Genomic DNA, 108,040 nt, shown 5'->3' with positions numbered 1-108,040 from the left:
CCCGCGTGGCTCGGACGCGCGCTGTTCGAGCACATTGTTTCAGCCAAGGCCGAGAACGCGAAGGCGGTGCGCCAGGTGCGCAGCTCCGCGGGTCTCGCGGTCTTCGTCTCGGAGATCGACGAACCGGTGCATTGGATCGAGGCGGGCCGTGCCTTCGAGCGCTTTGCCTTGCAGGCGACGGTCTTGGGGGTGCGCACGGCCCATCTGAACCAGCCGCTCGAGGTGCCCGCCCTGCGGTCCGAATTGGCCGCCGCGATCGGGCTCGACCGGGGGCGCCCGGATCTCCTTGTGCGCTTCGGTCGCGGGCCATTGATGCCGCGCTCCTTTCGGAGGCCGGCGAGTCATGTGGTCGTGGCGGGCCTTTGACCGGCGGATGACGTTTGAACGGCGAACAGATCGAGCACGCCTACCGGTTGGTGCGCGACGCCGTCCTCTTCACCAACCGCCGGCCGATCCTGATCGACAAGCAGGGGCTGTTCGGCAAGAAGGTCGAGTATCTGTCGATCCCCTACAAGAGCGTAGTGCGTTTCTCGGTGGAGTCGGCGGGGCATTTCGATCTGGAGGCCGAGCTCAAGCTCTGGACCTCGGGGATGTCGAACCCGATCCAGAAGACCTTCGGCAAAGCGGTCAACATCTACGAGGTGCAGGGGTTGCTGGCGGAGTATATGGGGCGCTGAAGACGTGTGGCGGCGGTTGTCCGTGCCTGCCGAGACGCCACCTCCATATCGAGGATGCGCACGGCGTTCGCTGCCGCTCTCATGTGCGAGCATTTCTCGCAAGCGTGATCCGAGAACCCTCAATCCTTTGGAGCAACCCGATGAGTTTTGCCTTTGGCGTGGAGATCGATCATCCGTTCGACGCGGCGGTGGAGCGCGTCGTGGCCGCCCTGGCGGCGGAGCATCTCGGGATCGTCAGCGACGTCGATGTCGCTGCGATCCTGAGAAAAAAGTTGAACGAAGACATCGGCGGCTATCGCATCCTGGGGGCCTGCGCGCCGGGCTTGGCCCGCCGCGTGATCGGCTCTCGGCCCTCGGCGGGGGCGCTGCTGCCCTGCAACGTCGTGGTTCGCGAGGTATCGCCGTCACGCACCGCCGTAGATTTCATGGATCCGGTTCCCGTGCTCGCCTTGGTCGAGGACGTGGTGGTCGATCAGGTCGCCGCCGAGGCACATGCCATTTTGGAGCGGGTCGCAACGGCACTGCAGGCATGATGATGAAATCGGAATGCGTTCATGACCGAGACCGAGAAGCCGAGTCCGAGTCTGATCGAGGGCAAGAATGCTCTGGACCTGGAGTCCTTACGCGACTTGTACGTCAGCCTCACAGGTGAGGAGCCGACGCCCGCGGAGCTGGCGGAGGCCAAAGCCATGCTGGAGGAGACCAAAGCAGAGGACACCGCCAAGGCCAAGTGTTAAGCCCTCACCGGCACTTCAGGAACAGGGGACGTGTCGAGGCCCACCTCCATCGCGACCCCTAAAGCCCGGCCGTCTCGGCTTGGTCCGACCACCCCCGCATGCGCTACCATGACTGGACGTTTATGCAGTTCCGGTCATCCGTCATGCCTCGATCCGATTTCTCTGCCCACGCGGTGAGCGCGGCGCGGATTCATCCGTTGCGCCCGGCACGCCGATGATCGCGCACGCCTGCACGTTCGCCCCGATCCCCTGCCCGCTCCCGCTCTTCGGCGCGCGCATCCCGGCCGGCTTCCCTTCGCCGGCGGACGACGATCTGGAAGGCACCATCGATCTGAACGAGCAGTTGATCCGGCATCCGGCCGCGACTTTCTTCCTGCGGGTGCAGGGGGACTCCATGACCGGTGCCGGGATCCGCGACGGTGATCTGCTGGTGGTGGACCGCTCGCGCGAGGCCAAGTCCGGGTCGATCGTGGTGGCGGCCGTCGACGGCGAGCTGACCTTGAAGCGCCTGAAAATCGCGGGTGGGCGGGTCTGGCTGGTGCCCGAGCACCCGGACTATGCGCCGCTGGAGATTCAGGGCGAGATGGGGTTGGTGGTCTGGGGCGTGGTCGCCCACGTCGTGCATTCGTTTTGATATTGCCGTCGCGTGTGATGACCTTGCCCGGTAGTGCTTGCCGGGCCGTTTGCTCATCCGCAACCCTCGAGGTGTCCGATGTCGCGTCCCATTTTTGCCTTCCTGTTGCTGCTTCTTTCCGCTGTCGTGGGTGCCGGCGACGCGCTTGAAGGAACCTGGTCCGCACCCAGTCTGTCGCGACCCGAGACTCCGATCGTGATCGGACTCCTGCCGGACGGCATTGCCACCGAGCAGATCGGCGACTACCGGGGCAGCGGGACTTGGACGCTGGAGGACGGGGCCGCCCGCATCGACTGGGGGAAAGGCTGGGTCGGTCTGTTGCGCCCGATGCCGGAGGGTGGTCATCGCCTGTCGACGTGGAAAGCCGGCTCGCCGCTGGCCGGCCCGCCCGATGACGACAAACCCGCGGTGCGCCTCTCGCCTGCGGGCGATTGAGATTGCGCCCGGCAGGTTGCCGCAGCCCCGCTCGCCGTCCGATCGAGAGAAGCCCGCCATGCTCGCCCTGGTCGACTGCAACAACTTCTACGCCTCCTGCGAGCGGCTGTTCCGGCCGAGCCTGGAGGGCCGTCCGGTGGTGGTGCTCTCCAACAACGACGGCTGTGTGGTGGCGCGCAGCAACGAGGCGAAGGCGCTCGGCATCCCGATGGGGGCGCCCTACTTCAAGTACGCCGCTGTTCTGCGCCGGGCCGACGCCGCCGTATTCTCCACGAACTATGCCCTCTACGGGGATCTGTCGCGGCGGGTGATGCAGGTGTTGGCGGGGTTCACCCCGCGCATCGAGATCTATTCGATCGACGAGAGCTTTCTGGATCTGGCCGGGGTCCGGGATCCCACCGTCCTGAGTCTGGAGATCGCCCGGACCGTGCGACGCTGGACCGGCATCCCGGTAGCGGTCGGGATCGCCCCGACCAAGACGCTCGCCAAGCTCGCCAATCGGCTGGCCAAGAAGGGCCAGGGACCGGCCGGTCCGGTGCTCGACTGGTCGGCGCTGCCGGACCCCGACGACGTGCTGGCGGTGGTTCCGGTGGAAGACCTCTGGGGCATCGCGGGTCGCTCGGGGGGCGCGTCTGCGCGCGATCGGCATCGCCGATGCGCTGGCGTTGCGCGAGGCGCACCCGCAGCGGTTGCGCGCCTCCTTCGGCGTGGTCGTCGAGCGCATCGCCCAGGAGCTGCGTGGGCAAGTTTGTCTGGCGCTGGAGGATGTAGCGCCGCCACGCCGGCAGGTCATGGTCTCGCGCAGCTTCGGGGCCGCGGTGACCGAGCCGGCCGAGCTGCGGGCGGCGGTCACGGCCTTCGCCAGTCGGGCCGGAGAGAAGCTGCGGGCGCAGCGGCTCGCCGCTCCGGCACTGACGATGTGCGTGCAGACCAATCCCTTCGATAGGGGCCGGGCGTTCTACGCCAACGCCGTGACGCTGGGTTTCCCGGTGCCGACGCAGGACAGCACGACGCTGGTGCGGGCCGCGACCCGCGGGGTCGAGCGGTTGTTCCGTTCAGGCGATACCTACCGCAAGGCCGGGGTGTTGTTGCCGGATGTGGTCCCGGCCGGTCAGGCTCCGGCGGATCTCTTCGCCGAGGTCGGCGAGGACGACCGTGCGCGGCGCCGTATGGCGGTGCTGGACGCGGTCAATCGCAGGTACGGGCGCGAGACCCTGCGGTTCGCGGGTCAGCTGTCCGGGTCCGGCTGGCGGCGACGCTCGGAGCGCGGCTCCGGGGTCTCGACGACACGCTGGGCGGGGTTGGCGACGGTGCGCGCGGGGTGAGCCCGGCGCAGTGTTCGAAACGGATCGCGGGATACTCGAGGGACGATCATGCGCGTCATCTACCTGGCAGGACCGCTCTTCACCGAAGCCGAACGCGACTGGCACCGCAAGACCAGACGTCTCCTGCTCGAGCAGGCGTCGCGCCGGGGCGAGCACGTCGAGATCATTTGGCCCTACGAGCTGATCGCGTCCGAGGAGATCGCCGCCTTGGGGGCCGAGGCACGTGCAGAGATCTTCCGGCGCTGCAAGGTCGGGCTCGACCGTGCCGATCTGCTGATCGCCCTGCTCGACGGCACCCAGGTCGACGACGGGACCGCGTGGGAGATCGGGTACTTCTTCGCCACCAAGGCGGCGGACGCGAAGATCGTCGGGATCCGCACCGACTTTCGGCGCGCGGGCGAATCCGAGCATGCGATCGTCAACGCCATGGTCGAGATGGCGTGCGACGTCATCGTGAACACGCAAGCAGGGCTTCAAGAGGCGGTGTTCGGACCCGACCGCGCTCACGATGTCGATGGTGAAATAGCGTATTCAGCAGGGATCGGGCGCGCATGATCGCGGATCTGCGGCTAAACTCCCCGAACAGACCATCACCTCCAGGAGATCGCGATGGACGACATGATGCAACCAATCCGTAGACAGGTGCGTCCCACCTGGCACCCCGACTTGGAGCCGCTCGACCCGCGCGAGGAGCTCACCGTCGAGTTGCCGCTGCTCGGCCTGGTCAGCGCCGGTCAGCCGGTGGTCGCGGTCGAGGAGCGCGAGACCCTGATGGTCCCTGCCCGTCTGGTGAAGCGGCATGCGGCCGAGCGTAGCTTTGCCCTGTACGTGCGCGGCGACTCCATGACCGAGGACGGCATCGACACGGGCGATCTGGTCGTCGTGGAACAACGCCCGACGGCGGAGAACGGCGAGACGGTGGTGGCCCGGATCGACGGCTATCAGGTTACGCTCAAGCGCTTCTATCGCGAGGACGAGGGGATCCGGCTGCAGCCGGCGAACGAGGCTATGGACCCGTTTGTGTTCGAGGAGGGCGAGGTGGAGATCCTGGGGGTGGTGTCGGGGGTGGTGCGGGCGGGGTGAGTGTGGTTGCCTCGGCATTTTCGAAGCAGAGGCCCATTCTGAACGAATGAAGTCCACTAAACTCGACTCACGTCCGAAATCGTCGTCTTGACCATTGCGAGCCTGCGTCTCGGCGTCGGGCCGTTCCTCGTCAGTTCGCGCGCGTGTCCTCGTCGGATATCGCCGCGATCAGCTCCGCTCCCTCGTTGCGTACGTTTCCGACTTCCCGTGTGACCGGGTGAAGCGCGAGCCGTGCGTCCGGACAGGGGCCAAGCAGGTCGCCGAGCGCATCCGGCTTGCTCGCCGGATCAAGCCAGCGGGCCGTGGCGTCGGGAGCGAGGATCGCTGGCATGCGATCGTGCAGCGCCCGCATGAGGTCGTTGGCCGCGGTGGTGACGATGGTGAAGCTGTCGATGCTCTCCCCGTCGTCGGGTCGGGTCCAGCGCTCCCAAAGCCCGGCGAATGCCAGGATGCTGCCGTCCGAGGCATGGATGTAATAGGGCTGCTTGCCGTCCGGGCGCTTGGCCCATTCGTAGAAGCCGTCGGCCGGGACAATGCAGCGACGCTTGCGATACGCCGAGCGGAACGAGGGTTTCTCGGCCAGGGTCTCGGCGCGGGCGTTGATCAGGCGGTTGGCGATGGTCTCGTCTTTCGCCCAGCTCGGGAGCAGGCCCCAGCGCAGCGTCTGCACGACCCGCTCCCCGCTCGGACGTTGGCGGATGACCGGCAACCACTGCATCGGGGCGGCGTTGTAGCGCGGGCTGACGTCCGCGATGTCGAGGGTCGCGCCGAAGATCTCGGCGAGGTCCCCGGGCGAGGTGAATTGGGCGTAGCGTCCGCACACGGGTGTCTCCCTCCGGGTCGGTCTTCGGTTGCTTGCGCGCCTAAGGGACAACGCATCGATCCGCGCGCGGAAAGCGGATCCATCGGCTTCTCCGGGTTGGGCGGTCGGGGTGCAGTCGACGCACCGCGCGTCCGGTCAGTTTACCGACCTCACCGCGTCGTTGATCGCGGAATCGCCGGCATCCCGCGACTGACCCTACTGCCGAGTCTGTCCCCAAGCTCGCATGACGGTCAGGCATAGCTTACACTTGCAGTGCTCGCGAAATTGCACGCCCCCACCGAGGGACCCACGGTCATGGATCCGACGCTCGTCCTCGCGCCACTCGTGAACGCACTTTGGTGGCTGATTCCGCTTGCGCTCCTCGGCGCTCTGCTCAAGTCCTCGCGGGTGAAAGGCATCGTGGGCGAGCACCTCGTGCGTTGGGCGCTCCGGCTTCGCCTGGACCGCGCGACCTATCGCGCCGTCCACGATCTCACCCTGCCGACCCCCGACGGCGCGACCCAGATCGATCATGTCGTCGTCTCGCGCTACGGAATCTTCGTGATCGAGACCAAGAATATGAAGGGCTGGATCTTCGGCGGCGAGCGTCAGGCGCAGTGGACGCAGAAGATCTATCGACACACGATTCGATTTCAGAATCCTTTGCTGCAAAACTACAAGCATGTGAAAGCCTTACAGGCGCTGCTCGATGTACCTCCCGAGACCATCCACTCGGTCGTTACGTTCGTCGGGGACAGTCGCTTCAAAACCCCGATTCCTGAGAACGTGACACAAGGTACCCGCTTCATCCGCTTCATCAGGTCCTTCCGCGAGCCGGTGTTCAGTGATGCGGCGGTCGAGGCCGTTCTGCAGCGCATCGCCGGCGGCCGGCTGAAGCCGGGGTCGGCAAACCACCGAGCGCACGTTAGGCGCCTCGAGACGCGAGCGGATCCGCTGGCGGAGCGCCGCTGTCCGAAGTGCGGCAGCCCGCTCATCCTGCGCACCGTAAAGACGGGACCGAGGGCCGGCGATCGGTTCTGGGGATGCTCGAGGTATCCGAAGTGCCGGGTGATGCAGCCGCTCGGGTGAGGAGTTCTTGATCGAAGCCGCAACCGGACTCACAAATGCTTGGTCGGGTACGGCTCGGCAAACAACGCGGGCTGCCCGCCGGTGTGCCGGAACAGCATGCGCGCATCGCTCGGGAAGAAACCGCGGCGGATGAGATCCAGCAGGATGCCCTCGGGGCGTGCGAAGATCCGGATCGCCTCGCGCTCGAGGTCGGTCAGCACCCCGTAGCCGGGACCGCAGTAGCAATCGTCGACGTGCACGTCCGCGGCGTCGACGGCGATGCGTGGGCCCAGCGCGGCACTTGCATCGCTCGCCAGGGCGGCCACGTGTGACTTCAGCACGGATGCCGGTTCGTCGATGCCGATCCCGAGCAGTGTCCCGCGGTAGCCGAAGACACGCTGCCCCAGGACCAGTCCGGCCTGGGTGCCGCCGCTGGAGCTGGCGACGACGATTCAGTTCGCATCGATCTCCTGTGCGAGGACCTCCTGCATCGCAAAGGCATAGCCCAACGCTCCGGTCGGACTGCTTCCCCCGTAGGGAACCAGTTACGGGGCGTGGCCCTGCGCCGCGGCGCTCTCGACGGTCTCCTCGAGGAGACGATCGCGGTCGCGGCGATCGGATGTCGTGACGATCCGCGCACCCAGAAGGTGATCGAGGAGCAGATTCCCGGACGCTTCGGCGGGGCGCTCGCCGGTCAACACCAGGATGCAGTCCATCCCGCAGCGGGCCGCCGACGGGGGGTCTGGCGACAGTGATTGGACTGCCAAGCGCTGGCGGTGACGAGGGTCCGGGCACCGCGGGCCTGCGCTTCGGCCACCAGGAACTCCAGCTTGCGGGTCTTGTTGCCGCCGAGCGCGAGGCCGGCCTGATCGTAGCGCTTGATGAAGAGCCGAGGACCGCCGAGCAGGGCGGAGAGCCGCGGTAGCGGCTCGATGGGCGTGGGTAGATGGGCCTGGCTCAGGCGGGGAATGGATGGGGCTGTCGTCGGTGGCTTCTGGGTAGGTCGGGACCGCTATCCGATCCATGACGCAATGGATCGCGAGCGAAGCTCCAGTGACCGCATCGATTCCGGCGTTTCTTGTCCCGGTGCATCGACCTGCCAACTCCGTGGAGTCGTTCACCCCTTGTCGGAGACCTGTCCAGCCTTCGAGTTACCCATGTCTGCGTTCGGGGTACGCTGCGTCCCGTTCGCTCCTGCGAGCGCTCCCTACTCCCTTGGTCCGACGACAAGAAGCGATACGGCACCGACCGAAGCGCCGGACGTGCCGAGTGCACCCCAATGGCGGACCGCATCAAACGCCACCCCCGCTGCGCCGAAAACTCGGCCAGGTGAAGGACACCAGGGCGGAGTCGCCTTCGCAGAGCCGGTCCATGATCCGCTCGCCGAGATAACGCTCCATCTCCTCGTCGGTCAGGTTGCCGATCAGGATCGTGGCACGCAGGTTCGCATAGCGGGTATCGAGCACGTCGAACAGCATCGCGCGGCGTTTATCGTCGCTGCCGATCGTCAGTCCGACCTCGTCGAGCACCAGCAGGTCGGGGTCGGTCAGCATGGCCAGCGCCTCGCTTTCCGAGCACGCCGCCCGCGTCGCGTAGGTGTCGCGCACCGTGCGCAGCGCGGCCGGGACGGACATGAACAGCCCCGTGTGGCCGGCCCGGATCACACTCGCGAGGATGGCACAGGCGAGATGGGTCTTGCCGGTGCCGGGACCGCCGAGCAGGAGCAGGCTGTCGCCGTGACAGGCGCCGGCGGCAAAGCGCGCCGCGTAGCTGCGACAGACCCTCAAGGCCTGCTGCTGCTCCGGCGTCGTGGCCCGATAGCTCTCGAAGGTCTTCGCGCCAAAGCGCGGGGGGATTCCGCAGCGTCCGACGGCCGATTCGAGCCGGCGTTGCGCCTCGTCCCGGCGTGCGGCCAGGAGTTGTCGGATCTCGCGGCGTCCGTGCTCCGCCAGCTCCTCAAGCGACATCAGCCGGCAGCAGCCAGGGGATGCGATCGAGCGGTGTCGCTCCGCGGGCGTAGTCTTTGTCGGCGAGTCGTCCGATCGGCTCATGCGGTGGCCTCTGCGTCGTGCGGGCCTGCAGGGTCTGCAGGCGCTGGATGAAGGTGGCATCCCAACTCGTGCGGCGCGATCCGGTGTCGGACCAGTAGGCGACGAACTCCTCGACCTGGTCCTGGACCCAGTCGCGTGCGATGCCCTGCTTGGCGGCCCAACTCAGGACCCGCGCACCGGGACCCCAGTCGGGCGGAATCGGGCGCGCCGGATCGGGTCTGCATTTCGGGGTCTGTTGCCCCCGGTGCGGGGGCGTGACGCCCCCGGTTCGGGGAGTCGGCACCGTCGGGTCGAGCGGATCCAAGGCGATCGCGGGTCCGTCGTCGAGGGGCATGGGTTCAGTCCCCCACGCCGTCTCCTCGTCGCGGGTCGGCACCTGCGCGGGGGATGTGCCGACCGCAAGGCGATAGAGGGTGCGCTGCGGCCGGCTGCGCGCGCGGTGGATCAGACCGCGCGCCTCGAGTGCCGCCAGACAGCGCGTGACGGTGCGCCGATCGAGCTCGGCGCGCGCGGCCAGGCGCGACAACGACGGCCAGCAGCCGCCCGCCTCGTCGGCATGTTCGGCCAACGCCAGCAGAACCAAGCGCTGTGCCGGCGTCAGTCCGCGGCAGTCCCAAGCCCAATCGCGTGCCGCTCGGCTCATGTCGGGCGCGCCTGCTCGGGGCGGCGTTGCAGCAGATCCACGACCTGGACATCCAGAGCGCGGGCGATGCGGCGCAGACTGGCGAGGGTCGGGTTGGCGTCGCCGGTCTCGATGCGGCAGATCCGGGCTTGCGAGGTGCCGGCGCGCTTGGCCACCTCGGCTTGGGTCCGACCGGATCGCCTGCGCAGGTGACGGAGGTTTCCTCCGATGGTGCTGTTCATTCCGGGCTCCGAATCACTGTCTGTCATGTCCCGGCCGGCGGGCTGGACCGACCGGTGCGTTGCCGCCGACGACATGGAACACGCGCCCGAGATTGTCCCGCCGGCAGCATGTTCGAAGCCTAGGCCGGTGCGGAAAGTGTCCTCGAACGCGGAACAGATGATAGGCCGATCGCGAACGCGGCGAAGCCGCTCTAGATGACGCTTTTCGACGCCTTTCGCGTGTTTTGGGTTTCTTGTCGGCCAACGGGAACAATGTGGCGCAGCGCGTCGGGCCGGGGCGGCCCAGCACGCGCACAGACGTGGACGAATCGGGGGATGAAGGCTGGCGCGGGCTTGGCGCTTTCGACCGGTCCATGCGGCGAGGATTGACGGACCGCTCGATCGACCAAGCGATCCCGGCAGGTAGGCCTTGCCGTGGGCCCGCGCGGCCATGCGGGTTCACCGTCACGATCGCGCTGCATCGGCATCGGTCGGTGTATTTCCGCAGAGACTTGGCCGCTCGCGCACGAGCGGCCGTCCTCGGATCAGGACGATTCGAGCATCGTCGCGATCGTAAAACTGATCAGGCTCAAGATCAGCATGATGAATCCGATGGTCAAAATGATGTTGTCGGGCATGTCCGACAGGAACTCCACCAGGTAGAGCGGGGCGATGGCGGCGAACATCAGCACCGAGCCGAGCACCCGCAACAGGCTACGTTGCTGGCGGTGGCAGCGCTGGACCGCCGGCGGCGCAGCGGCCATCGCGGGAAGATCGATTCGATGATCGGGATGCGCGTGTTCGAACGCGTTGTGGTTCTTGAGATTGATGCCGCCGATATCGATGCTCAGCGACGGCATCGCCACGTCCGGCGGCTTCGGCTTAGGCACGCTGTCGCCCATGATCCCGCGAATTGTCGATCGGATTTCATCACTCTTGTCGACCATCGAAAAAACCTCCGCTGTTCCGTGATCCAAAGTCGGTACATCGTGTCGAGCGCGTCGGATCGTCGCCCGAGGCATCGACCGGGTCAACGCAAAAACGCGTCGAGCAACCGTCATTCCGGGTCGGACTCGCGGAACCGTGCACTCGGTCACGCTCAGCTCGCCAGCCTGACGAGCTCCAACACCGGTGCCTTGCGGACGTCTTCGCTGCTGCGATAGAGGCTGTAGAGCGCCGCGACCAGCTTGGCCTTCTTCGCCGGCGTCAAGGTCGCGCCGATCTCGTCGAGTCCGCCTTCAACCGACTCGAGCAGGGTTTCCAGCAGATCCACGTCGACCGGACCCCGAACCATCGCGTCCGTGCCGTCCTCGGCGCGCCCCTGCCCGGTCGCCAGCCAGAGCAGGGACACACCAGCTACGCGGGCGATATCGACCAGCTTGTCCGCCCCGGGAACGCTCGCGCCCGCGAGGTACTTGCGGAAGATGCTCTCGGAAATCCCGCACTTTTGCGCGAATGCATTCGTGGACAGCACGCCCTTCGCGAGTGCCAGGCGCGTCGCGAATCCGGCGGAATCCCAGAAGACTTCGCGATTTAAATCAGAATCTTGCTTGTCCATCGTCATGGCCATACCACCCGAGTCGAGCGCCGAGAAATCGCGTTATAGTGCTCTTAACGACGTTTATTGCGCTTTTTTATTTGACAAGTTCGTTTTATACGCACGATTATAGCACCGTCAACATGTTTTTCTGCCGTGAGAACGAAGATGACGGACACGCACTCTACCCCCGACGGGGAACCACCCCGGACAAACCCTGCGGCGTACCAAGATTGCGAGGTCGATACCCTGAATCTGATGTGGCTGCTCGGTGCCCGCGAGCTGGCGCGTTCGGACGCCGAAAAGGCCGTCTTGGTCTATGGTCTCGACCGGGAGGTGCTGGAGATCCTGCGGCACGCCTCGCTCACGATGCTGCGCGAGCTGGCCGCTTCGGGCGTGCTGTTGTTTCGACCGCGCTTTCGCGTGTGCTGGCTGCAGGACCGTCTTCGCACGACCGGGCCGTCCGCACTCGGGTTGGGGCTGCAGGTGATTCTGCTCGCCGCCGAGGAGGTCGCGCAGCCATGAGACTTCGGCATCACGCCAGGACGCAGCTGGCGATCGCCTTGATCCGGCGCGGCATGCGCACCTCGCTTGTGGCGCGGATCAGCGGTCTGCGGCCGGCCGTGCTGCGCGAACTGCACTACGAGATCCACGGCTGCAAGCCTTTGCCCGGTCAGCTGCCGAGCACCGCCACGCTCCTCGGCACGGCGCGTCGCCAGGCCAACGCATCATTGTTTACGGGCCTGTATCGCGCCTTCGGCGGGGCGGCGGTTCAGCGATGCATCGACATCGAGGCGCTGCTCACGGGGCACCGCCTCTATCTGGAGCAGATGGCGGGGTTGACGGGATCCGACACGCTCGGCCCACCCCTCGACATCAACCAGGGCTGGGTGATCGCCCGCGACCTCACCACGGGGCTCGTGCTCTTCCGCACCTGCGAGCCCTGCGCGATCCCCTACGTGGCAGGGGCGTTCTCGCGCCGGTCCGTGGATTGCCCGATCTGCGCGTTGAAGGTGTCTCGGACGGGGCGTGACCGCAAGGACGACGCACCGACGGAGCCCCTCGCCTCCTCGGCGGCCAAGCAAGGCAAACCGAATCGAGACGCGAAAACACACTCTTGACCACGAACCGCTTTTCTCGACCGGCGCGATCAGATTCAGCCGAACGCTATTCGGACTCACGACACTGCGGGTGCTCGCTGACGCGCAACGAACCGATCACATCATGGAGATCCCGCATGCCAACCTGCGTCCTGCGTTTACGAACTGTCTTGGAGCGTACCGGCTACAGTCGCTCCGGACTCTATGCCCGCATCGCCGCCGGGTTGTTTCCGCGTCCGATCGCGCTCGGTGCGCGCGCGTCCGCTTGGCCCGAGCATGAGATCGACGCGGTGATCGCCGCGCTGATCCGTACTATCGACGATGAGGATCTGCGCACCCTGGTCGACGGTCTTCATACACAGCGATCGACCTTCGGACTCGGCGGCGATTCCGGCGCCGTCGTTGGCGCGGCCGTCGCGTCTTCGCCCCCTCCAAAGTCGCACGCGCTGCGCAGAGCAGGCTGAAACGTGCGGCGTCTTTCCGATTCGGTGCGGTGCAAAGGCGAACCGGTGCGGATCGCGGACACCCTGCCCTCCCGTGACGGCGAGTGGAGGCGGTCCGCGTGATCTTCGTCGACGGCGCAATCGACTCGACCGCCCGCGGTGACGCCTACGACGCAATGGCGCTGGCGGTTCTTCGGAGAGTACGGGATGCGCCTTTGGGTGGTCGAGCCGACCGCGCGATCGGCGACGCGCCCGGTATCGGCTAAACCGGCTACCGAATCGAAAGTGGCCGAGGAGGCTCCGAGGCCGTGAAGCACCTTTGGGCACCGGCACCTATCGTCACATGCGAGGTCGACCGACGTCTGCAAGCGGCGGATCGCACCCGTCCGCGTCGACATAGGGCTGTCATGTGCAAGCCGTCATCCAGCACCAGCGACAACAACAAGGCGCGATCGGAGAAGCGTGCCGTCGCGACCAACCAACGCGCTTTTTCGCGCAGCCGACAGGGTCGCTTGGTCGGTATGCGATCGGCATCGACATTGGCAGGGTAAACATCAGCCGGAAAAATTGCGAAATACACCGGCAATGGACGTCGAGGTGGTCCCGACGAGGTGCGGCGATCTCTCATGGAAGATCACACGCTGGACGAAGAGAACATGGATTGCCGACTGCAGGCGTTCGGGATCTGCTACTTTGTCCAAGGACGGCTTGGGAAAGCCCGAAGCATTTTGTGGGTACGTTTGTGGGTATATCGACTATCTTGCTATTATTTTTCTTTTTAGATCAAGTCTTTAAGTAAAATTAGTGGCGGAGAGGGAGGGATTCGAACCCTCGATAGGCTGTTAACCTATACACACTTTCCAGGCGTGCTCCTTAAGCCACTCGGACACCTCTCCGCGGGGGTTTCGCGCATCGCGCTCGGGTGGACGACTCTTGGGCCATCCGGCGCTATGATCCGCGAGCCGCGTAGAGTACAGGAAGGTGTCGTCGCGTTCAAATCCCGCTCGACGAATCGTCATGGACGCGGGGTCGGCGGCGGGATATGTCCTGTCCGAAATCCACCGAGAGAGACTTCCGCAAGCACATGGTTTCCCCGAAAGACCCGGCGCATCCGGCGATGGCCGATGTTGCCGATCGTTGCCGCCTGTATCAGCTCGCTGTCCAGAACCCGCGAACGGAGATCGATTTCGTCGATCGGACCTTTCGGCAATTGCGCGGGCGAAGCGCTCGGATGCTGCGGGAGGATTTTTGCGGGACGGCCGCGGTGTGCTGCGAGTGGGTGGGTCGGCGCAAACGCAATCGGGCCTGGGGCGTGGACCTGGACCCCGATGTCCTGGCCTGGGGGGAGCATCATAATCTCGCGGCATTGGACGCGTCCGCACGGGCACGCGTCGCCTTGATCGCGGGAGATGTCCGCGAGGTGGAGACGCCCTCCCCCGATATCGTGTTGGCGATGAATTGCAGCTACTGGCTGCTCAGAGACCGGTGTCATCTGCTGCGCTATTTCGAACGGGTGCGCGACACCTTGGCCGTGGGAGGGATCTTTTTTCTCGATGCCTTCGGTGGTTACGATACCTTTCGCCTGCTCACCGAGGAGCGGCGTGTCGCGGACCCGCAGGGCGGCAGCTTCACCTATATCTGGGAGCAAGCGGCCTACGAACCCGTGACCGGCAGGCTGGTCTGTCATATCCACTTTCGGTTCGACGACGGATCGGCGTGGCCACGTGCCTTCAGCTACGATTGGCGGCTGTGGACCTTGCCGGAGATCCGCGAGCTGTTGGCGGCGGCCGGTTTTTCGCGCGTGATGGTCTATTGGCAGGGATGGGATGCGCGCGGCAAGCCGGACGGTGTCTTCGTGCCGGTCGAAAGCGGGGAGCCGGACGCCGGCTGGATCGCTTATCTGACAGCGGAGAAATAGGCGCCGGCGGGCAACGATGCCGGGATCCACGCATCCCCCGGCCCGCGGTGCGGTCGCGATCGGGGAGTCCGGGGTCCGGTTCTTCGCGGACGCCGAATGGATCAGCAAGCAACGCGCAAACGGACGGCATCCAGACGCGTCAGGATGAAGTCGGCGACGGCCTCGGGCGAGTTGAGGGGGAGCACGACGAGCGATGACTCGACCGCGAGGGCGACGTCGGTGGCCACGGCGATGATGCCCGGATCATCGGGATAGAGCGGCGCCTGCCCGGTGGCCGGGCGATAGACCTCGATCTTCGGATAGTCCGCGTGCTTGAAGCCTTCCACCAGGATCAAATCGAGACGCTCGAACTCGAATCGCGAGAGCATCCGATGGAGATCCGGATCCTCGCCCTGCACCGGATTGCGAACCTGCAACGCCCAGCGTGCCTTCGAGGCCAGCAGGGTCTGCTGCGCACCGGCCTCGCGCACCTCATAGCTGTCCTTGCCGGGCACGTCCAAGTCAAAGCGATGATGTGCATGTTTGAGGTAGCCGACCCGCAGACCGCGACCGTCGAGGGCGGCGACGACCTGCAGCACCAAGGTGGTCTTGCCTGTCCCGCTCGGGGCGACGAAGCCGACCACGGGAATCATTGTCTCGCCCATCAGGTTGTTCCTCGGTGCACGTAGGGGGCGGCATCGTCCCTTCGGGGAGGGCCTGTTCAGCGCTATTCTAGACCGGTCACATGCGGATGTTTCACCGCGTTGCACGCCCCGTGCCTTGGACATTTCTCGGCGGCCGGCGCAGAATGTCGCGAAGAAGCGGTCGGTCCGAATCCCGGTCACGACCGACGCAGCGCACCACCGCGCGCCCTCGCGAAATCCAGTCCCTCGACGACATCGTCACGAAGAAAAGACTCCCGAATCCATGGCTCAATACATCTTTACAATGAATCGGGTCGGCAAGATCGTGCCGCCCAAGCGCGTCATCCTACGCGACATCTCTCTGTCCTTCTTCCCGGGCGCCAAGATCGGCGTGCTCGGTCTGAACGGCTCGGGTAAATCGACCCTGCTGAAGATCATGGCCGGTCTCGACACCGAGATCGAGGGCGAGGCGCGGCCTCAGCCCGGCATCAAGATCGGCTTCCTGTCCCAAGAGCCCGGGCTCGACCCGACCAAGGACGTGCGCGGCAATGTCGAGGAGGCGCTCGGCCACATCACGGCGGCCTTGGAGCGGCTCGACGCGGTCTATGCCGCCTACGCGGAGCCGGATGCGGACTTCGACGCCCTCGCGCAGGAGCAGGCCGAGCTCGAGAACCTGATCGAGGCCACCGACGGGCACAATCTGGAACGCACGCTCGAGGTCGCCGCCGATGCGCTGCGCCTGCCGCCCTGGGACGCCGACGTGACCAAACTCTCGGGCGGCGAGCGCCGCCGGGTCGCGCTTTGCCGGCTGCTGCTGTCCAAGCCCGACATGCTGCTGCTCGACGAGCCGACGAACCATCTGGACGCCGAATCGGTCGCCTGGCTCGAACGCTTCCTGCACGAGTATCCCGGCACCGTCGTGGCCGTCACCCATGACCGTTATTTCCTCGACAACGTCGCCGGCTGGATCCTGGAACTGGACCGCGGACACGGCATCCCCTGGGAGGGCAACTATTCCTCCTGGCTCGAGCAGAAGGAGCAGCGCCTGGAGCTCGAGCAGAAGCAGGAGCAGGCCCGCATCAAGTCGATGAAGCACGAGTTGGAATGGGTACGCTCCAACCCGAAGGGCCGCCACGCCAAGAGCAAGGCGCGCATGGCCCGTTTCGACGAATTGCAGTCGCAGGAATTTCAGGCCCGCAACGAGACCAACGAGATCTACATCCCGCCCGGCCCGCGTCTGGGCGACCTGGTGATCGAGGCCGAGGGACTGAAGAAGGCGTATGGCGACAATCTGCTCTACGACAATCTCTCCTTCACCCTGCCCAAAGGCGGCATCGTCGGCATCATCGGCCCGAACGGGGCCGGCAAGACCACGCTGTTCCGCATCCTGACCGGCCAGGAGACCCCGGACGGCGGCACCATGCGGATCGGCGAGACGGTGCAGATTGCCTATGTCGATCAGAGCCGCGATTCGCTCGACGACAGCAAAACGGTCTGGGAGGAGATCTCCGACGGGGCCGACAACATCGTCGTCGGTCGCTACGAGATGTCCTCGCGCGCCTACTGCAGTCGCTTCAATTTCAAGAGCACCGATCAGCAAAAGCGCATCGGCGATCTCTCCGGCGGGGAGCGCAACCGGGTCCATCTGTCGAAACTCTTGAAGAGCGGCGGCAACCTGCTCCTGCTCGACGAGCCCACCAATGATCTGGACGTCGAGACACTGCGTGCGCTCGAAGAGGCATTGCTGACCTTCCCGGGTTGCGCGGTGGTGATCAGCCATGATCGCTGGTTCCTCGACCGCATCGCGACCCACATCCTCGCCTTCGAGGGCGACTCGCAGGTGACCTGGTTCGAAGGGAACTATGCGGACTACGAGGCCGATCGGCATCGGCGCCTGGGCACCGAGGCGGATCAGCCGCACCGGCTCAAATATCGGAGGCTTACCGCCTAGTCGGCCGCGGGGCCTTCTGCGCCTGACCATGAGTCCGCGTCTGAACCGATTGATTCGGCATCCCTGGAGACCCTGGCGAATAGTCCCGGCCTCCACGCACTCGGCCACTCGGGGTTTTCTGATCGCCCTGAGCGGCAGCCTCCTGACCTTTGGCCTGGTGGCCTGGGACTATCGCGAGCGGATGTCCGCGATGGCGACCGATTCAAGCAGACACCAGGTCGAGCTCGGAGTCCTGCTCGCCTTGGCACTGGTTGTCGCGATCGCCACGATTACGATCGCGCTCCTCTACTATTGGCGTTTCCGCACCCTCGCACGCGCGGAGCTGCATGACCTCGCCGACCTGGACGCCGCCGGCGAGACCTTGCGCGCCCTGCTGGGCACCGTCTCGCACGGGGTGATCCTGACCGACGTCGACGGTCGGATTCGCTTGTTCAATCCGGCTGCGGAGATCCTCTTCGGGCGCCTTTGCGAGGAGACCTTGACCCTACCGATCGAGATGCTGATTCCGGATCTTCGACTGTCGGAGGTGATCGACAGCGCTCGCGCCAGCGCGGGACTCGGATCGCAAGTGCTGCACCTCTCCGGCGTGCGGGCGGATGATCGGCACTTCCCGATGCGCTTGCTGACCCGGCCTCTGACGCTGGACGGGGAGGATTTCCGACTGCTGATCGCCGAAGACATGACCGACCTCGAGCGCAGCGAGCAACGCATGGAGTTTCTCGAGCAGCGCGACCCGCTGACAGGGCTTCAAAACCGCCCGACCTTCGAGCGCATCCTCGGTGCCGTAACGCCGCTGCGCGGCAAGAACCCCAAGCACGCCCTCTGCTTGATCGATATCGACCGTTTCAAGGTCATCAACGACTCCTTCGGGCACGCTGCCGGCAACAAGGTCCTCGAACAGCTCGGGCAGATCGCCAAAACCAAGTTGGGCACCGCGACCGCGCTCGCTCGCTTGAGCGGAGACGAGATCGTCGCCCTCTTCGTCGGCGATGCGGCAAACCAGGCAAAAGGGCTTTGCGAGGATCTGATTCGCACGACTCGCAATTTTCTATTCACCTGGCAGGAACGCTCGTTCGACATCACGCTGAGCATCGGCTTGGTCGTCTTCGACCCCGCGAAGATGAGCGCTGTCGATGCGCTCGGACACGCCGACATCGCCTGCCGTACCGCCAAGAAACAGGGCCGGGATCGCATCCATGTCTATGGTCATCGCGATGCCGAGAGTGTCCGTCACCGCGGAGATCTCGCCCTCCTGCCCGTCATCGGGCGTGCGCTGAGCGACGGGCGATTCCGGATCATGGCGCAGCCGATCCAACCGCTCAACGGCACCGATCAGCCGATCCACTACGAGATCCTGGCCCGGATGCAGGACGAGAAGGGCAATGCCGTCGTGCCGGACGCCTTTATCCCGGCGGCCGAGCGTCACATCCTCATGCCGACGATCGACCGGTGGATCGTCACGCATGTCTTCTCCCACCAGTCCGAGCAGCTCACCGCTTGGCACGCGGCGGTTCCCGATCGCTTCATGCTGGCGATCAACCTGTCCGGGACCACCCTGATGGACGAGGGCTTCACGGCGTATCTCAAGCGTCAGTTCGCCGAGTACGCGATCCCCTACGCCAGCATCTGCTTCGAGATCACGGAGACGGCCGCCGTGGCGGATCTACGCCGCGCGCGGACCTTCATGCAGGAGATGCGCGCGCTCGGGACATCCTTCGCGGTCGACGATTTCGGAACAGGTTTCGCTTCCTATGCCTACCTGAAGCTCCTGCCGGTGGACTATCTGAAGATCGACGGAAGCTTCGTGCGTAATCTGGAGACCGACCCCGTCGATCGTGCGCTCGTTTCGTCCATCAACCACATCGGCCATGTGTTGGGCATGAAAACCATTGCGGAATGGGCCGAGACACCGGAGCTCATCGAACGACTCCGCGCGATGGGTGTGGACTATGCGCAAGGTTTCGGGGTCGGACGGCCGTTGCGGCTGGAGGATCTTCGGCTGCATCGCGCCTTGCGACAGGATTCACCCGAGCGGCCCCCGGCGGCTGCGCTGACCGGCTCGATCGCGCATTGAGACCGGCGCGCGACGGGCGGATCCGCCGAGCGACGGATGTTATCGAACACGACGGATAGCGATATGGGCGCAAAGAAACGACTCCTCCAACGCGCAGAGACCCTTCTGGAGCGTCTCGCGGTCCTGCTTCCGGCCGGCACCGATGCCCCGGACTGGACCGCCCACGCCTTTCGGTGGCGCAGCCAAGGCGATCGCGGCTGGTTGCAGGCGGTGCCCGCACCGCACCGAATCGACCTCGACGACCTGCTCTGTCTGGATCGACAGAAGGCCGAGATCGAGCGCAATACCGCGCAGTTTCTCGCCGGTCGCGGGGCCAACAACGTCCTGCTGTGGGGCTCGCGCGGGACCGGCAAGTCCTCGCTGATCAAGGCCGTCTTCAATGCGATGCGCGATCGCGGGCTGCGTCTGATCGAGGTCGACAAGGACGACCTAATTCAACTCCCCGAGATCCTGGAGCTGATTCGCGACCGCCCGGAACGCTTCATCCTCTTCTGCGACGACCTCTCCTTCGAGGCCAGCGAATCCGGCTACAAGGCGCTCAAGGCCGCCTTGGACGGCTCGATCACAGCGACCCCGGAGAACCTGCTCATCTACGCCACCTCGAACCGCCGCCACCTCCTGCCGGAGCTCCAGTCGGAGAACCGGGAGGCCCGTTTCATCGACGGGGAGCTGCATCACGGCGAATCGGTCGAGGAGAAGATCTCGCTCTCCGATCGGTTCGGGCTCTGGGTCGCCTTTCACCCCTTCAGTCAGGCCCAATACCTCGCCCTTGTGCATCACTGGCTTGCCCGTCTCGCCACGACATCCGAAGCGTCGGCATCCGAAACCGACGCATCCGAGCGGCGCGAAGCGCTCGAGCGCGCCGCGCTCCAATGGGCCCTGCGTCGCGGCTCGCGCAGCGGTCGCACGGCATGGCAGTTCGCGCGCGATTGGTCCGGACGCGAGTGATCGTTTCATCGTTTCAGGATCCGCTTACACCGCACGCGTCTGCCCGATCGGCCGCCTTCGAGCGGATCGACCGGCGTCCCGCGACTGCAACGAAAGCCCCGATCTGCGAGACGTCTGCGCTCGGATAGAGATCGCCGCACGTGCGTCGCCGCGCTCGGCGCGGCGCAGAGCGGCGGGGTTCCTGCTGCGTCTGTCCGACGGCGGCGGACTTCGCGACCGACATCAGGCAAACTCGGGCAGCGGCGATCGTGTCGCCTTCATCGGAGCACTCATCATGTTTGAACGCGGACTTCTGGGCGTGGCGTTGATCTTGATCGCGACGGCTGCCTCGGCACTCGGCAGCGATGGCTTGGTGGTGTCGACAAGCCCGCACGGGGTCGCCGAGACAGCGGACCGTGCCGAATCGGCCATCACCGAGCGCGGTCTCGGGGTCTTTGCACGCATCGATCACGCGGCGGGAGCCCGCAAGGCCGAGCTGGAGCTGCCGCCAACCGAGCTACTGATCTTCGGGAACCCGAAGGCCGGTACACGACTCATGCAGTGCAGTGCAACGGTCGCGATCGATCTGCCGTTGAAGCTGCTGATCTGGGAAGGAGCGGACGGCGTCACGCAGGTGGCCTACAACGCGCCGGTTTGGCTCGACGCACGACATGGACTCGGCGATTGTGCCGCCGTGCTGGAGAACGTCGAAAAGATGCTGTCGGAGATCGCCGCGGCCGCTGCAGAGTAGGCGGGCGGATCGAATCGGGGCACGCATCTCGGCGTCGACGGGAGTCAAGCCATGACCTCACGGGATCCACGCCCGGACACCCCGCCGCCGCTCTGGGAGGTCGTCCCGATCGGCGAGTATGCGGTTCCGAGCACTCTCGATTCGGCCACCGTCCGTAAGAAATGGTCGGCGCTCGGGCGCGTGTTCGGCATGGGTTCCAAGCGGGTGCAGTCGCCCTTGAGGGCCGAGACGGATCTGCGTGCACTCCCTCGGATCAAGCTCGAGCATCTGGCGCCTCCGATCGACTGGTCGCACGGCGCGGCGGCTCTGGAGGACGCGCTTCGGGATCGGGCAGCGGACGGGGCGCCCGCGTCCTGCGTGCGGGTCCTGGTCGGTCAGCCATTCGCCGGTCAGGCCGAGATCCTGGAGCAATGGGCCCTCGCGCACGAGGCCGCCGTCATCCTGCCGCCGAACCCCGAGGCAATCCTCGCCGGCGACACGAGCCCGCTCGATGACTGGGTGGGCCGCATGGAAGCGCAGCCGGATTGTCCCTGGGTCTTGCCGCGCTTGGAGCATTGGTACTTCCGCCATGCCGGGGGTTTGCGATTGGCACGCCGCTTGTTCGAGGCGGCGTTCGCGGGTCGTCTGGGTCGCGGACTGATCGGCTGCGACAGCTGGGCGTGGGCCTATCTGCAGCGGATCTGGCCGTTTCCGGGGGTCGAGGTGCTGACGCTGCAGGGGTTCGACGGGCGCAGGCTAGGCGTCTATTTTCTCGAGTCGGCGCGCGCGGATCGCGACAAACCGGTGCGCTTTTGTCATGCCAAGACAGGCGAGAATCTGCTACCCGATCCCGACTCCGATTCCGAGCGCGATACGCCCGACCGGGATGACTTTCCGGTGAGTGTCGAGCTCAAGCGCTTGGCCGCGCATTGTCGCGGCAACCTCGGCATCGCTCGCATCTACTGGCGCAACCGGCTACGGGCGGAGCCGGACGGGGACGATGACACGACCGAGGACGTCGATGCCGATAAATCCGCCATGCACCCCGACGAGGAGACCGTCTGGCTGTCCGCGGGCATCGAGGATCCTGTCCTTCCCGCCGAGACCGGCGAAGAGGTCGTCCTCGTCCTGCATGCGCTCTTGCTGCACAACGGCCCGCCTGAAGGCGTGCTGCCGGAGCTGCTTCCGCTGTCGCAGGACCGAATCCTGTCGATCCTGCTGAGGATGAAGGATCTCGGTCTCGTCCAAGCGCACAGCGATCGCTGGCGCATCGCCCCACTCGGGTATGCGACAGCCCGAGAGGCCCTGCGTGCCCGTGGCTACTTGATCGACGCCTTCTGATTTCGGGGGATTCCGACCGATGCAGAACAACACCGATATCATCCGTCTGTTCAAGGTGCTCGACCCCGCAGCCCTCCTCGAGCTCGGGTTGATCCTACTCGGCGCAACGCTCTTGATCCTCGCCAATCAGACCCTGGTTCCTTGGATCGCAAACCGGCTTCACGGTCGTTATCGGCTCTACCTTTTGGCGATGGTGCCCTTGATGCGGCTGGCCATCATCATCGTCGCCTTCGTCTTGATCGTGCCGCTGATCATCGAGCCTTCGCTCCAGAACATGGTCGCCGTGCTCGGCACCGTGGGGCTCGCGGTCGGATTTGCCTTGAAGGACTATGTGAGCAGCCTCATCGCCGGCGTCGTCGCCGTCATCGAGATGCCTTATCGGCTCGGCGACTGGATCGAGATCAACGGCACCTACGGCGAGGTCGCGAAGGTCGGCATGCGAACGGTCCAGATCGTGACGCCGGACGATACGCGGGTCTCGATCCCCCACCTGAAGCTCTGGAACGAGTCCATCTTCAACGCGAACAGCGGCGGGCCGGAGCTGCAATGCGTGGCGGATTTTTATCTCCATCCGCTGCACGACGCCGGCGCGGTCGTGCAAGCGCTCCAAGACGTTGCCCTCACCAGCCCCTATCTCCAGCTCGATCAGCCGATCGCGGTCGTGGTTTGCGAGCAGCCTTGGGGCACCCACTATCGCCTGAAAGCCTATCCGATCGACCCGCGCCAGCAGTTTCGCTTCGTCTCCGATTTGACGGTGCGGGGCAAGGCGATCCTGGCGCAGCTCGGGGTGAAGCCGAGTGCGGTCGCAAGTGTCCCGAACGCGAACGCCTGACGGTCTCGAGTGGGGCGATGACGGCACGCGAATGCGTTACGGACGTTTTCACGCCATGGAGCACCGAGGCACCACGAAGAGACTCGATGACGGACTCACGGGCGAGGAGGTCCGACGATGAAGATGCATGACGCTCGAGGTGGCACCGGGAACCCGTTGAAACAGCCGCCCTGGCTGGAGAGCGCCGAGGGCAAGATGCGGCGGGTCGGCGTCGAGCTGGAAATGAGCGGGCTCGGGCTCGATGTGCTGGCCGGGTGCGTGGCCGGCTTCTTCGGGCTCGAGATCAGATCCCGCGGGCGTTACGAGCGCGTGCTCGAAGGTGATCCGGCGGGCGAGTGGATCGTCGAGCTGGACTACGACCTGCTCAAACGGCTCGGCCGCGAGACCCATGCCGACGACACCCTGGAGGGAGAGCTGGCTCAGGCGGCCGAGGGTGCCCTCGCCTGGGCCGCAGAGGCGATCGTCCCCGTCGAGGTGGTCGGCCCGCCGCTGCCGTTGGAGCGGCTCGGGGAGGTCGAAGGGCTCATCGTTCGTCTGCGCGAGGCGGGCGCCAAAGGCACCTCCGACAGCCTCGTCAACGCCTTCGGCATGCAGTTCAATCCAGAGGTACCCGCCACCGACCCGGACACCATCGCGGCCTACTTGAAGGCATTCCTGTGTCTGTCCGACTGGTTGGTCGAGCGTGCGGACATCAATTTCGCGCGCAGGGTCACGAGCTATGTCGACCCCTTCCCGCCGGACTACATCCGCAAGGTGATCGGCCCCGATTACCGTCCCGATCTGTCGGTGCTGATCGACGACTACCTTGCCGAGAACCCGACCCGCAATCGCATGCTCGATATGCTGCCCTTGTTTCTCTTTCTCGACGAGGAGCGCGTGCGCAAGGTCACGCAGGATCCACTCGTGAAGGCGCGGCCCACCTTTCATTACCGTCTGCCCGATTGCGAGATCCACAAACCGGACTGGGGCTTGTATCTCGCCTGGAACGACTGGGTGGAAGTGGAGCGATTGGCCGCCGATCCGGCGCGTCTGACCGGCTGTTGCGCAGCCTATCGCACCTTTCTCGATCGGCCGATCGAGCGCTTGCTCGACGCGTGGAAGGACACTCTGGAGGCCGAGTGGCTCGGGCGCCCCTGATCGCAATCACCGGACCCGCGCGCGGCGCCTTCGGCCCTCGCCTGCTGGTCGCCCTCGCGGTGCGCCTCTACGGGGGGCGGCCCCTGCAGGTTCGCCCGGGCGACACCCCGAAGCGCTTGACCTATCAGGGCGTCGTGGTCACCGGCGGTCACGATGTCGAGCCCGTTCTCTATGCCGCCGAGCCGGAGGTCGAGCCGAATTACGACAGGGCACGCGATGCGCTCGAAACCGAGGTGATCCAAGATGCGCTCGACCGCGGCTTACCTCTGCTCGGGATCTGCCGAGGCGCGCAATTGCTCAATGTCTGCCGTGGCGGATCCTTGTTTCAGGACCTGCACTCGCATCGGCACAAGACGTCGCATCGCTGGACGGTCCTTCCGCTGAAGACGCTCTGCGTGGAACGCCCGGCCACGATGATCGCTCGCCTCCTCGGCCCCGGTCGTCACCGAATCAATAGCCTGCACAACCAGGCCATCGACCGACTCGGAGAGGGTCTGCGCGTGAGCGGTCGGGATCTCGACGGCATCGTCCAGGCGATCGAAGATCCGAGAGCCGACTTTCTGCTCGGCGTGCAATGGCATCCGGAGTTTCTGATCTATCTGCGGCGTCAGCGCGCCCTATTCCGAGCGCTCGTCGGACACGCGCGCGCTTTGGCCTGACCGAAACCATTCTTACGCTATGCTTCGGCCAAGCGTTTCATCCCGGCAGCGACACCAAGGGCGGTGATCCACGATGGCTCAGCAAGAACCCAAGACCCTATCCTTGGCGCTCGGCAGCGGCGGAGCGCGCGGACTCGCGCACATCGGCATCATCGAGTGGCTGACCGAGCACGGCTATCGGATCGGCTCCATCAGCGGCGCCTCGATGGGCGCCTTGGTCGGCGGGATCTATGCGGCCGGCGAGCTCGATGCCTATAAGCACTGGGTGTGCGCGTTGCGCCGCGGCGACGTCCTGCGGTTCGTGGATCTTGCCTTCAGCGGGGCCGGTTTGATCAAGGGCGATCGCATCATCGATGCGTTGCGCTCGATGGTGGGCGAGCATTCGATCCAAGATTTAGGCATGAGCTATACCGCGGTCGCCACCGACATCGACCGACAACGCGAGGTCTGGATCTCGGAGGGACCGCTCTTCGATGCCGTCCGCGCATCGATCGCCGTGCCCGGCGTCTTCACGCCCCATTACTATCGCGGCCTGACGCTGGTCGACGGTGGACTGCTCAACCCGGTGCCGATTGCGCCGACCTTTCGCGACTTCACGGACCTGACGGTTGCCGTCAATCTCAACGCGCAGCCAATCGGCCCCGACGTGTCAGCCGACGAGGAGAAGGCCGCAGCGCCCCTCAAAGAGACGCCGGCTTCGATGAACGCGCACGGCGAGACATCGAGCGAGCGGAGCTATCAGGAGCGCATTCGGCAGTTCTTGGAGGACATCGGCGAGAGTCTGGCGGGAGGCGACGAGGAGCAGATCGGGGTGTTCGATCTCACGTTACGCTCTTTCGAGACGATGCAGAACGCGATCGCGGCGATCAAGCTCGCGGCCTATCGGCCCGACGTCGTGATCAACGTCCCGCGCGACGCATGCTCGGCGCACGAATTCCACCGGGCGCAAGAGCTGATCGCCTTGGGCTATCGGCTGACCGAAGAGGCGATGGGTTCCCGCACCAATTAGACGGGCTCCATCCCGCGGATTCCGAAACCGCAGGAGATGCGAACGGCCTGCAGGAGAGCCATTTCGCGGCCCGGCATCAAGGTTTCTGCAGAAACGGCAACAACTGCTCGATTGCAGCCGCGTCGTCGAACTCGGTTCCGCCGACGGCGCGGATGATCACGCGCCCCTCCGGGTCGACCACGAAGCTGGTGGGGAGACCCTTCACGTCCCAGTCCTGCGCGGCGCTCGAATCGGTGTCGAGCAGGAGCGGAAAGGTCGGCGGGGGATCCAACTGACCGGTGAAGGCGAAGACGGTGTCCACGTCCTCGCCGACGTCCACCGCGAGGACCGTCAGACCGCGTGCGTTCAACTGCTGATAGAGCCGCTCCATGGACGGCATCTCGCGACGGCACGGCGGGCACCAGGTGGCCCAGAAGTTCACCAGGACCAACCGGCCTTTGAGGTCCGCGATGTCGTGCTCGACCCCGTCGATATCCTCCAGGCGCAGCGGCGGGGCCGGTGCCGGGTCTTCGATCACCGTGAGCCGGTGGCTCAGAGGCGGCAGGTCGGCGGCGGCGCCGGTGCCGACGGCTCCGACGGTGCCGAGGCACAGAAGAAGGGCCGGTAAGACCGGCAGGCCTTTGCAGATCCGGTCAATCGGTGCAACGAACATCGTCGAGTCTCCCCTCGTAGGTTTGGTCCGCGATCGTCCAGCGAGCGATTAGATCAAAGCGACTGCCCGGCGGCAGACCCGTGGCCAGCATGCCTTGATTCCACTCCCCGGGCGCATAAGATTGCTCGGCGGGGAACTGCGCCCAACGGAACGCGAGCATCGCCGCATCGGGCACACCGCGCGCCGACCACTGCGTCAGCCAGTTTTCCGGCGGCGGAAGGCTCCGGGTCGCTCCGTCGTATCGGACCTCCCAATCCGTCAACCGAAAATCGATCTCGCCCGGCGCCGCATCGTTGCGCAGCACGGTCATGAAGACACACGCCTCGGCGAAGACATTCGCGTCGGCCAAGTCGAAGCCGCGGGCGACATAAAAGGCACGCACCTGGTCGGGCAGCAGCTGGGTGAGCGAAAGGGTCACCCCGTGCGCTTGCGTCTCGAAGGTGGAGGCACCGGTTTGCGGGTCCATGCGGACAGGATCCGCGATGCTCGGCGGACAGCCGAAAGCAATCGCGACGACAGCCACCGACGCCGCGTCGATGGAACGGCGAGAAAGCCTGCTTCTCGCACCGATGTTGGGAATGAATCGCACAGTGACTCTTTCTCCGCGCTCTGGCGGCCGACGCGCTCGGCCGATCGGGACCTATAGTGACCACTCGGCCGTCCGCGGACAACCCCGCAGGCATCGAGCCGATGCACTCACTGCGCAGGCGCGGCGAGGTAGGTCTCGGACTGCATCTCGATGAGCCGGCTCAGCAACCGCTCGTGGGCAAACTCGATCAACCCGCCCGAGTAGAGTCGATCGACGGGAACGTCGCTCGAGAGGATGAGCTTGACGCGTTGGTCGTAGAACTCGTCGACCAGATGCAGGAACCGCCGCGCCGCGGCCTCGTGCTTCGGTCCCAGGATCGGCACGCCGGAGAGCAGCACGGTGTGAAACTCGCGGGCGATCTCGATGTAGTCCGAGGCGGATCGGGCGCCGGCGCAGAGTGCTTCGAAATCAAACCAGATCACGTCCGCACCCTGGCGACGCACGGGAATGCTCCGGCCGTTGACCGAGAAGGCATCGGTTTCTGCTTGATGCCCGCCGGTGAGACGATCGAAGTAGTCCGCCAGGGCGTGCTCGGTTTCTTCCGGACCCCGCTCGTCGACGACAAAGAAGACGCCGCTCCGGGTGAGTGCGCGCAATCTGTAGTCGTTGCCCCCGTCGAGCTCGAAGACCCTGGTGTGTCGCTTGAGCAGATCGATGGCCGGCAGGAAGTTCCCGCGCTGTAGGCCATTGCGGTAGAGATCGTCGGGGCGCGTGTTGGCGGTGGTGACCAGGGTAAGGCCACGCGCAAAAAGTGCGTTCAGGAGACCGTGGAGCAACATGGCGTCGGTGATGTCGGTCACCAGGAACTCGTCGAGACAAAGGACGCGGACCTCCTCGCACAGGCCCTGCGCGATCACCTCGAGCGGATCGGGCTGCTTGGGCAGACGCGACATCCGATCGTGTACATCGCGCATGAAATGATGGAAGTGCAGGCGGCGCTTGCCCGGCAGCGCGAGATCCTGAACGAACCAATCCATCAGGTAGGTCTTGCCGCGCCCGACGCCACCCCAGAGATAGAGACCCGGTATCGGCGTCGCCGCGCCGCGGCGCCGACCGGCCAGACGCCCGATCAGACCGCCGCCGAGAGGGCCCCGGCCGCCCCGGGCCGGCGGCGTTCTCAGAAGCGTTTCATGCAGCCCGAGGAGCAACTCGCCGGCCTCGCGCTGGGCCGCATCCAGCGGTTTGAAATCGGCCATGGGTCAGATCCCGGCCAGCCAGTCGCGGATCCGCCTGACCCCTTCGTCGAGCTCTTCGATCTCGCGCGTGTAGGCAAAGCGGACATGGCGCGCCGCATCGTGACGGCCGAAGTCGTTACCGGGTGTCAGAGCGACACCGGCCTCCTCCAGCATCCGGCTCGTGAAGGTCATGGAGTCGAGCTTCAGGCCCTCGGGCAAACGGGCGTAAAGGTAGAAGGCACCCGTCGGTTCCACCGGGATGGAGAACCCCAGATCACGCAGCGCGGGCAGCAGCCGGTCGCGCCGCCGCTGGAACTCCAGGCGGCGGGTCTCCAGGACCGCGATGGTCGCCGAATCGAAAGCCGCGAGAGCGGCATGCTGGGCGGGCGTGTTCGCGGCGATGAAGAGGTTCTGCGCCATCCGCTCCATGACCTCGACCGCATCTTCGGGACCGGCGAGCCAGCCGAGCCGCCAGCCGGTCATGCCGAAGTATTTCGAGAAGCTGTTGATCACATAGAGATCGGTCGAGCCCAGCGACAGCGCGGTGCGATCCTGCACGTCGTAGGTCAGGCCCTGGTAGATCTCGTCGACGACGAGCGCCGCGCCGCGGTCTCGACACAAGGCATGGAGCTCGCTCAGCACGTCGAAAGCGGTCGAGGCACCGGTCGGATTGGAAGGGGAGGCGACGACGATCGCGCGAACGCCCTCCGCCCAAGCGGCCTCGGCCCGCGCAGCCGTGAGCTGATAATCCGTATCCGGACCCACCGGGACGGCGATCGGCTCGATCCCCATGAGCTGCAAGACCTGTCGGTAGCAGGGATAGGACGGGTCGGCAATCAGCACGCGATCGCCCGGGTCGAGCAGGGCCAGAAACACGAGCTGAAGCGCGCCCGAGGCTCCCGGGGTGACGAGGATCCGCTCGGAGCCGACCGGGGTGTCGTACCGATCGGCGTAATAGCCGGCGATCGCCCGGCGCAGCGCCGGAAGTCCGCCGGCCGAGGTATAGCGGGTGCGGCCGTCGGCCAAGGCACGTTGACCCGCCTCCAGGATCGGGCCGGGTGTCGGGAAATCCGGCTCGCCGACCTCCATGTGGACGATGGAGCGTCCGAGCGCCTCGAGCTCCCCGGCACGCGCGAGAAGGCGCATGACATGGAAGGGCTCGACCCGACGTGCCTGCCCGGACAAGCGGCTGACGGCGGAGGTCGGCATCGCGCAGCTCGACTCAGCCCCGACCGAAGGCGGCGCGATGCATCCGGTCGAGCGACTCGAGATCCACCATCCGACTGTTGCCCAAGTCGCCGATCAGGGCGCGTGCAGGACGATCCGGCTCCCCGAGATGATCCACCACGAGGGGTGCGTCGCTCAGATCCTGTCCCGCGGTGTAATCGTTCACCGTGACCAAAAGGGCACGCAAGCCGGCGCCGAGGGCGGAGCGAACCCCGTTGTCCGAATCCTCGACCGCGACGCAATCCGCCGCGTCGAGCCCGAGCTCGGAGAGGGCCAGCAGGAAGATGTCGGGCGCGGGCTTCTTCGCGGGCACGACATCGCCGGCAGCAATCACCTCGAACCAATCGCGCAGTCCCGGCTCGCCTGCGTTGTCCAAGAGCACGCTGACGTTCTCGGGCGTCGTCGTGGTCGCGATCGCCAGACGGATACCCGCATCGCGCGCCTCGCGCAACAAGCGCAGCACGCCCGGTCGCAGCGGAATCGCGCCGCCTTCGAGCATCGAGACATAGTGACGGGTCTTCGCGCGATGCAGTCCGGCGATCATCTCCGCCGCGTCGAGCGACGGATCCAGACCGATCCCCTCCTCCGCGATGTAGGTCGCAATCCGCTCCTTGCCGCCCGTCACCCGCAGGAGCTCGCCGTAGCGTTCCGCATCCCACACCCAATCCAAACCGGCCTCCGCAAAGGCCGCATTGAAGGCCGGGCGATGTCCGTCTCGCTCGGTGTCGGCGAGCGTTCCGTCGACGTCGAAGATGATTGCCTTGAAGCCAAGCATGCGTGGACCCCTGCAGCCGTCATGAAAAAGGCCGCCAACGCGGCGGCCTCGTCGCGAACCGTCGAGGATCGCGGATCAGTCCTTCATGCGGTACTCGTCGTGACAGGCCTTGCAGGTTTCGCCGAGTTTGCCGAAGGCGTTGGAGACCTCGACCTGATCGCCTCCGGCAGCGACCTTGGAAAGATTGTCGGCAGCGGCGACGAAGTTCCCGGCGATCTTGCCGACGTCTTCCATGTTCGTGAAGAGCTCCGGCTTGACCCGCGTCTTGACGTTGCCCACATCCTTATCGGTGCCCGGCCCATAGAGTGCGCCCATCCCGGAGTTGGCGATGGCGGCGATCGCGTTCGCGGCTGCGGCGACCTGCTCCGCGTTGTAGTCGCCTTCCAGGTTCGACTTGATCTTGCCCATGTTCCAGCTCATGAAGCTGTAGCCGGCCTGACGGTACTGGATCTGCTCCTCGGGCTTGAGGTCGGCAAGTGCCGTGCTGGCGACGCCCAGGGCGGCGATCCCGAGGACGGTGCTGGCTAGGATTCGGTTCATTCGGCTGTCTCCATGTTGGTTTGATTTCCGCGCCCGGTGCAACGTGGGGGAGCCCGGCGGCAAATTCCAGTACCCCGAGTGTCGATAAACGCCGCTGACCGAGCATCAAAGGCCGGTGCATGATAACCCATGCCGGCCGGCTTGCCAGCCCGAGCAAGGCCGCCGGACCGGCTCGCACGAGTAATGAAACCCGGTGGGATCGGTGGCAAGATCCCGATCGGTTTTCGGGCTGCTCCGATCGGCACCGAAGGCAGGCATCCGCGGCTTCGATACGTTCTCTTTACCTAAACCGCGTCCGGAGCGAGATGCTGAATTTTCGAGAGAGTTCGACGTTTGGTTCATGCACAGCCTTTGGCAGGGACGCGGTTTAAAATAATATATTTTTTAATCGCTTAGACCGCGCCGGCTCCGGCACTCGTCAAATCGGCCGGGGCCGATGCCATCCAAAAACATCGCATACCGCGCCGGGCGCGGTTTAAGAGGTCACATGAGCGCTCAACTCACCCGATCACTGGCGACACTTCTCGGCGAGGTCGAACGGCCCGGCGACTTCTACGCGGCCGGCACCGTCGACATGCATCCGCCGCGCATCCAGGTCGATGGCGTCGGCGCCCTGTCGCTCCCGCTCCTGGCCGCGCAGGCGGAGGCCCTCGTCGCCCAAGCGGAGCAGGCGCCCTACGGGCGGGGCACCGAGACCCTGGTCGACACCGGGGTGCGCCGGACCTGGCAGATCGACGGCGCACGAGTGCATATCTCGGGCAAGGCGTGGGCGCGAGACCTAGAGACCATGGTCGCCCGGGCAACGGCCGGACTCGGGGTGAACGGAGCGGTCACGGCCGAGCTCTACAAGCTACTGGTCTACGACACCGGCAGTTTCTTCATCAGCCACCGCGACAGCGAGAAGGCGCCCGGCATGTTCGCGACGCTCGTGGTCGTCCTGCCTTCGGAGCATCGCGGCGGCGAACTGCTGGTGCGTCATCGGGGTCGCGAGGTGCGCCTGGATCTGCGTCGGGACGAGCCCTCCGAGGTGGCCTTCGCGGCCTTCTATGCGGACTGTCTCCATGAGGTTCTGCCGGTAGTCTCGGGTTACCGGCTGGCCCTCGTCTATAACCTCATCCGCACCGGAGAGGATCAGCCGCTCGGACCGCCGGACTATGATCGCGAGCACCAATGGGCGGTCAAGCTGCTGCAGTCATGGGGCACGCCCAGGGCGGGCGAGTCGGCCGAGCCGACCCTCACGAAACTCATCTATCCTCTGGAGCACGCCTACACCCCGGCCGAGATCGGGTTCGATCGGCTCAAGGGCGCCGATGCGGCCGCCGCGGGTCTCCTGGTTGGCGCCGCGCGGGAGGCCGATTGCGACCTCTTTCTCGCACTGGTCTCGATTAACGAATCCGGTTGGGCGGAACACACCGGCGGCGGCTACTGGGGCCGTCACGACGAGGATGATTTCGAGGTCGGCGAGGTCGACGAAAGCCATCAGATCGTCGATACCTGGCGCCATCCCGACGGGAGCCATCCGGACCTGGGTCCGTTGCCCTTCGAGCTGGAGGAGCTTTCCCCGCCCGGCGCCTTCGACGACTTGGAGCCGAACGAGATCGAGTTTCAGGAGGCCACCGGAAACGAAGGGGTCAGCTTCGATCGACTCTATCAACGCGCCGCCCTCGTCGTCTGGCCGCGCACCCATCGCGCGGCCGTGGTGAGCCAAGGCGGACTGGAGGTCAGCGTCCCCTTCCTCGGCGATCTGGTGCGGCACTGGCGAGAGGCCGGTGCCGATCCTCAGTCGCCGCTCCGGGAGGAGGCCCGCCAGCTCGCCGAACGGATTCGAATCGATTGGCCCGACTCGGACTGGGTCCGATGCCGGGCCAGCGAGGACGGCGCGGCGGCGGCCTACTTGAAGCACCTCGCGGCCTTGGGCGACCTCGCCGAGATCGACGCCTTTGCGGGCGGAGCGATGGCCGCCGGGGCCTACGGTGCAACCGACAATCCGGCACTCGTCGAAGCGCTCGCCGCCCTCCCGCCCGAGCGTGCGCACCGGCTGATCCACGACATCATCGCGGGGAATGCACTGACCAAACCGATCGCCTGCGCCGAGCTGCTCGCGCGCGCCGCGAACCGGGTCATCGAGACCCGGGCCGGGATCGGAATCGGGACGACCGAAACCTTGCGCCCGGCCGCCGAGGCACTCGTGCGCGCCCTCCCCGGCCCACGCGCCGCGCAATCCCCCGTCGATGCCTACCGGTATCTCGACGCATCGACCGGCACCGAGCCGACCGGTGCTCTGGTCGCGAATCTCCTGAGCGGGCTCGAGCACATCGACCCCGATCTGGCGCGACAGGCCTTCGAGCATCTCCTGAAGCTCGCCGTGTGCCTCGCCGAAACGGCCGTCGAGTCCAGCCTCAGCCCGGCGCCTGATGCAGGGTGATCTGGGTGAAGGGAATCTCCCATCCGTGATCGTTGCAGGCATCGACCAGAATGCGCTGGATGGCGTGGCGGATCAGCGGCATGTGGCGTGCGGCCTCGCCAAACAGATCGACCTGGATCTCGTAATCCAGGGACGAGGCCCCGGCCGACCGAAAATAGACCGCAACCGCCTTGATGTGATCCCGCGGAATCACGTCGGGCAGCCCCTGCTCAAGCCTCTTGCGCATCCGTTCGGGCACCTCGGCGGTCGCGATGGCTTGATGCCGATAATCGATCCCGAAGGCCGAAACGATTCGGAAACCCTCGGACAAACGGCGGGGGTTCAGACCGACGAAGACGTCGGTCGGGTAGACGACATCCTCGCCGCCGATCTCCCTGAGATGAACGGCGCTCGGGCTCTGTCGCGACACTTGCCCCATGCGCCCGTCCGCGAGCTCGACCCAGTCATCGGTTCGGGTCGGGAACCAATCCTCGTCTGCCCCGGCGGGTCGGGAATAGAGTCCGACCAATGCATTCACCGGGATCTCCTGGAGCCCGCCGTCGAGCCGCGGATTGACCAAACGAACCCGGAAGCCGAGCACCTCGACCCGATAGGGCAGACCGTTGAACCGGATGCGCTCGCCCTCTCGGACCGCGCCGATGTTCAGGACCAACCGCACGGTTTCGAGCTGGCTCGGAAGCGTCTTGATGCTGGCCCAGGCGACGCCGATCAGAAAGATGACGATGATGCCGAGCATGAACCAATCGCCCGCCATGTTGAACACCAGCATCATCGCGATCAAACCGCCCAGCACGCTGAAGACATGCAACAGCAACGCGGTCAGACGACTGCTGAACCGCGTTTGCGCCGTCCCCTCGCCGTTTTTCGATGCTTGGAGCCGACCGACCAACGAGGATAGATATCTGACCCCGAAGAAGACCACACAGAAGGCGCCGACGGCCAGGAGCAGATTCAGTCCGCGGGTCTGAAAGAAGCGCTTGGCATACGCGGTCGTTTCGTCCAGAACGGATTGACGCTGCTCGAGCCGATTCTCGAGCTGGAGATCGAGCGCGGTGTAGCGATTGGCGGTATCGTCGGCGACGCGCTGCCAGTGGTCGAGCCGCTCCTCCATCCGTACCCTGAGATCATCGGACGGACCATCGGCGAGGTGACCCTCCAAGCTCGCGACCGCTTTCTCGGCAAGCGCCCTGCGCTCATCGACCTGATCGAGCTCGGCTCGCAGCTCGCCGATTGCGCGGGACTCCGCAGTCGCACTCTCCAACTCGGCCAGGATCGGCTTGAGCAGCTTGTTGAGCTCTTCCTGCCAATCGAAGGGTTGATCGACCTCGTCGTTAAAGGGCCGGAGATCGATCTCCAGGGCGAAACGCTCGAACTGCCGGCGCTGCTCGTCGAGCTGTTCCCTGAGCTCGCGAAGCTCATCGGCGAGCGCTTGCCTGGTCACATCATCCTCCGCCGCAATCAGCCGGCGCTGCGTCTCCGCAACCTGTTTTTCCTGACTCGACAATGCTTTGTGAAGTGCTTCGAGCGATTGGAGCGACGCGGCATCGCGCGTACCGAACGGGGTCCCAATCGGGGATGACTCGGGCCGGGATGCATCCGGAAGACCGTCGGGCGCCTGGTTTTGGGCGATTGACGGCAACGGCAGACCAAGGACCAGCAGGATGGCCGCAGCCGTGACGATTCGAAGATTCGTCGTGTCTCGGTGCATGACACCTCGCTGTTTGAGCCTCACCTGAGGATCGACCCGCTGTCGAGCCAATAGCTGTCCTGATCGAACCCGATGCTGGTCAGTGTGTTGAGCTTCAGGGCGACGACACCGCGACCGAAGGCACGTCCGCCTTCCAGCTCGACGGCGGCGACTCGGAACCGCTCGGCATTCACGCCGCGCATCCGCTCCAGGCGCACCTGGAGCACGCCGCCCTGGGTGTAGAGCAGACGGCGGACCTCGTCGTCGGCGAAGTCGAGCAGATAGAGCGGCTGGGCACCCCAACGCTCGGCGGCGAGTTGACGATAACCGATGTGCATCACCCCGGTCATGGGGATGGTGGTCTCGGGCAACTGGTACTCGGGGTCGTCGAGGTCGACGTCGCTGTAATAGACATCGCCGGCCTTGATCATCCGGTTGCGGTCGATCATGCCGAGATAGCGGATCGTCGAGTAGGGGCGGAAGGCGTTGGCTCGGAATGAGAAGTTGGGCAGACGCCCCTGCCCCAGCAGACAGAGCATGGCGCCGACCGCGGCCGTGGTCTTGGGATCCGCGATGCGGCCGCGTCGATTGAAGGGATACCAGGCGCCGGTGCGATAGTCGTGCATCGCGATGATCCGATCCGGCGGCAAGGGCAGGAGTGCGCGCACCAGTGCCTGGAAGCCCGGCAAGCGCGACGGGCGCCCGGTCAGCAGCAGCAGGTCGCAGTCGTAGAGGTGCGCGATCTCGCACAGGGAGCGCACGGCGCGGGTGACCTCGAGGCGCTCTTCCATGAACAACTGATGGGTGCGGTCCAGATCGAGCCGAACCGGGCAGTCCAGCAGCGAGAAGCCGGTGACCGTCCCGCCCGTCGCATCGCGCACGCCGTCGGCAAACCAGTCCAGGACGGCATCGGTCGGGTGCTCCAGGCTGATCTCGGCGACCAGATCGGAGAGCGCTAGGGTCTGCGGCTCGCTGCCGTGGACCGGATCGAAGCGCTCGTAGGCCTTCAGCACCGCGAGCCCGGCCGGGTAGAGCACCTGCAACGCCAACTGCTGGCGGAGCATCCCCTCCTGGACATCGACGGGATCCGCGCCGATCAGGCGCGAGAGCAGTGCGTCGGGCTCGTCGACCCCGGCGCCGATCACCGCCTCCTTGATGGCCGGCACCAGGGTCGCTCCGATGACCTCGAGCAGGATGTCGTCGCCGGCGACCTTGAAGCCGTCGCGAAAGCGCTGCTCCGGCACGATGGTACGATTCGCACCCGTGCGGCCGCCTTCGAGCAGATAGTCGTTGATGACGAGGTCCGTCGTACCGCCGCCGATGTCCACGGTCGCGATGCGCAGGCGCGGCCCCTCACCTGCGGTTTGTCCCCCGGTCTCGGCATCGCGTGCTCGGCCGGCGATGGCGAAGAGCTCCTCCGCCCTCCCGGCGAAGGTGTTCTGGATCTCGCTGTAGAGATAGACCGCCTGACTGCAGGTCGCCTCGTCCCAGCGCACCTCGATGGCCGGGAAGGGAGGCCAGGCCAGCTCCGCGCCGGGACCCTCGGTCGGTGCGTCCTCGGGGTGCCAGCCGAACGCCTTCCAGACCAGCCCGACGGCCTGGTGCATCCGTTCGGCGAAGAGATCGCGCTCCTGCTTGGGCATCGAGGGCGGGATGGTCAGGATGAGCGTGCGCAGATGCCGCGGCAGATCCGCCGTGGGCATGCGCAGACGCTGCGCCGGGCTGTTGATCTGGCAGAGCGCCTGGGTCAGGACCTCGGCCAGCATGAACATCATCATGGCGCTGCGCGAGTAGTGCGGCATGAAGACCGGCATGCGGTCGGCCTCGGGCAAGGTGTAGAGCGCGGTACCGACCTCGTTGATGAGATTGCAGAAGGGCGCGGCCGTGGCCATCGGCTCGATCTCGGTGCGCACGAAGGCGCTGTTGAAGCGCCAGCCGGTGTCGAAGCGGTCCTCGTCCCAGAGATAGCGTTTGGGGCTGGAGATGCCGGTGGCCCCTTCGGTGCCGCGACGGCGTCCGGCCATGCGGGCCGCCTCGGGACCGACACGGGCGATGGTCGGCCAGAGGAAGGCCCCGGCGCGTCCGCTCTTGTGCGCCCAGTGCTCCTTGCCGAAGGTCGCTTGGGCCAGCTCGACGCGGCTCTCGAAGGGCTCGTTGTAGCGGTGCTGCGGCTGCGACAGGTCGCGCAGCTCCAGCTCGTAACGGCGTCCCAGGACGTCGCCCTCTTTGGCGTGCTGCTCGATCAGGATACCGCAGGTGCGCGAGTTGCCGACGTCAAGCACCATGTCGACCGGCACAGCCGGCTGCACGTCGGTCGCCTTGTTGCCGAGCAGCTTGATCTCGGGGATACAGCCGGCCTCGCCGATCACCGCGAGCAGGTTGAGATAATGGGCATGGTGGGCAAGACGCTCGCGCTCCGCCTCCACGTCCTCGGGCGGCAGACGCAGGCGCGGGCCGGCGCGCTCGTCGAAGACCTCCTGGATCCAGCCCGCCACCCAGGGCAGCTCCGGAAACCAGCCGATCTCGTGCGCGCGGTACGCGAAGGCGAAGGCCGCGCCCGCGCCGACATCGGCCTCGGTCGGCGCCAGATAGCGCAGGTCCTCGGCATCGGGGAGCAGGTTGGTGTCGATGGCGAGGGTGAGCCGATGGGTGTGATCGGTCGCCGCCGCCTCCTCCGCGGACAGGGCTAAGAGCCGCAGCCGTGCCCAGGTCTCCGGCCCCGTCGCGAAGCGTCTCGGCGGGTGCAGGCGCAGCACCGGCACCGGCAGCCAGATGCCGTCGAGCAGGCGTGCCGAGTCGTCGACCGGCACGCTCAGTTGAGACTTCAGCGGAATGCCCGGACGGTCGGGCCAGTAGAGCTGGTTGGTGCGCTCGTCGTAGAGCAGGCGCGCGAGCGAGCGGTTGCTCTCCTGCACCACGAACTCTCCCGGCAGGGCCTTGCGCAACGCGAGGGTCAAGCCGAAGTCGAGGAACTGAACACCGCTGTCGGCGATCAGCGTCACCTTGGTTTCGAAGTTCACCAGTCTCGCGAGCATGGGCTTTAACCTAAACCGCGCCCGGCGCGGTATGCGTTGTTCTCTGATGGGGTCGGCCGCGAGGGATCTGACGACTGTTGGAGCCGGCGCGGTTTAGACGATTGAAAAAAATCATTTTAAACCGTGTTCCCGCTAGGGGCCGTGGATGTACCAAACGTTGAACGCTCTCGACGATCAGCATCTCTCCCGCTCATTCGCCGCTCGCACCCTGCACGTCGAGCGAGAAGGTACCGCCGCCGGGATAACGGCCGACGCAGTCGGGTTTGCCGTCCTTATCCGGCGCACACTCCACGCTCGGCCGGCCGAAATTGGTGCCGTCGGCGCAGCGGATATCGCCGCTGCTGTCGATCACCAAACGCTCGCCTTTGACCGATGCCGCGGCACCGCTCTGGCAGACACTGCCGTCGTGGCGTTTGAGTCGCAATTGACCCTGACCGTTTTGTGTACGGTATTCCATCTGGATCGGCAGGCCGGTCTTGGGGTCTTGCAGCGAGGTGGCGGTGCGCCAGCCGCTGGTCAGGCCGCCGAGCACCTTTGGACTCGGACTCGGTTTGGACGCGCCCGGCGCAGTACTGGGTCCGGCTACGCCGCCCTTAGCCGGTGCGGTGCCGGAGACCACGCCTTCGGCTTCGCCTGCGCTCGAGCCGGGAAGACCGGGCGTCGCCGGGATTGCATCGCCCTCACCCGTCGGCGGCTCGGGGCCTTTCTCCGGCAAGACGGCATCCGACGAGTCCGGCACAGGGGGTATCTCGCCAGCCCCGTCCTCGGCCTCCTGTCCCTCCTGCGGTGCCGCGTCGGCATCGGTCGCGGTCGGATCAGAACGCGTGGGATCGGCTGTAGGATCGACGATGCCGGTGTCCGCATCGGGATCGACTGCGGCTGGATCGATCGAGGCCGGTTCGTCCGGGGGCAGGTCGCTCCCGAGCGATTCGGTCATCGGCAGCTCGGCATCCGTGCCCGCAACCTCGCCCTCGATCGGCGTGCCCTCGGACGCATCCGGATCAAGCGCCTCGTCGGGAAGCACAGGCCGCTCCCCGCCCGCCTCCCCCGCATCCGTGCCGATCGCCTCGTCCGAGACCGACGTCCCTTCAGACAGGCTATCGGTCTCGTCCAGCAGGCTCGTCGACTCGCTCCCCGAGACCCTTGTCTCGTCGAGTGCGACGTCCTCGTCCGTCACCGAGATCGAGCTGGCGTCGGTCGTTCGGTCACTCCGAATGTCGCGCTCAATCAGGGTGCGATCCCGCAGCTGTCCGGAATCGATCGTCACATCGCGAACCATCGACTCGTCCCGAATCGACGGATCGACCGAGAGCCGCTCCTCGCTCGGCGGCTCCGGCAGGATCGGCGTGAGCTCATCCGCAACCCAGTCCGGGACCCATTCCGGGGCCCACTCGGCGAAGGGCGTCGAGGACTCGGACACACAGCCGCGCAACAGGAAGAGAAGCAAAAGCACCAGCGCAAGCAACAGGAGCGGAAACCAGATCCACCAGGGGAGACCGCGGCGAGTCACCGGGGCCGGGCTCGCGTCTTGCCGAGGCTCGTCGGTGACGTCGAGCGACCACTCCGTCGGGGGGGCGGCGAACCGTCCCAGGTTCACCAAGGGGTCCGAGCCCACCGCCTCGCGATCGCGGACGAAACCCCAAAAGGTCACGACCGGGCGACCGTCGACCAGATAGACATGGTCCTCGTCCGGGAAGTTGAAGACGTGAGCGAGCAGCCGGGCAAAGACCTGGCGTTCGGGGTCCGGATCGGCCTGCATGGTGCCGGCAAGCTCGTCGATCCGAGTGCGATTCTCCAGGAGCTGGCTTTGGGCCGAGAGACGCTCCTCGGGGCTCGCCGCACTCCAGGGCACGACCGGGCCGGGACGCGGGGCGTACCAATCCAGCGTATCGCCGTCCTCGTTGCGCTGCGGGATGGCGAAGCTGTCGGCGAGATCCGGGCCGAGCCGTCGGGCCAAGGCGGCGCGCAGTTGGGCCGCGGCGAGATACACCGGGTGGCCGACGGCGCCGACCGGGTGATAGTCGGTGAGTGTTCCGGTGCGCAGTAAAGGTCCGATCATGGTCGCTTGAGTCCCTCGCCGACGGCCTCTTCCAGTTTCTCCAGTGTATCGCAACGCAACAGCGCCTCGTCGAGCCGACCGCGGATCGCACGCAGCGGCTCGCGCTCGGCGTCCTCTGCGGCGAGCTCCCCAGCGAGCGTGCGCAAGGCTGCGCAGTCCATTTGAGCATCCACCAGCTTCTGCCGATAGGTTTGTGCGCGGGCGCAGCGGTCAAGCTCGGTATCGAGCCGCTCTCGCAGGCCCGCGAGCGGTTCGCGAGTGAGATCCAGCCCCGCCGACTCGCGATCGAGCTTCAGGAGTGCCTGACACCCGCCGTCGTCCGCCTCCAGTGCCGTATCCAGCGCGACGACGATCCGATCGGCCTCGGCGCAGCGTGCAAGCTCGCGGGTCAGTCGCTCACGGACCGGTTGCCAAGGCGTCTCGTCCGGCGGTGCCTCGGACGCCAATTCGGACTCCGGCTTCGACGCCGGCAGATCGATCGCAACACCCAGCTCGGCGAGCGCGGCGCAGTTGCCGAGTCGCTCCTCCAGCTCCGCCGCAGCGCGGGCGGACGTCTCGCAGACACCGAGACGCTCGTCAAGCCGTGCGACGATGCCGGCAAAGGGCTTGCGGCCGAGATCCCGTTCGGACGTCGACGGCTCGCCGCCCGATCCGGCCAGACCGCGTCGAATCTCGGCGAGTCGCGAGCAATCCCAATCGGCGGCGATCACCGCGCGATCGAGCGACGCTGCCGCCGCGCAACGGGCCTGCTCCGCGGCGATCCGCTCGCGCAGCTCCGCGTAGCCTTTGCGCTCGGGATCGAGTCGGTCGATCCGCAGCGCGAGCGCCCCGAGCCGATCCGGCCCGGCGCATGCCGCCTCGAGTCCGGCCTGCAACTCGGCCGCGAGCGAGTCCATCTCGCGCCGCTCAAGCCACAGCCAGCCGCCCCCGGCGAGACCCGCGCCGAGGATCAGCGCAACCGCAAGGGCCCAACCCCACCGGGAACGGCGCCGCACCGGCGGCTCGGGCGCGGAGGCCGAGGCAAGGCCAGGTCCAACCGCGCGCCCGCGCCTCGACGCCTCGACCAGCACAAACCCCCAAAGCGTCAGCACGGGCTCGTCGCCGATCACGTAGACATGCGAGTCGTCCGGATACCGGGTCGCGGCGCGCAGGATGGCGGCGATGGGCTCGGATCCCTTCACCCGTGTCGGTAGCGCATCGGCGAGACGACGCAAGGCATCGAGCCGCTCCTCGAGCTTGGCCTTCATGACGGCTCGGCGCGCGCCCGGCAGGTCCGTCAGCCGCGTCGGCTGGCCCGGCAGGTCGCTGTACCAGTCGACCGTCTTGCCGTCGGCGCAGGGCACGGGCAAGGCGAAGACCGACGCGACGACACCGGGCAGATGGCGGCGAATGAGGGTCTGAAGCTCGCGATGCAGGTCGTCGAGCCCGGCAAGCTCCTCGGTCGGCAGCCGATAGCCGCTGATGTCGACCCGCGCGATCCGAAGTGACGGTGCCAATCAAAGCGTCCTTAAAGTCGTTTTCGAAAAAGCATCAATGCTCCCGCCAACCGCGCAGCCGAGCCTTGCGGCTCCAGATCCAGACATACTGAGCGCCGCTGACGACGACGGTCACGAAACAGGCCCAGATCATCGTCTCGATCAGTCCTCCCGGAAGGCTGAATGGTCCCGCAGCCATGATCACCATCACCACGAGCAAGATCTGAAGCACGGTATTGAGCTTGCTGATCGGCAGGGGCGCGGCCTCGACCGCCTCGACGCGGTAGTTGTAGACGACGGCCCCCGAGACGATCACGAGATCCCGCAGGATCACCGCGATCACGAGCCAGGCCGGGACCAGCCCCTCCCAACCCAGGATCAGAAAACACCCGACCAGCAACGCCTTATCCGCGAGCGGATCCAGGATCCCGCCCAGACGCGAGCGCCAATCGAAGCGCTTCGCGAGATAGCCATCCAGGCCGTCGGACGCACCCGCCGCAGCGAATAGGACCAGGGCCCATCCATACTCTTCGCTGAGAAGCAGGTACATGACGGGTGCGACCGCGAGGAGTCGCAGGACGCTGATGATGTTCGGAAGATCCCTGAGCTGCACGTACACACTCCGATCGCCGGGGCGGCGCCAAACCTTGATGCCTGTCCGGTTGATGCTAGTCGGGTCCGTGGCGTCTGTCCAAGACGAGCGTACGGGATCTTGTCTTTGATCCGCGGATTGTAAGGACAGTGCCGTCCTCGATCGACGCGCACTGCAATGCCGTCCTGAGTGCCTGCCCCGGGGCGAGCACGTTGAGACCGCCCGGTTCCAACCTTAGGTCGAGCGACGAGACCCACCTGCTTTCCGAAAAACCCATGCGCGCTCGGTATAGAATAGCGGGTCAACACGTCCCTTGGAGCCAAAGCGTGACGCAGGATTCAGCCCCGTCCTCATCGCCATCCCTCAGTTATCGCGACGCAGGAGTCGACATCGACGCCGGCGCCAGGCTGGTCGAGCGCATCAAACCGCTCGCCGCCGCCACCGCTCGGCCCGGCGTCATCACCGGTCTCGGCGGATTCGGGGCGCTCTTCGAGCTCCCGCTCTCCGATTATCGGCAGCCCGTCCTGGTTTCGGGAACGGACGGCGTGGGCACCAAGCTCAAACTCGCGATCGACCTGGGTCGGCACGACACCATCGGCATCGACCTAGTCGCCATGTGCGCGAACGACATCCTGGTGAGCGGCGCCGAGCCCTTGTTCTTTCTCGATTACTACGCCACCGGCCAGCTCGATGTCGAGGTCGCAACATCCGTCGTCTCGGGTATCGCGCGGGGCTGCGAGCTCGCCGGCTGCGCCTTGACCGGGGGGGAGACGGCCGAGATGCCCGGCATCTACAGCGCGGGCGACTACGATCTCGCAGGCTTCTGTGTCGGGATCGCGGAGAAGGCGGATCTCATCGTCCCGGACCGGATTCGACCGGGCGACGTCTTGATCGGGCTCGCCTCGTCCGGTCCGCACTCCAACGGTTACTCGCTGATCCGCAAGGTCATCGAGGTCAGTACCGCGAATCTCGGCGAGGACCTGGACGGGATCAGCCTCGGCGAGCGACTGTTGGCTCCGACCCGCATCTACGTGAGGTCCGTTCTGCCTTTGACACGCGCCATCAAGGTGCACGCTCTCGCCCACATCACGGGCGGCGGATTGACCGAGAACCTGCCACGGGTGCTGCCGGACGGCACGCGCGCCGTCCTGGATCTCGCGAGCTGGGCGCGCCCGGCGGTCTTCGACTGGCTCCAGTCCAAGGGCGGTATCGACGATGCCGAGATGCTGCGGACCTTCAACTGCGGGATCGGGATGGTGGTTGCCGTCGATGCGGGCGATCTCGCCCAGGCGCTCGCGCTGCTGCGCGCCGGCGGAGAGGAGGCGCGGGTGATCGGACAGGTCGAAGCGGGGCAAGGATGCGCGTCGGTACGCTATGTCGGCGAGGCCGCGCATGCCTGAGGGCGGACGGCTGCGCGTCGTCGCACTGATCTCGGGCAGCGGCAGTAACCTGCAAGCGTTGATGGACGCAGCGGCAAACGGCGGGGCTTTCGAGATTGTCGCCGTCATCAGCAACCGCGCCGATGCGTTTGGCCTGGAACGGGCACGAGGTGCGGGCATCCCGGCCGAGGTGCTGGACCATCGCGACTACACGGGGCGCGAGCCCTACGAGGCCGATCTGCGTACCCTGATCGACCGCTACGCGCCCGGCTTGGTCGTCTTGGCCGGCTTCATGCGCATCCTCACGCCCGCTTTCGTCGAGCACTATGCCGGGCGAATGCTCAACATCCACCCGTCGCTCCTTCCCAAATTCCGGGGGCTTCAGACCCATCAGCGCGCATTGGATGCCGATGAGCGCGAGCATGGCGCCAGCGTCCACTTCGTCACACCCGAGCTCGACGGCGGACCCGTCGTCCTGCAGGCTCGACTGGCGGTCCGTCCCGGCGAGGACGCCGCGACACTGGCGCAACGGGTGCTCACGCTAGAGCACATCATCTATCCGCGGGCCCTCGGCTGGTTCGCGCAAGGGCGCCTGCGATTGGGACCGGATGGCCGGCCTTGGCTGGACGGCGGGCCGCTGATGGCGCCGATCGTGATCGATGCCGCGGCCGGTTGAGGCGATTTTTTGGAATACTATATTTTTTAATATCTTAAACCGCGCCGACTCCAGCGCTCGTCAAGTCTTCCGGCGCCGATCCCATCCAAAAACATCGCCTACCGCGCCGGGCGCGGTTCAATGCTCACACTTCTCGAGCTTCTCGCGAGCGCCCGGGATGACCGACAAGAGAAAGGTCGACACGAGCACGACCGGCGCGAGGATGATGAGCACGAGCGCGAAGAACAAGACGATCTGCTGAAGGTAGGCCAGATCGGGCAGAACGAAGCGCACGGCCATGAAGAGCAACAGGGCCGCGACGAAGAAGATCGCGGAAACGACGACCCCGTCGCGCATGGTCCTGCAGCCGAGGATCAGCAACCGATGAACCATTCGTCATCTCCTGCGCGTTGTCGTGCGGACTATTTTCGTCGCGGCGAGGACTCGACGTCCGAGCCTGTGCTGCTCGAGCCCGTTCCGCCGGAGGACATGCTCGCCGCATTCGTGAGCATCTTCTGGAACATGTCCCACGAGGCCATGGTTCCGGTCACGTAGGGCTGGAACAGCTTGATCGGGTCGTAACCCTCGGTGCCGGCGACCATGCGCTCGCGAATGTCGTCCATCAACTGGCGCTGAAAGGCCTCGACGTCCGGCAAGCCGAACAGCTTGCGCATCTCTTCGGGCGTCATCTCGACATCGACACTGATCTTCATGCCTCTCTCCTTAGTCGCGCGGCGCGGCGCCGTGCCCCGCCTGCCCGATCACTCTGGACGATGACGAGAACCTAAGCAAGCCGCATCGCAACGACACCTGGCCCGCGGCGCATGCGACTCGCTGCGCAGCGCGGAGATTTCGACACCGTCCGAGACCCTTGTCGTTGTCGTCATCGACCATCGGGAGGACAACGACAACGAACGGCCTCGGGATTTCTAATGTGCTGCACTAGTGCCTGCTGGCGCGCGGGACCGAATCGGTCGGCGCCGGATCCTCGACGGCCATTGTTCGGCGCACCCGACGCCCGACCAACAAACAGGCACGCTCGAATGCACGGCCGGCCTCGCGTGCGTTCCACTCCCACTCCGAGGGGTGCGCGGTCACGGGGAACTGCCAGTGCCCTGTGGTCAGCACGGTGCCGATACGCACCTCGAGCGTCCAATCGTGCCAGACGGTGCCGGGCTGATCGTCCTCGACGAACTCCTGCTCGGCGAGTCGGATATAGTTGCCGGCCCGATCCTCCATCGAGACCAGATCCGAGAGCACCAGGGAGTCGTCGACACAACTGGTCCAACCGGTGTGGACCGCGCTGGCCGTCCCCATTAAGGAGTGGATGAGGAGTGACGGGGTTAAGGTCAAGGATAAGGGGGTTTCCCAATCCGGCTCGGCGGCATCGCTCGGGGTTTCGGTATCGGTCTGGGTAGCCATTGCGAATCCTGTGCAGTCGACTTGTTCCCGGCTGATGCAGGGCGTTTAATGACGATCAGTCTATAGTTTCGGTCCGCCGCAGGGCAATCCTCGTTCGGCTTCCATGCCTCGGCACACGGCCGAGCCACGCGCATTCTCAAGGTTTTATCATGTCCGTTTTGCTCGATCTGAGTATCTTTCCGGTTGATCGTGGTTCCGGCCTGAGCGGTTTCGTCGCCCCCGTCATCGCCATGATCCGCGACAGTGGCCACGACTATAGACTCTCGCCGATGGGTACCGTCGTCGAGACGGACACCTTGGCCGAGGCGCTCGCCTTGATCGAGCGCGCCCATGAGATCCTCGCTGCACTGGGCTGCGAGCGCATCTATGCGACGGCAAAGCTCGACATCCGCAAAGGTCAGGGCGGGCGTCTGGACGGAAAGGTGGATTCGGTACGCAAGCAGATCGGCGAGGTCGCCTGCTGAACCGCGTCCGTCCGGCGCGATCGGCAGAGATTCGCGGAGCGGATGCGTTCGGTGGTCGCGATCGGCGGACGGAGCTGGACGCGGTTCAGGAATCTCTACTCTTCGAAGCGCCATGCACTTAAAAATTTACGAATTCAATACTTAAACCGCGTCGACGCCATCATCTCAGCGGATTGCCGCACCGGCCACCCACTCGAAACGACGCAGACCGCACGGGACGCGGTTTAACACGGGACCCCCCGATCATGAAGGTTGCGATCTTTTCCGATGTTCAAGCCAACCTGCCGGCGATGGAGGTCGCGGTCGAGCGGATCCTCGACTGGGATCCGGATCTGGTCGTGATGGACGGGGACCTGGTCAACCGCGGGCCGAGCAGCCTTGCCTGCGTCGAGCTGTTCGACGAGCTGCGCCGCACACGCGGCTGGTTGCCGGTGAAGGGCAACCACGAGGCTTGGATCCTGCGCTGCGCTCAGGAGCCGCCGCGCACGGAGCTGGAAGGACAGATGCGGCGCTTCGCCGACTGGACCTACGAGCAGGTGCGCGAGCGCCTCTCGGCACTCGACGGCTGGCCGGATCATCTCTGTTTCCACGGAGAGAGCGATTCAAGCTGGGTGCACGTCACGCACGGGACCATGGCCGGGAACCGCTTCGGCATCTCGGCCGGGGTTTCGGACGAGGACATCCGCGGCAACCTGCCGGTGGACGTCGCCCTGTTCGTAACGGCACACACCCATCGACCGCTGCACCGCGAGCTGGACGGTACGCCCATCCTGAACGTCGGCTCGGTCGGCTCGCCCTTCGACGGCGACACGCGCGGGAGCTACGCCTTGCTCGAAGAGCGTCGGGGGCGTTGGACCTCGCAGATCGTCCGATTCGACTACGACCGTGCGCGCGCGGAGCGGGATTTTCGCGATTCGGGCTTCATCGAGGAAGGCGGACCCTTGGCGCGCATCCTCTTCGAGGAGTGGCGTCAGGCGCGTCTGTTGATGCCCTACTGGAGGCGGGGTTTCGAGCCGGCCGTGCTCGCGGGAGAACGCGACCTTTCGGAGGCTGTCGAGGAATTCCTTCGGGATTCAGGTCAAGGCTGAGCCGATCGGGCGTCGGTGCGCCGAGGCGCACCGGGGTTCGACGGATCGTATCGCGGTCACTGCTTCGCCTGCTCGCTCAGGATGAAGACGGTGATCCCGGATCCGAGCAGACCTAAAAACACCATCGGGATCCAGGCGTCGGTCACGAGCGCTTCGGCTCCGTAGGTTGTGCCGGCCAAGGCCAAGAAGAAGGTTGCCGTGATCAGACTTAGGATAAGAGGCATCATGATTGTTTCCTTTTAGCTACATCGTTGGCTCTAATATTAGTCTTTGCTTAAATAGTTGCAAGCCTCGCCGAGCCTCCCAAAACGCCTGAAACCGACCTGCACAGCCCATGTAACAGATTGAAACTATAAGAGACATCAAGCGCGATAAGGGCGTTCAGGAGAATCCGACGCTGCGGATCGGACACACGCCTCGATCGATGACAAATTGCAACAAGATGTAACAGAGCCACAGTGAGCCCTTTGGAGTACCGGATGAGCGACTCGGACCGTCTTTACCGCTTCACCTTCGAGAACATCGGGATTCGCGGCAACCTGGTCCACCTGGATGCGACCTGGCGTGCCGTGCTGGGTGCACATCCCTACCCGGACGCGGTTCGCGATCCGCTCGGCGAGTCACTCGCCGCCGTCACCTTGCTTGCCTCGACGATCAAATTCGAAGGCTCCCTGATCCTGCAAGCGCAAGGTAAAGGCCCCATCCGCACCCTGGTTGCTCAGGCGACTCACGAGCACAAGGTGCGCGGGCTTGCCCGCTGGGACGGCGAGGTGCCCGTCGCGGGGACTCTCGCGGCCCGGTTCGGCGAGGGCCATCTGGCGTTGACGATCGAGCGCAGCGGGGCGGAACCCTATCAGGGGATCGTGCCGTTGGAAGGTGCGGATCTCTCGGCGGCGATCGAGCGTTATTTCGTGGACTCCGAGCAGCTCCCGACGCGACTCTGGCTCACCGCCGGAGAGAACCGTGCCGCCGGGCTGCTGCTGCAGCGCCTCCCCGGCGAGGGTTTGAGCGATGACGATTGGGCGCGGATCGGGATGCTTGCGGGTACCCTGACACGCGAGGAGCTGACCGGCCAATCCGCCGGCGATCTGCTGTATCGGCTCTTCAACGAGGAGTCGATTCGGCTCTTCGAGCCCGAGCCGATCGCCTTTCGGTGCGGCTGCTCGCGCACCCGCATCGAGGAGACACTCAAGCTCCTCGGCCCTGCCGAGGTGGACGACATCATCGCCGAGCAGGGCGCGATCAGCGTCACCTGCGAGTTCTGTAACCGCAACTACGCCTTCGACGCGGTCGACGCCAAACAGCTCTTTGCCGAGCTGACACGCCACGAGCCCTCCCCCTCGCAGCACTGATCCGGCCCGCAATCATGCTGAGCACCTTGCAGCCCTTGCTCGGGCTGGGCGTGATCCTCGGTCTGGCCTGGCTCGCAAGCGAGCGGCGTCGCGCCGTCAGCCTGCGCCTGGTCCTCGCGGGCCTGGCCCTGCAGATCGGGCTCGCCCTTCTGCTGTTGAAGCTGCCGTTCGCCCAAGCCGTCTTCCTGTCGATGACCGATCTGGTGTTGGCCGTGCAGCGCGCCACTCAAGCCGGCACCGAGCTGGTCTTCGGTTTTCTCGGCGGCGGCGCGGCGCCCTTCGAGACGCGCTATCCGCAAAACAGCTTCGTGCTCGCCTTCCAGGCGCTCCCGCTGATCCTGGTGATGAGCGCGCTCTCCGCCTTGCTCTTTTATTGGCGCGTGCTGCCGCTTCTGGTGCACGGTTTCGCCTGGCTGTTGCGACGGACCATGGGCACCGGCGGGGCGCTGGGGCTGGGGGCGGCGGCGAACGTCTTCGTCGGCATGACCGAGGCGCCCCTCTTGATCCGGCCCTACTTGGCGGGTCTTTCGCGTTCGGCACTCTTCGCGCTCATGACCTGCGGCATGGCGACCGTCGCGGGGACCGTCATGGTGCTCTATGCCGGCATCCTGTCCGACACCGTGCCGAACGCAATGGGGCATATCCTGACCGCATCCCTGATCAGCGCACCCGCGGCCTTGATGATCGCCGGGGTTCTGGTGCCGGAGCATCCGGACGCGGCGGACCGTGCGATCGTCGCCATCCCGAGCACGTCGCGCAGCAGCATGGACGCCATCACGCGCGGCACACTCGACGCCATCCCGCTCTGGCTCAACATCCTGGCGATGTTGATCGTGATGGTCGCGCTGGTGAGTCTCGTCAACCAGATGCTGGGTCTGCTGCCGACGGTCGCCGGCGAGCCCTTGACCGCACAGCGCCTCCTCGGTTGGGTGATGGCGCCGGTCGCCTGGCTGATCGGCATCCCCTGGTCCGAGGCGCAGGTCGCCGGCTCCCTGATGGGCATCAAGACCATCCTCAACGAATTGATCGCCTACCTGGAGCTGGCCGGCACCGCGAGTGCCGAGCTCAGCGAGCGAAGCCGGCTGATCATGACCTACGCACTCTGCGGATTCGCCAATCTCGGGAGCCTCGGCATCATGATCGGCGGTCTCGGGGCCATGGCCCCGGAACGCCGCGACGAGATCGTCGCCCTGGGACTGAAGTCGATCCTCGCCGGGACCATGGCAACGCTATCGACGGGCGCGGTCGTGGCCCTGATTCTCTGAGGAGCGCTCGTCTCGGTTGCAACGCAGCCCCGCAGGTCGTGCCCCGCGGCGCGAGCCGCAACCCGTCGACACAGGGGTTTTGCGCTCCCTGTCTTCGGCGCAACCTCCCCCAAAAACGACTCGGCCGATGCAACGCCGATGTCGAGGATCGATCGGATCCGCAACCCTCCGGACACAGAAAAACACCTGGGTGGCTCACCATTTGAGCCACCCACCTGTTTAGGATCATGCTCAACGGATCCATGAGGCGACCCCAATGTCCAATCGGCAACGATCTGCAACGAACGCCCCCGAGCCCTCTCTCGACGAGACCATTATCGGCCGTCATCTGGTCATTCAGCGCAGTCGCCTTGCGGGTTTCCGCCACCACGAGGCGCCGGCCTTCCTGCCCGCACTGCGGGCCGGCTCACCCCTGACCCTGAGCGCCGAGCGCGACAACCCCCACGACGGCGATGCCGTGGCCATCCATTGGCAGGGCCACATGCTGGGTTATCTTCCACGCGGCGAAAACCTGGTCGTTGCCCGGCTGCTGGCGCGACAGCGCCGCTTGAGCGCCCGCATCCGACGCCTCGCACCGGAGGCCGACCACGACCAGCGGTTGCAGATCGAGATCTTGATGCATTGACGTTGCGAACCTCGGCGATTAGTTTCATGCCGGTACACCGGCTGACCGAGGCGCATCATGGGCGAGGAGATCAGAGGACATTGCTGGAATTGCGGACAAGGACTGACTAAGCTCGATTACGGGCGCGAGCTGCGCTGCCCGGGTTGCGAAAAGCCGACCTACTGCTGTCGCAACTGCCGGCATTACGCGCCCGGACGGCCGAACGAGTGCCGGGAGCCCATGGTGGATCGCGTCGTTGCGAAGGATCGGGCCAACTTCTGCGACTGGTTCCAGCCTTTGTTGCGATCGCCCGCGCTGCAACCCGGCGAGACTCCGAGCGCGCCCGCCGACCCGGAGTCGCTGAAACGTGCCGCGGAGGATCTGTTCAAGTGACCGACCGCCGAAGCCCTTTCCGTCCGCTCGGGGGGCTACTCATCGCCGTCGGTTTCTGCCTGCTCACGCCGCTCAACGCCTGCGCATCGGAACACGATATGACCGCGGAACGTCAACGACTCGTCGAGAAGATCGAGGCCGAGGTCCGCATGACTGCCCCGGAGCTGGGTTTCGCGCGGCTCGATCCTCGCGTCGCCGAGGCCATGCTTCGGGTGCCTCGCCACGCCTTCGTGCCGAACGCCCAACGCGCCTTGGCCTATGCCAATCACCCCTTGCCGATCGGCGGCGGGCAGACCATCTCTCAGCCCTACATCGTCGCCATCATGAGTCAGCTGCTCGACGTCGGCCCCGGCGACCGCGTCTTCGAGCTGGGCACCGGGTCCGGTTATCAGGCCGCCGTGCTGGCCGACATGGGGGTCGAGGTCTATTCGGTCGAGATCGTCCCGGAGCTGGCCGAGCGCGCGCGCACGAATCTCGAGACCGCGGGTTACCCGCAGGTTCAAGTCCGCGCCGGCGACGGCTGGCTCGGCTGGCCCGAGGCCGCTCCGTTCGACGGCATCATCCTGACCGCCGCCGCGCCCGTCATTCCGGAGCAGCTGATCGATCAGCTCAAACCCGGCGGCCGTCTGGTGATGCCGATCGGCGAGACCCATGGCGTCCAACAGCTCGCGATCTTCGACAAGGACGAGGACGGCAACCTGCGACGCCGTGACCTCCTGCCGGTGCGTTTCGTGCCGGTGACCGGGCCCTTGGGCGACTGAGCGATGCCGATACCGGGCCTTCATCCTCGCGCGAGCATCGGCATCCCTGATCCGGAATGGATCCGGTGTCTGCCGCCGAGGAACAACAGGACAGGGAGGCCGTGGCCCTATCCGTCCCGGCGGATCCGTGTCTGAAGAGACCCTCGCGCGCTTGCATGACGACACCCTCGAAACCCTCGTCCGCACACTGCAGCGACAGGCACAAGGCGCCGGTCATCGCGCGACCTTGCTGTTGAGCGGTGATGCGCACTGGACTGCAAACCTTGCGCGGCGTTGCGTCGCCGCGCTCGCGGATCAGGTTCCGACCTGGCTGACCGAGCGATCCCTGGCCGACGGCGCCCTTGCGCTGCGGGCAGCGGACCGGCTGCTCGGCAGCGATCTCGATCTCTTGGTTTATGACGCCCACAGCGGCTTCGACCCGGATGGTTTCGGCGCGGCGACCGGAGCGATCCGTGGAGGCGGTCTCCTGTTGCTCTTGACCCCGCCGTTGGCCGACTGGCCTGATCTCGTCGACCCGCAGGCCGAGCGCATCGCTGTTTGGCCGAATACGGCAGCCTCCGTCGGCGGACGCTTCCTGCGCCGGCTTGCCAGGCTTCTCGGGTCCGAGCCAGGTCTGATCCGGCTTGAACAGGCTGATTTAGAGAGCCTATCGATCGCCCAGAGGCTCATTTCGGAGGACGCGTGCGTCGCGCCGGCGCCGAACGACCCCGGGCGGCCCGCCACAGCCAGCGACCCGAACCCCGCCGAACCCGCCACATCGGACCAGGATCACGCCATCGCGGCCATCCTCGCGCTCGCGCATGGCCGCGCACGCCGCCCGCTCGTCATCCGGGCACACCGCGGACGCGGCAAGAGTGCCGCCCTGGGCCTTGCCGCCGGCCGACTTCTAGGCGAGCGACCGCTCCGCATTCTCGTGACCGCACCGCGCCGCTCGGCAGCCGACGCGCTTTTCAAGCACGCGGCAGCCGCACTGGGTGGTCATGCTCGAGCCTCCGCCCCGGATGTAGAGACCGGGACGACACCGGGCCCGACGGCGCCACCGACGACAGATGGAGCCGGTCACGCTCATGCAGCGGGCTCACTCGCATTCGTCTCCCCCGCCGATCTCGCCGCGCAAACGCCGGCGGCCGATCTGCTTCTGATCGACGAGGCCGCCGGCATCCCCGCGCCCATCCTCGAGACCCTGCTCGCCGGTTACCCGCGCGTCGTCTTCGCAACCACGGTCCACGGCTACGAGGGCACGGGACGCGGTTTCGACGTGCGGTTCCGCGCCACGCTGGATCGGCTCACCCCGAGTTGGCGCGAGATCACGCTCGAGACACCGATTCGCTGGGCGGACGGTGACCCGCTCGAAGCCCTGACCTTCCGCGCACTGCTGCTCGATGCCGCACCCGCCCCGGTGGAGGAGCCGAGCGCAGTCGACCCCGCCGAGATCCACTGCGAGCGCTTGGACCGCGACGCCTTGATCCACGACGAGAAGACCCTGCGCGAGCTCTTCGGCCTGCTCGTCCTGGCCCACTACCAAACCCGGCCGATGGATCTGCGCATGCTGCTGGACGGCCCGAATGTCCGCATCTACGCGCTGCGATGGCGCAGCCATGTCCTCGCCGCCCTCATCGTCGCTGAAGAAGGCGGCTTCGCCGACCCCGTTTTGCGCGAGGCGATCTTCATGGGGCGACGCCGTCCGCGCGGCCACCTGCTCCCCCAGACCCTATCCACCCATGCCGGACTCGCCGAGGCCCCTGCCCTGCGTTACCTGCGGGTGATCCGCATCGCCGTCCATCCGGCGCTTGCACGCCGCGGTCTCGGGCGCAGACTGCTGCGCCGGCTCGCGCGCGACGCTCGCGCCGAGGGCGTCGATCTCCTCGGCGCCAGCTTCGGCGCGACGCCCGAATTGATCCGCTTCTGGGACCGCTGCGGCTTTCGTCCGGCACAGATCGGCACCAGCCGGAATGCCGCAAGCGGCGAGCACGCGCTCGTCGTGCTGCGCCGTCTCGACGCACGCGGTCAGCGCTTTGCCGCGGCGGCCGAGGCACGCCTGGAATCCCGCCTCCCGGTGCTGCTGGCCGGTCCGCTGCGCACAGTCGATCCCGTCACCGTCGCCGCCTTCGTCGCCGCAATCCGCACAGCGCCGCCCTTGTCGGACTCCGGCGAGCCGTCTTCGAGCGCGTGTCGAGACACGATGGACGATCGAGAGCTGAACGGATTCATCGACGGCTATCGCTCACTGGACGCCACCCTCCCGATCCTCGCCGAGCGCGTGCGGCGCCGACTCGGGGCCTGTCTGCGGGCCGGAGGTATCGCGGACGACGACGCGGCGCTCTTGATCGCAGCCGCCCGCCAGCTCCATGGTCCGGCCGAGTTGGCGAGCCGTTTCGGTGCGAACGGTCGCGACGCGCTCACCGCTCGCATCCGACGCGCAGCAGATGCGTTGCGGTTCGTCCCAAGCGAGACCCCATCCCGCGCAACAGCCACGCAAGACGCGTCGTCTGCATGGCTTCCATCGCGATCTGCACGACGCGAGCGCGCCGAATGAAACGCCGACTGATCCTCTCCGCCGGTGTCGTTCCGGTCCGTCGAATCGGATCCGAGAGACGGTTCCTGATTCTGCGCTGCTACAGCTACTGGGATTTCCCCAAGGGCGAGACCGAGCCAGGCGAAGACCCGTTGAGCGCCGCACGGCGCGAGGTCGCCGAGGAGACAGGTCTCATCGACCTGGATTTCCGTTGGGGGTCATCTTTCGTCGAAACACCGCCCTACGGTCGCGGCAAGGTCGCGCGGTATTATCTGGCCGAGACATCGCGCGGCGATGTAGCGCTCGGGATCAACCCGCAACTGGGGTTTCCCGAGCACCAGGAGTTTCGCTGGGCCACCGAGGCTGAGGCGCGTACGCTCCTGAACGACCGCGTAGGCGCCGTCCTGGACTGGGCCGTGCGACGCATCGGCGAATCGCCCGGGGCCCCGGCCGCCGAATCCCTCAACCGACCACCAGAGGACCGCCAAGCATGACGATCGAGCACGACCCCGAAACCTCCGACGCCATGCTGACTCCGGCGGAAGCACGCGTCCTGGGCTGCCTCATGGAGAAGCAGCGCACCACGCCCGACCAATACCCCTTGACACTGAACAGCCTGGTAAGCGCCTGCAATCAAAAGAGCGCCCGCCATCCGGTCATGAACATGACCCCCGGCGAGGTCGGCCACGTGGTCAATCTACTGCGCGACCGCGGACTCATCTACGCCAGTCTTTCGGGCCGCACCGAGCGCTACGACCACAAGATCGTCGGCACCTTCCTGCTGAGCCGAGAAGAGCATGCCTTGCTGTGCGCCCTGATGTTGCGCGGCCCACAGACGACCGGCGAGCTGCGCACCAATACCGCACGCCTGGCCGACTTCAAGGATCTCGATCAGGTCACCGCCACGTTGCACGGCATGGCCAAGCGCGACCGCCCGCTCGTCGTCGAGCTGCCGCGCCAGCCGGGCAAACGCGAGGAGCGCTACGCGCACCTGCTGTGCGGACGACCGAAGATCGAGGACATGCCGGAATCCGCGCAGGCGTCGAGCAGCGAGCCGACCCGCAGCGCCCGGATCGACGCCCTGGAGGCCGAGGTCGCGGAGCTGCGTGCACAGATCGACAGGCTCTGGTCACTGACCGGGCTCGAGGATCAGCGCTGAGCGCGGACGCGCAGCGCTAAACCGCGTCCAGAGTGAAATGCGTCATTTTCATGTTGTGTCGGGCTCGAGGATTTTTCCGACCTTCGTCGTGACGCGGTTTAGGATTTACTATTTTTGAATCTGTTAAACCGCGCCGGCTCCGACAGTTGTCGGAGCCGGCGCGCCCAAACCAACCCAACACACAACGCATACCGCACCGGGCGCGGTTTAACCCGTCATCTCGGCGAGCAGGATCGGCAACCTTTGGGTGCCGCGCGATTCTCGGTTTTTTGGCTCGATTGCTCGAATAAATCGAGGCTTTAAACCCTGCCGTGTCGGGCGCTCAAAGGGAGCACGCCATGCAGAGACGGGGGACGACGCAGACGTGTGGCGCAGGATTCGAGAAGGACCAGGTCGGCAGCGGGCGGCGCCGAGCGTAGAAAAACAAGTAACGTACTGAAAAATATGGCGGAGAGAGAGTCCGCTGATAGGTCATCCGCATGGTTCCGCATGGGTCACAACCTGCCTAATTCATCAAGGGTTTAAGTCTCACGTCTTCCGCAGTCATCCGCTACAATCCATGTCTGAGTGTGGGGCGAGGTGTGGGGCGACCCGCCTAGCCTGTCACAGTGACAACGACATGGAGCATGACATGGGCAATCTCTCGGCACGCACGGCAGCAACAGCGAAACCGGGTCGTCACAGTGACGGCGAGGGTCTCATCCTGGCAGTGAGCAAGACCGGCTCACGATCCTGGTATCTGCGGTATCAGCTCAACGGCAAGCGGCGCGACATGGCACTCGGCAACATGGCCGATGTCTCGCTCGCGGCGGCACGCGAGAAAGCGGCGGCGGCGCGGGCGCTGGTGCGAGCCGGTATCGACCCGCTTGATCACCTCATGATGGAGGAGAAGACGGTCCCGACCTTCACGTCTGCGGCGGCTCAGTACATACGCAGCCACCGGCACGGCTGGAAGAATCGCAAGCACCAGCGGCAATGGTGCGCGACCATGAAGACCTATGCTCGACCCATCATCGGCTCGAAGCCGGTCGACAGCATCGGCACCGAGGATATTCTCGCGGTCCTGTCACCGATCTGGACGCGGAAGACCGAGACGGCGAAGCGGGTTCAGGGTCGCATGGAGAACATTCTCGACTGGTGCGCAGCTCGCAAGTATCGAGACGCCAGCAACCCGGCGCGCTGGCGTGGCCATCTGGATCACCTGCTCCCGAAACCGACGAAGGTCTCGAAGGTGCAGCATCACCCGGCGATGCCATGGCCGGCGCTCCCGTCTTTCATGATGGAGCTGAGTAGCAACCCGAGCATCTCCTCCTCCGCGCTTCGATTCGCCATCCTGACGGCGTGTCGCACGGGAGAGGTCCTAGGCGCTCAATGGTCCGAGGTCGACATCGAGTCGGCAGTGTGGACGGTTCCCGCAGACCGGATGAAGGCCGGTCGCGAGCATAGGGTTCCGCTCACCGAGGCCGCGCTCGACATCCTCCGCGCGCTCCCGCGAATCGAAGGCAACCCGTACATCTTCCCTGGTGCGCGGGCCGGTCGACCGCTGTCGAACATGGCGCTCTTACAGATCATGCGCGGCATGGGTCACGGCGTCGGCGGCGCGAAGTCGGCAGCAGTACCACATGGGTTCCGCTCCTCTTTCCGCGACTGGTGCGGCGAGGTCTCATCCTATCCTCGCGAGGTCGCAGAGGCGGCGCTTGCTCATGTGAACGGCGACAAGACCGAGGCAGCCTATGCGCGCGGCGACCTGTTCACGAAGCGGCGCAAGCTCATGACCGACTGGTCATCCTTCTGCACCCGTCCGCCGGCAACGGTTATCGACCTGTCGTCACGTCAGACAGGCTAGGCCGCGCTCCCGGCACCGAGCCGGTATCCGCATCATCCGACCCGCCAGCGGCTCACAAGGCCGCTAGGCGCTCCTCGCTTGACCTTTCCCGTCACAGTGACAGAATCAGGGTTCCTTTCCTGTCACAGTGACAACCATCATGACCGACCCGAAGGCACCGAAAACCACCTCCGCACAACGACAGGCGGCGCTCCGCCAGCGTGCGCGCTCCCTGGCCTATGGTCTCGACGATGACGACATCCGCACGGCACCCGACACCGCGCTCTTAGAGGCGCTCCCGATCGCCTACCGTGCGCGGCAGACCGCTCCTATCGAGGGCATCGTGGTCGAGCTGCTCCATCGACTCGGCAGGCACGTGAAGATCATCCCGGTCGAGCCGCCAGATGTCACAGTGACAAGGCGCGGATATCCGCCAGCTGATCCGCCAGTGTCGAGCGTCACAGTGACAACGACACCCGAGCCGACTCCCGAGCCGAAAAGCCGGCGCTCCTACCCGATCGAGGTGCAGCGCATGGCGGTCGGTATGGCCGATGCGGGCATAACGAGCCGGGAGATTGTCGACGCCATCAAGGCTATGGTCGGTCGCGCTCCCGCCGTGAGCAATGTGCAGAAGCTCCTCAAGGGCTGGCGGGCGGCGCTTGATTGAAATTGCTGCATCGGCTGATTCGGTCGACGTTCCACATGAAACATCGCCTATTCGACTTCACCGAATGTGTCAATGCTGCTCAGAATCGGGCGCTTTTTATCCGTATCGGCGTTTAGATATCCGCCGTGGTATGGTTGATTGAAATAGGTCGCTCGGCACGCATCGGGCGCTCAATGACCGGAGGCAACAATGGAAAAAAGGGGGTTCCTATCCATGATGGAGGTTGTCGTATGTCTGGCTCGTTTCTTCGATTACCGCAAGTCCTCGCGCTCGCTGGACTGCAAAAAAGCGCGCTCTACAAGCGCATCGGTCTAGGTCAATTCCCGCGACCCGTTAAACTTTCGGCACGCTGCGCAGTATGGCCGGAGGATGAAATCCGGGACTGGCAGAAACGCCAGATCGACTCCCGCGACAACGCGGCATAGGGGGTCGATATGTTCGCACAACAAAAAACCGCGTCCGACTCGGCATCGGATCGCGGCTCAGAGGGTGTTTCTTCAGGCACTCATTCTATCACCGAGGCTACCCGGTTTCTCGACGCGCTCGACTCCGAGGCGGAGGTCTTCACATTCCAGACCTTCGACGATAAAGGTCGGCGCGGAGAGCTGGCTCGCACCATTCACGGCTCGATTGATGATGTCTTCGATGCCCTGTCGCGTCTGAATGACCAGGGAGCCGGGGTCTTCGTCACCGTCAACGAGACGGACGGCACGGCGCGCAAGGAGGAGAACATCGTCCGTGTCCGGGCCGTCTTCGCAGACTTCGACCCGCCGAAGACCAGGCCGGCACCGGCAAAGTATCCTCTGGAGCCTCACATCGTCGTGGAGTCGAGTCCCGGCAAGCACCATGCTTACTGGCTCACCGAGGGGATGTCGCTCGACGCCTTTACTCCGACGCAGAAGGCATTGATCACGGCGCTCGGCTCCGACCCGGCACCGAACGATCTACCTCGTGTCATGCGGCTACCTGGGTTCGATCATCACAAGACCGATATCCCGTATCGGGTCCGACTCATTCACGTGGAGCGGTTTCTCGATTATCCGGCGGCGGCTATCAAGGCGGCATTCCCGACGGTCATCAATGATCGGCACACCGATGCACCGTCACCCGATGATGATGTCGTTGTCGAGGCGCTGCGTCGAGAGGGCCTACTGCTGAAGGAGAAGACCGGCGGAGGATGGTTTCTCACCTGTCCATGGTCGGAGGAGCACACCACAGCGTCGACACCGACATCGACGGTCTATTACCCGGCACACACCGGCGGCTATCAAGGTGCGGCATTCAAATGTCAGCACGGCCATTGCACACATCGCACAGCGCGCGATCTGGAGGAGCGGCTCGGTATTGCCTCGTCATGGCCGGAGCTGCTCCCGATCGGTCAATCGGTACCGCCGGAACCCTATCCGCTCGACGCGCTCCCTAAGCTGATCCGTGAGGCGGTCGAGGAGGTGCAGCAATACAACCAGGCACCGACCGCGCTTGTGGCGACATCGGCGCTCACGGCGGTCTCGACGGCGATACAGACCCGCGTCGATGTGCAGCGCTCGACACGGCTATCGGGTCCGGTCGGCCTATACGGGCTGGTCATCGCAGACTCGGGAGAGCGCAAAACGAGCTGCGATAAGTTCTTCAGCGGCATCATCGAATCCGCCGATATCGAGGCGGCACGCGCGGCAAGGCCGGAGGTGCAGAAGCACCAGGCGGATATGCGCTCATGGGAGTCGGAATGCTCGGGATTGTCCGACGCGATTCGACAGGCGAAGAAGGCCGGCAAGTCGGTCGATGCACTCCGCGCTGATCTGGAGTCGACCTATCGTCAAAAGCCGGAGGCACCGCGCGTGCAGAAGCTGCTGCGGCTCGACGACACTCCCGAGAACCTTGCCTATGTCATGCACAAGCAATGGCCGGCGGCGGGTGTCCTGTCCTCCGAGGCGGGTGTCATCTTCGGGTCGCACGGCATGGGTAAGGATTCCATCGTCCGCAATCTGGCACAGCTCAACGTGCTATGGGACGGCGGCACCCTGGATATCGGTCGGAAGACATCGGAGTCCTTCACCCTGAGAGGCGCTCGTCTGACGCTCGGTCTCATGATCCAGCCTCAGACACTGCGGTCCTTCTTCGAGTCCTCCGGCGCGCTGGCGCGCGGTACCGGGTTCCTGGCTCGGTTCCTCGTGGCGTGGCCGCAGAGCACGCAAGGCCAGCGCATGTACCGGGAGGAGCCGGCGGCATGGCCGGCACTCACCCGGTTTCAGGGTCGGCTCGGAGGCATCCTCCGCGCTCATGTCTCGATCACCGAAGACGGTCAACTCGATCCCATCGCACTGAAGCTGTCGCGCGAGGCGAAGGAGATATGGGTCGAGTTCCACAATGCGGTCGAGGCGGAGCTACGACCCGACGGTGAGCTGTACGAAGTCCGCGACGTGGCGTCGAAGGTCGCAGACAACGCGGCTCGGCTGGCGGCGCTGTTCCATGTCTTCGAGAATGGCGACAGCGGCACCATCGACGCCTACGCGATGGAGAGCGGCACCATGCTTGCGGCGTGGCATCTCCATGAGGCACGGCGATTCTTCACCGAGCTGGCGGTTCCCGAGCCGGTCCTACAGGCGCAGCGGCTCGAATCCTGGCTCATCGGCCATTGTCGTCAGCACGGCGTCGATACGGTCGCGCGTCGTGAGGTGCAGCGGCTCATCATCCCGTCGACACTGCGGCGTCGAGAGGCGCTTGATCCGGCGCTCCGGGAGCTGGCGGAGGCGGGTCGGGTCCGGGAGATCACCGAGGGCAAGCGCAAGCTGATCAGGGTCCGCGCGGAGGTCCTCACATGAGTCTCGCGGATTTGATGAAGCGGCGCGTCCATCGCTGCGACAACGCAGTTATGACGGTGACACCCGCGACACCTGCGACACTTGAGGGCGAAACAGGCGCAACTGTCGCAACTGTCGCAACTGTCGCTGTCATAGAACGTCGTCGGCTATGGATGGTCCGGCACCCGGACGGCTGGATCAGTCACTCATTCACGCCACCGATCACCGAGTCGGAGGTCCGGGTGTGGCATCCCGACGCGGAGGAGGTCGTCGAGGAGGAGGAGCCGGTCGTCGTCATCACCGAGGATGTCGTCGTCGAGGAGGGCGTCGTCGAGGTCGTTGTCTGTCACACCTGCGACGCCTTCGAGCGCAACCCGATCAATCCGGTCGGCGGTCTCGGTCGATGTCGCGTCGATGCACCGGCAAGCCGCAGGGCAGGCTCGTTATGGCCGTGGTCCGACGCGGCTATCCGATGCGGCGAGTACCAGGCGGCAGCGGCTCACAATGGCGCTTGTGCGGTCTCATGAAGGCATGGGTCCTCCTGGTGAGAATCGCGCGCCACTGTTTCGGGCCGCGCCATTTCTGTAGTGCGAGAAAATTCCGGCGTTTGTTGAATCTTGCAATGGAGGGTCCGTCATGACCGAGCCGGTCGACATCGACACTGGATTGACCGAGGCGCAGATTCGCGCGGCTCACCTGCTCGCGCAAGGCTGCAAGGCGTGCGACGTGGCCGATGAGGCCGGCGTCGATGAGAGTACCGTCAGCAGATGGAGGAGAAAGCCGGCGTTCGCGGCGCTGGTGCAATCCATCACCGCAGAGGCACATCAGGAAATCGTCGGCAGAATGGCGGAGCTGCTCCACAGATCGCTCGACGTGATCGACGAAATGCTCAGCTACCGGCATGACCCGAACATCAAGCTCCGGGCCGCCATCGCGCTCCTCAACGCCAGCGGCATCACCAGGATGATGAAGGCATCGGCGCAGACCGCAGAGGTCGACTCGGGCGACACAAATCACGCGGGCTGAGGGGACCCTACCACCCACCCGAAAACCGGGGGAAATTCGACGCGCCGGTATGTTCCCGTTTTCCGGTTTTTGCATGGCTCAATGTTTCTTGCACCGACCGCTCGAAATCGGCTCCGCGACCGCTCGAATCTTCCGAAGCATCTGCACTGCGACCCGGCGCTCGGTCGAGGCCGCGCTCGGTCGGAAATGGCGTCACGTCACGGGATGGAGGTCCGACCGCTCATCGGCTCGAAAAGAGGTCGAGAAGGGTCGAAAACGGGCCTACCCGTGTCGCAGTGTGGGGCGAAGTGTGGGGCGAATCGCCTAGCGGATGAAAAAACGTGAAGGTTTACAGCGTGTTGAAAATCGGTATGGCGGAGAGAGTGGGATTCGAACCCACGGAGGGGATAAACCCTCAACGGTTTTCAAGACCGCCGCTTTCGACCGCTCAGCCACCTCTCCGAATTGACCGTCCCGCGCAACACTGCGGCACGGCCCCGGATCGAGCGTCGATCCGAGGCCGGAGAAGGATAGCGCATGTCTACGCCGGACCCAACCGCCTTGATGCTTGCGCAAGCGACTCCATCAGGTATGCTTCGGGAACTCGGATCTTGTCGCCGAGTCACACTCGGCAGTTTGAACTACTCGTAACCGGAGTGACCACACCAATGGCCAACACTGACTTTTCCATCCCACGCAGCTCGCAGTCGGTCATCTCGACCAACAAGGTGCTCAAGAACACCTATCTGCTGCTCGCCGCCACACTGGGCTTCAGCGCCTTCACGGCGATGATATCGATCGCCCTCGCCGTGCCGAGCTGGATGTACCTGGTTTCGGTGATCGTCGCGATGCTGATGGGCATCTTCGTGCTTCCGCGGACGGCCAACTCGTCGAAGGGCATCGGCGTCATTTTCCTCGTCACCGGACTGCTGGGGTTCGGCCTAGGCTCGATCCTTTCCATGTACCTGGCCCTACCGAACGGCCCGCAAACCGTCGGCTTGGCGTTCGGCGGAACCGCGGCAATCTTCCTGGGCCTGTCCGGCTATGCCCTGACCAGCAAGCGTGACTTCAGCTTCATGGGCGGCTTCATCTTCGCCGGCATGATGGTCGTCATCCTGGCGGTCGTGGCGAATCTGTTCCTTCAGATGCCGGCGCTTTCGCTGTCGATCTCCTCGGCCATCATTCTCCTGATGAGCGGTTTCATCCTGTTCGACACCAGCCGCATCGCGCGGGGCGAAGAAACCAACTACATCATGGCCACCTACGGGATCTATCTCTCGATCTTCAACATCTTCATCAGCCTGTTGCAGATCCTCGGAATCATGGGCGACGACTGATCGGTTCGCCCCGTTTCGGGCACGAACCCCGGCCGAGTGCCGGGGTTTTTGTTTGGGCTCTCGACACGACCCCCGCTCGGGGCAAGGAGAGGATTCCATGGATCTCGCGCTGAAGATCGCCGCTGCAGCGGTGCTCGTCTTGATGCTGTTCTATCTTTGGCCGGCCTACAAACACTGGCAGGAGAACGGCCCGAAGGCGGAAAAAGGGGATTGGCAGGCGGCCATCTTGCCGCTCGGAGCGGTCGCCGCACTGGTTGTGCTGCTGATCTTGGCCGTGCGCTGAACCACCTTGACGGGCCTGGCCCATCAGCCACACCGCTCTCTTCCCTCACCCGACCGGCCGGGTGGACGAGCACTGTAGGGTGGACGAGCGAGAGCGAAGTCCACCGAATCCCGCGCCGGCGTTGGTGGACTGCGCTGCGCTTGTCCACCCTACGGGCCACCGGCCGGTTGCGTAAAAAACGCGCGCCGCGATTGCAGGCGTCGGCAATCTCACTCAGCCGCCCTTCGGCTCTTGGTGAATCGCTGCGGAGCCGGACTCCCACGGGTCCGGCGTTCCGCGCCCCGCGTTCCCTCAATCGCTGAAATCATCTGAACCGCGTCCGCTCCGACGCCAATCGGCGGACGCGGCGCCGACGGCACGCGAGAAGATTGCGGAGGTCACCCGAGACTCGGTTCAGTCGGCATACATGGGGCGCTCTTCCGCCAAATTGAGCCAGCCCTTGACAACCCGATAGAGCGTCCAGAAGTACACGACGCCCCAGACCAGGAAGCCGATCAAAAACACGCTCGTCGCCAGGCCGACGAGGCCCCACAAAAGCTGGAACCAAAAGGTTCTGATCTGCCACACGAAATGGGATTCGAGCCAAGTGCCCCGCACCTCGGCAAGACGGAGATAGTTCACGACGACGCCGATGACCGATGTCACGCCCAGAATAAACGACAGGGCCTGCATGAGATAGACGAAGCCGGTCGTCGTCTTGAGTGGGTCGGTCGTGTCGGGCCCGGCCGAAACGGGTTGGACCTTGTGGGTCGATTCATCCATCGAGGCTCACCAGGGGCGATATTGAAGGCCGGGGATGGCTTCGCGATCGAAGACCGACGGCAGCTCCCGGATGAGCCGATCCACCTCTTCCAGATCCATGTGCCGACCGTAAGAGGCCTTGGCCGCATCGATCGGCAGCTCGACCCAATAACGGATGGAACCCGGCTCCCGCAGGATCTGCAGGGTGTTGTCGGCGTGATCGATGATCCCGAGATAATCGTCTTCATGTTGCAGGCGAGGCAACAGCTGCTCGCGGATCTCCCGGCTGCTCACCTCCAGCGCACTCGCCGACGAGACCGACTCCCCCGAACGCTCGAATAAGTAGTAGACGCGATAGTGCATGGCTGTCGTTGTTCGCTCTCTGTGTGCTGTGACGGTCTGGTCTCGACACGGCGTAGCGCATAAGATGTGCCGGAATCCGCGGTCGCTCGAAAGCCTCCTCGCGCCCACCCGAGGCGCACACCGAGGCGGCTCGACCTAAGGCGAATTCGATTCGCCGAGCACTTCCGCGCGGATGCGGGATCCGGCAATCACACGCTCTGCGCAGCGCCGCGTGACGGATCACCTCAGAGCCATTCGGAGACGCCGATGTCCGTTCTCAAAATGAAGCTCCACTGGCAGATCCTGATCGCCCTGGTGCTGGCGATCCTGATCGGGCTGCTGATCGAACGCGATACCGGGATCTTCGGGGTTACTCTTTACGCCATCTTCGACTTCCTGGGTACGCTGTTCCTCAACGCCCTGAAGATGTTGATTGTACCCCTGATCGTGTCCTCGATCATCGTCGGGGTCGCAGGAATCGGCGACTCGAGCAATCTCGGGCGGCTCGGGGGCAAGACCATCGGCTACTATGCGATGACGAGCCTCTTCGCCATCGTCGTGGGTTTGTTGGTCGTCAATATCATTCAGCCGGGTATGGTGGAAGGCTCGGCCGAGGATGTCTTCGGGCTGTCGGCCAGCAAGGGCGAGCTCGAGGCACAATTCGCCGACAAGGGCGCCGCCGACATCGTCGAGATCTTTCTTCGGATGGTGCCGACAAACATCGTCGCGGCGGCCGCGGCGGGCCAGATGCTCGGGCTGATCTTCTTCAGTCTCCTTTACGGCTTCTTCATCACCCGCCTGAACGGCAACCTCGCACAGACCCAGCTCGACTTCTGGAACGGCGTCTTCGAGGTGATGATGAAGATCACCGAGCTGGTGATGCGCTTCGCGCCCATCGGTGTCTTCGCCCTCGTCGCCAAGACGGTCACGGACACCGGGCTGGAGGCATTCGGCCCGCTTGCGCTCTTCTTCTTCAGCGTGGTGATCGCGCTCGGCATCCATTTCTTCGTGACGCTGCCTCTGCTGCTCCTGCTCGTCGGGGGCGTGAAGCCGAGTCGTCACTATCGCGCCATGGGTGCCGCGCTGCTCACGGCCTTCTCGACCGCCTCCTCCTCGGCGACGCTCCCGCTCACGATGGAATGCGTCGAGAAGAACGCGGGTGTCTCCAACCGGACCTCGAGCTTCGTGCTGCCCTTGGGCGCAACCGTGAATATGGACGGGACAGCGCTCTATGAATGCGTCGCCGTCATGTTCATCGCACAGGCCTACGGCATCGAACTCGGCCTCGCAACTCAGTTCATGATCGTGATCCTGGCCCTCTTGACATCGATCGGCGTGGCCGGTATCCCGGCCGCCAGCCTCGTTGCCATCGCCATCATCCTGTCCGCCGTCGGCCTGCCGTTGGAAGGAATCGGCCTGATCCTGGCGGTCGACCGAATCCTCGACATGATGCGCACCTCGGTGAATGTCTTCAGCGATTCCTGCGGTGCCGTCATCATCGCAAAGAGCGAAGGCGAAACCGGAATCCTCGAGCAAGACGGGCCGATCCCGGCCAGGGCCTAGTCTGCCTCTGCGCCCCGAGCCGCGATGACCTCATCGCGGCTCGGCGCAGGGGGACGGGACGGTTTCCCGATCAGGGACAACGGAATGACGATAGCGTGCGGGGACTACGGCAGATCATCCATGCAACGATTGCCCCTCGCCCCCCCGATGATGTCGCCCCCTTCGATCCAGCATCGCGATCCCCGTGTCTGACCTCACGCCACCCGCCAGCGCCGAGACCACCGCCAAGCTCTTTCGCGCGCGCGTCCTCAAACCAGCCGAAGGCGTCTTTCTCTTCCACCCCAGGGCTATCGAACGCCTGATCACCGATCATCTGGCGGCCGCGGCGCGCGACATCTCGATCCCCGATCTCGCGTATTACCTGATGCCTGCCACGGCCTTTCTCACGGGCTTGGAATCGGAGAACCCCGAAGCGCTGGCGGTCATCGAGGGGCTCAACCTGCCGAACTACGTCATCCTTCTGCCGATCCCTCCCGAGCAGCGACTCGACCGCGTCGGCTTTACGAGACTGCTGCGCGACTACTGGGCACGGCGTTTCGAAGCGGAGGTCGCGCGCGCCTGGCAGACGGCACGCGACGATAATCTCGACGGGGATCCCTTCGGCCCGATCGGTCTGACCCGCCGGATCGGCACGCTGGCCTTGGCCGAAGTGCGCGACGTCATGATCCGTGACGGGGTCGTCCCGGCAGGCATCGGCGATGCCTTCATTTGCCGTAGCTTCGTCGCACTGCTCGCACGACTGCGCTATTTCTCGCCGGGGGCCCGCGGCTTTTTCTTTCCGACGATTCGCGATTGGCATGCGCTCGATGTGTGGCTCGTCGAGAGCGGGCTCGATCTCCCGGCATCGCTGCAGGGCGGACGGCTGCCGCGCTTGCTTGAACACACGCGGCCTGATCACCGCTGCGGCGCGCCCGAATATCTGCCGCTGCTCCCGTCGGGTTTACCTTACGGAGACTCGGATCCGGATTTCGCTCGCGCGATCGCGGCGCGGGAGTCCCGCGAGACATCGCCCCTCCGAGCCAAGCCCGCAACGCCGGCCGCTGCCGATAGCCCGGTCGCCGCCCCCGTGGACGACATCGAGGCACGCTGTCTCGATGTCCTGCGCGAAGCGTCTCAACTGGCCCGACGGGACTGGCGAGCGGCACTCCGCCACATCCTGATCACCCCGCTTGCACCACTGCTGGATGCCCTGCTCGCGATCCCGGCGCTGCTGCGACGCAAAGGGTCCGAGGCGCGACCGCGCGGGCTCCGACTGGATCTGCATTTGGCCCTGTTCGCCGATGCAGTGCGCAAGGCTCAACGCGCCGAGCTCGACGACCGCTATGCCGCCGCGCTCCTCAACCTGGCCTTGGCTCGGCGACGCTTCATCGCCTTGGGCGAGCCCTGCCTGAACGCGCGCGACGCCGTCCACGCGATCCTTGCACGACGTGCCGCCGCGGCCGAGAGCACCCTGGCGGATCTGATCGCCGCCAACTCGAAGCTGAGTCCTGACACGGCGCACGAGCTCTCTGTATTGACCGAGCGCTTGGGCGACGACGTCATGCGCTCGGCCTCCTCGCGCTCGGCATATCTGATCCTGCGCGACCTGGAACGGGTTCTGTTGGAGAGCCGCACGACCTACTACCGCTTGCGCCCGTTTCAATGGGCAGCGAGCGGCGGCAAGGTAAGGCTCAGACAGATTTTGCCGTTTCAGGCTCGACTCAAGGCACTGCGCGCGCTCGAGGTCGCATCGAATCGCCTCGAGCAGATCGAATGGCCGACCCGCGAGGTCGAGCGGTTCTCGGTGCCTCTCCAGCGACTCTCGCAACAGCTTTCCACCCGTCTCGCCGGGCAGCTCCGCCCACATCTTCGCACCTCGCTCGAGGAGGCCGGCTTCACCCCGACCAACCACCGCGAGCAGGTTGCGGCCCACAAGATGCGCGAGGAGCTGCTCGACGTCATTCAGCGACGCCGGCATCTCAAGTTCACCGACGTACGCGACATCGTCGCACGCAATATCCTGCGTCTGCCCGACCCGACCCTGGAGGAGATCCGCCACGGCGACCGCTTGGCGCATTTCGATCGGATCGCCGCTCACGCCTTGCCCGGCGTTTACAAGCCGGGCGAATTCTACGTCAAGGGATTGCAGCAGCTCGGCGCGCCTCTGTTCGGCACGCCACGGGGACGCTTGATCCTGCGCCACCTGATCCTGCCGACCGGCCTCGCCTTCCTGGGACTCAAGACGATCGACATCGTGGCCGGTCTGATTTTGCCCGCGGGGAGCTCCGTCCATTTAGCACCGCTCTGGCTGGTCCTCCTGCTCGCCGTGCTGATCAATGCGTTCGCCTACACCCGCGTCGGGCGAGCGATCGCCAAGACGATCTGGCGTGCCATCGCGTGGACCGTCAGTCTGCTGCTGTTCGACGGGGTACGCAAGCTGCTGCGCTGGGCGCCCGTCGCGAGACTGCTGTCGACGAGCCTCATCCGCGGCCTGGACCGTAACCTCGTCCAGCCGCTGTTCATCGGCTTGTTGATCGTGCTCCCCTTCGTGGGACTGGGCCTGCTGATCGACGGGGTCGAGATCGATTACGGTCTGTCCCTGCTGATCCCGGCCTTTGCGATCGGCACGCTCGCGCGCAATACGCCGGCGGGTCGACGCATGCTCGACAACGCGGCGAGCGCCGCGTGGCAGATCCTGAGGCGCCTGAATCAGACCCTCGTGATCGGAGTGGTTCGGGAGCTGCTCCATTTCTTCAAGGAGGTGACACGTCGCTTCGAGCAGGGACTGCATCGCATCGAGGAGCTGCTGAGCCATCAGCTCGGAGAATCGCGGCTCGCGCTCGTCGTGAAGTCTCTGTTTGCGCCGATCTGGAACCTCACGGAGGCCGTCATCCAGTTTTACGTGACCGTGTTGGTGGAACCGCAAGTCAATCCGATCAAGCACTTCCCCCTGGTCACCATCGCGCACAAATTGATGTTGCCCTTCCTTCCCGCGCTCACCGGGCTGCTCGTCGCGCTCACGGAGCCCTTTCTGCCGAAGCTGATCGCCTACCCCTTCGTGACCGTCACCATCCTCCTGCTGCCTGGACTCGCCGGTTTCCTGGTCTGGGAGCTGAAGGAGAATCGGAGGATCTATGCAGCCAATCATGCGGGCTCACCCCTGGTCGGATACGACGCAGGTCGAATCGAGGCGGTGCACCGAGTCAATCTGGAAAGCACGCCGATCGAGCCGGCCATCATCGGCGGCCATGGCGAAACCATGCGGGGGATGCTCCGCCGGGGCTTTCACAGCGGAACATTGCCGAAGGCGTTCGACCGTCTGAGACGCGTGCTGCGCGAGGAGATCCGCGACGAGGTGCCCTACCCCCATCGCCTTCGTGACGCACAGCGTCGCCTCGCCGAGGTCACGCGGGCACTCTGTGTCTTCTGCGACCGCGAGCTCGGCTATGCCCTGCGCCGCCGCTGCGTCGAGCCGAACTGCGGACTGGTCCGCGTCGAAACCGGACAGCCCCGTCTGTCGAGCAACGCATTCGATCTGACCCTGGAGCTGTACGCCTCGAGCACCGCCGATGATCGACCGATCGAGCTGCAGCTCTGCGTCTATCTCGAGGAGCCCGACATCTACCTGAAGGTCGAGGTCAGCGGACCGAAGGAGCAGCTCGGCGAGCCCTGTTGGAGGTTAATTCGCTCCGATCTGGAGGTGTTCAGCGGTCGTGCGGGGGTCAAGCCGGCGCCTTCGGCGGTTTAGGGGTTCCTGCCTCCAGCCTTCAGCTTGCCGCGGGGAGACACTCGCAGTCCGCACTTTCGGACGAAACCGCGCCAGCCCCGGCGGCCCTCAAGTCTGCCGGGGCCGATTCCATCCAAGAACATCGCATACCGCGCCGAGCGCGGTTTAACGTCGAGTGCGCCCGCCCGTGCTGCGATTGGGCAGCTCAAGCAGGAAACGGCCGGCGTTTGCCAATTGTCTGCGCACCAACGACCAGTTCTCCTCGCGTTTGCGCGCGTCTTGGCAGCGCAATAGACGCGCGCGTTGCGCGGCGTCCAGCCGATCGAGGATCGCCGCCCAGAGGACGTCGTCGACGTTGTAGACCCGCCCGCCGGCCAGGCAGACCGGGATGACGCTCGCGATCGGGATCGCGAGATCCGCCGCGACCACCTCGACGGCGGCGAGGATGCTTTCGGCTTTGAGACTCTTGGGCTCGGCCAGGTCATAGGGCGGCAGCCACTCGCGGACCGGGCGCAGCCGATCGATATGACTGAGCACGACGAGCACCGGCGGCGGACGGCGCGTCAGGCGCTCGGCGAAGGCGGCCCGCAAGCTGTCCAGGGTCTCGCGATCGGCATGACGGTCGGGGCGGTCGGCGGCACTGACCCAAAGGATCATATCGGCGTCACCCGCCGCCGTGCGCAGGGTCTGCTCGTCCATCGTGTCCGATCCCGGCGTGTCGTAGATCAGGGCAAGATCGAGACCTTCACGCGCCAGACGATAGGGGGTGAGCATCTTGGTCGTGTCGGGGAGCAGGTCGGTGGCCACGCGCAGCTGGCCGAACAGTGCGTTGATCAGACTGGACTTGCCTGCGTTGGAACGGCCCAGAACGAGGACCCGCAAAGGCTCGCCGGCCGGCTCTTCGGAGGATTCGGCCGTGCGCAGATCACGCTCGGATGTCGGGGTCGGCCGGGCCTCGGGAGGGATGTCGGACAGCAGCAGGCGTCCGCTGTAAAGCTCGATCGCATAGGCGCCGACCTTGCGCACGTACTCCCTCAGGATCCAGCCGTAGAGCTCGTCCTGCGCCAGGGCATAGCCGCGGCCGCGCAACTGCGCCAATGCCTCGGTCAGGAAGGCATTGGCCGGATTCACGACCCACTGCCCGGCGCGATAGAGCCCCAACAGCCGATCCGCAAAGGGCTTCCAGCGATAGGCGCGCATCAGCGAGCCCACGGTGAGCCGGTGACTGAAGGGGATATGGTCCGTGATGGTCTCGCGCAGATCGCGACTCGCCCGCTCGACGATCAAGAGGGTGTGCGGGATCGTCAACTCCAACAAGGGCTCGTCGACATCGGGATGGAAATGCCGAGCGACACGTTCGAGCGTCTGTTGGCCCAAGACCCCGAGCCGATCGCCCTCGCCGATCGGCCAGTCCGCGGGTTTGGTCTGCGCGGCCAGATCCTCGACCAGCGCCCAGGCACCGTCGGCCGCCGGCGGCCAATCCGGGCCCGGCTCGGTCTCCGCGGCAAGGAGCAACCGGCGCTCGTGCCGATGTAGCCAAGCCTGAAGAGCGTACCCGGCCGCGCTGAAGAGGACGAGCGCGACCAGCCAGTAGCGCGTCGCCTCGACCTGCCAGAGCCAGAGCAGACCCAACGGCAGGAGTGCCGCGACGGGAACCGCCCAAAGCACAAGCGCAATGAGACGCAGGCGGTCGATACGGCTCAGGAGCATCTTCATGGTCGATCCGATTTCACCAGGTCTTTGAGGAGGGCCGAGCCGTTCTCGAAGCCCTCGGCGAAGGCGCGGCGCAACCCCTCGGCGTCCGCCGGCAGGCCCCGGCGCCGGCGATTGAAGTGAAAGCCGGCGGCCTTGCCGAGCGCATAGGTCGTCGCGCCGCTGGCCGTCGCGCCCCAGATGGCACCGGCCGTCTGTCCCCACACCGGGATCAGCTTGACCACGGAGCGGCCGGCACTGCGTGCGGCATAGGCGAGACCGATGCCGGTCCCGAGCAGGCCCAGAAACTCGAGAATGGCGCGCCGATCCCAATCCTGGCCGTAGAGCGCCGCGAGACTTTGAAGCATCTTTGCCTGGATCGCCGGCACGCCGACCAGATCCACCACGGGCAAGGCACCGACGCCCGCCGCGGCGATCGCATAACCGACGATGTGCGGATGGGCGGATCGGGCGTAGGCGTCGCGCACCCCCGCATCGGTGTGCAAGAGTGCATGGAGACGCAGCGACGAGACCTCGTCGATCGCCCGCCAAAGCGCATCCAAGCCGTAGTTCGGCGGGTCGAATCCGTCCTCCGGGAGGGTCAGATCGATCGGCACCCAACGCGGCGGGATCTCGCCCGGCAGCGCACCGAAGCGATCGCGTTGCGCCAGCAGTGCGCGGGCGAGGTCGATCGGGACGGCTTCCTGCCAGCCGTCCTCCTCGAATGGATAGGGCACGGGATGCTCGCCGCCCGGCGGGTACGCATCGTGCAGTCCGGTCTGCGCAATCACCAAGGGCCATTCCGGGTGGCGAGCGCGCACCTGCCGCAGCACCCCCGAGACATCGTCCTGGCGGATGTCGGTCGCCTTCATCACGGCCAACAGCAGATGCGCCTGCGACTCGCAGTAGTGGATGTCTGCACTCGGGTCGTAGGCGACCTCGCCGAGACCGCGGGTATCGAGGAAGCGGATCAAGGGTGCCTCGGCCGGAAAGTCGTAGAGTCGCGTCGTCGCCGTACAGGGCTGAAAACCGTTGCCGATCTCGGCGAGCCCGCTCCCGGTCAACGCCCGGATGATGGAGGTCTTTCCGGATTGGGTCTTGCCGATCAGCCAGACCACCGGGAGCGGGTGCCGTGCGCGGGCATCGCGCAAGGCCGCGTCGAGGGTCTCGTCGTCGACTCGCGGCGCAAGCAGCGCCTCGCGCAAACCACGCCAGCGATCCGACCACCGTGTCCAGGGAGTTCCCATCAGCACCTCGATCCCGACTCTCCGATGAAACAGCGACACCCACGCGCCTGCACAGCCGGCAGCCCGATCCCCGATCCGATCCGATCCGATCCGGGCCGAGCCGACTCGTTTCGACCCCGGGCGATTGCCCGATCCTGTGCAATAATTCGCGCCGACGCCGGATATCCAGCCACCCGCGGTCCTCCGTCGACGCAATCGAACCGCGTCCGCCGCTGCTGTCCCGGACGCATGCAAGGGCCGATGTCCCGGCGGGGATGGTCCATGTCATGGCGGACAGGGTTCACACACCACTCATTATCGCCGAGATATCCCTCTCATGCCCCCATCGTCGTTGTCGCCGATCAACCTACTCGACACGCTCTACCCCCCGGCCCGGCAGGGTCACTCGATCAAAGACATCGGCCGGATGCTCTTGTCGGCGTCGATGGTCGTCGGCCTGATCCTCTGCAGCGACGCCTTCGCCGCGACCCAGCACCAAGGCTCCGGCACCTCGGCCCTCAAGATCAATTCGGCCAGCGCCCTGATCGTCGATGAACGGGGCAACCGGATCTACGGCAAAAATACCCGCGAGGTCAAACCCATCGCCTCCGTCACGAAGCTGATGACGGCGATGGTGGTCTTGGACTCCGGCGTTGCTCTGGATGCGCCCATCACCATCACCGAGGCCGATCGCGACACCCTGCGCCACAGTCGCTCGCGTCTGCGGATCGGTCAGGCGACCCTATCCCGCCGCGAGATGCTCATGGTCGCGCTCATGTCCTCGGACAACCGCGCCGCCGCCGCACTGGCGCGCACCTCGCCGGGCGGGACACCGCAATTCGTCGCGGCCATGAACCGCAAGGCCCGAGATCTCGGGATGCAGGACACCGCCTTTGTCGACAGCAGCGGGCTGGACAACCGCAACCGCTCCACGGCCGAGGACCTCGTCAAAATGGTCCGCGCCTCCGCCCGCTACCCGTTGATCCGCGAGGCCACCTCGCGAGGCGAGATGACGGTCCACCCGTTCGCCGGCGCCGGCGCCGGCGCCTTGGAGTATCGCAACACCAACCCTTTGGTGCGCAACCCGGAATGGCATGTCGAGGTCAGCAAGACAGGGTTCATCAACGAGGCCGGCCATTGCCTGGTGATGCAGACCCGGATCGGCGGTCGCCGACTCTACGTCGTCTTTCTCGACGCGGTCGGAAAGCTCACACCGGTCGGCGACTCCAACCGGCTGCGCACCTGGCTCGCGGGTGGACAACGCATCGCCGGAAATTGATCCCGGGACGCAGCGCATCCGATGTACGCAGGAGAACGCTTCAACAGCATCTCCCACCTGGTCGGCGCGGTCCTCGCGCTGATCGGGGTTGCCGTGCTCGTCACCCTCTCGGGGATGCAGGGAGGCGCACTGCGCATCGCGAGCTTCAGCGTCTACGGGGCCACGCTGTTCCTGCTCTATCTTTTCTCGACCCTCTATCACAGCCTGCGAGGCCGAGCAAAAAAGGTCTTCAAGGTCCTCGATCATGTCGCCATCTACCTGCTCATCGCCGGCACCTATACCCCGTTCAGCCTGCTCGCGCTGAAGGGACAGACGGGGTGGTGGATGTTCGGTGCCATCTGGACCCTCGCCGGCATCGGCGTCGCGATCGACAGCATCCCGCACGGCAAACGGCGAATCCTGCCGATGATCATCTACCTCACCATGGGTTGGCTGATCGTCTTCGCCTTGGAACCGCTGGTGACTAGCCTCCCGCCGGCCGGTGTTCGCGGACTCGTGGCCGGCGGTCTCTTCTACACCTTCGGCATCGTCTTCTACGCCCTGGACCGCCGCTTCTCTTGGGCCCACGGTGTCTGGCACCTCTTCGTACTCGCGGGCAGCATCAGCCACTACCTGACCATCCTGATTTTTCTCTGACCCCGCAGCACAGGCCTAAGCGGCACGCAACGGGTCACCGGCGACAATGGAGAGGAACATCCGTGGCATCCATCGAGCGCGTCATGCGGTTGCGAAGCGAGCTGGAGGCGCGCTTGTTGTGGATCTCCTTGGGCGCGACGGTCGTGATATCCGGACTCGGCATCCTCTTCGGTCTCTTGGCCCGTTCGACAGCCATTCTCTTCGACGGATTCTTCTCGCTTGTCGATGTCGCGGTCACCTGGCTGACCCTCGTGGTCGCCCGGCTGGTGGCGAGTGAAGGCGACCGGCGTTTCCAGTACGGTTTTTGGCATCTGGAGCCGATGGTCATCGCCTTGAAGGCCTCCGTGCTCATCTTCCTCGTCGCCTATGCCCTTTTGAGCGCAGTGAACAGCATCCTCAAAGGCGGCTACGAGCCCGAATTCGGTATGGCGCTCATCTACGCGGGCACCGTCGCCCTTATCTCCTACGGGATGTGGTGGTGGATGGGTCGCCATGCCGAGCGCATCGACTCGGGCCTGGTGCGGCTGGACGTCAAGGCATGGCTGATGTCCGCCCTGATCACCACTGCGCTGTTGCTTGCCTTCGGCGCAGCGCTCGCGATGAAAGGCACGGACGCTGCGGATTTCATCCGCTACGTCGACCCGGTGGTGCTGGCGATCGTCGCACTCTTTCTCCTGCCCCTGCCCTTGCGCGAGGCGCGCGAGGCGTTCGGCGAGATCCTCTTGATCAGCCCGCCCGACATGGATGCGCACATCCGTTCGGTCATGACCGACTTCGTCGCTCGCCACGGCTTTTCGGACTATCGCAGCTATCTTTCCAAGGCCGGCCGCGCGCGTTTCATCGAGATTTCTGTTTTGGTACCCTCCGACCTCTGCCTGCCGGTCAGCGAAATCGACGCGCTGCGCAGCGAGATCGGAGACGCCATCGGCGGCGCGGGCCCGAATCGGTGGCTCACCATCGTCTTTACCGCGGACTCCGTTCACCTTTGACCCTAGATCCGGCAGTTGAACGCCCCCTGGAGTGCGTCCCGCGCGGTGTCCGGCAAGACGCAACGCGGCGGCGTAGTGGTTCTACGCCAACGCGTTGCAACGCAGCCGGGCGCCGCGCGGGGCGTGCTCCAGGGGGCGTAGCGGCCGTCACCCGGCGGGTGAGCCCTCGGACGATCACGATCTTCAAGGCAGTCAAAGCCTTGCATGAAGCACGAAGCGGTCGACTGCCGGATCTGGGTTGACCTGCCCCGACCCCCGCGTCGTCTCCAGCCGAAGCCGGACACTCACCCCGGGCCCATGAACGAAGACATGCAGCGAGCGGAGCATATCGAAAGACTGGAGGCAGGCTCGGAAACGATGGGGCTCGAAGCGTCCCGGAAAACGTCGTGACCTTCTTCCGACTCATGCACCCTCGCCGGTGCCCGGGGCCGGCTTTGTTCTGCGTCCGATCAGCCCGGAGAAGCGCAGCCGTTCCTCGCCGTCGTCGTCGCGAATCATCTGCAGGGTCTCGCCGCGGGTCCGTCCAAGGCCGAGGATGATCGCCTCGTTCTCGGAGACCGCCCGCAGCGGCACCTGAATCGCCGCGGCGCTGAGGTACGGCATGCGGTAGCTGAAACACAGATGGCCTTCGCGCAGCTTGAGCTCGACGTCGACAAGCGGAAAACCGGGATCGGCGTTGAGAATCACGTAAGCGCCGACGCGCGCACGCCAGGACGGGCTCGTCTCGGGCGCGGGCGCCTTCTCCCCGAGCAGCATCTCGCGATCGCCGCGTCGCGCGATCACCACCTCGCGCCCGTCGCGGTGCTGGGTCTGAAACTGCATGTCGGCGAGCGGGCGAAAGGCGGGCGGCAGGGTCTCGACACTCTCCGGCGCGATCCCGAACCAGCCCTCGGGCAGCGGCACGAGGCCGAAGGTATCGCCCGAGAGGCAGGCGCAGAGGGTGGCTTGCTCGGGTCGAAACGCGATCAGACCCAGATCGGTGGCATAGTCGCCTTCGAGAGCCGCTACGGGCGCCGGCCCCGGCGAGCGCTCGGCCGGCGCCAGGAACAGCTGCGCGGAGACCGGCTGAGGCGCGGCGCTCAACACGCGGCTCAGGGTCTCCTCGGCCAGCCGTTTGATGACCCTGCGCGCACCGTCGGCATTGGCCAATACCGCAATGCCCAAACCCTCCTCGGGCAAGAGGATGCATTCGCCCGCGAATCCGGGCGTGGTGGCGCCGTGGCGGAGCACGCGCCCGCAGCTCGGAATCGTGTCCTGCTCGAGAAACCAGCCCAAGCCGTTGAAGATCTCCATGTCCAGGAGGTTGTCCGGGTTCTGGACCTCGGACATCGCCTCCACCGTGCTCGGGGCGAGGATCTGGTGACCGTCAAGCTGTCCGCCGCCGAGCAGCGCACACATCAGACGACTCAGGTCGGCGGCCGAGGTCTCGATGCCGTGGGCCGGCAGATCGCGCACCGGCAAGAGTGGGATCGACGCGCCCTCGCGGTAGCCGCGGGCGCTCGCGGTCGAGGCTCGCGCGAGGAAGCGGGTGTCGGTCATGCGCAGCGGGCCGAGCACATGGGCGTCCATATAGCGCTCGAAGGGCTGACCCGAAACCGTTTCGACGAGATGGCCCAGAAGACTGTAGCCGAGGTTGGAATAGGAGAAAACCAGCTCGGGCGGAAAGGCGGCGTATTCCTCGCGCAGTGACTCGACGACGCGCGTGAAGGACTCGTCCGTCCACATCCCCTTGGTCAGATCGGTCGGCAGACCGCTGTGGTGGCAGAGCAGGCTGCGCACGCGCACGGGCGCGTTCGGGTCGTCGGTGCGCGTGCGCACGGAAAACCCCTCGAGATAGGCCGACAGGGGCTGATCCAGATCGATCCGCCCGGACTCGACCAGCTGCATGACGGCGACGGCGGTCAGCGGCTTGGCCAGCGAGCCGGCGCGATATCGAGTCGCGGCGGTGGCGGCGATTCCGGCCTCGACATCGGCCTGACCGTAGCCTTCGGCCCAGAGGACCCGATCGGCGTTGACCAGCGCCAGACTGAGCGCCGGGATCTTGAAACGGGCCTGCGCCTTGATGATCTGCGGCGTCAGGGCATCGCGGATGGCGCGCACGTGCGCGTCCGTGTCGGGCAAGAGGGCGGTTGCAGAGGCAGAGGCAGGCGGGTCCGCACGAGCTGCTGCGCCGGATCCTGTCGAGGCGGACCAGCTCAACCCCGACGAGCCCGCCAACAGGGCGGCGAGAAAGCGTCGACGATCGATCGGCGTGAATCTCGATTCACTCATAGATCGAAGCTGTCGCCGACGCCGGGCTGGACCCCGAGCGCCGGGACTGATTCACGGGTGTGAGCAAACAGGTCAGGATTACCCTCGGCGAAACCCTGATAGACGGTATCGGCGGCGATATTGGCGGCGAACAGCGTCACGGCGAGGGCGAGGGCGGATTTGGTGGTGGTCATGGTCGTACTCCTGATTTGGATGGGTTCGGATCGTCGTGCTTGCAGCGACCTGTCGTCGTTGCTTGACGGTGATACAGCAGTCGCCGTGCCAGCTTTCAAAGATCCGAGTTTTTTCTTTCCAGAACAGTCTCTAAGAAGCCTCCAGGAGAGCGGATCCGCCGCCCTCGCACCCGTTCCGATGAAACGAAGCATGACGGCCATTCAATGTTTCGTGACATCGAATCGTGGCATCGGACTCGGGGTCGTGACTCGGTCGCGATCGGGCGGCTTTCTGATCCAATGACGCGCGTGACGATGGCGATGAAAGAAACCGCCATCGAGCGTTCTCTCGGGAAGAGACGGAATGATCAACGCCCGACCGAACACCCGGTCCCTCGACCACCCTTCAGAACCGTGACCCCGGAGAACACGCATGAAGAAGATCGCCCTGTTGCTGGTCATCGCGGTGGCGGTCGGGGCCTTTTTCGCCCTCGGCCTGGACCGCTACCTGACCCTCGATGCACTGAAGGCAAGTCAAGAGGGCTTCGACGCCTGGTATGCGGCGCGCCCTGCATTGGTCATCGGTGCCTTCTTCGCCGGCTATGTCGCGGTGACCGCCTTGTCCCTGCCGGGGGCCGCCGTCATGACGATCGCCGCCGGCGCACTCTTCGGCTTGGGCGTGGGCACCCTGATCGTCTCCTTCGCGTCCAGCATCGGCGCGACTTTAGCCTTTCTCGTGTCGCGCTTTCTGCTTCGCGATGCCGTGCAGCGACGCTTCGGCGCACGTCTGGCTACGCTCAATACGGGCATCGAGAAAGACGGCGCCTTCTACCTCTTCACCCTGCGGCTGGTGCCCGTCTTTCCCTTCTTCGTGATCAACCTGTTGATGGGGCTGACCCCGATCAAGACGTTCACCTTCTACTGGGTGAGTCAGGTCGGCATGCTCGCCGGGACCCTGGTCTACCTGAACGCCGGCACCCAGCTCGCAAGGCTCGATAGCCTGTCGGGGATCCTCTCCCCCGCCCTGCTCGGCTCCTTTGCGCTGCTCGGCGTCTTTCCGCTGCTGGCCAAATGGGTGGTCGAGCGGATCAAGGCGCGACGAGGATGAAAGAACCGAGCCTTCTCCCGGGTCTTTACCTGTGATGGCCGAGCAGCGAGTTCGCAACTCCGAGACGGCTCGCAAGCGACCCGCCCGGGCCATCACAAGACACACCTCCGGGATACGGCACTCCAAGGCCGAACCCCGAACACCGCCCTTGAACCCTTTTTAGGATTGAAATCATGACCAAGAAGACGATCACCCCCGCTGCCGCCCTCGTCGGTGCCGCCCTTGTCGGCAGCCTCGGTGCCTTCGGCCTCGCGCAGGCCGCCGGCAACCCCTTCGCCGCACAGTCCCTCGATGCCGGCTATATGCTGCTCGCAGAAGCAGGCACCGAGGGCAAGTGTGGCGAAGGCAAGTGCGGCGCGGATAAGGAAAAGGAAGGCAAGTGCGGCGAAGGCAAGTGCGGCGCCGACAAGGAGAAGGAAGGCAAGTGCGGCGAAGGTAAATGCGGCGCCGACAAGGCGAAGTAAGGGCGATGCCGGGACGCCGCCGGAGTCCGTGAGCGGACGCCGCGGCGCCGCGGCGCCGCGGCCACGCTTGAATCCAACCCGGCGGATCGCGCTTGCGCGATCCGCCGGGCGCGTTGACGCCGCATGCCCCGGCTAGGGCATCCGCAGCCCGTACTTCTCGATCTTGCGATCCAACGCCGGGCGGGAGATGCCGAGGATCTCGCAGGTCTTGCCCTTGTGTCCGCCGGTGTAGTCCAAGACCCGTTGGACGTGCTCGGCCTCCACCGCGTCGAGTGTTCGCAGCACCTGGCTCTCGGCCGGTTTGCCCGGCACACCGGTCTCGAACGCGCATGGAGCGGTCGTGGGTTCAGCGTCGAGCGCGAGCAGATCGGCCGTGATCAGGCCCGTGCGCGCCTGCACCATCGCCTGCGTCAAGCGGTTTTCGAGCTCCCGCACGTTGCCGGGCCAGTCGTGGCGGCAGAGTTGCGCCAAGGCCGTCTCTGCGATTTGAGGTCGCGCTTGGCCCAGGCGCACGGCGATGCGCGTCAGCAGACCTTCGACCAGGAGCGGGATGTCGTCGCGTCGCTCGCGCAGCGGCGGCATATGAATCTGAATGACCTTGAGCCGATAGGCCAGATCTTCGCGAAAGCGCCCGGCCGCAGCCTCGGCCATGAGATCGCGGTTGGTCGCCGCAACCACGCGGGCGTCGGTCGCGATCGTCTCGGTGCCGCCGACGCGTTGGAAGACACGCTCCTGAAGGGCGCGCAGCAGCTTGGCCTGCAGCGTCGGGGCGAGCTCGCCGATCTCGTCGAGAAACAGGGTCCCCGCGCTTGCCTGCTCGAACGTGCCGAGCTTGCGTGACTGTGCACCGGTGAAGGATCCCTTCTCGTGACCGAACAGCTCGCTCTCGAGCAGGGTCTCGACGATCGCCGCACAGTTGACGGCCACGAACGGGCCGGTTCGACCGCTGTGCTGGTGAATCAGGCGCGCCACCACCTCCTTGCCGGTGCCGGATTCACCGCTGATGAGCACGGTGGCGGAGCTGCGGGCGCTCAAGGCAATGCTCTTGCTCACCGCCAGCATGGCATCGCTGCGCCCGATCAGGTCGCGCGCCGCACCCGGACCGGCCTCCAGGCGCGCCGGCGCCTGCTCGGCGGCCTTGCGTTGGCGCAGCAACCGCTCGACCGTCTGCTGCAGCTCGGCGACCTTGATCGGCTTGTGCACGAAGTCCGCGGCACCGCGCTGGATCGCCTCGATCGCCAGCTCCAGGTCGTGCCGGCCGGTCATCATGATCACGGGCAGATCCGAGTCCGCCTTCAGCAGCGACGCGATTAGGTCGCTCCCTTGCCCGTCCGGGAGCTGTTGATCCAACAGCACCAGGTCGACGGGCGCCGCCTGCACGCGCTCGAGGCCCGAGCGACAGGACTGCGTGACCTCGACCGCGAAGCCGGCATCCTCGAAATGCATCGCCAGCATCTGGCCCAAGGCCGGATCGTCTTCGATGATGAGCAGTTGTCGGGGCATCGCGGTCGAGGGCCGTCTCCGGGGTGACGGTCAGGGTACGGTCGCGCGCACCGGCGTGCAAGACAGGCGCGGTTTAGAGAGCACGATCGATGAACTGCCGTGATTTCCGTCGTCGACTCCTGGTCGATCCCGCGCGCGAGGATGCCGAGGATGCTCGACATGCAGCCCGCTGCCCGGCCTGCGCGGCCGAGCGCGCACGTGCACGCGCGTTCGACGAAACGCTGCGCACCCTCTTGGCCGAAGAGGTCGAGACGCACCCGGTGCCATCCGCCCGACGAGCACGCCACGCCCATCGCCCTGAGGATCCAACGCGCGCTCTTTTGGTGATCGCCCTCGCACTGTTGCAGCGCCACCAACCGGTGCACAACCTCCCCCGTCGTCTATGCCCCAAAAATCCGACGTTCGTTCCCCGCGCCCAACCGTGTTCCTCGCACGGCGAATTTGCAGGCCGAGCCTCAGGTCAAGAACCCCGTTGGTATATTCCGAGGCGTCGAGGGAGAAGCCGTGGATGGAGACGTTGAGGACGTCCGCGCCGTCTCTGATCGCCTGCTCGACGGCCGCTACGGAGCCGCTGCCGAAACAACCCGGCTCTCCGCAGACCTTATAGGCGATGACACGGGCGCGCGAAGCGACGCCGGTGATCCAATCCAAGTCGCGCCCGAGTACGGCGGCGGGCCCTTCGCCGTTTCGGTACTGCCCGGGTGCACCAGCATCGAATGTCTTATCCTCGCCCCGGCGGCAGGTCGTCCGGCCTCCCCTATCTCGGAGCTTTGAGCCATGTTTCTCGATCATTTCCACGCGGCCGAAGACGGCACGCTACGCATCTCCGCGCCGCAAGGCAGCGCATTCGCCAAGGAGGTCGCGGGTGACTTCAATCCGATCCACGATGCGACGAATCCGCGCTTCTGTGCCCCCGGCGATCTCCTCTTTGCGCTCGTCCTCGCCCGATGTGGTCTTTCGAGTCGGATGAGCTTTCGCTTCACCGGAATGGTCGCAGCGGATACCGCATTGAATGTCATTCCGAGCGGCGCCGACGTCGTGGTCGAGACGGTCGACGGCAAGCCCTGTCTCGAGGTCGAGCGTTCGGGACAGGTGACCAGGGACTTGATCTTGATTGAAGCGCTGGTGCGCCGCTACGTCGCCTTCTCGGGCCGGAATTTTCCACACATCCTGGTGCCGCTCATGGAGCAGCAGGGCGTGATGATCAACCCGGATCGGCCCTTGGTGATCTATGACCGGATGTCGTTCGAGCTGGACCGATTGGACTGCTCCGACGTGGACATTGCGCTGGAATCGACCGAGCTGGAGGTGAAGGGCAAGCGCGGCGAGGCCCGGCTCGGGTTCCGCCTGACGGCTGCCGGGGAGCCGGTCGGGCAGGGCGCGAAGACCCTCATCCTGAGCGGCTTGCGGGCCTATGAGCCCGAGGCGTTGCGGGGGCTGGTCGAGCGCTATGCGGGGTGGAAGGCAGCCTGGCTCGCCGGCGTCTGAGCGCCTTATGGATGCGGGCTCGGGGCTGCTCGGGCTGAGCTGGAGATGACCTCCGCTCATCGACGTCGGCAAGCCTCGGGCTGCAATCCATGTCGGACAGGACGATGCAGTCTTCCAAGGTGGGGTTTTCGGCGGTTTGGGCTAAATTCCCCATCTTTCGGCCGCGACGGACCGCTCGGGCGCAGCCCCGGCAAAGCGACGCGCCAGCCAGAAGTCGAGGCTCAGATAGCGCCCGGCGCCGATGAAGAAGAGCGTGAGCAGCATGATGAAGTAGGTCGTCGCGAACTCGATGCCGTTGTTCAGGATCACCAGGCTGCCGTTCTCGGTCAGCCAGCTGTAATGACCGTGCTCGCGCAGGATGTCCTTGGCGCGGTCGAGGCGCTCGATGGCGCCGATCGTGCGGTCGCTCGCAAAGAACGACCCGGTCCCCTCGGCGATGGCAAGCCAGCCGTTCTGCCAATGCACGGTGATGGCGGCGACGGCCATGGTGACCATCAGCGGGACCGAGACCCAACGCACGCCCAGGCCGACGACCAGCAGGATCGCACCCAAGATCTCGGTGCCCGCAGCGAGAAAGGCCAGCAGCGCCGGGAACGGCAGGCCGAGACCCCAGTCGGGGTTGCCGAACCAGTGCACGGTGCTGTCGAAGTCGGCGAATTTCTTGGTTCCGGCCATCCAGAAGACCGGGGCCAAATAGAGGCGCAGGGCCAGCGGGGCCAGAAAATCCAGTGCGCGGGTGGTGTCGAGCAAGCCTTGGAGTCGGCGGGCGAGCGTGATCATCGGTCGGTCCTCATCAGGGGAGTCGGTTTGGTTGGGCTGTCGGGCAAACCTTGGTGCAGGGGCAACGCCGGCGCATCGCGGTGAAGATCTCGGTCTGCGGATGAAAGGCATACCAGGCGAACCGGAACCCAGTGATGGCGGGCAGTTGATATCCCTTGTCGTCGTAGGCGGCCGCCCTCTCGCCGATACGGTCGCCTCGCGGGTTTGAGTGATCGTGTCGGGGGTTCTCGGGGGATAGGACCCGCATCGGGATCGGTCTCTTTCGCGACGCGTCGGGAAGCGCGCACCGGCGGAGATCCAGCTTCGGGAGCACGTCTGCTCCGGAACACCGGCGTGTACCCAATTCACGCGATCACGCGAGTCGTTCCATCCCAGGCCGGATGCGTTCGCGGAGACGCGACGAATCGTGACAGAAGACGCGACGGGGCCGGGCGTCGTCACGATTCGTTACAACACTTCGTTGAGCCCGATCCCGAATAGCTCTAATAAGTCATTATTTTTCAAATCGATAGAGGCTGGCACGAGAAATGGCAGTGTTTCGGCGACTCCAATCCATCGCCGAGACATCGCCATGAATACCGCACTCGCCGAAACCGCCCTGCCCCAGCCGACACTCGAGACGCCCGGCTTCGCCGAGCTGGTGGAGGCCTACGGACGGGATCTGCACCGCTATGCCTACAGACTCTCGGGAAACCTGCACACCGCCGAGGATCTGGTGCAGGACACCCTGCTGCGGGCCTGGCGCTCGCTGGACAGGCTGCAGAACCGCGACGCCGTGAAGGGCTGGCTCTTCACGATCGTCCGGCGCGAGAACGCCCGCCGCTTTCAGCGCAGCCAAGGCCAGGTCTCGGACATCCCGACCGAGGAGGTCCCCGACAGCCATGTGACCTACGACACCTCCACCGAGGCCTTCGTCCTGCGTCGCGCCATCCGCACCCTCCCCGTCGAGTATCGCGATCCGCTCGTCCTGCAGGTGCTTCACGGCCTGTCGCAGCAGGAGATCGCCGATCGACTCGGGCTGACCTCGGCCGGCGTGGGCACGCGCCTGTTTCGGGCGCGCCAAAAGCTGCGCGCCTGCTTGGGGGAACGCGGATGAGCGCCGCCGATGCCGTCGACCGCTTCACCTCGTATTGCGGTCGTCGGCCGCGTGTCCTGCTCGTCGAGGACGATCGCGCCTTGGGCCGGATGCTGACCTGGACCTTCGAAGATCATGGCGCCCGTCCCCTGCTCGCGCGCACCTGCGCCGCGTCGCGCACGATCGCCGCCGCGGCCGGCTTTGATTTGGCCTTGGTGGATGCGGATCTGCCCGACGGCGACGGGGTGGTGCTCGCCGAGGCGCTGCGTGCGGATCACCCCGCCGCCCTGCTGGCGATCTGCAGCGGCCGACACGGCATCGGCACGAGCGGGCGTCTTCCGCCGGGCGTCGATGCGGTCTTGATCAAGCCGGTTCCGATACGATTATTGTTGGATCTTCTGGACACCGTCTGCCGAACGGCACCGGACGTGGTGCCCGGGATCAGGCACACTCGGGATGCGGCGATACGGCCGCGCTAACCGGAGCACGCGATACAAGCAGAAACTCGGATTTGTCGGCCTCGTCTTGATCTCGATCTACTCCGCGTCTTGGGCACTCGCCGGCGATGGACCAAACGATTTGTGGCGACCACCAGCCCGCACGGGGTCGCCGAGACGGCGATCGTGACCAGACGGCCATCGCCGAGCGCGGTCTCGGGGTCTTCGCCCGCATCGACCATGCGGCCGGGGCCACCAAGTCGGGTCTGGAGCTGCCGCCGACCGAGTTGCTGATCTTCGGCAACCCCAAGGCAGGCACGCGACTGATGCACTGCAACGCGACCGTTGCGATCGCTCTGCCCCTGAAGCTGCTGATTTGGGAAGGGGCCGACGGTGTGACGCAGGTGGCCTAAAGCGCGCATGCCTGGCTCGATAGCGCCGACGTTCCGCAGACGGATATCGACCGCATTGACGCGTGCGCAGCGCGATCTGCTGGCCGTATCCGCGGCCTGTAAGCCTAACCGTTTCAACCAACAGCACCCCCGGGGAACCACGATGCCTTCACTGTTCGACCCGATCCAGATGGGCGATCTCGCCCTGCCCAACCGAATCGTCATGGCACCGCTGACGCGCAACCGAGCCGTCGGTCTAAAACCGGGCGAGTTGGCGGTCACCTACTACCGGCAGCGCGCAACCGCCGGTCTGATCATCACCGAAGCGACCCAAATCAGCCCACTGGGACAGGGCTATCTGGATACGCCCGGCATCTACGGCGCCGAGCAGGTGGCCGCCTGGCGCAAGGTCACGGATGCGGTGCACGCCGCGGGCGGGCTGATCGTCATGCAACTCTGGCACGTCGGACGCATCTCCCATACCTCTCTGTTGCCGGAGGGCGAGGTGCCCGTCTCGTCGACGAACCGCCGGCCCAATGCCATGACGTTTGCGCCCGAGGGATTCGTCGAGGTCTCCGAACCTCGCGCGCTGCGCGACGAGGAGATCCCCGGGCTGATCCAGGACTACCGTCGCGCCGCCAAGCACGCACGCGCCGCCGGGTTCGACGGGGTCGAAGTCCACGCCGCCAACAACTACCTGCTCGAACAGTTCCTGCGAGACACCGTCAACGACCGCGCAGGCCCCTATGGAGGCAGCATCGCCAACCGCGCGCGTCTAGTCGTCGACGTCATGAAGGCCGTGGCCGACGAGATCGGCGCCGGGCGCACCGGTATCCGCCTCAGCCCGATGACCACGTTCAACGACACCCCGCGCGACAGCGATCCACAAGCGCTCTACAACCATCTCGTCGATCGACTGTCCGCGCTCGGATTGGCCTATGTGCACGTCATCCAGGGTGAGACCGGCGGCCCCCGCGAACCCGAAGACGCCGAACGCCCGTTCGACTACGATGCCCTGCACGACCGATTCAAGGGCTGCTGGATGATCAACAACGGCTACGGGAAGGATGATGCAGAAGAGGCCCTCGCGGCGGGTCGGGCCGACCTCGTGGCCTTCGGCCGCCCCTTTATCGGCAACCCCGACCTGGTTCGCCGATTGCGCGAGAACGCACCGCTCAACGCGCTGCAGGAAGACAAGCTGTACGGGGGCGGCGCGGAGGGCTATACCGACTACCCCGCGTTGAGCGATCTTTAAGTCATGACGCGAGAGACCGGCGACCGACATCGATCGTCGCCGCTCTTCAAACGCCCGGACGGGTATTGTCTCGATCTTCGCCCGTGTGCCGCCGGACCTGCGCCGGGAGGAGCGCATCGTCGACCTCGCAGCCCCTGGCCAACGCGCGACGGACCATCAAGGAAAGCCTCGGCGCTTTCATCGAGATTTGGCATCCATAGTACCCTCGGCCGATTCAGGGGCATGGAATCATCGAGATTCACAGGACGCCTTCGATCCTCAGCAGCGTGTCGCCGTCCGGCCCTTGCAGCCAGGCGCAGACGCGTTGTCGATCGAGCACGCGATAGGCGGCGGCGACGCTCGTCCAGGGCAGCCCCAGCGTCCAGCCGGCACCCGCGAGTGTCAAGTGTCCAGCTTGGTCGCCTTTGGCAGCCCCGGCGAGGTCGAGCGCTGCGAGGGTCGCACCGGATGCGGCCGAGGACGACAGGTGCAGGGTCGCCCCGGGCCACCCGAGCGCCTCGTCGAGCAATGCCTCGGCGCTGGGTTCTCGCACCACCATCGGGCTCGTGCCGCCGCCCTCCCTGAGCGTCTCCAAGACCTGCGTTGGGTTGGCGCCCAAAGCGGCGACCGCCTGTTGAACGCCCTTCTCGGTCGCAAGTGCCGTCAGGGCGCTGCGCCAACCATCCAGCCCAGTGCTCAGAGAGACCCGCGGTGACTCGCCGGGGCGTGGTTGACCGTCGGCGATGTCGTATTTGTGCCCGTAGCCCCGCGGCGTCAGCATGATGCCGGCCTGCACGCGGCTGCTGCGATTACCGAGGATGACGGCGCTGTTCATGCCGATGTCCCGATCCAGCATGTCCGCCAGGGTGGTCAGATCGACCGACTGATGCGGGCGGTAGGCGGCGTGCACGATGGCGACCGGGGTGTTCGGGCGACGATGGCGCAGAAAGATGGTCCGTGCCTCGCGAATCTGATCCGGGCGTCGACTGCTCTTCGGGTTATAGAAAACCGTGACGAAGTCGGCCCGCGCCGCCGCCTCCAGACGCGCGGCGATAACCGTCCAGGGGGTGAGCATGTCCGAGAGCGAGATGGCGCAGAAGTCGTGGGTCAAGGGCGCCCCGACCAGCGAGGCACAGGCGCTGGCGGCGGTGATGCCGGGCACCACCTCCACCACGATCCCGGAATCGGGCGTCCAGCCTTGGGCGAGGAGCGCCTCGTAGAGCGGACCGGCCATGCCGAAGACGCCGACGTCGCCGGAAGACACCAGGGCCACCACGCGCCCCCGGCGCGCCAAGGCCACCGCCTCGTTGCATCGGTCGATTTCCTCGGCCATGCCGCGCTCGATGACCTCTTTACCTTCGAGCAGGTGTGCGATCAGGCGCAAATAGGTCCGGTACCCGATCGCGACATCGGCGGCGGCGATCGCGGCCCGCGCGCGGGCCGTCATCTGGTCGATGTCGCCCGGGCCCAGCCCGACCAGGAAGATTTTGCCTGGCTCGGGGCTCGCCTGCGTGGCGTTGGACTTGGCTGATGGCATGGCTGAGGGCTGGGTTAAGGGTGTCGTCGAAGATTCGGGCGCTCGTTCACGCTCGCGGTCAGGGGCGTATTCCGGATGGTATCGGGGATCGCATGCGGGACGGCCTCCAGGGTTGCGATCAGCTCGGCCGCGGTGCGTGGCGGTTGTCCGTCGGTCCAGGGATAGGTCCGGCGCAGCGCTTTCGCCAACTGCAGAACCAGAGGCATCGCCAGTCCGGCAGCAGCCAGAACATCCGAATCCCCGAGAAGCTCAGCCGGCTCGCCCTGGTGCAGCAGCCGGCCCTCGACGAGGATGGCCACCTCGTCCGCCCAGGCGTAGGCGAGATCGACGTCATGCGTGGCAAAGACCAGGGTGGTGCCCCGCGCCCGGCACTGCTCCAGGGCCTGGAGCAGTCGGGCGACGCCCTGCCCGTCCAGTCCGGCATCGGGCTCGTCGAGGATCAGCACCTCCGGGGCCATGGCCAGCACACCGGCGATGGCCGCGCGCTTTTTCTGCCCGAAGCTCAAGAGATGGGTTGGCCGGTCCGCCAGGTGGCCGATCCCCAAAGCATCCAGTGCATCCAGCACACATGCGCGTGCCCGGGTTTCGTCCAGTCCCTGATTCAGCGGGCCGAAGGACACGTCCTGGTAAACGGTGGCGGAGAAGAGTTGATCATCCGGCTCCTGCAGAACCAGCCCGACCCGACTGCGCCAATCGGTGAGTGCTCGGCGCCCGTAGGTGGCGGGCCGACCGTTCAGACGCAGCTCGCCGGCGCGCGGTTTGAAGGTGCCGTTCAGATGCAGCAGGAGTGTGGTCTTGCCGCAGCCGTTGGCGCCCAGCAGAGCCAGTCGTCGCCCGCGCGCGATCCGTAGGTCCAGACCCTGTAGGGCGACAGCCCCGCCGGGATAGTCGTAGCAGAGACCGCGTGCGTCCAGAATCGGTGTGGTCACGCCAGAACCTGCGACAGGGACAGACCCCCGACCCCGACCGCGAGGAGGGTTGCGCCTGCCGTCGCCAGCCGCCTCGGCGAGAGCGCGCGCGGTCGGCTCAGCACCCTCAACTCGCCCTCGAAGCCGCGGGCGGCGAGCCCGATCTCCAAGCGACGCGCCCGCGCCAGCGAGCGACTCAAGAGCGCGGCCGTGAGCAGACCCAGCGAGCGGACGCTGCGACCGAAGCTCGTGTAGCCGAGCCGTGCCTCCTGGGCCTCACGGCCGGCCGTCGCTCGCGCGGCCACGACGAACAGCAACCGATACATCAGCAGCGCAATCTCCAGGACCGCCTGAGGCACCCCGACCCGACGCAGCCAAGGGATGAGCTCGGATGCCGGCGTGGTGAGAGACAGGCCAACGAGACAGGACATCGCCGCGAGCGAGCGTAGCCCGACCTCCAGCGCCATCCGGGCGCCCTCCGCCGAGACGACGAGGGAAGGCGCCCCGTCAAGGTCCAGTGAAAGCACGATAAACGGCAGCCCCGCCAGCAGAAAGCCGGCGGGGACGGCAAGCGCGCGGATAAATGCCGAGACGGGCACTCCCGCGCCCAAGACGGTGGCTGCCGTCATGGTTATGAGCACCAGCGGAGCTGTGGATACGGGCGGCAGGACCAAGGTCAGAATCAGCAGTCCCCCGGCAAGCAGCATCCGCTCCCCCGGATGATGACTGCTCCAACGATTGGTCCAGGCAAACCGATCAATCGGGAGCATCGGTCGCCGCCGATTGCGGATGATCGTCAAGCTCTCTTCGGCGCGTGCCGCGCAAGGCTGGTGACCCGGAAAGCGACTGCCCGCGGCGCAGCCCCAGATAGTAGCCCAGCAACCCGGCACCCAGGGCGGCCTGCAAGGCGAATAGAAGTGATTCGATCTCACCGCTCGGCGGTTTCCAGAGCGGCTCGAACCAGGGCTGATAGTCCGGATGGGTCTGCGTGACGGCATCTTGCGCTTGGCCGTCGGCCCCGGCGAACGGTTCGGCGAGCCCGCCGGTCACCGGCAGGATCAGGGGGAGCAGGACCAGGGCGAGAACAAGACCGAGCAAAGTCAGGTTGATCCGGGTCATCGCGCGGCCTCCCCGGCCGTGTCCAGCCGATGCTCGAATCCGACCCCGTCCAGATCCTCGCCGCTATAGCGAACCAGGAGATTGACCACGACGACGGTCAGCAGTCCCTCGATCACGGCCAGCGGAATCTGGGTCAAGGCGAAGATCCCGCCGAACTTGGTAATCGCCCCCGCATAGCCGCTGGCCGGGTCGGGGAAGGCCAGTGCGAGTTGGCCTGTCGTCACGGTATAGGTCGCCAGATCACCCAGCATCGCCGCCAGGAACACGGCGATGCCGAGCCCCATGGGGCGGGCGACCCGGAAGCAGCCATAGGCGACCCAGGGCCCGACGATCGCCATCGAAAAGATATTGGCGCCCAGTGTGGTCAGCCCGCCATGGGCGAGCAGCAGGGCCTGAAACAGCAGCACGATGGCTCCGAGCACCGCCATCACGGAGGGGCCGAACAGGATGGCTCCCAAACCGGTCCCGGTGGGGTGGGAGCAGCTTCCGGTCACCGACGGCAGTTTCAGTGCCGAGAGGACGAAAGCAAAAGCGCCGGCGCTCGCCAGCAGCAGCTTAGCCTGGGGTTGCTCGCGAGTGATCCGGGCGATCCGGCGGGCGCCGATCACCAGGAAGGGCGCAGCGACGACGGTCCAGGCGGCGGCATGGAGGGGAGGCAGGAAACCTTCCATGATGTGCATGCGTGATTCTCCCTCTGAGGCGCGGGGTCATGGCGGAGAGACGCATCAGAGGGCAGGCCGGTAGGATCATGGCCGCTCGAGATTCCCGAGGAGACGGGGTCTCGCCACCGGAACACCCCGTCCGGTTGAACGATTGGACTCTCGGTGACGGCAGGTCTCCTGGCTCGCAGGTCGTTGTTCTCGCGCGCCTTCCCGGTCGCGTTGGGCAACCAGTGGCATCGTTTGCGCAGAGGACTCGCTGCTGACAGTTGCGGGGGCAGCCATGGCTTCGCACCATGTTCCCTTTTAATCCCGCCGGGCATCGCGCCAGACGGGAACCGGCACCGTTGAGCTGCCAGAATAGATCCACCCGAACCCCGGGGTCAAACCCATCGATCGTTCAGGGTCATCGAACCCACGGACCGCCGTCGCAACGGTGCGCGGCACGGGGCGCTCACGGCAGAAACAATGCGGCGGCAGCCGCAGGGCAAGACGGAAAGTACAGATGGACATAGCTCGCGTGGATCGGACCATGCCGGTAGACGGCCTCGCCGGGTCTGCCGTCTGGATGATGCACGCCGCGCGCGACCGGTTCGAGCGGCGTTTCCAACGCCGAATGGTGGAAGCTGTGGCCGCGCAGCCGGCCCTGCGGTTGATCCACCGACTGCATGCCGAGGCCGACCAGGCGCCGTTGCATGCGCGCCTGACCGGGCAGGAGCCCCGTCATCGGCGCCGCCCGGCCGTCGCGGTCGGCGAGCTTCTCGAGCAGGTACAGCAGCCCCCCGCATTCGGCATAGAGCGGACGACCCGCGCGGACATGGGCGTGCAGGGCCGCGCGGGTGGCGGTGTTGGCCGCAAGCGTCGACAGGTAGAGCTCCGGATAGCCGCCGGGCAGATAGACGGCGTCGGCCTCCACCGTCTCGTTGGCCAAGGGCGAGAATTCGCGCAGCTCGGCGCCCATCGCCCGAAGCAGCGACAGATTGTCCGGATAGACGAACGAAAAGGCGGCATCCCGAGCGACCGCGATGCGCCGCCCTGCCAGGGTACGAGGCGGCACCGGTTCCTCGGTCGGCGGGGCGAAGTGGACCGGCGCCGGCAGGCGTGCCAGCTCGGTGTCGGCGATCATCCGCGCGGCGACCTCCAGGCGCGTGTCGAGATCCGCAATCTCGGTGGCTTGCAAAAGACCCAGATGACGGCTCGGGATCGCCGCCGCGTCGGTGCGCGGCACGGCACCCAAAAACGGGATTGACGCCGGCATGGATGCGCGCAGCATCTCGACATGTCGTGCGCCGCCCACCCGGTTGGCGAGCACCCCCGCCATGCGCAAACCCGGTCGGTAGCTCGCCAACCCCAGGGCCAGGGCGCCGAAGGTCTGCGCCATGGCGCCGGCGTCCAAAATCACCGCCACCGGCACGGCGAAGGTCTCCGCCAAGTCGGCGCCGCTCGGCGTGCCGTCGAACAGCCCCATAACGCCTTCGATCAGAATCAGATCGGATTCCCCGGCCGCGGCGTAGAGCTTGGCGCGGCAAGCCTCGGCGCCGACCATCCACAGATCGAGCGGTGCCGCGGCAGCGCCCGCCGCCCGGCCGAGGATCATCGGGTCGAGAAAATCCGGCCCGGTCTTGAACACCCGCACCCGCCGACCTTGGTTGGCATGATGGCGGGCGAGCCCGGCAGCGAGCGTGGTCTTGCCCTGTCCGGACGCCGAGGCGGCGAGAAAGAGTGCGGGGCACGACTGGATTGCGCTCATGTGTGGTGCACCCTTGGTGGCTCGAGCGAATGCTGTATAGACTAGGCGGCCGGCGCGGGGGTCCCCCGCTCCGATGAGTCTACCGTCTTGCTCGTCCGAGCGCGTCGATGTCGTCGGCGGGTGCGCGGAGCGACGCCGGACCGATACCCATTTTTTGTCGGCGGGAGCCCAGAGTCTTGCAGATCAGTCAGTCCGAGCGCGATGCGGTTTATAAAGCTATCTTTGCCCGTCGCGACGTGCGCGGTGAGTTCCTGCCCGACCCCATCCCGGACGAGGTTCTGCAGCGTATTCTAACGGCCGCACACCATGCCCCGAGCGTCGGTTTCATGCAGCCCTGGGACTTCATTCTAGTGCGCGACCCGGCCGTGAAACGCCGCATCAAGGACGGCTTCGAGACCGCTCACCGCGAGGCAGCCGCGCTGTTCGAGGGCGATCGCCGCGAGCGCTACCGGCAACTCAAGCTGGAAGGTATCCTGGAGTCGCCCGTCGGCATCTGCATCACTTGCGACCGAGCGCGCACGGGACCCGTCGTCATCGGGCGGACCGCCAACCCGGAGATGGACCTCTACAGCTCCGTGTGTGCGGTCCAGAATCTGTGGCTCGCCGCCCGCGCTGAAAACCTGGGCGTTGGCTGGGTCAGCATTGTCCACCGCGAGGTCTTGCACGAGGCTCTGGGTATCCCCGCGCAGATCGTTCCCGTCGCGTACCTCTGCGTGGGCTACGTCAGCGTCTTTCACGACCGCCCGGAGCTCGAATCGGCGGGATGGCTGCCACGTCTGGATCTGCGGACCCTGATCCACCACGACGTCTGGGGATCCGGTGTCTGATTCCACGGGCAAGGTCTGGTTTGTCGGTGCGGGCCCGGGCGCGGCCGATCTCGTCACGGTGCGTGGCAGCAGGCTGTTGAGCGAGGCCGGCGCCGTGCTCTATGCCGGCTCGCTGGTATCCCGCGCGGCGCTGGAATGGACCCGCGCAGGCTGCGAGATCGCCGACTCGGCCGGGATGAGTCTGACCGAGATCACGCACTGGCTGAGCACCCGCGCCGCCCGTCATGCCACGGTTGTCCGGCTCCAGACCGGCGACCCGACACTCTACGGCGCGCTCGCCGAGATGGCGCGCCCGCTGGATCGCGCCGGCATCCAGGTCGGGATCGTCCCCGGGGTCTCCTCCGCCATGGCCTCGGCCGCTGCGGCAGGCGAGACACTGACGTTGCCGCAGGTCACCCAAACCGTGATCCTCACCCGGCTCGAAGGACGCACCCCGATGCCGGCGGGTGAATCGCTGGCGTCGCTCGCTGCGCACGGATGCAGTCTTTGCGTTTTCCTCTCGATCGACCGCATCGCCGAGGTGGTCACCGCGCTGCGCACGGCCGGTTGGTCGCCCTCCGCGCCCATTGCCGTGGTGGAAAAGGCCACCTGGCCCGGCGAGGAGCGGGTGCTGCGCGGCCGGCTTGACGACATCGCCGAGCGCTGCGTCGGCGCCGGCATCCGCCGTCAGGCGATGATCCTGGCCAGTCCGGCACTCGGCGCCCGCGAACGCAACGAGGCCGAGGTCTCGCGGCTCTACGACGCAGACTTTTCACACGGCTTCCGCCCACACCGAGAACATTCATCCCATGACACATGATGTGGTTCTATTGGCCGCCCACGGCGCCCGCGATCCCGGCAGCGAGGGCAACCAGGAGGTCGAGGCGTTCGCCGCCCTCTGGGCCGAGCGCCATCCCGAGATCAAGGTACTGGTGTGCTGGATCGAGCATGCCCCGATCCTGCTCGACGATGGCCTGGATCAAGCGGCAACCTTGGCGAGCGGCGGCGCTCGCGTGCTGGTTCTGCCCTTGATCCTGAACGCCGCCGGTCATGTGAAGGGCGATATCCCGCAGGCACTCGCTGCCGCCCGTGAACGGCACCCGACCGTGGAGTTTCGCTGCGCCCGGCATCTGGGCACCACCGATCATCTGCTCAAGGCACTGCGTCTGCGCCTGCACCAGGCGATGGTCGAGCTGAACATGCCGGACCCGCACACCACAGGCGTGGTTCTGCTGGCGCGCGGGGCCTCGGACATCGAATCCACCGGCGAGGTGGCGAAGATGGCGCACTGGCTCTACGAAACCACCGACCACGCGCTGGTCATGCCGGCCTTCACCGGTATCTGCTTCCCGCGTCTGGAGCAGGTGGTGCAGCGCCTGGATCGGTTGGGCATGAGCCAGATCATCGTGCTGCCGTACTACCTCTTCACCGGCCGGCTCATCAAGCGCATCGGCGAGCAGGTGGCGCGTCTGCGCACCCAGTATCCGACCCGAATCATCGCACGCGCGGGCTATATCGGCGCCCACGAGCACTTGATGGCGCTGCTGGATCAGCGGCTCCTCGAATGCCGGGACGGCCTCGCGCTGCTGCCCTGCGACGGCTGCGCCCATGCACCGGCGGCGGATCATGACCACCGGCACTGAGGCGAACGGCGGGGCGCTGCTGACCGCAAGCGGCGCGCTCATCGAGCAGACCTCCTTTGCGACCATCGACGCCGAAGCGGCTCCGCATGCCTACGATCCGGACCAGTGGACCCTGGTGCGCCGTCTGATCCATGCCAGCGGGGACTTCGACTTCAACGGCCTGACCTGCTTTCATCCGCGCGCCGTCGCCGCCGGGATCGCCGCCTTGGAGGGCGGTTCCCCCATCCTCTGCGATGTCGAGATGATCCGGGCCGGGCTGTCGCGCACCCGCATGGCCGAATTCGGCCTGGCGGCGCATCAGCTCATCGACCGGCCCGAGGTGATCGCCGCGGCGCGCGCACAGGGCACCACGCGCGCAGTCCAAGCGATCCGGTTTGCCCGGCGCGAGGGGCTTCTCGACGGCGCCGTCGTGGGCGTCGGCAATGCGCCGACGGCGCTCCTGGAGCTGATTCGGCTGATCCGTGAGGAGGACGCCCGACCGGCCCTGATTCTCGGGATGCCGGTGGGTTTCGTCTCGGCTGCCGAATCCAAGGCGGCCCTGGCCACGCTCGATGCGGTGCCCTGGATCCTGGTCTCGGGTCGCAAGGGCGGCTCGACCCTGGTGGTGGCGGCCCTGCATGCCTTGATGATCCTTGCCGCGGCGCGACGGTCGGAACATGCCTAGGGCGGATCCCCGGCGGAGCCCTCGTCCTCTTGTGCGGCCGTCCGTGGCGGGGTCCGGGGTTGCTCGCCCCGCGCATCCACGCTAGGCATCACGCGATGCCCGACGCGCCGGCACAGCCCTCGCCGCAACCGCAAGCCGCCGACCCGCCGGACGGCGCGTCCGCTCAACGCCGCGGCAAGCGCGGCAACCGCAGCGGCTGGTCCACCGGGGCCTGCGCCGCCGCGGCGGCGACTGCCGCCGCGCAAGGGCTCGCGACCGGGGCGGTCCCGCAGCAGATCACGATTCTCCTCCCGGAAGGACGCCGGCCGGTCTTTCCGGTCGCCGAGTCGTCCCTTGTCGACGGGGTCGCCCACGCGGTCGTCGTCAAGGACGCCGGGGATGATCCGGATGTGACCAACGGCGCGCGCATCGCCGTGCAGGTGCGCACCCTGCCCGACGCGGCCGGCACGGTCCGGCTCCTCGGCGGCGTCGGGATCGGTCGGGTGACCCGCGCCGGACTCGGGCTGCCGGTGGGCGAGGCGGCCATCAACCCCGGTCCGCGGGCCTACATCGAGTCGAACCTGCGCGCCGCCGCACCCGCGCTGCTGAGCCGCGTCGGTCTGGAAGCAACCCTGTCCATCGCCGATGGCGAGATCCTGGCCCGCCGCACCCTGAACGCCCGCCTCGGCATCCTCGGCGGGCTGTCGATCCTCGGTACCACCGGGGTCGTCTACCCTTATTCCACCGCCTCCTTCAAGGCGACGGTGCGGCAGGGTGTCCAGGTTGCCGTTGCTCAGGGTGAACGGGCCGTCTGTTTTACGACCGGCCGCCGCACCGAGCGCTACTGTATGGAGACCTTACCGGACCTGCACGAGGTCTGTTTCGTTCAGATGGGCGACTTTGTCGGCGCGGCTCTTGATGCCGCGCGGGATGCCGCCCGGCAGGGCAGGCTCGACCGGGTCCTGGTCGGCGGGATGGCCGGCAAGCTCGCCAAGATGGCGCAGGGGTTGCGCGTGACTCATGCCCGCAAGGCGCCGATCGATATGGCCCGGTTGGCCGAGCTGGCTGCGCACTGCGGTGCGACCCGGGACTTGTGCCGGCGCATCCAAGAGGGCGATACCGCCCGCTGGGTGGCCGAGCTGGCCGCCGAGGCCGGCCTGTCCGCGCGCTTTCATCAGGCACTGGTCGAGGCCGCGGCACGGGCGTTGGCGAGGGGTCTGGCCGCCGGAACGGCGCTCGAGGTCATCGCCTTCTCGCCCGAGGGCGCGCTGTTGTCACGCACGGAGACGCAGGTTGGCTGAGCCTTTGACGTCTCCTCCGTCCGGTCGTGATTCCGATGAGCCGGCGTCGCTCTGCTGGCTGATCGGCGTGCTCGACGACGGTCCGGCGGGTTTGAGCGCCGAGGCGCGGGAGCGTCTCGGTCGCGCCCGCCGGGTCATCGGCGGTGCGCGTCTGCTGGCAGTGTGCGATTCCCTGCTCGATCCCGCGTCGGAGCGGCTGGATCTCACCGGGCAGGTCAACCGAGTCCCGGTCTGGGTCGCCGAATCGTTGAGCGCCGATGTCCCCGTCGCCGTGCTCGCGACAGGGGATCCACTCTGCTTCGGTATCGGCGGGCTGCTGGCTGCTCGGCTGCCGGCGGGGCGACTGCGGGTGCTGCCCAATCCGAGCACCCTGCAGCTCGCCTGCGCCCGATTCCTGTTGCCCTGGCAGGGCGCGCGCTGGGTTTCCGTCCATCATCGCGACAGCGGGGACTGGGTTTGCGGCAGTGCGCCCGACCATGGACTCTACGCCTTGGCGCAGGCGCTGAGCGGTTCAACCGGGTCCGGCGATCTGGTCGGCGTGCTCACCAGTCCGGCGAACGGTCCCGATCGGATCTGCCGGCTGCTCCTGGCCGAAGGGCTCGACGACGCCTTCGATCTCTGCGTGGCCGAGCGCCTCATGCAGCCCGGCGAGCGACTGATCTCGGGCATTCCGGCGGCGGATCTCGCGAGCGCGCGCTTTGCCGAGCCCAACGTCGTGCTGCTGCGTCGTCGCCTCCCCGCTGCCGCACTCCCCCTCTTCGGGCTGCCGGACGCGCTGTTTGATCAGCGCGCACCGGAGCGAGGGCTCATCACCAAGCGCGAGGTCCGCGCCGTCGCACTCGCCCTGCTGGAGCTCACCCCGTCAGACCGGGTGTGGGATATCGGCGCCGGCTCAGGCAGTCTGGGTCTGGAGGCCGCACGGCTCTGTCCGTGCGGCCATGTCCATGCCATCGAGAAGAACGCCGCGGACTTGGCTCTAATCGAGACCAATCGGCGTCGCCTGGGTGTCGCCAACTACAGCGTGCGCGCAGGCCTCGCCCCGATGGATATTGCCGACTGGCCCGACCCGGACGCCGTCTTCGTCGGCGGCAGCGGCGGCCAACTAACCGGGATCCTGCATGACGCCCTGCGGCGATTACGCCCGGGCGGGCGACTGGTCCTGTCCTTCGTGCTGTTGGAGAACCTGTCCGTGGCCATGGCTCTGCTCGGCCGTTGCGGCGCGGACTGGTCGATGACGCAGATCCAGGCCGCCCGCAGCCGTCCCCTAGCCGGCGGGCACCGACTCCAGCCAGAGAACCCGGTCTGGTTGATCCAGGTCCGGGCCGGTCGGGGGGCGACTCGACTCGGCTCGGATCCTGACCCGCAACCCACCTTCGGATGACCATGACGGACCCATCGCAGCAGCCCGGTACACCCTCCCCCATGGGCCAGCTCATCGGCGCCTCGCTCGGCCCTGGCGACCCCGGACTCATCACGCGCGCGGCCTGGTCGGCGCTCGTCTCCACAGACTGCTGGGCCTGGCCGAGCGACCGCGCGGGATCGAGCTATGCGCTGGCGATCGCCGAGCGCGCGGGCCTAAGTGCGCCCGCGCAGGGGATGGCCCTGCATTTCCCGATGACGCGGGATGCGGCCGATCTGGCCCGCGCCTGGTCGATCGCGGCGGCGCAGGTCGCCGAGCGTCTGGCGAGCGGGAGCGATGTGGTCTTCCTGGTCGAAGGCGATGCGTCGACCTATTCCACCTTCGGCCATCTGGCCCGCGCCGTCCGTGCCCACGATCCGCGGATCCAGGTTCGAGTCATCCCGGGCGTGTCCTCCTTCAATGCCGCCGCCGCAACCGCGGGTCAGGCCCTGGCCGATGGCGAGGAGCCGCTCGCGGTCTTCTCGGCGCCCGAGGCGATGCGCGACCTGGACGGGCTGCTCGGGCGTTTCGATGCACTCGTGCTGCTCAAGGTGCGGCCTGTGCTGGATGCCTTGATCGACGCTCTGGCCGATCGCGGTCTGCTCGGCGCGGCCTGCTTCATCGAACGTGTCGGCACACCGGACGAGCGTCTGGTCCGCGACCTCGCCACGCTGCGGGGACAGCCGATCCATTACCTGTCTCTGGTGTTGATCCGACAGGACCGGGGGCGCGGCCTGGGACAATCGCCGGTTTCCGAGCCGGCTGCGGCGCCGCGCAAACCGATGCCCCGTACCGGAACCACCCTGGTTGCCTTCACGCGCGCCGGAGTCGAGCTGGCGCAACGGCTGGCGCAAGAGGTACCTGACCTGATCGAGATCCTGGTTCCACCGCGGTTGCGCCCCCCGCCGGAGCGCCCGCTCGGGATGCGCTGCGTTGCCGGCGAGGATCCCGTCTCGGCCTGGATCCCGAGCTTGTTTCAGCAACGCCGCGCGCTCGTCTTCATCGGCTCGGCCGGCGCGGCACTGCGGCTCTGTGCACCACTGGTGCGCGACAAACGCTCGGACCCGGCGGTGCTGGCCATCGACGAGGCCGGCCGCTTTGTGATCCCGCTGTTCGGAGGTCATCTCGCCGGGGCCAATGCGCTGGCGAGTGCCTTGGCAGCCGCACTCGGTGCGACCCCCGTGCTGACCACCGCCTCCGACGTTCAAGGCACCATCGCCGTCGATATCCTGGGCCGCGAGCTGGGGTGGCAGGTGGATGCCGATCCCGACACACTCAAGCGCGCCGCGGCCTGCGTCGTCAACGGCGAGCCCGTGGTGGTGATCGGCGCCGACCGCGACGGAACCTGGTGGCCGGCTGACCGCCCGCTGCCTGCCAATCTGCGCTGCGTCGAGCGCCCGGAGCAGGCCGGGAACGCCTGCGCCTATCTGTGGATCTCTCGTGACGGAGCCGACGCAGGGCAACGGGCCCGGTTGGGCGACTGCGTGGTGGTTTACCGACCGACCGCATCGGCCCGCGGATGATCGAGGTCGCGCTCGGAATCGGCTGCGACCGGGGCGCCGCTCCGGCAACGCTGAAGGCTGCACTCGACCAGGCAACGGCCGGACTCGGCCCCCTACAGATCTGCTGCATTGCCAGCATCGACCGCAAGGGCGACGAGCCGGCGATCCTGGCGCTCGCCGACGCACTGCGCGTCCCGTTCAGACTCTTTACGGCCGAGGCGCTCTCCGGGGTTTCGGTTCCGAACCCGTCTCGGACGGTGCAGCGGATCATGGGCACCCCGTCCGTCTCGGAGGCCGCAGCGCTCCTGGCCAGTGGCGCATCCGCGCTGCTTCTTCCCAAGTATCGCTATCGTGGCGCGGATGGTAAGCATGCTACGGTCGCACTCGCACTCTGGATCCGTTGACTCCGTGACATCGGGGCCAGAGACCGGAGCTGGGGCGCAGGTGTCGCCTCACTGCGCCGGACGACTGGCAGATCCCCGGCTCGAGAGACGATTGGGTCCAAGCAAAATCGAACGAGGTCTATATGCCGCTGTACCGCGAGACCACGTCGGAGCGGCTCGGGCAGCCGCAAGCCGATAGGAATTGATGTGAACCAGCAGTCCGAATCTTCCGGTCGAGGCGTCGGCGAAGCGGATGCCTCGTCCGATCACGAGCACTTCATGCGGAGCGCCATCGCATTGGCCCGTCGGGGTGCGACAGCGGGCGACGGCGGGCCATTCGGTGCCGTGATCGTGCGTGCCGGGCGCATCATCGGGGAGGGCTGGAACCGGGTTATCGCCACCGGGGATCCGACCGCGCATGGCGAGATGGTCGCGATCCGCGATGCGTGCGGGCGGATCGGGAACATCAGCCTGCAGGGGTGCGTGCTCTACACCAGCGGCCAGCCCTGTCCGATGTGTCTCGGCGCGATCTACTGGGCGCGGATCGAGCGCGTGTTCTACGGGTTCGGTATTCGGGATGCGGCGCGCATCGGCTTCGATGACCATTTCATCTACGAGCAGCTGGCAAGGCCCGCGGAGCAGCGTGCGATCCCCGAGATTCCACTGCTGCGGGCGGAGGCGTTGGAGGTCCTCGAAGCCTTCGCCGCCGATCCCGGGCGGGTGCGTTACTGAGGTTTGCGTTCTGCACGGACCAGTTGAACGGATCGCTCGATAAGACATCGAAGAGCGTTGCCGATACGGCGGGAAGCGATGAGGCGAGCGTCATAGTCAGCCTATCGTCAGCGCGCATCGGATATCTTGACCCGAACCCGATTCAACCGAGGAAACACCCGATGAAGAATCCAAGCATCCCGGCCATGACCTTGGCCTTCTCCGCCCTCGTCTTTTCGCTCGGCGTCCTGGCCGACGACGACTTCTACGGCATCGTCGACGGTCGACCCTTGGACGGCGCTGTCGGTGATTGGGTCATCGGCGGACGGACCTTTCCAGCGACCAACGCGACCAAGATCGACACCGACGACGGTCCGCTCGACATAGGCGTCTGCGCCTCCGTGGACACGGAAGGCCAGCGCGTCGAGGAGATCGAGAGCGAGCCTGCGCAGACGTGCGCGTGAGCGAATCGGAATTGATGGCGAGGACGTCGGCATGATCGACGCGAAGCGTGTGCTCGATGAACTGGTCGGCAGCGGTGCGCCGGGGTTGGCCAGTCGCGTGATCGGCTCTCGGCCCTCGGCGGGGGCACTGCTGCCCTGCAACGTCGTGGTCCGGCAGGTGTCGCCGTCACGCACGCCGTTGATTTCATGGACCCGGTTCCCGTGCTCGCCTTGGTCGAAGACGCGGTGGCCGATCAGGTGGCCGCCGAGGCGCATGCCATTCTGGAGCGGGTCGCAACGGCGCTGCAAACGTGACGCGCACGACCGCAAGCCTTCCCGTCCGCTCGTCATGATGCCCCGTTCCGAGGGGACTCAGCGTCGCGGTGCAGCGCTTGCAAGCGCGATCGCCTCGACGAGCCGCGTGCGGCGGACGCCGGGCGGAGCCCGCTCGTCTCGGGGGTGCGTGACGGCGACCTCCACGAGCAGGCCGGACGACTCGGTCAGTGCGGCCAATGGCGGCGGCGCCGGATCGGACGGGGTATTGCCGGCTGCGTGCAGAATGCGGCTGATGAGTTGGATGTGGCGAGGTGCGGTGATCCGGCTCATGGGCGACGTGAGGGCCTCGGTTCGTGAATGCAGCTTTGTGACACGAACGCCTGATGGCCGGTGCGACCGCGAAGCCGGGAAGGCGTTGTCACGGAACAGGCAACATAGCGTAAGCAGGCCACGCTTTTCCAGCGACGTCGACCCGGGGCGGCGTCGGGCCGAGTTCGTGAGCGCGTCGGGCCGGATCGCCCTGGCCTCCGGAGCGCATCGACCTGAATGCACCCGCCTCTGCGCCGGGCCTCGGCGTGACAGATCGAGGCCGCCGTCGCGCGGGGTCACTCCTCGAAGTGATCCGGCCACTGCCGGGCACGGTGATAGACACGCAGGATTTGCAGCTGATCGCCGCTGACCTGGTAGGAAGCGATGTAGGCGGTTCCGGGGATGACCAGCTCGCGCGTGCCCGGAACGCGGCCGGGCCTGCCGATGTGCGGGGTGTCCTCGAGGTCCGTGATGCGGCTGCGAAGTCGTTTCAGGAGCGGGCGTGCCGCGTCCGGGTTGTCGCTTGCCATGTGGAGAACGATCTTCAGAAGGTCGTCGCGCGTCTCTGGCGAGACGACGATTTTCATGGCTCACGCGTGTGGGCTGTCTGCTCGATCAGCGCGTCCATGTCCTCCATCACCGCCTCGAACGGGATGCCTTCCCCGCGATCAAGCGAGGCTTGTGCCTGTTTGATTCCCTCGAGCTGCCAGGATTGGGCCTGGATGTACTGCCTGAGTGCCTCCTCGATCACCCAGTTTCGGGACCGATCCATGGCCTGCGCGAGGAAGGCGATTTGCGCGGCGATTTCCGGGTCGGTGCGCACGGTGATGGTGCTGCCGGCCATATGGGAACCTCATGTGTTTGCATTGCACTATTTTGCAAGCATTGCATGGGGTAACGCAGAGTCACAAGCAAACGCGACGAATCAGGCGTCTTGCCCCACCTCGCCGCGGCCTTTCCGGATATCCCGATTCATTGCTTCGCGCTGTCGCTCACCGTCAGCCGGGGCGAAATCGCGTCGCGCTTGGACCCCGTCGCGGATCGAATCACCTCTCGTCAAGGTCACCTGCATCGCGACCCCTAAAGCCCGGGCGTTTCGGCTTGATTCGACAATCCCCGCATGCGCTATCATGACCGGCCTCTTGTACCGCTCAGGCCATTCGTCATGCCTCGATCCGAGTTTGTCGACCCCGCCTTGAGCGCGGCGCGGATTCATCCACTGCGCCCGGCAAGCCGATGATCGTCCACGCCTGCACCCTCGCTCCGCTCCCCTGCCCGCTCCCTCTCTTCGGCGCGCGCATTCCGGCCGGCTTCCCCTCGCCTGCGGACGACGATCTGGAAGGCACCATCGATCTGAACGAGCAGTTGATCCGGCATCCGGCCGCAACCTTCTTCCTGCGGGTGCAGGGGGATTCCATGACCGGTGCGGGGATCCGCGACGGCGATCTGCTGGTGGTGGACCGCTCGCGCGAGGCCAAGTCCGGGTCGATCGTGGTGGCGGCTGTCGACGGCGAGCTGACCTTGAAGCGCCTGAAGATCGAGGGTGAACGTGTCTGGCTGGTGCCCGAGCATCCGGACTATGCGCCGCTGGAGATCCAGGGCGAGATGGGGCTGGTGGTCTGGGGCGTGGTCGCCCATGTCGTGCATTCGTTCTGACCCGCGCACGAGTGCGACAATCAGTGTCGCGGGGTACTGCTAGTCTCGTGCCTTTGCCGGGAGATCACGCATGACATCCTTTGCGACCCGTTTCGACGCCGCCCTCTGCCTGGCCGCGCAGGCCCACCAGGGACAGGTGCGCAAGGGCACGGCCAACGCCTCGGGGCTGGCGCTGCCCTACATTACCCATCCGGTGGCGGTAGCCACGCTGGTGCAGCGTCACGGCGGGGACGCCGAGCAGATCATCGCCGCGCTGCTGCACGATGTGCTGGAGGATGGCGGCCCCCACTGGGCCGAGCCGATCGCGGCGCAGTTCGGTCCCGAGGTGCTGGCGCTGGTGCGCTTCTGTACCGACGGAATGCCGGACGACTCGGGTCACAAGGCCCCCTGGGGCGAGCGCAAGGAGGCGTATCTGGCACATCTGGCGCAAGCCACGGGGCCGGGGCTGCTGGTATCGGCCTGCGACAAGCTCGCCAATCTGCAAGCGATTCACCTGGACCGCGTTGAATGCGGCGCGATGGTCTGGTCGCGCTTCAGCGCAGGGCTTGAGGGTACGCGCTGGTACTACAAGGAACTGGTCGCGACCTTCGCCGGACGCGTGCCGGCGGCGCTCGACCAGGCGCTGAAGCGCGAATGGCAGGCAGTGGATGCCCTCGCCGCCGGGGATGGCCCGTGAGGCGCCGGTCATGTTCGCCCTGGTGGACTGCAACAACTTCTACGCCTCCTGCGAGCGGCTCTTCCGCCCGTGCCTGGAGGGGCGCCCGGTGGTGGTGCTCTCCAACAACGACGGCTGCGTGGTGGCGCGCAGCAACGAGGCCAAGGCGCTCGGCATCCCGATGGGGGCGCCTTACTTCAAGTACGCCGAGGTCCTGCGCCGGGCCGATGCGGCGGTTTTTTCCTCGAACTATGCCCTCTACGGGGATCTGTCGCGGCGGGTGATGCAGGTGCTGGCGGGGTTCGCCCCGCGCATCGAGGTCTATTCGATCGACGAGTGCTTTCTGGACCTGACCGGGGTCCGGGAACCGACCGCCCTGGGTCTGGATATCGCCCGCACCGTGCGGCGCTGGACCGGCATCCCGGTGGCTGTGGGGATCGCTCCGACCAAGACGCTCGCGAAGCTCGCCAATCGGCTGGCCAAGAAGGGTCAGGGTCCGGCCGGGCCGGTGCTCGATTGGTCGACGCTGCCGGACCCCGACGCCGTGCTGGCCGCAGTTCCGGTGGAGGATCTTTGGGGCATCGCTGCGCGCTCCGGGGCGCGCAGCGCGCGCTCGGCATCGCCGATGCCCTGGCGTTGCGCGAGGCGCAGCCGCAGCGGTTGCGCGCCTCCTTCGGCGTGGTGGTTGAGCGCATCGCCCGGGAGCTGCGCGGGCAAGCCTGTTTGACGCTGGAGGAGGTGGCGCCGCCGCGCCGGCAGGTCATGGTCTCGCGCAGCTTCGGTGCCGCGGTGACTGAGCCGGCCGAGCTGCGGGCGGCGGTGACGGCCTTCGCGAGCCGGGCCGGGGAGAAGCTGCGGGCGCAGGGACTCGCCGCCCAGGCGCTGACGGTGTTCGTGCAGACCAATCCCTTCGACACGGGCCGGGCGTTCTACGCCAACGCCGTGACCGTGGGTTTCCCCGTGCCGACGCAGGACAGCACGGCGCTGGTGCGGGCCGCGACCCGCGGGGTCGACCGGCTGTTCCGAGCAGGCGATGCCTATCGCAAGGCCGGGGTGCTGTTGCCGGATGTGGTCCCGGACGGGCAAGCGCCGGCGGATCTGTTCGCCGAGGTCGGAGAGGACGACCGTGCACGACGCCGCATGGCGGTGCTGGATGCGGTGAACCGCAAATACGGGCGCGAGACCCTGCGGTTCGCGGGTCAACTGTCCGGGTCCGGCTGGCGGCGACGCTCGGAGCGCGGCTCCGGGGTCTCCACGACGCGCTGGGCGGGGTTGGCGACGGTGCGCGCGGGGTGATGCCGGCGCGACGTGCGAGGACGAACACATGGGATACTGAGGGACGATCATGCGCGTCATCTACTTGGCGGGACCGCTCTTCACCGAAGCCGAACGCGACTGGCACCGCAAGACGAAACACCGCCTGCTCGAGCAGGCGTCCCGACGGGGCGAGCCCGTCGAGATCATCTGGCCCTATGAGCTGATCACGCCCGAGGAGATCGCCGCTTTGGGGGCCGAGGCACGCGCGGAGATCTTCCTGCGCTGCAAGGTCGGGCTCGACCGTGCCCATGTCCTGATCGCCCTGCTCGACGGCACCCAGGTCGACGACGGGACCGCATGGGAGATCGGATACTTCTTCGCGACCAAGGCGGCGGATGCGAAGATCGTCGGGATCCGCACCGACTTCCGTCGCGCGGGCGAATCCGAGCATGCGATCGTCAACGCCATGGTCGAGATGGCGTGCGACGTCATCGTGAACACGCAAGCGGAGATGCACGCGGCGGTGCTCGGGTCCGACCCTGTTCTCGATATCGGCGCAGAGGTGGGCGAATCAGCCGCGATCGGGCGCGCATGATCGCGGTTCTGCGGCTAAACTCAGCGAATACACGCTCATAGCCCGGAGATCGCGATGGACGATGTGTTGCAACCGATTCGTAGACAGCTGCGTCCCACCTGGCACCCCGAGTCGGAGCCGTTCGACCCGGACGAGGAGCCCGCCGTCGCGCTGCCGCTGCTCGGTCTGGTGAGCGCCGGTCAACCGGTGGTCGCGGTCGAGGAGCGCGAGACCCTGATGGTCCCTGCCCGTCTGGTGAAGCGGCACGCGGCCGGGCGCAGTTTTGCGCTGTACGTGCGCGGGGAGTCCATGACCGACGACGGCATCGACACGGGCGATCTGGTGGTCGTGGAGCAACGCCCGACGGCGGAGAACGGCGAGACGGTGGTGGCCCGGATCGACGGTTACGGGGTCACCCTCAAGCGCTTTTACCGGGAGCTCGACGGGATTCGGCTGCAGCCGGCGAACGAGGCCATGGACCCGTTGGTGTTCGTCGAGGACGAGGTGGAGATCCTCGGGGTCGTGTCGGGGGTGGTGCGGGCGGGGTGAGCGTGGTCGCCGCGGAATCTGGCTTGAACGGTTCCGGCACCCGATGTAGTGTCAGCCGCGTGAGAGCGTTCGAATCAGAGCCGTTCGTAAGGAGAGACTGGATGTCGCTCGGACAGCAGCACGGATTTGCCTTGATCGAACTCATGATCGTCGTCGCCGTCATCGGCATCCTGGCGGCGATCGCATTGCCGCAGTACGAGGACTATGTGTCGCGTGCCAAGATCACCGAGGCGCTGACGGCCCTCGGGCCGCTCAAGATGGAGACGACACTCTATTATACGAATCATGGGTATTTTCCGCATAAAGGTGGAGCTGGAGATGCGGCACTCAACGAGCTCGGGCTTGAAAAAACGAGCATCCAGTCTCGATACGTGGAAGGTGTAAACATTGCTTATGCCGGTCCCTATGCCGCACAAATCGGGGGGTTCGTCGGAACCGCGAAAGATTCGATCAGCTTGATCATCAAGCTGAACCCAACGACATTCCCGAAGCGCTACAACATGAAGTCATGGCAATACAACCAGATCACTCTCGTGGGTGTGGCCAAAACCGGCGGTATCTATCAATGGTATTGCGGCCCGCGCGACGCAGCATTCGGGGTTCCGTCGATGATCTTGCCTGCGACGTGCCGGGACTTCAGTTGGTGATGAGCATCTACTGAACGAGCAATCCGGCTATGCAGGTCCTATCTCGTTAGGCTTGGCCGAGGCGGGGGCAAGCGCTGACGTGTGCCTCGTCGGTAAGCTCGGGTGCATCGCGAATGATCTTGCCGATGCGCACATCCAGAATCGTTGGCGTTTCGATGATTACGCGTCGACCGTCACGGCGTCGGGTCCGTTCCTCGTCAGTGCGGGCATATGGCTTCGTCGGATACCGCCACGATCAGCGCCGGTCCCTCGTTGTGCACGTTTCCGACCGCCTGCGTGACCGGGTGAATCGCGAGCCGTGCGTCCGGACAGGGGCCGAGCAGGTCGGTCAGCGCATCCGCCTTGGTCGCCGGATCGAGCCAGCGGGCCACGGCCTCGGGTGCGAGAATCACCGGCATACGATCGTGCAGCGCCCGCACCGGATCGTTGGCTGCGGTGGTGACGATGGTGAAGCTGTCGATGCTCTCCCCGTCGCCGGGTCGTGTCCAGCGCTCCCAAAGCCCGGCAAAGGCCAGTAGCGTGCCGTCGGAGGCGTGGATGTAATAGGGTTGCTTGCCGTCCGGGCGCTTGGACCATTCGTAGAAGCCGTCGGCCGGGACGATGCAGCGGCGTTTGCGCAAGGCCGAGCGGAACGACGGCTTCTCGGCCAGGGTCTCGGCGCGGGCGTTGATCAGCCGGTTGGCGATCGTCTCGTCTTTCGCCCAGCTCGGGAGCAGGCCCCAGCGCAGCATCTGCACGACCCGTTCTCCGCTCGGGCGCTGGCGGATGACCGGCAACCATTGCATCGGGGCGGCGTTGTAGCGTGGGCCGACGTCCGCGCTGTCGAGGGTCGCGCCGAAGATCTCGGCGATGTCCCCGGGCGAGGTGAACTGGGCGTAGCGTCCGCACACGGATGTATCTCCCTGCGGGTCTGTCTTCGGTTGCTTGCACGCCGACGGGACGACGCATCGATCCTCGCGGAAGCCGCGCGCCCGGTCAATCGTGATCCGCGATCGACGTCTGTCCTTTCAGCATCTCGTAACGACCACAGGCGTCGGCCTTGAGGCGACGTTGCTCGGCGGTGTTCTCCCCGAGCACCGCGACGCGCGCGAGC

At 66.0% G+C, this 108,040-nt stretch carries 120 protein-coding genes, 2 tRNA genes, 1 pseudogene and 1 riboswitch (2 of these 124 only partly in view); of the genes and pseudogenes, 75 read left to right on the top strand and 48 right to left on the bottom strand.

Annotated features, from left to right (window positions below; genetic code table 11):
• The 10 genes from THIMADRAFT_RS09350 to lexA form a co-directional block, all read left to right on the top strand.
• On the top strand, positions 1–366 hold the 3' end of the coding sequence (locus THIMADRAFT_RS09350; RefSeq protein WP_007192774.1) for an Acg family FMN-binding oxidoreductase. 612 nt of this gene lie to the left of the window's left edge; only the last 366 of its 978 coding nucleotides appear in the window; the start codon falls outside the window, past its left edge; its stop codon occupies positions 364–366.
• A gap of 14 nt (positions 367–380) precedes the next feature.
• The gene (locus tag THIMADRAFT_RS09345; RefSeq protein ID WP_007192773.1) at positions 381–677 is read left to right on the top strand and encodes a PH domain-containing protein; all 297 of its coding nucleotides are present in this window, start codon (positions 381–383) and stop codon (positions 675–677) included.
• 140 nt (positions 678–817) lie between these two features.
• Positions 818–1,210, top strand: coding sequence for a DUF302 domain-containing protein (locus THIMADRAFT_RS09340; protein ID WP_007192772.1), 393 nt, complete (start codon positions 818–820; stop codon positions 1,208–1,210).
• Between the two features lie 21 nt (positions 1,211–1,231).
• Complete coding sequence (locus THIMADRAFT_RS09335; RefSeq protein ID WP_007192771.1) at positions 1,232–1,414, top strand: hypothetical protein; 183 nt, start codon at positions 1,232–1,234, stop codon at positions 1,412–1,414.
• Positions 1,415–1,628: 214 nt separating this feature from the next.
• Positions 1,629–2,048, top strand: coding sequence for a LexA family protein (locus THIMADRAFT_RS09330; RefSeq protein ID WP_007192770.1), 420 nt, complete (start codon positions 1,629–1,631; stop codon positions 2,046–2,048).
• 78 nt (positions 2,049–2,126) lie between these two features.
• Positions 2,127–2,483, top strand: coding sequence for a hypothetical protein (locus tag THIMADRAFT_RS09325; protein WP_007192769.1), 357 nt, complete (start codon positions 2,127–2,129; stop codon positions 2,481–2,483).
• 58 nt (positions 2,484–2,541) lie between these two features.
• Positions 2,542–3,429: a Y-family DNA polymerase gene (locus tag THIMADRAFT_RS27865; protein WP_050799526.1), complete on the top strand. Its 888-nt coding sequence runs from the start codon at positions 2,542–2,544 to the stop codon at positions 3,427–3,429.
• Positions 3,320–3,808 (top strand): DinB/UmuC family translesion DNA polymerase, encoded by a 489-nt coding sequence (locus THIMADRAFT_RS25620; protein WP_233490220.1) that lies wholly within the window; start codon positions 3,320–3,322, stop codon positions 3,806–3,808. The genes THIMADRAFT_RS27865 and THIMADRAFT_RS25620 overlap by 110 nt, the downstream gene beginning before the upstream one ends.
• A gap of 48 nt (positions 3,809–3,856) precedes the next feature.
• Entirely contained in the window at positions 3,857–4,363 is a 507-nt protein-coding gene (locus tag THIMADRAFT_RS09315; protein ID WP_007192767.1) for a nucleoside 2-deoxyribosyltransferase, read from the top strand.
• Positions 4,364–4,417: 54 nt separating this feature from the next.
• Entirely contained in the window at positions 4,418–4,891 is a 474-nt protein-coding gene (gene lexA, locus THIMADRAFT_RS09310; RefSeq protein WP_007192766.1) for a transcriptional repressor LexA, read from the top strand.
• Between the two features lie 130 nt (positions 4,892–5,021).
• On the opposite strand, the gene THIMADRAFT_RS09305 is transcribed toward lexA, so the two are convergent.
• Positions 5,022–5,714, bottom strand: a complete 693-nt coding sequence (locus tag THIMADRAFT_RS09305; RefSeq protein WP_007192765.1) for an SOS response-associated peptidase — start codon at positions 5,712–5,714, stop codon at positions 5,022–5,024.
• A 294-nt stretch (positions 5,715–6,008) separates the two neighbouring features.
• On the opposite strand from THIMADRAFT_RS09305, the gene THIMADRAFT_RS09300 reads away from it, so the two are divergent.
• Positions 6,009–6,782 carry a nuclease-related domain-containing protein gene (locus THIMADRAFT_RS09300; protein ID WP_007192764.1) on the top strand — a complete coding sequence of 258 codons (774 nt, stop codon included), beginning with the start codon at positions 6,009–6,011 and terminating at the stop codon, positions 6,780–6,782.
• A gap of 29 nt (positions 6,783–6,811) precedes the next feature.
• Here the strand turns inward: THIMADRAFT_RS09300 and THIMADRAFT_RS27425 are convergent, their stop codons facing one another.
• From THIMADRAFT_RS27425 to THIMADRAFT_RS24650, 8 genes are all read right to left on the bottom strand, one after another.
• Entirely contained in the window at positions 6,812–7,102 is a 291-nt protein-coding gene (locus tag THIMADRAFT_RS27425; RefSeq protein ID WP_007192763.1) for a PALP domain-containing protein, read from the bottom strand.
• 204 nt (positions 7,103–7,306) lie between these two features.
• Entirely contained in the window at positions 7,307–7,477 is a 171-nt protein-coding gene (locus THIMADRAFT_RS27420) for a hypothetical protein (protein ID WP_007192762.1), read from the bottom strand.
• Positions 7,456–7,668 carry a hypothetical protein gene (locus THIMADRAFT_RS28570; protein ID WP_407635148.1) on the bottom strand — a complete coding sequence of 71 codons (213 nt, stop codon included), beginning with the start codon at positions 7,666–7,668 and terminating at the stop codon, positions 7,456–7,458. The genes THIMADRAFT_RS27420 and THIMADRAFT_RS28570 overlap by 22 nt, the downstream gene beginning before the upstream one ends.
• 385 nt (positions 7,669–8,053) lie before the next feature.
• Positions 8,054–8,728, bottom strand: coding sequence for an ATP-binding protein (locus tag THIMADRAFT_RS09290; protein WP_007192761.1), 675 nt, complete (start codon positions 8,726–8,728; stop codon positions 8,054–8,056).
• Complete coding sequence (locus THIMADRAFT_RS09285) at positions 8,718–9,455, bottom strand: helix-turn-helix domain-containing protein (protein ID WP_007192760.1); 738 nt, start codon at positions 9,453–9,455, stop codon at positions 8,718–8,720. The genes THIMADRAFT_RS09290 and THIMADRAFT_RS09285 overlap by 11 nt, the downstream gene beginning before the upstream one ends.
• Complete coding sequence (locus tag THIMADRAFT_RS09280) at positions 9,452–9,676, bottom strand: helix-turn-helix domain-containing protein (protein ID WP_007192759.1); 225 nt, start codon at positions 9,674–9,676, stop codon at positions 9,452–9,454. Before THIMADRAFT_RS09280 ends, THIMADRAFT_RS09285 begins: the two co-directional genes overlap by 4 nt.
• A gap of 524 nt (positions 9,677–10,200) precedes the next feature.
• Positions 10,201–10,557 carry a hypothetical protein gene (locus tag THIMADRAFT_RS09275; protein ID WP_040730524.1) on the bottom strand — a complete coding sequence of 119 codons (357 nt, stop codon included), beginning with the start codon at positions 10,555–10,557 and terminating at the stop codon, positions 10,201–10,203.
• Positions 10,558–10,754: 197 nt separating this feature from the next.
• On the bottom strand, positions 10,755–11,213 hold the full coding sequence (locus tag THIMADRAFT_RS24650) for a helix-turn-helix domain-containing protein (protein WP_233490214.1): 459 nt from the start codon (positions 11,211–11,213) through the stop codon (positions 10,755–10,757).
• 147 nt (positions 11,214–11,360) lie between these two features.
• Here THIMADRAFT_RS24650 and THIMADRAFT_RS09265 point away from each other — a divergent pair, with 147 nt between their 5' ends.
• From THIMADRAFT_RS09265 to THIMADRAFT_RS27070, 4 genes are all read left to right on the top strand, one after another.
• Positions 11,361–11,717, top strand: coding sequence for a flagellar transcriptional regulator FlhD (locus THIMADRAFT_RS09265; RefSeq protein ID WP_007192756.1), 357 nt, complete (start codon positions 11,361–11,363; stop codon positions 11,715–11,717).
• The gene (locus THIMADRAFT_RS09260; RefSeq protein ID WP_007192755.1) at positions 11,714–12,313 is read left to right on the top strand and encodes a FlhC family transcriptional regulator; all 600 of its coding nucleotides are present in this window, start codon (positions 11,714–11,716) and stop codon (positions 12,311–12,313) included. Before THIMADRAFT_RS09265 ends, THIMADRAFT_RS09260 begins: the two co-directional genes overlap by 4 nt.
• Before the next feature lie 116 nt (positions 12,314–12,429).
• Positions 12,430–12,756, top strand: coding sequence for a helix-turn-helix transcriptional regulator (locus tag THIMADRAFT_RS09255; RefSeq protein ID WP_007192754.1), 327 nt, complete (start codon positions 12,430–12,432; stop codon positions 12,754–12,756).
• A gap of 98 nt (positions 12,757–12,854) precedes the next feature.
• The gene (locus tag THIMADRAFT_RS27070; RefSeq protein ID WP_158308371.1) at positions 12,855–13,001 is read left to right on the top strand and encodes a hypothetical protein; all 147 of its coding nucleotides are present in this window, start codon (positions 12,855–12,857) and stop codon (positions 12,999–13,001) included.
• Between the two features lie 539 nt (positions 13,002–13,540).
• Here THIMADRAFT_RS27070 and THIMADRAFT_RS09250 read toward each other — a convergent pair.
• Positions 13,541–13,631: transfer RNA gene (locus tag THIMADRAFT_RS09250), tRNA-Ser, on the bottom strand.
• A 146-nt stretch (positions 13,632–13,777) separates the two neighbouring features.
• Here THIMADRAFT_RS09250 and THIMADRAFT_RS09245 point away from each other — a divergent pair.
• Entirely contained in the window at positions 13,778–14,653 is an 876-nt protein-coding gene (locus THIMADRAFT_RS09245) for a class I SAM-dependent methyltransferase (RefSeq protein WP_007192753.1), read from the top strand.
• A gap of 101 nt (positions 14,654–14,754) precedes the next feature.
• On the opposite strand, the gene mobB is transcribed toward THIMADRAFT_RS09245, so the two are convergent.
• Positions 14,755–15,297 (bottom strand): molybdopterin-guanine dinucleotide biosynthesis protein B, encoded by a 543-nt coding sequence (mobB, locus tag THIMADRAFT_RS09240; protein WP_007192752.1) that lies wholly within the window; start codon positions 15,295–15,297, stop codon positions 14,755–14,757.
• 262 nt (positions 15,298–15,559) lie between these two features.
• Between mobB and ettA the strand changes: the two genes are divergently transcribed.
• From ettA to THIMADRAFT_RS09195, 9 genes are all read left to right on the top strand, one after another.
• Positions 15,560–17,227, top strand: coding sequence for an energy-dependent translational throttle protein EttA (gene ettA / locus THIMADRAFT_RS09235; RefSeq protein ID WP_007192751.1), 1,668 nt, complete (start codon positions 15,560–15,562; stop codon positions 17,225–17,227).
• Positions 17,228–17,255: 28 nt separating this feature from the next.
• Positions 17,256–19,301, top strand: coding sequence for a putative bifunctional diguanylate cyclase/phosphodiesterase (locus tag THIMADRAFT_RS09230; RefSeq protein ID WP_007192750.1), 2,046 nt, complete (start codon positions 17,256–17,258; stop codon positions 19,299–19,301).
• A 63-nt stretch (positions 19,302–19,364) separates the two neighbouring features.
• A complete protein-coding gene (locus THIMADRAFT_RS09225; RefSeq protein WP_040730520.1) occupies positions 19,365–20,249 on the top strand; it encodes an ATP-binding protein in 885 nt (294 codons plus the stop codon).
• 274 nt (positions 20,250–20,523) lie between these two features.
• The gene (locus THIMADRAFT_RS09220; RefSeq protein ID WP_007192748.1) at positions 20,524–20,979 is read left to right on the top strand and encodes a DUF302 domain-containing protein; all 456 of its coding nucleotides are present in this window, start codon (positions 20,524–20,526) and stop codon (positions 20,977–20,979) included.
• Between the two features lie 51 nt (positions 20,980–21,030).
• Entirely contained in the window at positions 21,031–22,299 is a 1,269-nt protein-coding gene (locus tag THIMADRAFT_RS09215) for a hypothetical protein (RefSeq protein WP_007192747.1), read from the top strand.
• 19 nt (positions 22,300–22,318) lie between these two features.
• A complete protein-coding gene (locus tag THIMADRAFT_RS09210; RefSeq protein WP_007192746.1) occupies positions 22,319–23,131 on the top strand; it encodes a mechanosensitive ion channel family protein in 813 nt (270 codons plus the stop codon).
• 117 nt (positions 23,132–23,248) lie between these two features.
• Positions 23,249–24,268: an amidoligase family protein gene (locus THIMADRAFT_RS09205; RefSeq protein WP_007192745.1), complete on the top strand. Its 1,020-nt coding sequence runs from the start codon at positions 23,249–23,251 to the stop codon at positions 24,266–24,268.
• Complete coding sequence (locus THIMADRAFT_RS09200; protein ID WP_007192744.1) at positions 24,250–24,927, top strand: gamma-glutamyl-gamma-aminobutyrate hydrolase family protein; 678 nt, start codon at positions 24,250–24,252, stop codon at positions 24,925–24,927. Before THIMADRAFT_RS09205 ends, THIMADRAFT_RS09200 begins: the two co-directional genes overlap by 19 nt.
• Positions 24,928–25,000: 73 nt before the next feature.
• The gene (locus tag THIMADRAFT_RS09195; protein WP_007192743.1) at positions 25,001–25,936 is read left to right on the top strand and encodes a patatin-like phospholipase family protein; all 936 of its coding nucleotides are present in this window, start codon (positions 25,001–25,003) and stop codon (positions 25,934–25,936) included.
• Between the two features lie 76 nt (positions 25,937–26,012).
• Here THIMADRAFT_RS09195 and THIMADRAFT_RS09190 read toward each other — a convergent pair whose 3' ends face one another.
• From THIMADRAFT_RS09190 to THIMADRAFT_RS09165, 6 genes are all read right to left on the bottom strand, one after another.
• The gene (locus tag THIMADRAFT_RS09190; protein WP_007192742.1) at positions 26,013–26,588 is read right to left on the bottom strand and encodes a TlpA family protein disulfide reductase; all 576 of its coding nucleotides are present in this window, start codon (positions 26,586–26,588) and stop codon (positions 26,013–26,015) included.
• Entirely contained in the window at positions 26,569–27,054 is a 486-nt protein-coding gene (locus tag THIMADRAFT_RS09185; protein ID WP_007192741.1) for a hypothetical protein, read from the bottom strand. The genes THIMADRAFT_RS09190 and THIMADRAFT_RS09185 overlap by 20 nt, the downstream gene beginning before the upstream one ends.
• 230 nt (positions 27,055–27,284) lie before the next feature.
• A complete protein-coding gene (zapE, locus tag THIMADRAFT_RS09180) occupies positions 27,285–28,373 on the bottom strand; it encodes a cell division protein ZapE (protein WP_007192740.1) in 1,089 nt (362 codons plus the stop codon).
• A 3-nt stretch (positions 28,374–28,376) separates the two neighbouring features.
• Entirely contained in the window at positions 28,377–29,561 is a 1,185-nt protein-coding gene (locus tag THIMADRAFT_RS09175; protein ID WP_007192739.1) for an aminotransferase class I/II-fold pyridoxal phosphate-dependent enzyme, read from the bottom strand.
• Positions 29,562–29,574: 13 nt separating this feature from the next.
• The gene (locus THIMADRAFT_RS09170) at positions 29,575–30,354 is read right to left on the bottom strand and encodes an HAD family hydrolase (protein WP_007192738.1); all 780 of its coding nucleotides are present in this window, start codon (positions 30,352–30,354) and stop codon (positions 29,575–29,577) included.
• 75 nt (positions 30,355–30,429) lie between these two features.
• Positions 30,430–30,894 (bottom strand): c-type cytochrome, encoded by a 465-nt coding sequence (locus tag THIMADRAFT_RS09165; RefSeq protein ID WP_007192737.1) that lies wholly within the window; start codon positions 30,892–30,894, stop codon positions 30,430–30,432.
• Between the two features lie 487 nt (positions 30,895–31,381).
• On the opposite strand from THIMADRAFT_RS09165, the gene THIMADRAFT_RS09160 reads away from it, so the two are divergent.
• Positions 31,382–33,319, top strand: coding sequence for a 2OG-Fe(II) oxygenase (locus tag THIMADRAFT_RS09160; RefSeq protein WP_007192736.1), 1,938 nt, complete (start codon positions 31,382–31,384; stop codon positions 33,317–33,319).
• On the opposite strand, the gene THIMADRAFT_RS09155 is transcribed toward THIMADRAFT_RS09160, so the two are convergent.
• The 5 genes from THIMADRAFT_RS09155 to THIMADRAFT_RS09135 all read right to left on the bottom strand — a co-directional run bounded on the left by THIMADRAFT_RS09155 (position 33,294) and on the right by THIMADRAFT_RS09135 (position 42,188).
• Entirely contained in the window at positions 33,294–35,027 is a 1,734-nt protein-coding gene (locus THIMADRAFT_RS09155; RefSeq protein WP_007192735.1) for a hypothetical protein, read from the bottom strand. The two genes, THIMADRAFT_RS09160 and THIMADRAFT_RS09155, sit on opposite strands and share 26 nt — an antisense overlap.
• Before the next feature lie 20 nt (positions 35,028–35,047).
• The gene (locus THIMADRAFT_RS09150; protein WP_007192734.1) at positions 35,048–38,041 is read right to left on the bottom strand and encodes a virulence factor SrfB; all 2,994 of its coding nucleotides are present in this window, start codon (positions 38,039–38,041) and stop codon (positions 35,048–35,050) included.
• Positions 38,042–38,231: 190 nt separating this feature from the next.
• On the bottom strand, positions 38,232–40,100 hold the full coding sequence (locus THIMADRAFT_RS24645) for an SrfA family protein (protein ID WP_007192733.1): 1,869 nt from the start codon (positions 40,098–40,100) through the stop codon (positions 38,232–38,234).
• Positions 40,097–41,596, bottom strand: coding sequence for a hypothetical protein (locus THIMADRAFT_RS09140; RefSeq protein WP_007192732.1), 1,500 nt, complete (start codon positions 41,594–41,596; stop codon positions 40,097–40,099). The genes THIMADRAFT_RS24645 and THIMADRAFT_RS09140 overlap by 4 nt, the downstream gene beginning before the upstream one ends.
• A 34-nt stretch (positions 41,597–41,630) precedes the next feature.
• Positions 41,631–42,188, bottom strand: coding sequence for a CDP-alcohol phosphatidyltransferase family protein (locus THIMADRAFT_RS09135; protein WP_007192731.1), 558 nt, complete (start codon positions 42,186–42,188; stop codon positions 41,631–41,633).
• A gap of 305 nt (positions 42,189–42,493) precedes the next feature.
• Between THIMADRAFT_RS09135 and purM the strand changes: the two genes are divergently transcribed.
• Both purM and purN read left to right on the top strand, forming a co-directional pair.
• Positions 42,494–43,567, top strand: a complete 1,074-nt coding sequence (purM, locus tag THIMADRAFT_RS09130; protein WP_007192730.1) for a phosphoribosylformylglycinamidine cyclo-ligase — start codon at positions 42,494–42,496, stop codon at positions 43,565–43,567.
• Positions 43,560–44,222: a phosphoribosylglycinamide formyltransferase gene (gene purN / locus THIMADRAFT_RS09125; RefSeq protein ID WP_007192729.1), complete on the top strand. Its 663-nt coding sequence runs from the start codon at positions 43,560–43,562 to the stop codon at positions 44,220–44,222. The genes purM and purN overlap by 8 nt, the downstream gene beginning before the upstream one ends.
• Positions 44,223–44,339: 117 nt before the next feature.
• Here purN and THIMADRAFT_RS09120 read toward each other — a convergent pair whose 3' ends face one another.
• From THIMADRAFT_RS09120 to THIMADRAFT_RS09110, 3 genes are all read right to left on the bottom strand, one after another.
• The gene (locus THIMADRAFT_RS09120) at positions 44,340–44,594 is read right to left on the bottom strand and encodes a hypothetical protein (protein ID WP_007192728.1); all 255 of its coding nucleotides are present in this window, start codon (positions 44,592–44,594) and stop codon (positions 44,340–44,342) included.
• A 29-nt stretch (positions 44,595–44,623) separates the two neighbouring features.
• Positions 44,624–44,914, bottom strand: a complete 291-nt coding sequence (locus THIMADRAFT_RS09115; RefSeq protein WP_007192727.1) for a DUF6489 family protein — start codon at positions 44,912–44,914, stop codon at positions 44,624–44,626.
• Between the two features lie 229 nt (positions 44,915–45,143).
• The gene (locus tag THIMADRAFT_RS09110) at positions 45,144–45,623 is read right to left on the bottom strand and encodes a hypothetical protein (RefSeq protein ID WP_007192726.1); all 480 of its coding nucleotides are present in this window, start codon (positions 45,621–45,623) and stop codon (positions 45,144–45,146) included.
• A 149-nt stretch (positions 45,624–45,772) separates the two neighbouring features.
• Here THIMADRAFT_RS09110 and THIMADRAFT_RS09105 point away from each other — a divergent pair, with 149 nt between their 5' ends.
• The gene (locus tag THIMADRAFT_RS09105) at positions 45,773–46,087 is read left to right on the top strand and encodes an MTH1187 family thiamine-binding protein (RefSeq protein ID WP_007192725.1); all 315 of its coding nucleotides are present in this window, start codon (positions 45,773–45,775) and stop codon (positions 46,085–46,087) included.
• Positions 46,088–46,332: 245 nt separating this feature from the next.
• Entirely contained in the window at positions 46,333–47,175 is an 843-nt protein-coding gene (locus tag THIMADRAFT_RS09100) for a metallophosphoesterase family protein (protein WP_007192724.1), read from the top strand.
• A 56-nt stretch (positions 47,176–47,231) separates the two neighbouring features.
• Here the strand turns inward: THIMADRAFT_RS09100 and THIMADRAFT_RS27065 are convergent, their stop codons facing one another.
• Positions 47,232–47,402: a hypothetical protein gene (locus tag THIMADRAFT_RS27065; protein WP_007192723.1), complete on the bottom strand. Its 171-nt coding sequence runs from the start codon at positions 47,400–47,402 to the stop codon at positions 47,232–47,234.
• A 252-nt stretch (positions 47,403–47,654) separates the two neighbouring features.
• Here THIMADRAFT_RS27065 and hslO point away from each other — a divergent pair, with 252 nt between their 5' ends.
• The 12 genes from hslO (at position 47,655) to THIMADRAFT_RS24640 (ending at position 60,538) form a co-directional block, all read left to right on the top strand.
• Positions 47,655–48,527 (top strand): Hsp33 family molecular chaperone HslO, encoded by an 873-nt coding sequence (hslO, locus tag THIMADRAFT_RS09095; protein ID WP_007192722.1) that lies wholly within the window; start codon positions 47,655–47,657, stop codon positions 48,525–48,527.
• 17 nt (positions 48,528–48,544) lie between these two features.
• A complete protein-coding gene (locus THIMADRAFT_RS09090; protein WP_199484230.1) occupies positions 48,545–49,792 on the top strand; it encodes a NupC/NupG family nucleoside CNT transporter in 1,248 nt (415 codons plus the stop codon).
• 256 nt (positions 49,793–50,048) lie between these two features.
• Positions 50,049–50,417 carry an HIRAN domain-containing protein gene (locus THIMADRAFT_RS09085; protein WP_007192720.1) on the top strand — a complete coding sequence of 123 codons (369 nt, stop codon included), beginning with the start codon at positions 50,049–50,051 and terminating at the stop codon, positions 50,415–50,417.
• 57 nt (positions 50,418–50,474) lie between these two features.
• On the top strand, positions 50,475–50,789 hold the full coding sequence (locus tag THIMADRAFT_RS09080; RefSeq protein ID WP_007192719.1) for a hypothetical protein: 315 nt from the start codon (positions 50,475–50,477) through the stop codon (positions 50,787–50,789).
• Positions 50,786–51,550 (top strand): protein-L-isoaspartate(D-aspartate) O-methyltransferase, encoded by a 765-nt coding sequence (locus THIMADRAFT_RS09075; RefSeq protein WP_007192718.1) that lies wholly within the window; start codon positions 50,786–50,788, stop codon positions 51,548–51,550. Before THIMADRAFT_RS09080 ends, THIMADRAFT_RS09075 begins: the two co-directional genes overlap by 4 nt.
• A gap of 127 nt (positions 51,551–51,677) precedes the next feature.
• Positions 51,678–54,086, top strand: coding sequence for a tRNA(Met) cytidine acetyltransferase TmcA (locus THIMADRAFT_RS09070; protein ID WP_007192717.1), 2,409 nt, complete (start codon positions 51,678–51,680; stop codon positions 54,084–54,086).
• Positions 54,083–54,559 carry a bis(5'-nucleosyl)-tetraphosphatase gene (locus THIMADRAFT_RS09065; RefSeq protein WP_007192716.1) on the top strand — a complete coding sequence of 159 codons (477 nt, stop codon included), beginning with the start codon at positions 54,083–54,085 and terminating at the stop codon, positions 54,557–54,559. The genes THIMADRAFT_RS09070 and THIMADRAFT_RS09065 overlap by 4 nt, the downstream gene beginning before the upstream one ends.
• A complete protein-coding gene (locus tag THIMADRAFT_RS09060; RefSeq protein ID WP_007192715.1) occupies positions 54,556–55,224 on the top strand; it encodes a YceH family protein in 669 nt (222 codons plus the stop codon). The genes THIMADRAFT_RS09065 and THIMADRAFT_RS09060 overlap by 4 nt, the downstream gene beginning before the upstream one ends.
• A 631-nt stretch (positions 55,225–55,855) precedes the next feature.
• A complete protein-coding gene (locus tag THIMADRAFT_RS09055; RefSeq protein WP_007192714.1) occupies positions 55,856–57,070 on the top strand; it encodes a tyrosine-type recombinase/integrase in 1,215 nt (404 codons plus the stop codon).
• Between the two features lie 139 nt (positions 57,071–57,209).
• Positions 57,210–57,716 carry a hypothetical protein gene (locus tag THIMADRAFT_RS09050; RefSeq protein ID WP_007192713.1) on the top strand — a complete coding sequence of 169 codons (507 nt, stop codon included), beginning with the start codon at positions 57,210–57,212 and terminating at the stop codon, positions 57,714–57,716.
• Positions 57,717–57,889: 173 nt separating this feature from the next.
• Positions 57,890–58,141 carry a helix-turn-helix transcriptional regulator gene (locus THIMADRAFT_RS28565; protein WP_407635147.1) on the top strand — a complete coding sequence of 84 codons (252 nt, stop codon included), beginning with the start codon at positions 57,890–57,892 and terminating at the stop codon, positions 58,139–58,141.
• Between the two features lie 9 nt (positions 58,142–58,150).
• On the top strand, positions 58,151–60,538 hold the full coding sequence (locus THIMADRAFT_RS24640; protein WP_007192711.1) for a DUF3987 domain-containing protein: 2,388 nt from the start codon (positions 58,151–58,153) through the stop codon (positions 60,536–60,538).
• A 185-nt stretch (positions 60,539–60,723) separates the two neighbouring features.
• On the opposite strand, the gene THIMADRAFT_RS27060 is transcribed toward THIMADRAFT_RS24640, so the two are convergent.
• On the bottom strand, positions 60,724–60,867 hold the full coding sequence (locus THIMADRAFT_RS27060) for a hypothetical protein (protein WP_158308370.1): 144 nt from the start codon (positions 60,865–60,867) through the stop codon (positions 60,724–60,726).
• Between the two features lie 286 nt (positions 60,868–61,153).
• On the opposite strand from THIMADRAFT_RS27060, the gene THIMADRAFT_RS09035 reads away from it, so the two are divergent.
• Positions 61,154–61,543: a phBC6A51 family helix-turn-helix protein gene (locus tag THIMADRAFT_RS09035; RefSeq protein WP_007192709.1), complete on the top strand. Its 390-nt coding sequence runs from the start codon at positions 61,154–61,156 to the stop codon at positions 61,541–61,543.
• Positions 61,544–61,894: 351 nt separating this feature from the next.
• On the opposite strand, the gene THIMADRAFT_RS09030 is transcribed toward THIMADRAFT_RS09035, so the two are convergent.
• A tRNA-Ser gene (locus THIMADRAFT_RS09030) sits at positions 61,895–61,984 on the bottom strand.
• 206 nt (positions 61,985–62,190) lie between these two features.
• Between THIMADRAFT_RS09030 and THIMADRAFT_RS09025 the strand changes: the two genes are divergently transcribed.
• Positions 62,191–62,859 carry a Bax inhibitor-1/YccA family protein gene (locus THIMADRAFT_RS09025; RefSeq protein ID WP_007192708.1) on the top strand — a complete coding sequence of 223 codons (669 nt, stop codon included), beginning with the start codon at positions 62,191–62,193 and terminating at the stop codon, positions 62,857–62,859.
• Positions 62,860–62,956: 97 nt separating this feature from the next.
• The gene (locus THIMADRAFT_RS09020; RefSeq protein WP_007192707.1) at positions 62,957–63,142 is read left to right on the top strand and encodes a hypothetical protein; all 186 of its coding nucleotides are present in this window, start codon (positions 62,957–62,959) and stop codon (positions 63,140–63,142) included.
• A gap of 393 nt (positions 63,143–63,535) precedes the next feature.
• Here the strand turns inward: THIMADRAFT_RS09020 and THIMADRAFT_RS09015 are convergent, their stop codons facing one another.
• On the bottom strand, positions 63,536–63,904 hold the full coding sequence (locus THIMADRAFT_RS09015) for a DUF4870 family protein (protein WP_007192706.1): 369 nt from the start codon (positions 63,902–63,904) through the stop codon (positions 63,536–63,538).
• A gap of 6 nt (positions 63,905–63,910) precedes the next feature.
• Positions 63,911–64,246, bottom strand: coding sequence for a hypothetical protein (locus THIMADRAFT_RS09010; RefSeq protein ID WP_007192705.1), 336 nt, complete (start codon positions 64,244–64,246; stop codon positions 63,911–63,913).
• Between the two features lie 246 nt (positions 64,247–64,492).
• Here THIMADRAFT_RS09010 and THIMADRAFT_RS09005 point away from each other — a divergent pair, with 246 nt between their 5' ends.
• On the top strand, positions 64,493–65,788 hold the full coding sequence (locus tag THIMADRAFT_RS09005; RefSeq protein WP_007192704.1) for a dicarboxylate/amino acid:cation symporter: 1,296 nt from the start codon (positions 64,493–64,495) through the stop codon (positions 65,786–65,788).
• Positions 65,789–65,972: 184 nt separating this feature from the next.
• Positions 65,973–69,515, top strand: a complete 3,543-nt coding sequence (locus THIMADRAFT_RS09000) for a hypothetical protein (RefSeq protein WP_007192703.1) — start codon at positions 65,973–65,975, stop codon at positions 69,513–69,515.
• Positions 69,516–69,659: 144 nt separating this feature from the next.
• Here THIMADRAFT_RS09000 and THIMADRAFT_RS08995 read toward each other — a convergent pair whose 3' ends face one another.
• Both THIMADRAFT_RS08995 and THIMADRAFT_RS08990 read right to left on the bottom strand, forming a co-directional pair.
• Positions 69,660–71,210: a GTPase family protein gene (locus THIMADRAFT_RS08995; protein ID WP_007192702.1), complete on the bottom strand. Its 1,551-nt coding sequence runs from the start codon at positions 71,208–71,210 to the stop codon at positions 69,660–69,662.
• Positions 71,207–72,433 carry a YcjF family protein gene (locus THIMADRAFT_RS08990; RefSeq protein ID WP_007192701.1) on the bottom strand — a complete coding sequence of 409 codons (1,227 nt, stop codon included), beginning with the start codon at positions 72,431–72,433 and terminating at the stop codon, positions 71,207–71,209. Before THIMADRAFT_RS08990 ends, THIMADRAFT_RS08995 begins: the two co-directional genes overlap by 4 nt.
• A 316-nt stretch (positions 72,434–72,749) precedes the next feature.
• Here THIMADRAFT_RS08990 and pbpG point away from each other — a divergent pair, with 316 nt between their 5' ends.
• The 3 genes from pbpG (at position 72,750) to THIMADRAFT_RS08975 (ending at position 75,316) form a co-directional block, all read left to right on the top strand.
• Positions 72,750–73,691, top strand: coding sequence for a D-alanyl-D-alanine endopeptidase (pbpG, locus tag THIMADRAFT_RS08985; protein ID WP_007192700.1), 942 nt, complete (start codon positions 72,750–72,752; stop codon positions 73,689–73,691).
• A gap of 21 nt (positions 73,692–73,712) precedes the next feature.
• On the top strand, positions 73,713–74,327 hold the full coding sequence (trhA, locus tag THIMADRAFT_RS08980; RefSeq protein ID WP_007192699.1) for a PAQR family membrane homeostasis protein TrhA: 615 nt from the start codon (positions 73,713–73,715) through the stop codon (positions 74,325–74,327).
• 62 nt (positions 74,328–74,389) lie between these two features.
• Positions 74,390–75,316 carry a cation diffusion facilitator family transporter gene (locus THIMADRAFT_RS08975; RefSeq protein WP_007192698.1) on the top strand — a complete coding sequence of 309 codons (927 nt, stop codon included), beginning with the start codon at positions 74,390–74,392 and terminating at the stop codon, positions 75,314–75,316.
• A gap of 402 nt (positions 75,317–75,718) precedes the next feature.
• Here THIMADRAFT_RS08975 and THIMADRAFT_RS08965 read toward each other — a convergent pair whose 3' ends face one another.
• The gene (locus THIMADRAFT_RS08965; protein ID WP_007192697.1) at positions 75,719–77,587 is read right to left on the bottom strand and encodes a serine hydrolase domain-containing protein; all 1,869 of its coding nucleotides are present in this window, start codon (positions 77,585–77,587) and stop codon (positions 75,719–75,721) included.
• On the bottom strand, positions 77,584–77,760 hold the full coding sequence (locus tag THIMADRAFT_RS27055) for a hypothetical protein (protein ID WP_007192696.1): 177 nt from the start codon (positions 77,758–77,760) through the stop codon (positions 77,584–77,586). Before THIMADRAFT_RS27055 ends, THIMADRAFT_RS08965 begins: the two co-directional genes overlap by 4 nt.
• A 412-nt stretch (positions 77,761–78,172) precedes the next feature.
• On the opposite strand from THIMADRAFT_RS27055, the gene THIMADRAFT_RS08960 reads away from it, so the two are divergent.
• Positions 78,173–78,847, top strand: a complete 675-nt coding sequence (locus tag THIMADRAFT_RS08960) for a TVP38/TMEM64 family protein (RefSeq protein WP_007192695.1) — start codon at positions 78,173–78,175, stop codon at positions 78,845–78,847.
• A 173-nt stretch (positions 78,848–79,020) separates the two neighbouring features.
• Positions 79,021–79,311 (top strand): HvfA family oxazolone/thioamide-modified RiPP metallophore, encoded by a 291-nt coding sequence (locus THIMADRAFT_RS08955; RefSeq protein WP_007192694.1) that lies wholly within the window; start codon positions 79,021–79,023, stop codon positions 79,309–79,311.
• Positions 79,312–79,443: 132 nt separating this feature from the next.
• Here the strand turns inward: THIMADRAFT_RS08955 and THIMADRAFT_RS08950 are convergent, their stop codons facing one another.
• Both THIMADRAFT_RS08950 and THIMADRAFT_RS28560 read right to left on the bottom strand, forming a co-directional pair.
• Positions 79,444–80,814, bottom strand: coding sequence for a sigma-54-dependent transcriptional regulator (locus THIMADRAFT_RS08950; RefSeq protein ID WP_007192693.1), 1,371 nt, complete (start codon positions 80,812–80,814; stop codon positions 79,444–79,446).
• Between the two features lie 30 nt (positions 80,815–80,844).
• A complete protein-coding gene (locus THIMADRAFT_RS28560) occupies positions 80,845–81,606 on the bottom strand; it encodes a S8 family serine peptidase (protein ID WP_407635144.1) in 762 nt (253 codons plus the stop codon).
• Here THIMADRAFT_RS28560 and THIMADRAFT_RS08940 point away from each other — a divergent pair.
• On the top strand, positions 81,592–82,302 hold the full coding sequence (locus THIMADRAFT_RS08940) for a DUF3581 family protein (protein ID WP_007192692.1): 711 nt from the start codon (positions 81,592–81,594) through the stop codon (positions 82,300–82,302). The two genes, THIMADRAFT_RS28560 and THIMADRAFT_RS08940, sit on opposite strands and share 15 nt — an antisense overlap.
• 141 nt (positions 82,303–82,443) lie before the next feature.
• Here the strand turns inward: THIMADRAFT_RS08940 and THIMADRAFT_RS08935 are convergent, their stop codons facing one another.
• Positions 82,444–83,082: an HvfX family Cu-binding RiPP maturation protein gene (locus tag THIMADRAFT_RS08935; protein WP_007192691.1), complete on the bottom strand. Its 639-nt coding sequence runs from the start codon at positions 83,080–83,082 to the stop codon at positions 82,444–82,446.
• A 571-nt stretch (positions 83,083–83,653) separates the two neighbouring features.
• On the opposite strand from THIMADRAFT_RS08935, the gene THIMADRAFT_RS08930 reads away from it, so the two are divergent.
• The 4 genes from THIMADRAFT_RS08930 to THIMADRAFT_RS08915 all read left to right on the top strand — a co-directional run bounded on the left by THIMADRAFT_RS08930 (position 83,654) and on the right by THIMADRAFT_RS08915 (position 86,241).
• The gene (locus THIMADRAFT_RS08930) at positions 83,654–84,178 is read left to right on the top strand and encodes a sigma-70 family RNA polymerase sigma factor (protein WP_007192689.1); all 525 of its coding nucleotides are present in this window, start codon (positions 83,654–83,656) and stop codon (positions 84,176–84,178) included.
• Complete coding sequence (locus THIMADRAFT_RS24635; protein ID WP_007192688.1) at positions 84,175–84,636, top strand: response regulator; 462 nt, start codon at positions 84,175–84,177, stop codon at positions 84,634–84,636. The genes THIMADRAFT_RS08930 and THIMADRAFT_RS24635 overlap by 4 nt, the downstream gene beginning before the upstream one ends.
• Before the next feature lie 86 nt (positions 84,637–84,722).
• Entirely contained in the window at positions 84,723–85,007 is a 285-nt protein-coding gene (locus tag THIMADRAFT_RS08920) for a DUF302 domain-containing protein (protein WP_007192687.1), read from the top strand.
• A 142-nt stretch (positions 85,008–85,149) separates the two neighbouring features.
• Entirely contained in the window at positions 85,150–86,241 is a 1,092-nt protein-coding gene (locus THIMADRAFT_RS08915; protein ID WP_007192686.1) for an alkene reductase, read from the top strand.
• A 238-nt stretch (positions 86,242–86,479) separates the two neighbouring features.
• On the opposite strand, the gene cobJ is transcribed toward THIMADRAFT_RS08915, so the two are convergent.
• From cobJ to THIMADRAFT_RS08885, 6 genes are all read right to left on the bottom strand, one after another.
• Positions 86,480–87,757: a precorrin-3B C(17)-methyltransferase gene (gene cobJ / locus THIMADRAFT_RS25605; RefSeq protein WP_007192685.1), complete on the bottom strand. Its 1,278-nt coding sequence runs from the start codon at positions 87,755–87,757 to the stop codon at positions 86,480–86,482.
• A gap of 14 nt (positions 87,758–87,771) precedes the next feature.
• Positions 87,772–88,686 (bottom strand): energy-coupling factor ABC transporter ATP-binding protein, encoded by a 915-nt coding sequence (locus THIMADRAFT_RS08905; protein WP_007192684.1) that lies wholly within the window; start codon positions 88,684–88,686, stop codon positions 87,772–87,774.
• Positions 88,683–89,435 (bottom strand): cobalt ECF transporter T component CbiQ, encoded by a 753-nt coding sequence (cbiQ, locus tag THIMADRAFT_RS08900; protein ID WP_007192683.1) that lies wholly within the window; start codon positions 89,433–89,435, stop codon positions 88,683–88,685. The genes THIMADRAFT_RS08905 and cbiQ overlap by 4 nt, the downstream gene beginning before the upstream one ends.
• Positions 89,422–89,784 (bottom strand): energy-coupling factor ABC transporter substrate-binding protein, encoded by a 363-nt coding sequence (locus THIMADRAFT_RS08895; RefSeq protein ID WP_007192682.1) that lies wholly within the window; start codon positions 89,782–89,784, stop codon positions 89,422–89,424. The genes cbiQ and THIMADRAFT_RS08895 overlap by 14 nt, the downstream gene beginning before the upstream one ends.
• Entirely contained in the window at positions 89,781–90,464 is a 684-nt protein-coding gene (locus THIMADRAFT_RS08890) for an energy-coupling factor ABC transporter permease (protein WP_007192681.1), read from the bottom strand. The genes THIMADRAFT_RS08895 and THIMADRAFT_RS08890 overlap by 4 nt, the downstream gene beginning before the upstream one ends.
• 132 nt (positions 90,465–90,596) lie before the next feature.
• A riboswitch (cobalamin riboswitch) is annotated at positions 90,597–90,801 on the bottom strand.
• Positions 90,802–90,897: 96 nt separating this feature from the next.
• Positions 90,898–92,193, bottom strand: coding sequence for a cobyrinate a,c-diamide synthase (locus THIMADRAFT_RS08885; RefSeq protein WP_007192680.1), 1,296 nt, complete (start codon positions 92,191–92,193; stop codon positions 90,898–90,900).
• A gap of 176 nt (positions 92,194–92,369) precedes the next feature.
• On the opposite strand from THIMADRAFT_RS08885, the gene bluB reads away from it, so the two are divergent.
• The 11 genes and pseudogenes from bluB to THIMADRAFT_RS27860 all read left to right on the top strand — a co-directional run.
• Complete coding sequence (gene bluB, locus THIMADRAFT_RS08880; RefSeq protein ID WP_040730479.1) at positions 92,370–93,020, top strand: 5,6-dimethylbenzimidazole synthase; 651 nt, start codon at positions 92,370–92,372, stop codon at positions 93,018–93,020.
• Positions 93,013–93,819, top strand: a complete 807-nt coding sequence (gene cobM, locus THIMADRAFT_RS08875) for a precorrin-4 C(11)-methyltransferase (protein ID WP_007192678.1) — start codon at positions 93,013–93,015, stop codon at positions 93,817–93,819. The genes bluB and cobM overlap by 8 nt, the downstream gene beginning before the upstream one ends.
• The gene (locus THIMADRAFT_RS08870) at positions 93,809–94,642 is read left to right on the top strand and encodes a sirohydrochlorin chelatase (protein WP_007192677.1); all 834 of its coding nucleotides are present in this window, start codon (positions 93,809–93,811) and stop codon (positions 94,640–94,642) included. Before cobM ends, THIMADRAFT_RS08870 begins: the two co-directional genes overlap by 11 nt.
• Positions 94,626–95,306 carry a precorrin-8X methylmutase gene (locus tag THIMADRAFT_RS08865; protein WP_007192676.1) on the top strand — a complete coding sequence of 227 codons (681 nt, stop codon included), beginning with the start codon at positions 94,626–94,628 and terminating at the stop codon, positions 95,304–95,306. Before THIMADRAFT_RS08870 ends, THIMADRAFT_RS08865 begins: the two co-directional genes overlap by 17 nt.
• 95 nt (positions 95,307–95,401) lie before the next feature.
• Complete coding sequence (locus THIMADRAFT_RS08860) at positions 95,402–96,586, top strand: cobalt-precorrin-5B (C(1))-methyltransferase (RefSeq protein WP_007192675.1); 1,185 nt, start codon at positions 95,402–95,404, stop codon at positions 96,584–96,586.
• Positions 96,579–97,967, top strand: coding sequence for a bifunctional cobalt-precorrin-7 (C(5))-methyltransferase/cobalt-precorrin-6B (C(15))-methyltransferase (locus THIMADRAFT_RS08855; RefSeq protein ID WP_007192674.1), 1,389 nt, complete (start codon positions 96,579–96,581; stop codon positions 97,965–97,967). The genes THIMADRAFT_RS08860 and THIMADRAFT_RS08855 overlap by 8 nt, the downstream gene beginning before the upstream one ends.
• A 2-nt stretch (positions 97,968–97,969) precedes the next feature.
• On the top strand, positions 97,970–99,508 hold the full coding sequence (gene cobI / locus THIMADRAFT_RS25600; protein ID WP_007192673.1) for a precorrin-2 C(20)-methyltransferase: 1,539 nt from the start codon (positions 97,970–97,972) through the stop codon (positions 99,506–99,508).
• Positions 99,505–99,891 carry a cobalamin biosynthesis protein gene (locus THIMADRAFT_RS08845; protein WP_007192672.1) on the top strand — a complete coding sequence of 129 codons (387 nt, stop codon included), beginning with the start codon at positions 99,505–99,507 and terminating at the stop codon, positions 99,889–99,891. The genes cobI and THIMADRAFT_RS08845 overlap by 4 nt, the downstream gene beginning before the upstream one ends.
• A gap of 186 nt (positions 99,892–100,077) precedes the next feature.
• Complete coding sequence (locus THIMADRAFT_RS08840) at positions 100,078–100,602, top strand: nucleoside deaminase (RefSeq protein ID WP_083829250.1); 525 nt, start codon at positions 100,078–100,080, stop codon at positions 100,600–100,602.
• A gap of 161 nt (positions 100,603–100,763) precedes the next feature.
• Positions 100,764–101,045 (top strand): hypothetical protein, encoded by a 282-nt coding sequence (locus THIMADRAFT_RS08835; RefSeq protein ID WP_007192670.1) that lies wholly within the window; start codon positions 100,764–100,766, stop codon positions 101,043–101,045.
• 31 nt (positions 101,046–101,076) lie between these two features.
• Positions 101,077–101,169, top strand: a pseudogene (locus tag THIMADRAFT_RS27860) (hypothetical protein); the annotation flags it as partial.
• A gap of 227 nt (positions 101,170–101,396) precedes the next feature.
• Here the strand turns inward: THIMADRAFT_RS27860 and THIMADRAFT_RS08830 are convergent.
• The 3 genes from THIMADRAFT_RS08830 to THIMADRAFT_RS08820 form a co-directional block, all read right to left on the bottom strand.
• Positions 101,397–101,630, bottom strand: a complete 234-nt coding sequence (locus THIMADRAFT_RS08830) for a hypothetical protein (protein WP_040730475.1) — start codon at positions 101,628–101,630, stop codon at positions 101,397–101,399.
• 275 nt (positions 101,631–101,905) lie between these two features.
• Positions 101,906–102,196, bottom strand: a complete 291-nt coding sequence (locus tag THIMADRAFT_RS08825; protein WP_007192668.1) for a type II toxin-antitoxin system RelE/ParE family toxin — start codon at positions 102,194–102,196, stop codon at positions 101,906–101,908.
• Entirely contained in the window at positions 102,193–102,453 is a 261-nt protein-coding gene (locus THIMADRAFT_RS08820; RefSeq protein WP_007192667.1) for a CopG family ribbon-helix-helix protein, read from the bottom strand. The genes THIMADRAFT_RS08825 and THIMADRAFT_RS08820 overlap by 4 nt, the downstream gene beginning before the upstream one ends.
• A gap of 392 nt (positions 102,454–102,845) precedes the next feature.
• Between THIMADRAFT_RS08820 and THIMADRAFT_RS08815 the strand changes: the two genes are divergently transcribed.
• The 7 genes from THIMADRAFT_RS08815 to THIMADRAFT_RS24630 all read left to right on the top strand — a co-directional run bounded on the left by THIMADRAFT_RS08815 (position 102,846) and on the right by THIMADRAFT_RS24630 (position 106,947).
• Entirely contained in the window at positions 102,846–103,265 is a 420-nt protein-coding gene (locus THIMADRAFT_RS08815; protein WP_007192665.1) for a LexA family protein, read from the top strand.
• Between the two features lie 70 nt (positions 103,266–103,335).
• Entirely contained in the window at positions 103,336–103,941 is a 606-nt protein-coding gene (locus tag THIMADRAFT_RS08810) for an HD domain-containing protein (RefSeq protein ID WP_007192664.1), read from the top strand.
• Positions 103,942–103,951: 10 nt separating this feature from the next.
• The gene (locus THIMADRAFT_RS25590; protein ID WP_007192663.1) at positions 103,952–104,647 is read left to right on the top strand and encodes a Y-family DNA polymerase; all 696 of its coding nucleotides are present in this window, start codon (positions 103,952–103,954) and stop codon (positions 104,645–104,647) included.
• A complete protein-coding gene (locus THIMADRAFT_RS25585) occupies positions 104,581–105,216 on the top strand; it encodes a DinB/UmuC family translesion DNA polymerase (protein WP_233490213.1) in 636 nt (211 codons plus the stop codon). Before THIMADRAFT_RS25590 ends, THIMADRAFT_RS25585 begins: the two co-directional genes overlap by 67 nt.
• A 49-nt stretch (positions 105,217–105,265) precedes the next feature.
• Complete coding sequence (locus THIMADRAFT_RS08800; RefSeq protein ID WP_007192661.1) at positions 105,266–105,772, top strand: nucleoside 2-deoxyribosyltransferase; 507 nt, start codon at positions 105,266–105,268, stop codon at positions 105,770–105,772.
• Positions 105,773–105,826: 54 nt separating this feature from the next.
• Positions 105,827–106,300, top strand: a complete 474-nt coding sequence (locus THIMADRAFT_RS08795) for a LexA family protein (protein ID WP_007192660.1) — start codon at positions 105,827–105,829, stop codon at positions 106,298–106,300.
• Between the two features lie 101 nt (positions 106,301–106,401).
• On the top strand, positions 106,402–106,947 hold the full coding sequence (locus tag THIMADRAFT_RS24630) for a pilin (protein WP_007192659.1): 546 nt from the start codon (positions 106,402–106,404) through the stop codon (positions 106,945–106,947).
• Between the two features lie 197 nt (positions 106,948–107,144).
• Here the strand turns inward: THIMADRAFT_RS24630 and THIMADRAFT_RS08785 are convergent, their stop codons facing one another.
• Both THIMADRAFT_RS08785 and THIMADRAFT_RS08780 read right to left on the bottom strand, forming a co-directional pair.
• Positions 107,145–107,837 (bottom strand): SOS response-associated peptidase, encoded by a 693-nt coding sequence (locus THIMADRAFT_RS08785; RefSeq protein ID WP_007192658.1) that lies wholly within the window; start codon positions 107,835–107,837, stop codon positions 107,145–107,147.
• Between the two features lie 85 nt (positions 107,838–107,922).
• On the bottom strand, positions 107,923–108,040 hold the final stretch of the coding sequence (locus THIMADRAFT_RS08780; RefSeq protein WP_007192657.1) for a hypothetical protein. It continues 407 nt past the right edge of the window; the window shows 118 of its 525 coding nt (coding positions 408–525); the start codon falls outside the window, past its right edge — the gene reads right to left on this strand; it ends in the stop codon at positions 107,923–107,925.

The sequence above is a fragment of the Thiocapsa marina 5811 genome, from assembly GCF_000223985.1.
In the GTDB taxonomy this organism is placed as follows: Bacteria; Pseudomonadota; Gammaproteobacteria; order Chromatiales; family Chromatiaceae; genus Thiocapsa; species Thiocapsa marina.
This window is presented reverse-complemented; position numbering and strand designations above follow the sequence as displayed.

Excerpts from the sequence above, each read along its gene's own strand:
- THIMADRAFT_RS08860 (WP_007192675.1), top strand. The coding sequence starts at position 95,402 with ATGCCCGACGCGCCGGCACAGCCCTCGCCGCAACCGCAAGCCGCCGAC.
- THIMADRAFT_RS09025 (WP_007192708.1), top strand. The coding sequence starts at position 62,191 with ATGGCCAACACTGACTTTTCCATCCCACGCAGCTCGCAGTCGGTCATC.
- THIMADRAFT_RS08830 (WP_040730475.1), bottom strand. The coding sequence starts at position 101,630 with ATGAGCCGGATCACCGCACCTCGCCACATCCAACTCATCAGCCGCATT.
- THIMADRAFT_RS09055 (WP_007192714.1), top strand. The coding sequence starts at position 55,856 with ATGGGCAATCTCTCGGCACGCACGGCAGCAACAGCGAAACCGGGTCGT.
- THIMADRAFT_RS09325 (WP_007192769.1), top strand. The coding sequence starts at position 2,127 with ATGTCGCGTCCCATTTTTGCCTTCCTGTTGCTGCTTCTTTCCGCTGTC.
- THIMADRAFT_RS08915 (WP_007192686.1), top strand. The coding sequence starts at position 85,150 with ATGCCTTCACTGTTCGACCCGATCCAGATGGGCGATCTCGCCCTGCCC.
- THIMADRAFT_RS09290 (WP_007192761.1), bottom strand. The coding sequence starts at position 8,728 with ATGTCGCTTGAGGAGCTGGCGGAGCACGGACGCCGCGAGATCCGACAA.
- THIMADRAFT_RS28565 (WP_407635147.1), top strand. The coding sequence starts at position 57,890 with ATGACCGGAGGCAACAATGGAAAAAAGGGGGTTCCTATCCATGATGGA.
- THIMADRAFT_RS09210 (WP_007192746.1), top strand. The coding sequence starts at position 22,319 with ATGCAGAACAACACCGATATCATCCGTCTGTTCAAGGTGCTCGACCCC.
- THIMADRAFT_RS08870 (WP_007192677.1), top strand. The coding sequence starts at position 93,809 with ATGACACATGATGTGGTTCTATTGGCCGCCCACGGCGCCCGCGATCCC.
- THIMADRAFT_RS09005 (WP_007192704.1), top strand. The coding sequence starts at position 64,493 with ATGTCCGTTCTCAAAATGAAGCTCCACTGGCAGATCCTGATCGCCCTG.
- THIMADRAFT_RS09115 (WP_007192727.1), bottom strand. The coding sequence starts at position 44,914 with ATGAAGATCAGTGTCGATGTCGAGATGACGCCCGAAGAGATGCGCAAG.
- purN (WP_007192729.1), top strand. The coding sequence starts at position 43,560 with ATGCCTGAGGGCGGACGGCTGCGCGTCGTCGCACTGATCTCGGGCAGC.
- THIMADRAFT_RS09080 (WP_007192719.1), top strand. The coding sequence starts at position 50,475 with ATGGGCGAGGAGATCAGAGGACATTGCTGGAATTGCGGACAAGGACTG.
- THIMADRAFT_RS09205 (WP_007192745.1), top strand. The coding sequence starts at position 23,249 with ATGAAGATGCATGACGCTCGAGGTGGCACCGGGAACCCGTTGAAACAG.
- THIMADRAFT_RS24630 (WP_007192659.1), top strand. The coding sequence starts at position 106,402 with ATGTCGCTCGGACAGCAGCACGGATTTGCCTTGATCGAACTCATGATC.
- cbiQ (WP_007192683.1), bottom strand. The coding sequence starts at position 89,435 with ATGCTCCCGATTGATCGGTTTGCCTGGACCAATCGTTGGAGCAGTCAT.
- THIMADRAFT_RS09280 (WP_007192759.1), bottom strand. The coding sequence starts at position 9,676 with ATGAACAGCACCATCGGAGGAAACCTCCGTCACCTGCGCAGGCGATCC.
- pbpG (WP_007192700.1), top strand. The coding sequence starts at position 72,750 with ATGCCCCCATCGTCGTTGTCGCCGATCAACCTACTCGACACGCTCTAC.
- THIMADRAFT_RS09275 (WP_040730524.1), bottom strand. The coding sequence starts at position 10,557 with ATGGGCGACAGCGTGCCTAAGCCGAAGCCGCCGGACGTGGCGATGCCG.
- THIMADRAFT_RS09060 (WP_007192715.1), top strand. The coding sequence starts at position 54,556 with ATGACGATCGAGCACGACCCCGAAACCTCCGACGCCATGCTGACTCCG.
- THIMADRAFT_RS27055 (WP_007192696.1), bottom strand. The coding sequence starts at position 77,760 with ATGACCACCACCAAATCCGCCCTCGCCCTCGCCGTGACGCTGTTCGCC.
- THIMADRAFT_RS08835 (WP_007192670.1), top strand. The coding sequence starts at position 100,764 with ATGAAGAATCCAAGCATCCCGGCCATGACCTTGGCCTTCTCCGCCCTC.
- ettA (WP_007192751.1), top strand. The coding sequence starts at position 15,560 with ATGGCTCAATACATCTTTACAATGAATCGGGTCGGCAAGATCGTGCCG.
- THIMADRAFT_RS28560 (WP_407635144.1), bottom strand. The coding sequence starts at position 81,606 with ATGATCGAGAAACATGGCTCAAAGCTCCGAGATAGGGGAGGCCGGACG.
- THIMADRAFT_RS25590 (WP_007192663.1), top strand. The coding sequence starts at position 103,952 with ATGTTCGCCCTGGTGGACTGCAACAACTTCTACGCCTCCTGCGAGCGG.
- zapE (WP_007192740.1), bottom strand. The coding sequence starts at position 28,373 with ATGGCCGATTTCAAACCGCTGGATGCGGCCCAGCGCGAGGCCGGCGAG.
- THIMADRAFT_RS09335 (WP_007192771.1), top strand. The coding sequence starts at position 1,232 with ATGACCGAGACCGAGAAGCCGAGTCCGAGTCTGATCGAGGGCAAGAAT.
- THIMADRAFT_RS09085 (WP_007192720.1), top strand. The coding sequence starts at position 50,049 with ATGTCCAATCGGCAACGATCTGCAACGAACGCCCCCGAGCCCTCTCTC.
- THIMADRAFT_RS24635 (WP_007192688.1), top strand. The coding sequence starts at position 84,175 with ATGAGCGCCGCCGATGCCGTCGACCGCTTCACCTCGTATTGCGGTCGT.
- THIMADRAFT_RS09150 (WP_007192734.1), bottom strand. The coding sequence starts at position 38,041 with ATGCTCGCGAGACTGGTGAACTTCGAAACCAAGGTGACGCTGATCGCC.
- THIMADRAFT_RS09300 (WP_007192764.1), top strand. The coding sequence starts at position 6,009 with ATGGATCCGACGCTCGTCCTCGCGCCACTCGTGAACGCACTTTGGTGG.
- THIMADRAFT_RS08845 (WP_007192672.1), top strand. The coding sequence starts at position 99,505 with ATGATCGAGGTCGCGCTCGGAATCGGCTGCGACCGGGGCGCCGCTCCG.
- THIMADRAFT_RS08810 (WP_007192664.1), top strand. The coding sequence starts at position 103,336 with ATGACATCCTTTGCGACCCGTTTCGACGCCGCCCTCTGCCTGGCCGCG.
- lexA (WP_007192766.1), top strand. The coding sequence starts at position 4,418 with ATGGACGACATGATGCAACCAATCCGTAGACAGGTGCGTCCCACCTGG.
- THIMADRAFT_RS08890 (WP_007192681.1), bottom strand. The coding sequence starts at position 90,464 with ATGCACATCATGGAAGGTTTCCTGCCTCCCCTCCATGCCGCCGCCTGG.
- THIMADRAFT_RS09255 (WP_007192754.1), top strand. The coding sequence starts at position 12,430 with ATGCCAACCTGCGTCCTGCGTTTACGAACTGTCTTGGAGCGTACCGGC.
- THIMADRAFT_RS09065 (WP_007192716.1), top strand. The coding sequence starts at position 54,083 with ATGAAACGCCGACTGATCCTCTCCGCCGGTGTCGTTCCGGTCCGTCGA.
- THIMADRAFT_RS08795 (WP_007192660.1), top strand. The coding sequence starts at position 105,827 with ATGGACGATGTGTTGCAACCGATTCGTAGACAGCTGCGTCCCACCTGG.
- trhA (WP_007192699.1), top strand. The coding sequence starts at position 73,713 with ATGTACGCAGGAGAACGCTTCAACAGCATCTCCCACCTGGTCGGCGCG.
- hslO (WP_007192722.1), top strand. The coding sequence starts at position 47,655 with ATGAGCGACTCGGACCGTCTTTACCGCTTCACCTTCGAGAACATCGGG.
- THIMADRAFT_RS08800 (WP_007192661.1), top strand. The coding sequence starts at position 105,266 with ATGCGCGTCATCTACTTGGCGGGACCGCTCTTCACCGAAGCCGAACGC.
- THIMADRAFT_RS09175 (WP_007192739.1), bottom strand. The coding sequence starts at position 29,561 with ATGCCGACCTCCGCCGTCAGCCGCTTGTCCGGGCAGGCACGTCGGGTC.
- THIMADRAFT_RS08920 (WP_007192687.1), top strand. The coding sequence starts at position 84,723 with ATGGACCAAACGATTTGTGGCGACCACCAGCCCGCACGGGGTCGCCGA.
- THIMADRAFT_RS09105 (WP_007192725.1), top strand. The coding sequence starts at position 45,773 with ATGTCCGTTTTGCTCGATCTGAGTATCTTTCCGGTTGATCGTGGTTCC.
- THIMADRAFT_RS09170 (WP_007192738.1), bottom strand. The coding sequence starts at position 30,354 with ATGCTTGGCTTCAAGGCAATCATCTTCGACGTCGACGGAACGCTCGCC.
- THIMADRAFT_RS27420 (WP_007192762.1), bottom strand. The coding sequence starts at position 7,477 with ATGGACTGCATCCTGGTGTTGACCGGCGAGCGCCCCGCCGAAGCGTCC.
- THIMADRAFT_RS09050 (WP_007192713.1), top strand. The coding sequence starts at position 57,210 with ATGACCGACCCGAAGGCACCGAAAACCACCTCCGCACAACGACAGGCG.
- THIMADRAFT_RS09165 (WP_007192737.1), bottom strand. The coding sequence starts at position 30,894 with ATGAACCGAATCCTAGCCAGCACCGTCCTCGGGATCGCCGCCCTGGGC.
- THIMADRAFT_RS09015 (WP_007192706.1), bottom strand. The coding sequence starts at position 63,904 with ATGGATGAATCGACCCACAAGGTCCAACCCGTTTCGGCCGGGCCCGAC.
- THIMADRAFT_RS09190 (WP_007192742.1), bottom strand. The coding sequence starts at position 26,588 with ATGTTCGTTGCACCGATTGACCGGATCTGCAAAGGCCTGCCGGTCTTA.
- THIMADRAFT_RS09185 (WP_007192741.1), bottom strand. The coding sequence starts at position 27,054 with ATGGACCCGCAAACCGGTGCCTCCACCTTCGAGACGCAAGCGCACGGG.
- THIMADRAFT_RS27065 (WP_007192723.1), bottom strand. The coding sequence starts at position 47,402 with ATGATGCCTCTTATCCTAAGTCTGATCACGGCAACCTTCTTCTTGGCC.
- THIMADRAFT_RS08995 (WP_007192702.1), bottom strand. The coding sequence starts at position 71,210 with ATGAAGATGCTCCTGAGCCGTATCGACCGCCTGCGTCTCATTGCGCTT.
- THIMADRAFT_RS08950 (WP_007192693.1), bottom strand. The coding sequence starts at position 80,814 with ATGCCCCGACAACTGCTCATCATCGAAGACGATCCGGCCTTGGGCCAG.
- THIMADRAFT_RS09285 (WP_007192760.1), bottom strand. The coding sequence starts at position 9,455 with ATGAGCCGAGCGGCACGCGATTGGGCTTGGGACTGCCGCGGACTGACG.
- THIMADRAFT_RS09220 (WP_007192748.1), top strand. The coding sequence starts at position 20,524 with ATGTTTGAACGCGGACTTCTGGGCGTGGCGTTGATCTTGATCGCGACG.
- THIMADRAFT_RS08815 (WP_007192665.1), top strand. The coding sequence starts at position 102,846 with ATGATCGTCCACGCCTGCACCCTCGCTCCGCTCCCCTGCCCGCTCCCT.
- THIMADRAFT_RS09215 (WP_007192747.1), top strand. The coding sequence starts at position 21,031 with ATGACCTCACGGGATCCACGCCCGGACACCCCGCCGCCGCTCTGGGAG.
- THIMADRAFT_RS08825 (WP_007192668.1), bottom strand. The coding sequence starts at position 102,196 with ATGAAAATCGTCGTCTCGCCAGAGACGCGCGACGACCTTCTGAAGATC.
- THIMADRAFT_RS09330 (WP_007192770.1), top strand. The coding sequence starts at position 1,629 with ATGATCGCGCACGCCTGCACGTTCGCCCCGATCCCCTGCCCGCTCCCG.
- THIMADRAFT_RS08885 (WP_007192680.1), bottom strand. The coding sequence starts at position 92,193 with ATGAGCGCAATCCAGTCGTGCCCCGCACTCTTTCTCGCCGCCTCGGCG.
- THIMADRAFT_RS09230 (WP_007192750.1), top strand. The coding sequence starts at position 17,256 with ATGAGTCCGCGTCTGAACCGATTGATTCGGCATCCCTGGAGACCCTGG.
- THIMADRAFT_RS09035 (WP_007192709.1), top strand. The coding sequence starts at position 61,154 with ATGACCGAGCCGGTCGACATCGACACTGGATTGACCGAGGCGCAGATT.
- THIMADRAFT_RS09120 (WP_007192728.1), bottom strand. The coding sequence starts at position 44,594 with ATGGTTCATCGGTTGCTGATCCTCGGCTGCAGGACCATGCGCGACGGG.
- mobB (WP_007192752.1), bottom strand. The coding sequence starts at position 15,297 with ATGGGCGAGACAATGATTCCCGTGGTCGGCTTCGTCGCCCCGAGCGGG.
- THIMADRAFT_RS09010 (WP_007192705.1), bottom strand. The coding sequence starts at position 64,246 with ATGCACTATCGCGTCTACTACTTATTCGAGCGTTCGGGGGAGTCGGTC.
- THIMADRAFT_RS09245 (WP_007192753.1), top strand. The coding sequence starts at position 13,778 with ATGTCCTGTCCGAAATCCACCGAGAGAGACTTCCGCAAGCACATGGTT.
- cobJ (WP_007192685.1), bottom strand. The coding sequence starts at position 87,757 with ATGCCATCAGCCAAGTCCAACGCCACGCAGGCGAGCCCCGAGCCAGGC.
- THIMADRAFT_RS08935 (WP_007192691.1), bottom strand. The coding sequence starts at position 83,082 with ATGATCACGCTCGCCCGCCGACTCCAAGGCTTGCTCGACACCACCCGC.
- THIMADRAFT_RS09110 (WP_007192726.1), bottom strand. The coding sequence starts at position 45,623 with ATGGCTACCCAGACCGATACCGAAACCCCGAGCGATGCCGCCGAGCCG.
- THIMADRAFT_RS08820 (WP_007192667.1), bottom strand. The coding sequence starts at position 102,453 with ATGGCCGGCAGCACCATCACCGTGCGCACCGACCCGGAAATCGCCGCG.
- THIMADRAFT_RS08960 (WP_007192695.1), top strand. The coding sequence starts at position 78,173 with ATGAAGAAGATCGCCCTGTTGCTGGTCATCGCGGTGGCGGTCGGGGCC.
- THIMADRAFT_RS09160 (WP_007192736.1), top strand. The coding sequence starts at position 31,382 with ATGAGCGCTCAACTCACCCGATCACTGGCGACACTTCTCGGCGAGGTC.
- THIMADRAFT_RS09260 (WP_007192755.1), top strand. The coding sequence starts at position 11,714 with ATGAGACTTCGGCATCACGCCAGGACGCAGCTGGCGATCGCCTTGATC.
- THIMADRAFT_RS24640 (WP_007192711.1), top strand. The coding sequence starts at position 58,151 with ATGTTCGCACAACAAAAAACCGCGTCCGACTCGGCATCGGATCGCGGC.
- THIMADRAFT_RS08865 (WP_007192676.1), top strand. The coding sequence starts at position 94,626 with ATGACCACCGGCACTGAGGCGAACGGCGGGGCGCTGCTGACCGCAAGC.
- THIMADRAFT_RS08965 (WP_007192697.1), bottom strand. The coding sequence starts at position 77,587 with ATGAGTGAATCGAGATTCACGCCGATCGATCGTCGACGCTTTCTCGCC.
- THIMADRAFT_RS09225 (WP_040730520.1), top strand. The coding sequence starts at position 19,365 with ATGGGCGCAAAGAAACGACTCCTCCAACGCGCAGAGACCCTTCTGGAG.
- THIMADRAFT_RS09265 (WP_007192756.1), top strand. The coding sequence starts at position 11,361 with ATGACGGACACGCACTCTACCCCCGACGGGGAACCACCCCGGACAAAC.
- THIMADRAFT_RS08955 (WP_007192694.1), top strand. The coding sequence starts at position 79,021 with ATGACCAAGAAGACGATCACCCCCGCTGCCGCCCTCGTCGGTGCCGCC.
- THIMADRAFT_RS08930 (WP_007192689.1), top strand. The coding sequence starts at position 83,654 with ATGAATACCGCACTCGCCGAAACCGCCCTGCCCCAGCCGACACTCGAG.
- THIMADRAFT_RS09315 (WP_007192767.1), top strand. The coding sequence starts at position 3,857 with ATGCGCGTCATCTACCTGGCAGGACCGCTCTTCACCGAAGCCGAACGC.
- THIMADRAFT_RS08990 (WP_007192701.1), bottom strand. The coding sequence starts at position 72,433 with ATGGGAACTCCCTGGACACGGTGGTCGGATCGCTGGCGTGGTTTGCGC.
- THIMADRAFT_RS27865 (WP_050799526.1), top strand. The coding sequence starts at position 2,542 with ATGCTCGCCCTGGTCGACTGCAACAACTTCTACGCCTCCTGCGAGCGG.
- cobI (WP_007192673.1), top strand. The coding sequence starts at position 97,970 with ATGACGGACCCATCGCAGCAGCCCGGTACACCCTCCCCCATGGGCCAG.
- THIMADRAFT_RS08940 (WP_007192692.1), top strand. The coding sequence starts at position 81,592 with ATGTTTCTCGATCATTTCCACGCGGCCGAAGACGGCACGCTACGCATC.
- THIMADRAFT_RS24650 (WP_233490214.1), bottom strand. The coding sequence starts at position 11,213 with ATGGACAAGCAAGATTCTGATTTAAATCGCGAAGTCTTCTGGGATTCC.
- THIMADRAFT_RS09020 (WP_007192707.1), top strand. The coding sequence starts at position 62,957 with ATGGATCTCGCGCTGAAGATCGCCGCTGCAGCGGTGCTCGTCTTGATG.
- THIMADRAFT_RS09340 (WP_007192772.1), top strand. The coding sequence starts at position 818 with ATGAGTTTTGCCTTTGGCGTGGAGATCGATCATCCGTTCGACGCGGCG.
- THIMADRAFT_RS24645 (WP_007192733.1), bottom strand. The coding sequence starts at position 40,100 with ATGATCGGACCTTTACTGCGCACCGGAACACTCACCGACTATCACCCG.
- THIMADRAFT_RS09155 (WP_007192735.1), bottom strand. The coding sequence starts at position 35,027 with ATGCACCGAGACACGACGAATCTTCGAATCGTCACGGCTGCGGCCATC.
- THIMADRAFT_RS09100 (WP_007192724.1), top strand. The coding sequence starts at position 46,333 with ATGAAGGTTGCGATCTTTTCCGATGTTCAAGCCAACCTGCCGGCGATG.
- THIMADRAFT_RS09195 (WP_007192743.1), top strand. The coding sequence starts at position 25,001 with ATGGCTCAGCAAGAACCCAAGACCCTATCCTTGGCGCTCGGCAGCGGC.
- THIMADRAFT_RS08895 (WP_007192682.1), bottom strand. The coding sequence starts at position 89,784 with ATGACCCGGATCAACCTGACTTTGCTCGGTCTTGTTCTCGCCCTGGTC.